Here is a 96,755-nt window from a genome sequence, read left to right as displayed (position 1 = left end):
CCCACCCGCCGCGCGTCCTCTCTGGGGGGGGCGCCCCCGGGTCTCTCCCCGCCCCGCCGCGGCCGCCGTATGGGGGGGCGCCCCCCGGGCGTTGGGGCCGCGCCCCCCGATCCGCGCGCCATGGCGCGGTCTCGGTGGCGCGCCAAGATCAGCGCGCGGCGCGCCCCACGGAGGCGCGCCAGGGTCCGGGATGGGCGCGTCGGAATGGCGCGGCGCGCGGCGCGGCGCGCCCAACGCGGTGATACTGGGCGCGCCTGCAGGAGGGGCGAAGGGCGCGCCGCGCGCCCCGTGAGATGAGGTGAGGTGACGCAGGGAGGGAGGCGCGCCCCAGAGCAGTGGGCGCGCCCCGGAGGCCCCGGGCGCGCGTCACCTCACGTCACCTCACTGCCCGGCGGGCGCGCCGTCGAAGTAGGGGGCGAACTTCTTCTTGAGCCCGAGATCCGGCATCGGCGCCCGCCGGTAGACGTCGGCGAGGACGGCCTGGTCGTTCTCCTCTAGGACCGCGATCACCTCGGCGCGTTGCGCCTCCACGAAGTCACGGAGCTGAGCCAGGCCCGGCTCCCCGTCCGTGTAGATCGGCTGGAGATGGTCACGCATAGTAGTGAACTTCAAGCGGGCCTGAACGTCTGCTTCGTCGAGCAGCGCCTGGCGTGCGATCTCCGTCGGGTCGTTCGGCTTCTTCTTCGGGGCGCGTTTGACCGCGGGCAGGGCCGGGATGTCCTGCGGCTCCTCGGCCGCGCTGGTCTCCTCCGGCGACTCGGCGGGCGGCGGCTCCTCGGCCTGCGGGTCCGACGGCGGAGGGGCGGCACCTTCGGCTGGCGGTTCCTGCTCGGGCGCCGATGACTCGGGCGGCGTCTCGCGGTGCTCGCGCGCCTGGTCCTGCTTGACCGCGGACGGCGGGGTACTGGTCGGCTCTCCCTGCCCGGCGTCGGTGCCGGTCTGGTCCCCCTGCTGCTGGCCCCCCGTGCTGTGCTGGCGCTTCTCGGCCTGGGCCTTGATGTAGGCAAGGGAGCGGGCGATCAGGGTGTCCGCGCTCATCTTCCCGAGCCGGGACTCGGTGGGGATCTGCTGGAGGGTGCGGATGCCCCACTCCTCGCGGATGCCCTGCAGGGCCATCTCGGGGTCGGTCGGATCCTCGAGTGCCTTCTTGATGAGCGCGGCCGCCTTCGGGCCGGTCAGCTCGTTCTCACCGGGCCGCCGCTGCTGCTGGCTGCGCTTGGGCTGCTGCTGGTCCTGCTCCTGCAGGTACGCCTCGGGCCGGGCCTCGGTGACCTGCCGTGTGGCGGCGGCCTCCTCGAACCCCAGACGCCGCAACAGGGTGTCGATGGAGAAGTCGGGGAACGGCACAGACTCCCCCGGCTTGACGTCCCAGTGAAGGGTACGGACGCCGGTCAGGTGTGCCTCGCCGAACGCGTGCAGTTCGACGATGGCGTCGACGGCGGCGGGAAGGTTCCGCTCTGCCTTGATCTTCCGCGTCTTGTCCCGGGTCGGCTTGTCGTGCTCGAACGCGGTGACAATCTCCTGGCGGGCGAGCAGGAGGGTCGGGCCGTGATGTCGGCGGAGCATCCAAAGGATTTCGCCCCACCGGTCCTTGGCCCGGTTCCAGAGGTCGGAGTCGATGACGACCGGGTCGTCGAGGCTCGGGGCGCGGCGGCGGTTCTCCTGGGCCTTCCGCTCCGCCCGGCGGCGGGCGAAGAGGGCCTGCTCATCGCTGAGCATGTCCCACAGGACCGTCATGTTGTCGACGACGATCATGTTCGGCTTGCCGCTCACGGGGAGCTGCGCGACGGCCCATCGGATGGCGTCGAGGATGTCCTGGTAGGTGCCGTTGTGCTCGATGATCTCGTACCGGGCGCCGGGAACGCGACCGTAGTAGTCGGCCGTGCCCTCAGAGCCGCCGATCTCAATCCAGTACGTCATGCCGATCAGGTCGGAGCCGGTACCCGCGGCTGCCTCGAAGCTCTTGCCGGACTTCTCCGGCCCGACGAGCAGCATCATCGGCGGGTTGGGGAGACCGGTCGGCCGGCGGGACTTGCGTTCGCGCAGGGGGGTGGTGATACCAGGCATCGGTGATCCTTCGTTCGGGACGCGCGGGTTGCTCTCCCGCGCAGAATGAGACAGCGACAGCGTTAAGCTCTCCCGGTCTCATTGCTGCACTATTCTACCCGTGCGAAGGCATGTCTCAATGCCTGTTCAGCAGATCAGCGACAGGTTTTTCGAGGCCAGGGTCGTGATCCTCGCGGTGCCGGGCGTACCAGTCGTCCAGGTCCCCCACTCCCTCGTTCTCGGCATCGAACTCTGGGAGCGCGCTCCACTCGGCGACCGCGTCCGCGTACTCCTCCTCGACCGTCGCTGGGTCACAGCGGTTCAGTGCCTCGCTGATCTCCTGCCAGTCGGCGCCGGCCAGGGCTTCGCCCAGTACGACCCGATCAACGTACTCGTTGACCATCTGCCGCAGTTGGCGTGCTCGCTTGATGCGCTCGGTGGGACTGGTGGTCTCGGCTGTCGTGCCGACCACCTGACGGGCCAGATCGGAAAGGTCGCGGGCGGCACGGGCGGCGGCGATCCGGGCCAGGATCTCCGCTCTCATGAAGGGCCCGATCATGCAGGCGGCGGGCACCCCGTGGAGGGGCCCGCCGCGTTAGTGCGGGTGGGGGCAGCATGCCTTACGGCTGCGCTGCGGTTATTACATCCTCGACCGTGAAGTTGTCGGGCAGGGTCTGGCCGAGGAGGTTAGCCGCGTACGTGGAGAGCAGTCGGCGGCGAACCTTGCGGCCGTTCTGCGCGGTGTGGCCCATCGCCCGTCCGATGGCGGAGCCGGTCAGGTCTCCGGCGTTGAAGCGATCCGCGTCACGGGCCTGGATCGCGTCCTTGATCATCTCGTACACCTCCGCCTCGGTGAGCGGCTTCGACGTCGGCGCCGGCGTCGGGGCGGGTGCAGGCGTCGGGGCGGGTGCAGGCGTCGGGGCCGGGCTGGGGGCGGGAACGGTCGCGGTCACCCGACGGGGAGCCGCCTGGGCGGCCGGGACGGGTGCGACGGGCTTGGGGGTCGGTGCCGCGGGAGCGGGCAGAGCAGCGAAGGGCCCAGCGGCGTCGATGCCGGCCGCGGCCAGGCCCGCCGGGGCGGTCTCGGCGAGGGGGATGCCATTTCGCGCGAGGCGGAGCGGCAGCAGTGCCTCGACCGGGGCCTTCCTGCGCCATGTCCGGCCGAACCGCCCGCGGAGCTTGGCCTGGTAGACCAGGCGCTCCTGCTCCAGCTTCAGGACGGTGTCGTACGACTCCAGCTCCCACAGGTTCATGCGGCGCCACAGCAGAGCGGTGGGCCACGGGGAGAGCAGCCACCGCTTCCAGCGGACCTTGTCCAGACGGCGGCGACGGCCGGTCGCGGCACCGATGCGGACGGCGTAGACGTGCGCGGCGATCTCGGAGACGCCAACCCACAGCAGGGAGATCGCGCCGTGCGCGACCTTCGCCCACAGGGAGTTGCCAGCGGCGACGTTCAGGGCGCAGGTGATCAGACTCAGTGCCCAGGGCACGAACCGCACCCACGCCAGAGCCATGTCCATACGGATCAGGTAGAGGTTGGCCGCGGTGAACACGGGAATTGCCGAGTCGATGGACACGGGGAGCACCCACGGGTCATCGAACCCCCACGACTCCGCCTTGAGGGAGACCGCGTCGAAGGACGCGTAGAAGCCTAGGGCTCCGACGGCGACGGCGAGCAGCAAGGTGAGGACGGCGCCGAAGCGCTCCCAGCGGGTGAGCGGCGGTACTCCGGAGTCGGTGAGCGGCTTCGACGGTTTCGCCTGGCCCTTACGGGCACGGAAAAACGGCAGATTCGACAAGACACCATCCCTTCGTTCGGGTCGCCCCGGCCGGCGTATGCTCATGGCCTTCCGGGTCGACTAAACGATATAGCGTCTTTCGATCGCACACCCTGGCGTAATGCACAACGCGTCAGTTTCGGGCCGTATTGGGAGCTTTTTTCGGGGCGGTCACCAGTCGAGAGGCTTCGCCGGCCTGCGCCGGTCCGGCCCATGGATCTTCACCAGGTGGGCAGAGGCTTCGAGCCGGGACAGAAGCCGTTCGCCGAGGATGTCCACCACCCCTAAGCCGGGGTGCTCCTCCGTCCGACGGCTGCGCAAGTTCGTGGAGAAAGCTGTGGCGCGGCCGGCCGAGAGACGGGAGTCGATGAGGTCGATGGTCTCCTTGCGGGCGAACTCCGTGGCGGTCAAGTCCATCTCGCCGCAAAGCTCGTCGAGGATAAGCAGATCGCAGGTGACGAACCGCTCCCGCACCTGGTGCGCGGTCAGGTTGTGCGGGGCGGAGTCCGGGCGGCGCCACGTCAGGTAGGTGGCGTGCTTCACGAACCGCACTACCAGCCCCTGCTCCGCGGCCTCGTTGCCGAGTGCGCACACCGCGGCGGTCTTCCCGCTGCCGATGTTCCCCGGCACGATCAGGTTCAGGACCTCCGGCCGCGCCTCGCGCTTCTTCGCCTCGACCAGGGAGTTCATCCAGTTCCGCAGGGTGTTCGGCTTCTGGCTGGGGTCCAGGTACTCAAAGCGGAAGTGCAGATACTCGTCATGTGCCGCGTCCGTCATGCTGTTCCTCCACAAGTCCCGGCGGGCTCGGGCCTGCGGAACGCTCACGTCCTCCCACAGACCGTCCTCCGGCTCCGGCTGCGCGGGCACGCCGAGCTTGGACATGTCCGCGCCGCCGCGCTCCAGCACGGCCAGTAGGTGCTCGCTGAGCGCGCCGAGGGCGTTCATCCCCCGAGCCGGAGCGGGGACCGCGGGGGCGCCCGTGGTGAGAGACATCAGGATCACGGTCCTTACCGTCGTTCGAGGACGCCGAAGGTGGCGTCGTCGGTGTCGTCATCAGCGGGGGTGCTGGGCGGCGGGACGCTGGCGGCGCCGGGGATGTTCGGCGTGGCGTCGCCCTGGACGCCCCACGTCGCAGCGTCGTTGTACGGGACACGCCCGCCAGCGCTCTGGGGCTGGATGTGGCTGGTGACAATGCCGAGGGCCTGCTGCCACTGCTGCGCGCTGGGCCAGTGCTTCGCGGCGCGGATGAGGGCCTTCCCGCACTGATTCTTGGTGTAGCCCTTCTCCAGAGCGTTGCGGATTTGCTTGCGCATGCCGAGGTAGCCGCGCTTGTCCCCGACGTACGGACCGAACCGCCTTTCCGCGTCCGCCCACCACCACTTCGCGACTTCCTCGGCGTCCGCGTCGAGGAGGGCCTTCTCCGCGGCCTTCTGGGCGGTCGCGTCCTTCGTCTCCTCGGGCGCCGCCTCGTCGGGCGCCGGCTTCTTCGCCGAAGTCTTCCTCGCGGGGCCCTTCTTGGCGGCCGCAGGCTTCGGCACCGGGGCGGCGGGCGTCTCCGGCTCCTCGGCGGGCGTCTCCTCGGGCTCGTCATCCTCGGCCGGGGGTTCGTTGTCCTGGGCGGGCGCGTCGAACCCGTCACTGCCCAGGCTGCCGTCCGGGTACTGCACGAGGAAGCTGCCGTCTTCCTGCTCAATGACAGAGATGTCCAGCTTCCCACCGAAGGTGACGTAGTCCTCGGCCCACTGCTCCACGCGGTACTCGGAGATGGCGGTACCCATCGCGTTCTGACCGTTGAGGAAGCGACGGCGCTCCAGCCGGTAGTAGCCGCGGCGGGCCAACTCGTGCAGCGCCTTGCGGACGGCGTCACGTCCCTCGCGGCCCTTGCCCTTGGAGAGTTGTTCGGACTTGACCTGCCAGTCCTCCTTCTGGTCCAGGAGGTAGGTCAGCACGCCGAGGGCGCGGAAACTCATGTCGTCGTCGCGGGCGGTCTGAGAGTCGACCTGGACGTAGTAACGGCGGTTGATCCGCACGCCGTTACGGCTGGTCAAGCGGCTCATGCGGCGGCCTCGGGTGCGTTGTCGTCGACGAGGCGGACGTAGGTGTGCCACGTCTTGCGGCCGGTGTCGCCGGTCTCGTAGCGGCGCTCGTGGGTGGTGATCCCGGCATCGCGCAGTTCGGCGAGCGGCAGACGTATCTGGTGGGAGGTCATTTCGAGCTGATCGGCGACGGACGAGACGCGGACCCATCCGCGGTCCATTTCCGCGGCAAGCGCGTAGAAGATGCGGAACGCGCGGTCCGAAACAGAAATGCTGCTGGCAAGTGCCGGAGTGGGCACGTCAGTGGGCGTAGCCATCGGGAAGTCCCTTGGGAGCGGGGCCCGGCCGTCGGAGGCCGGGCCCAGGGCGGTCAGTGCTGGGGGTCCTCGGCGGTGGGCCGGGGTCCGGCCATCAGCTCCGGCGTCTCCGTCAGGAGGTGGTTCAGGGCCCCCTCCTGGTAGTGCCGCATCAGCCGCTTCTTACCGACGCTCTTCTGCTCCCACGTCCACGTCAGGCTGCCAGTGGGGTCGCCGCCCTTCTCGTACTTGAGCCCCGGGACGGGCTCACCCGTCCTGGTGTCGATGATCAGCCCCGTGTCCTCGTCGTACTCGGCGTACCTGAGCAGGGCCTCTTCCCACGTGGGGTTGCGGCGGATGATGACCTCTATGCCGCCATGCTCATCGGCGTACTCATTGAGCGCCGCTTCGTTGTCAGGGTCCACGACGACCTTGGGCTGCGCGACGTTGACCTTGTAACGGCCAATCAGGTCATCGCCGATCCGGACCACAAGCTCAGATTGGCCCGCCTCGTACGCCTTGAGGAGGGGGACCTTCGGCCCGTCGATCCGCGGCTTGATCTCCTTCTTCACCATCTGCTCGTCTAGCAGACGGGCGAGGGCGCCGACCAAGCCAATATCGGAGAGAGACGGTCCGGCCGGCTGCTCAGCCTGAGTTTCCTCGGCGGCGGCGTCGTTCGCCATGCGGTGATCCTTCCTTTCCCCGGACGCCAGAGCCCAGGGGTTTGGGACTGTCCCGGGCGGGGTGTCTCGGGGCGTCGTATGGAGGTACGACAACCGCCGATTCTTGTTACACCTAGGCCCAGGTAGCTGGGTCGCTCTCCCAGCCGCGTCAGATAGTACAGCAATGAGACTCGCGTGTGGAACGCGACGTTAAAGGTGTGTCTCCCTACGTTCCCCGCGGCCCCACCGCTCTCGGCGACGTCACCGGAAGCGGTGGAGCCCCGGCGCCGCCCCATCCGGAACGAGGGCAGCACCGGCCCGGCGACGGGCGGGGACCGGCCATGACGGCATCGCCCTGCTTGCGAGGCGGGGCGCCGCGGTTGAAGTCCGCGGGCTCGCAGTCCCCGCCCATCGCCGGCACCGACACATGGGAGAGGACCGCACCAGCCGTGACCGAGACGATCGCCAGGCCGCCGCGCTACATCGCGTACGTACCGCTCACCGACCTCACACCGGCGCCGAGGAACCCCAAGCGCCACCAATTGGAACTCCTCATCGACGCGATCCGCATGCACGGCTTGGTCGAGGTCCCCGTCGCCGACGAGCGCACCCAATGCGTCCTCCACGGCCACGGCCGCCGCGAGGCCCTCATCGAGATGCAGAACCGTGGCATGCCCCTCCCCGGCGGTGTCGTCCTTGACGAGGACGGCGGATGGCTCGTCCCGATTCTCCGCGGCTGGTCCTCCAGGTCCCACGCCGAGGCGGAGGCCCTAGCAATCAAACTCAACCGGCTACCCGGCCAGGGCGGCTGGGACCCCCGCGAGTTCGCCGCCGTCCTCGAGGACCTGGCGACCGGCGATGCGGAGCTGTTCGACTCGCTCGCCATTCCCCACGACGAGATCGACAAGCTGCTCGGCCAGGTCGACCCCGAAACCCTGCCTGGCGGCCTCCGTGAGGACGAGCCCCCCACCCTCCACCTTCCCGACGATAACGACCACGAGGACGGCCTCAGCCCCGACGACGTCCGCGCCGCACACACCACCAGCTGCCCCGCCTGCGGCCATCTGTTCAACACCGGCCGCTGAACCCGCCGCCGAGGTCCCGCAATGTCCAGCCGCCGCAAGGCCCGTCGGCAGAAGCCACAGCTCGGCCGTCCGTGTCTCCTCTCCGAAGAGGTCGAGGCGCGGCTCGTCGCTGCCTCACGCACGGGCGTCGCCGTCGAGCTGGCCGCGGAGATGGCCGGTGTCTCCCGCTCCAGCTTCCTGGCGTGGATGGCCCGAGGCCGCGCCGAGGTCGAGGCCCGCGAGGCAGGCGAAGAGCCCGACCCGGAAGCGGAGGAGTACGCCGCCCTGTTCGTGAAGGTCCGCACCGCTCGTGCCACCGCGGCGGCGCGCGCCATGGCGAACATCCGCAGAGTGGCAGACGGGGGGATCACCACCAAGATCACCACCCGCCGATTCCGGGACTCCGTCACCGGCGAGATAGTCGAGGAGACCGTCGAGGACCGCACGTCACCGGACTGGCGTGCGGACGCGTGGTACCTGGAGCGGCAGTTCCGCGATCAGTACGGCAAGGACGCCACCTTGGCCGTCGAGATCACCGGACTCGGCGCTCCGGTCGGCGACGACGAGCAGTCTGTCGACCTGTCGGCGCTCGCCGAACGCCTCGACAAGAGCCTGTTCGCCGTCGAGTACCCGCCGGAGCTGGACGGCGGCATCGTTGTCGACGCCGAGGTCATCGACCCCTGACCGCCAGCACGCGACGTTAACCCCGTCCGCCCTGCACAGTGCTTCCTCCCTGCTCACAGCACCGGAGGTATATCACCATGACCATCAAGGGCATCGATGTCAGCTCCTACCAGAGCTCGACGTTCAACACCTCGGGCCTCTCCTTCGTCTTCGTCAAGGCGACCGAAGGCACCAAGTACGTTAACCCGAAGATGACCGCGCAGGCCGCGCACTCACGCGCGGCCAACCTGGTCGTCGGCTTCTACCACTTCCTCGTCGCGGGGAACATCCAGGGCCAGGCCGAGTACTTCGTGGAGCGGTGTGCCAGCAAGCCCGGCGACATCCTCGCCTGTGACTGGGAAACCGATCCGAGCACCCACAGACACCCGTCGAACGCCGAGAAGGACGCCTTCATCAAGGCCGTCAAGGAGTTGCGGCCGAACCACAAGGTCGTCCTGTACTGCAACCTGACGTCGTGGAAGTCGCTCGACAAGACGTCGTACGCCGGCGACGGCCTGTGGATCGCGGACCCGAGCGCCCCGGCTGGTAGCCCGCGCATCAAGGCCGAGTGGAAGTTCCACCAGTACGGCATCTCGGGAACCGACGTGAACGTGGCCAACTTCTCCAGCAAAGCCGCGCTCAAGGCGTGGGCCACGGACGACGAGCAGCCGGATAAGGACGGCTCCAGCGGCACCGGCACCACTCCGCCCAAGCCGATGCCGCCCTTCCCTGGCCGCCAGTATTTCGGCCCCGGCAAGCACAACGCCCACATCACCACCCTCGGCAAGCAGCTCGTCCGCAAGGGCTACGGCAAGCACTACAAGAACGGACCGGGCCCGGAGTGGACAGACGCCGACCGTGCGAACGTTCGTGACCTCCAGCTTGACCACGCCAAGCTCAAGGGAGACGCGGACGGCCTCCCGGGACCGCTGACCTGGCAGATCCTTTTCTCCTGACCACATCGCCGGCCCGCGCCAGCCGGGCCGGCATTCACCCCTGAAAGGCCCCCAGTGGCAGGCGAGACCGTCATCACGGTCGTCGGCAACCTCGTCGACGACCCCGAGCTGCGTTTCACTCCCTCCGGGGCGGCGGTCGCGAAGTTCCGCGTCGCCTCGACTCCCCGCACTTTCGACAGGCAAACCAACGAGTGGAAGGACGGCGAAAGCCTGTTCCTGACCTGCGCTGTGTGGCGACGGGCGGCCGAGAACGTCACCGAATCCCTCACCCAGGGCATGCGCGTCATTGTTCAGGGGCGCCTCAAACAGCGGTCCTACGAGGACCGTGAGGGCGTCAAACGCACGGTCTACGAGCTGGATGTCGAGGAGGTCGGCGTCAGCCTGCGCAACGCCTCTGCGAAGGTCACCAAGACCGGAGGCAGCGCACAGCGTCCGACCTCTGCGGCGCAGGGACGCCCCGCAGCCGCCAACTCATGGTCCAGGCCAGGGCCGGACGAGCCGCCGTTCTGATCTCGTACAGAAGGGGTCCCCGAACCGATGTCCGGGGGCCCTTCGGGCTGTTCAGGTGGCAGCAACCGGCCAAGTGGAGTCCAGGATCAGCAGGTCCTCGTCGGTCCGGTTCGCGGACTCCGTCGGCGGTGTCTGCCCCTCGATGGGCACTCGCTTCGCGGAAGTCTCCGCCGGAGCGGGAGCCTCCTCGGCCGGCGCCGGCTCCTCTTCGGTGGCCGGGGTCCCGGCGGCTGGCGGAGAGGGCGTCTCGGGAGCGCTCGGAACCGGGCCCACCGGGTCGGAGGGCGGCGTCGAGGGCTGGGGAGCTGTCGGCGTCGATGGCGTCGTGGGGGTCGTCGGCGGCTTCGTGTCCGTCGCCGGGGTGGTCGTGGGCGTTGACGGCGACGTCTCCAGCCCCGAACCTTCCTCCGTGGTCGTCCCCGTGCTCGACTCCGTGGCTGGCACGCTTCCCGTTCCATTGCCGCTGTCGAAAGGCGAAGGGCTCGGCTCGATGCCGACAGCGAGCGCCACGATGTCGTCGCCTCCCGACCCGACCCCCGCCGGCGCGGCGTTGCCGAGGCCCATTACAAGGCGGGCCGCAAGTAGAGTTGGAGCGTCGGCCATCGCCACCGCCGGGCTGGCCATGAGCTGGTGCACATCCTGGCCGTCCAGCCCCAGCGTGCCCAGGGCGAGCGCGGCCAGCCGCGGGGGCAGGGGAGTCGCTTCCCCCATCGCGGTCTGGCTGCCCTTGTGACGGTCTGCTTCCTCTAGGAGGTTCCTGTACTCGCCGATCCGCTTGGGGTCGGTGCCCCACAGGATGTACCGGTCGAAAACCCTCAAGTGCGGGTACAGCTCTCGCGTGCCTTCCTGCCGCGCCCAGGTTTCTGCATACGCGGTGTCGTGGAAGATCCTCAACCCGACGCGTTCACTGCCGTACGAGAAGGTAAAGATGGTGCTGTCCGGGCCGGTGGCGGCCTTGGTGGACATCACCATCCCGTCGGCGTCGGTACACTCCGCCTCCAGGTTGTCGATCTGGCGGCAGTCGATCTGCCCGGCGTGGGAGAAGTCCATAAACTTGGGATCGTCGAACGGCTGCCCGGCCGTCTGCGTCCCGGTGGAACTTGGGCCCGGGTCCGGGGCGCTGGCCGCCGCACTAGCGGTGCCGCTGCTGGTGAAGTGCCCCAGTGCCCAGGATCCAGCGAGCGCTGGCAGGAGCGCCGCGGCGATGGCCCACTTCTTGAGGCGGCCGCGAGGGCGCACTCGCTCACGCTCCTTGACCGAGGGCGGCGGGGTTTCCACAAGCGGGGCGGGCTCGAACGGGCCCAGCAGCTCGTCGAAGTCCTTGAACTGACCGCACTCGCGGACCAGGCGCTCGACTTGCTCCAGCGGCAGGTCCTGCATGGCGGAGCTGACCTGGCGCACCGCGGAGTCAAAGCTCTGCGGGCTCAGGAACAGGTGACGCTCGCCGTTGATGTTGACCACGCCCACGTTGGTGAGCTGCACGTCATCGTCCTCTCCCGGGTTGAGGACGTGAATCTGCACCGGCGGCACGGACGAGGTCACGACCGCTCTCCTCGCACGAGGGATAACGCGCTGTTCAACTCTGCCGGTCTCTTTCCTTGCTATGCAGGATGCGCGCGATGTGGGCAGCCGTCCTCTCGGCGCGCTCGGGCGTGATGTCCTCGATGTCTGTGAGGACGAGGTGGCCACCATCGGGCAGCTCGATCTCCGCACGGTGGATCTCCGGCTCTTCCAAGCCGTCGCCCGTTCCGGCGTCCTCGCGGGTCTCCTGCGGGGTCTCGGCGCGCGCGTACGCGCGGAGCATCGCCTCCCTGGTAGCGCGCACCGTCGCGGGGTCGCGTCGGTAGCCCGGGCTCAGCGCACCCGCGGCGGCCAGCATCTGGCGAGTCTCCTCGTCGTGAGGGGTGGGCCCGCCGTCCAACGCCCGCTCCAGGCGCTCACTTTGGTCAGCGCGTCGCGACATGCGCCCTCGCCTCTCGTGTCTCAACCCGTGTACCGACAACTCTGTTTCTGCCCACTGCTGCCGTCAGCAGCTCCTCGACCAGGTGGGAAGACGACTCCCCAGCCGGCATGACCTCGCCGAGCTTGCGCAGCGACCGTACCGTCAATGTACGGACAGCCCCCTCCGTCTTCCCCATGATCTGCGCGATACGTCCCACGCTCAGTCCGTCGAAGAACCGCAGGATCAGGACCTGCTGTTGCTGGGGCCGCAGTTTATGCATGTGGGATGCAACGGCTTGGGCCAGTGCACGCCTTTCTGCGTACTCCTCCGGGCTCTGATCGACGCGCGGCCGGTCAAGCTCGAGGTGATCGGCGTACAGCACCTCCGAGGGGCGCCGCTGCACGGAGCGTAAGTAGTCGAGCGTGGTGTTTCTGGTGATCGTGCGTAGCCAGCCCAGCAGGTTCGTACCTGGCCGGTACCGGCTGATGTTCCGGGAAACCTTCAGCCAAACCTCCTGGCTGAGGTCCTCCGCGACGTGCCCATCGCGGACGTAACGCCGCACCCAGTGGTACACGGTGTCGTTCAGCTCGTCGTATAACGCCGCAATGGCGTCGGCCCCACCCTCCCCGCCTGCTGCGGCGCGTCTGGCCAGGGATTCCAGAATGTCGGTCACGGCGTGATGCCCCCCAAGAACCGATGCTGCACTGACCCCCTGCAACGCCGTCGGGCTTCCCCTCCACTGTTCCCCCACAGGAGGAGGATCACCTTCCGATGCGGCGCCGAGGCAGCATAACCGATCTCTTGCGAAATGCACCGAACAGGCTAGCGATACTGCGACGCCCACTGTGCCGCACGGTGCGGCCGCGTGACGGGAGAGCAATCCGGCGCCGACGAGGGACCGAAGCGACCACGCCCACGCTTCCCCCCGTTCATGAACGTCGCCGACCGCACCTTGATGCTCCTGCGGTACGAGAAGTGGATCTCCACGGAAGCGTCCGCTAGGCGGGCCAGGATCAACAATGGAGCGGCGCAGCAGGTCATGCCCAGATCTGGCCGGTACCACTCGAGCCGTCGCTCGGCGGGGCCGTGGAGGGCACAGCCGACACATACACGGATCCCGTACACGAGGCCGATGCCCCGCGGCGGCCCCCCCCCCCCCCCCCCTCGCCGAGCGCCGCACTAGCCAGAGGTGGCCCAAAGATGGCTGTTCACTCGACACCATCCAAGGTCTCCGCTACCGGCCAGACCGAGACCTCCAGCGCTTCCGCAGCCACCCCGGCTCGACTTCGTCGCGCGTCAGGTGAGTTGGACTTCCCCGGGTGTAACAGATTCCGCCGATGCACGTACTTATCGGTGCCGGGCTGCACCCAACCGGCTCCATCCGGCCGGATCGGTCCGCCGGGGGACACCTACGAATGAGCAAGGACGACTATGCCTCGCGGTGGTTCAAATGCATTGCTGAGTTTCGAGACGATTGCCGAGCGGATGGAACTCACAAAGCGCACCGTTGTCGACAACTACCGAAGCTGGGAAATCCCCGTCGTGCGCATCAGTGATCGCATCCTTCGCGTCCGGGAGCGCGATTTCGAGGCATGGCTCGACGCACGGACGGACTGAATTCCACACGCCGACGGGATTGTCATAGCCGCGAATAGAGGGTGTGGCACCGGTCCCTCCACCCACCGCTCGGCGGCTTGACCAGTCATGGCTGCGCCTGCGTAGAGTCCAACTCCCCTGGCCAGGGAGTCACCTGAGAATCGACCAAGATCGCGAGAGGCGTCCCGTGGCACGCAAGCCCACTGTCTACAAGCGGTGCGAGTGCCCCGACCAGAACAGGCCCAAAAAGGGCGGGTGCAACCACAGCTGGTCCTACAACCTCACCAACAGCGAAGGTAGGCGCACGCGGGCCTCTATTCCTGAATCGGTCGGCTTGACGCAGGCTCAGGCTCAGGCAGTCCTGGACGGAATGACTCCCGGGATGGCTCCTGAGCCGGTGGAAGCAAACCTCACCTTCCGGCAGTGGGCGGCTGACTGGCTCAGCAGGCGCCGCGCGAAGGAGACCAGCGTTTCGAGCTACGAGATAGCCATCCGCGTGCACCTCAATCCGCGGTGGGGCAGGCAGCGCCTGCGCACCATCAAGAGAGCCCAGGTCGAAACCTGGGTCCAGGAGATGGAAGCCAACGAGAGCATCGCCAACACCACCGCTGAGGGCCACTGGAAGGTCTTCAAGATGGTGATCAAGGACGCCTTGCAGAACGGGAAGATCACCTCCAACCCCACCTATGAGGTCGACGGCCCCTACGCCGGCGCGTCGAAGTCGTACGTGTTCAGCCCGGACGAGTGCTGGGCCATCCACGATGAGTTCCCTGCGCGCTACCGCCCCATCCCCATGCTCGGCTACGGCTGTGGCACCCGGCAGGCGGAGGCGTTCGGCGTGTGCGACGACGTCATCGACCCGGACAGAGGGCTGCTTACGGTGCGTCGACAGGTCCTCAAGACCAAGGAGACCCACTACAAGCCCTCCCTCATAGACCGCCTCAAGACGAGCCCACGCCTCAGCTCAAAGGAAGCGCCGATGCCTCCCTACCTCCAGGACGCCCTGGGGGAGTACATGGAGCGCTTCCCGCCGCGCGCAACAGAGACTGTCCTGTGGGAGCACAAGAAGAAGATCGACGACTGCAAGCGCGGCCCGGTACGCGCTCTGTTCTGGACACCGCGCAACAACCTCCTGTGCCGGAACTACTTCAACGAGGGCTTGTGGAAGCCCACGCTGCTGAAGCTGGGCATCAAGGACGAGGACGGGAACCTGCCGACCTTCCATGACCTCCGGCACACCTTCATCTCGACGTGCCTCCAAAACGGCATACCCGAGCACACAGTGGCCGCGTGGGTGGGCGACTCCGTCGAGGAGCTGCGGCGCACCTACAGCCACCTGTTGAAGAACCACGCCGATACGCACGGGGCGGTGGCCGCTGGCCTGACAGCGCGGCCGAAGCTGTCCGTCGTCCGCAACGTAGCCTGACGAACCATCCCACCTTCGCTTCTTCCTCTCGGGCGCAGAGGCGGAAGAAGAACCTCAGCGGGGCTGAGGCCGGCAGCCGGTCTCAGCCCCGCTGCTATCCGTCGGCCCTCGCCTCTCCGGGTCGCCACGGCCGCCGGCAATCAGCCCAAGAGCGCTCTCCCCCGCGAGCAGAACTATCTGAGGGGTACACGGCGAAAGAAGCTACGCTGCACGCTCGGGCACAGCGGCGGGGCCTTCCAGATAGCCAGGCCAGGAGCCAGGTGCAGCAGGCCGGTCACGCCGCCGGCCTTATCCCATCCCACTTCCCATGGCTACTTTCATGGCTACGTACGTAGCCGTGCGGCCCCGTTTGAACCGGTACGGAACGGCGCCTGGCCTGAGCCCCTGATCTGCGAAAAAAGGGCCTCCGACCAGCGATTACGCTGATCAGAGACCCTTGGCGGCGGACGAGGCGGCCTGTACGCCGGGTTCTGTCTCTCGTGGGCCTTACGGCCCGCGAGGAGGCGGCCATCCATCTAGGGCCGGCGTTGCCGTCGGCCTCGTGCGGTCTACCCGCGGACTCGGGCGGGCAGCCCTCGATCATCCGCGCAGAGCCGCCTTGCGGTGGCTCCTCTTGACCTTGCTCCGGGTGGGGTTTACCTAGCTGCCCAGGTCACCCTGGGCACTGGTGGTCTCTTACACCACCGTTTCACCCTTACCGGGCGCCTTGCGGCCCCGGCGGTCTGTTTTCTGTGGCACTGTCCCGCGGGTCACCCCGGGTGGGCGTTACCCACCACCCTGCCGTGTGGAGCCCGGACGTTCCTCGGCGGGATCCCGAAGAATCCCGACGCGACCGCCCGGCCGGCTCGTCCGCCGTGATCACCATGGTACCGGCCCGGGAGGGGCGGCTGGGACGAAGCGGGTCGTCTCCAGCGAGAAGGTCTCTCGACACGGCGCGCCCCGGCCCGGGACACTGCTTCGACGGCTGGGCGCCAGCGCCCGACACCATGAGCGAGGACACCGTGCGCGAGGACAACAGCAGCTGGTGGCGGCAGGCCGTCATCTATCAGGTCTATCCCCGCAGCTTCGCGGACTCCGACGGCGACGGCATCGGCGATCTGCCCGGGGTGACCAGTCGGCTGCCGTACCTCGCCGGGCTCGGCGTCGACGCCGTCTGGCTGAGCCCGTTCTATCCGTCCGCGCTCGCCGACGGCGGCTACGACGTGGCCGACTACCGCGACGTCGATCCGCGGCTCGGGACGCTGGACGACTTCGACCGGATGGTCGCGGAGGCGGACCGGCTCGGGCTCAGGGTGATGGTGGACATCGTCCCCAACCACACCTCGAACGACCACGCCTGGTTCCAGGAGGCCCTGCGCGCCGGCCCCGGCAGCGCGGCCCGGGAGCGGTACGTGTTCCGGGAGGGGCGGGGGCCGGGCGGGGGGCTGCCGCCCACCGACTGGGTGTCGTGCTTCGGCGGTCCCGCGTGGACCCGGCTGCCCGACGGGCAGTGGTATCTGCACCTCTTCGCCCCCGAGCAGCCCGACCTCAACTGGGACCACCCGGAGGTGCGCGCGGACTTCCTCACCACGCTGCGCTTCTGGTCCGACCGGGGCGTGGCCGGGTTCCGGGTGGACGTCGCGCACGGGCTGGCCAAGGACCTGGCCGAGCCGCTGCGCGACATCGGCGACGTACCCGGCTACGAGCCGGAGGACCTGCCGGAGGACGGCAGCCATCCGCTGTGGGACCGCGACGAGGTGCACGGGATCTTCCGCGAGTGGCGCAGGGTGTTCGACGAGTACGACCCGCCGCGGATCGCGGTCGCCGAGGCGTGGGTACGGAACTCCCGCCGGGTGTCGTACGCCCGCGCCGACGAGCTGGGGCAGGCGTTCAACTTCGACTTCCTGAACGCCCCGCTCACCGCCCCCGCCCTGCACGCCGTCATCGACGGCGCGCTGTCCGCCGCCCGCGCGGCGGGGGCCTCGGCGACCTGGGTGCTCTCCAACCACGATGTGATCCGGCACCGCAGCCGGTTCGCCCTGCCGGACGATCTGACGGGCGCGGGCCGGGACGCCTGGCTGCTGGCCGACGGCCGGGAGCCGGAGGCCGACCTCGCGCTCGGGCTGCGGCGGGCCCGTGCCGCGACGCTGCTGATGCTGGCGCTGCCGGGTTCGTCGTATCTCTACCAGGGCGAGGAGCTGGGCCTTCCGGAGGTCGCCGACCTGCCCGTGGCCGCGCTCCAGGACCCGACCTGGGAGCGCAGCGGCCACCGGGTCAAGGGGCGCGACGGCTGCCGGGTGCCGGTGCCGTGGACGCGCGGCGGCCCGTCGTACGGGTTCGGCGCGGGCGGCGCGTGGCTGCCGCAGCCGGAGGGGTTCGGGGAGCTGTCGGTCGAGGCGCAGGACGGGCAGGCCGGTTCGACGCTGGAGCTGTACCGGCGCGCGCTGCGGCTGCGGCGGGAGCTGCGCGGGGATGAGTCCGTGGAGTGGCTGGGCTCCGTCGCGGAACTGAGCGCCGGGCTGCTGCACTTCCGCCGCGCCGGTGGCTGGCACAGCGTCACCAACCTGTCGCCGGACGCCGTGCCGCTGCCCGCCGTGGGCGAGGTGGTGCTGAGCAGCGAGCCGCTGTCGAATGAGCTGCCGCCGGACAGCACGGTCTGGCTGCGGGAGGCGGGCGCGTAGACCGTAGGCTGCGGGGCTGGGGCGACGCCCCTGCTCTACGTACCGCCGACGCTCCGAGGAGAACCCGTGCTCGTCCTGCTGCCGCCGTCCGAGGGAAAGGCCACGGGAGGTTCCGGGTCCCCGCTGGACCTGGGCTCGCTGTCGCTGCCGGGACTGGGCGAGGCACGCGCCCGGGCCCTGGACGAGCTGGTCACGCTGTGCTCGGGCGACGAGGAGAAGGCGGCCGAGGTGCTGGGCCTGAGCGCGGGACTGCGCGGCGAGGTCGCCAAGAACGCGGCGCTGCTGTCGGCCGGGACGCGTCCCGCCGGGGAGATCTACACCGGTGTGCTGTACGACGCGCTCGGCCTCGCCACCCTCCCTGCCCCTGCCCGGCGCCGCGCCGAACGCTCGCTGCTGGTCTTCTCGGGCCTGTGGGGCGCGGTACGCATCGACGACCGCATCCCCTCCTACCGCTGCTCGATGGGCGTCAAGCTCCCGGGCCTGGGCGCGCTCGGCGCCTTCTGGCGTACGCCGATGGCCACCGCCCTCCCGGAGGCCGCCGGGAACGGCCTGGTCCTGGACCTGCGGTCGGCGGCGTACGCGTCGGCGTGGAAGCCGAAGGGCGAGGTCGCGGAGCGCACGGCGACGGTGCGGGTGCTCCAGTCGAAGATCGTGGACGGGGTGGAGAAGCGGTCCGTGGTGAGCCACTTCAACAAGGCGACGAAGGGCCGGATGGTACGCGACCTCCTGACGGCCGGGGCCGACCCGGACGGCCCCGAGGAGCTGACGGAGACCCTGCGAGGCTTCGGGTACGTGGTGGAAGCGACGCCCCCGCAGCGGTCGGCCCGGCCGTGGGCCCTGGACGTGGTGGTGACGGAGCTGTAGCCCTGCCCGACGGCCCTACGCGGACGCGGGGTCTCCCGCCGGACGATGCCCCGGCTGTGCCAGACCGCGCCGGTCGGGCAGGGTGGGGCGACCGCCCCCGCATCGGCGCGGGATCCGGGCCGCGCCCGCCACTGCCAGCCAGCTCGCATGGGCCGCGCGAGCCCACTCGACGCGGGCGCCCGGGCCGCCCCAAGGCCGCGGTCCCGTCCCGGTCGGGCGGGCCGGGATAGCGGGCCTCCGCATCGGCGCCGGAGCCGGGGCGCGCCCGCCTCTGCCCCGGCCACCTCGCATGGGCCCGCCGCCCGGCCCAAACCCGGGGCGGTACCGGGGACGGGTGACCGGGCGCGGCGCCGGGCGTTGCGTGGGGCGCAACGGGCGTTGCGGAGTGTGGCACCCGCCCGCAGAATGGTCGCCGTGACAGACGACAACGCGCCCTCCCCCTCCCTCCTCGACCTCGCCCCCGTCATCCCCGTCGTCGTCATCGACGACGCGGCCGACGCCGTGCCGATGGCCCGGGCCCTCGTCGCGGGGGGTCTTCCCGCGATCGAGGTCACTTTCCGCACCCCGGCCGCCGCCGATGCCATCCGGGCGATCGCGGCCGAGGTGCCGGAGGCGGTCGTCGGGGCGGGGACCGTGCTCACGCCTGGGCATGTGGACACCGCCGTCGCGGCCGGGGCGCGCTTTCTGGTCAGCCCGGGGTGGACGGACCGGCTGCTGGGGGCCATGCGGGACTCGGGGATTCCGTCGCTGCCCGGCGTCTCGACGACATCGGAGGTCGTGGCGCTGCTGGAGCGCGGGGTGACCGAGATGAAGTTCTTCCCGGCCGAGCCGTCCGGCGGTACGGCCTACCTCAAGGCGCTCGCGTCCCCGTTCCCGGACGCCCGCTTCTGCCCCACCGGCGGAGTCAACGCCAAGCGCGCCCCCGACTACCTCGCGCTCCCCAACGTCGGGTGCGTGGGCGGCACTTGGATGCTGCCGCCGGACGCCGTGGCGGCGGGCGACTGGGGGCGCGTGGAGTCCCTGGCCAGGGAAGCGGCCGCCCTCCGGTAAAGGCGCGCCTACCGCAGGTGGGACGTGTCGTTCAGGAGGCGGACCGACGCGTTCCCGTCGCCGTAGTACGCCACCGCCGACAGCGACGCCGCCGAGAGTTCCATGCGGAACAGGGACTCCGGCGGGGCGCCGAGGGCCAGCCGGGTCAGGGTCTTGATCGGGGTGACGTGGGTGACGAGGAGCACCGTACGGCCCGCGTAGCGCGCGATCAGCTTGTCGCGGGAGAGGGCCACCCGGCGGGCGACCGTCGCGAAGGACTCGCCGCCGCCCGTGGGGGCGGCCTTGGCGGAGGCGAGCCAGGCGTCGAGGTCGTCCGGGTGGCGGTCGCGGACCTCGGCGAAGGTCAGACCCTCCCAGGCGCCGAAGTCCGTCTCGCGCAGCCCCTCGTCGACCCGGACGTCGAGGCCGAGGCGCGCGGCCACCGCCCCGGCGGTCTCGCGGCAGCGCTTCAGGGGCGAGGTGACGATGTCCTGGATGGTGCCGCGCGCGGCGAGGGACGCCGCGACCAGCTCGGCCTGGCGGTGGCCGACCGCCGAGAGGCCGGGGTCGGTGCCGCCGCTGCCGGAGAAGCGCTTCTCGGGGGTGAGCGGCGTCTCGCCGTGCCGGAGCAGGACGAACGTCGTCGGTGTGCCGAGGTCGGCGGCGCCCCAGCCCCGGACGGGGGCCACCGCCGCCGACGGGGCGTCGGGGGCGGCGGGCTCGGCGAGGGTGTCGTCGGCGGCGGGGGCCTCGGGGGCGGCCGTCGCGAGGGTGCCGCCCGGCGGCACCTTCGGCTGCCACTGCTCGCCCCGCTTGCCCGCGTCCATGGCCTCGTTGGCGAGCCGGTCCGCGTGCTTGTTCTGCTCGCGCGGGATCCAGCCGTACGTCACCTGGCCGGGCGGCACGAGCCCCTTGGCCTCGGCGGCGAGCGGCCGCATGTCCGGGTGCTTGATCTTCCAGCGACCGGACATCTGCTCGATGACCAGCTTGGAGTCCATGCGGACCTGGACGTCCGCCTCCGGGTCGAGGGCACGGGCGGCCCGCAGACCGGCGATCAGGCCCTTGTACTCGGCGACGTTGTTGGTGGCGGTGCCGATGTACTCGGCGACCTCGGCGAGCGCTTCGCCGGTCACCGCGTCCAGGACGACCGCGCCGTACCCGGCGGGCCCCGGGTTGCCCCGGGAGCCGCCGTCGGCCTCGACGATGAAGCGACGCCGTGCCATGGGACTTACAGCCCCGACTCGGGCGTACGGACCAGGATGCGGCGGCAGTTCTCGCACCGGACCACGGTGTCCGCGGCAGCCGAACGGACCTCGGCCAGCTCGGTGATGGCCAGCTCCTGGCGGCAGCCGTCGCAGCGCCCCTGGTAGAGCCGGGCGGCGCCGACGCCGCCCTGCTGCCCGCGCAGCTTGTCGTAGAGCTTCAGCAGATCGGCGGGGATGGTCCCGGCGATGACCTCGCGCTCCTTGGTGATGGTCGCGATCTCGGCGTCGATCTCCTCGGCCGCCGCGTCGCGCCGCGCCGTGGCATCGATGATCTTGGCCTGGAGGGATTCCACCCGGCCGGTCAGCTCGGTGGCCCGCTCCTGGGCGGACTCCCGGCGCTCCATGACCTCCAGGACGACGTCCTCCAGGGCGCTCTGGCGCCGGGCCAGGGAGGCGATCTCGTGCTGCAGGTTCTCCAGGTCCTTGGGCGAGGTGACGGCCCCGGAGTCCAGGCGCTTCTGGTCGCGGGCGGCGCGCTGGCGCACCTGGTCCACGTCCTGCTCCGCCTTCGTCTGCTCGCGGGCGGTGTCGCTCTCCTCGGTCTGCGAGGCGACGAGGAGGTCACGCAGCTGGGTGTGGTCGGCGGTCAGGGTGTCGAGTTCGGCGTGCTCGGGCAGCGTCGTGCGCTTGTGCGCGAGCTGCGAGAGCCGTACGTCGAGGCCCTGGACGTCGAGCAGGCGGATCTGGTCTGCGGGCGCGGCGTTCAGCGGGGGGCTCCAGGGGTGGTCGTAGGGGACGGAAGTGGTGTGGCCTCAAACGGATGAGGCGGGGGCGGGCGCGAAGGCCCGGAACGGGGCGGCGGCCGCGGCGTGGGCCGTCCAGGGGTCGGTGACCTTGCGGGAGACATGGGTGCGCAGGCCCCAGCCGTGCCGGTCGGAGATCTCGTCGAGCTGCGCCGCGGCCAGCTCGGTCCAGGGCCACTCGGTGGCCCAGTGCGCGGCGTCGACCAGCGCGAGGTCGCTGTGCTCGCGCGCCTCGGAGGCCGGGTGGTGGCGCAGGTCGGCGGTGAGGTACGCGTCGACTCCGGCCGCGCGCGCCTCCGCGAACAGGCCGTCCCCGGAGCCGCCGCAGACGGCGACCGTACGGATCGTACGGTCCGGGTCGCCCGAGGCGCGGATGCCCTGCGCGGTGGCGGGCAGCCGGGCGGCGGCGCGCTCGGTGAACTCGCGCAGCGTCTCGGGGCGGTCGAGTTCGCAGATCCGGCCGAGCCCCTGGCGTCCGGCCGGGTCGGCCGGGTCCGGCACCAGCGGGCGGACGGCCCGCAGGTCGAGCGCGCCCGCGAGGGCGTCGGAGACGCCGGGGTCGGCGCGGTCGGCGTTGGTGTGCGCGACGTGCAGCGCGATGTCGTGCTTGATCAGGGTGTGCACCACCCGCCCCTTGAAGGTGGAGGCGGCGACCGTGGTCGTGCCCCGCAGATAGAGCGGGTGGTGGGTGATCAGCAGATCGGCGCCGAGCGCCACCGCCTCGTCGGCGACCTCCTGGACGGGGTCGACGGCGAACAGCACGCGGCTGACCTGGGCGTCGGGGTCCCCGCAGACCGTCCCGACGGCGTCCCACTGCTCCGCCCGCTCGGGCGGCCAGAGGGCGTCGAGGGCGGCGAGGACATCGGTGAGAGCGGGCACGGGGCAAGGCTACCTCCCAGATCACCGGGAAGCCTTGCCCCTGCCTTCACTCAGCGCGACCGCCGCTCCGGGAGCGGGGCTGACGGGGGATCAGCGGACGAGGTAGCCGCGGAGGTCGTCCAGCACCCGGTCGGCGGCGGTGACGCCGAGGCCCAGGTACCAGGTCTCGTCCTGCACGTTCTTGGCGTGGCCCGCCTTGACCGCCTTGAGCTTCTTCCACAGCGGGTTGGACTCCGCCTGGTCCCGCTTGGTGGCCTTGGCGTCGCCGTAGACCCCGGTGAAGATCCAGTCGGCGTCGGCCTCGTTGATCCGCTCCGGGCCGATCTCGGTGGCCAGGTCCTCGATCTGCTGGTTCTTGGGCCGGGGCAGGCCGACGTCCTGCAGGATCGTGCCGATGAAGGACGCCTTGGCGTAGAGCCGGGTCATCTCCGGCATGAAGCGCAGCATGGTGACGGTCGGCTTCTTCGGGCCGATGTCCTCGCCCAGCTTCTTCGCCTTCGCCTCGTACGCCTCCAGCTTGCGCTTCGCCTCGGCGGTGCGGTCCAGGGCCGCCGCGTTGAGGAGGTAGTTCTCCTTCCAGGTGAAGCCGGGGCGGATGGAGAAGACGGTCGGGGCGATCTGCTTCAGCTCGTCGTACAGCGGCTCGGCGCGCAGCTTGCTGCCGAGGATCAGATCGGGGTGGAGGGCGTTGATGGCCTCCAGGTTGAGGTTGTTGATGGTGCCGACGTTCTTCGGGCTCCCGGCCTCCTTCTTGAGGTAGCCGGGGAGGGCCTGGTCGCCCTCGGCGGGCGCGTAGCCGACCGGCTTGAGGCCGAGCGAGACGACGTTGTCCAGCTCGCCGACGTCGAGCACCACGACCCGCTTCGGCTTGCTCTTGATCTCCGTCTTCCCCATGGCCTGGGTGACGGTGCGCGGGAACTGGCCGGGCTTCGCGTCGGTGCCCAGCTTCGCCGTCTGCTCGGCGGCCTTGCCGAAGTCCTTGCCGCCCTGCGCGACGGACTTACCCCCGCCGCCGTTGCCCTTGGCGCCGTCCTCGCCGCCGCCGTCGGACGCGCCGCAGGCGGCGAGGGAGAGGGCCCCGGCCAGGGCCAGGGCGAGGGCGGCGCTGCCGCGGCGGTGTACGGACATCTGGTGCTCCAGGGGTCGTGCGAACGGTGGCACTGAGGCGTGGCACTTGGGCGTGGCACTTAGGCAGGCCTTACTTTAATCGCACTGCGGATCGGCCCCTTACAGCACATTCATCCCCGACCTCTCAGGCGAATCGGGCAACAGCCACACGTAAGGGTGGAGCCGACCTCTTATCGGCCACCGGGAGGGGGTACGAAACCTACGTTCAGTGGCCGGAGGTGACTGAACGATGACCGCCTGTGCCTTCGACGCCACCCGCACCACGGCAGTCAGCGCCCGGCCACGAGAAAGGTCCACGGATTTCACCATCACCCCGGACCGCTCGTACGGGGCGCGGCTCACGCTCAGCGGCGACACCGGCTGCTGGTTCCCCGAGCGCTGGACGCTCGACGGGCCCGAGCCGTACGCCGTGCCGCTGCCGGGCACCCAGCCCGAGGAGCCGGACAGCGACGTGCTGCCGCTCTCCGACGGGCAGGTGCTGATCCACCGCCGGGTGGCCGGGCACCACGCCTTCTCGCTGCTCTACCCCACCGGCCCGGGGACGGGCGAGCGGGTGCTCGGCGGCATCGACCGCGCCGACGTCTCGCTGCTGCCGCCCGCGCCGGGCGGCAGCAGCGCGTACGCCCTGGGGCGCGGCCCCCGGTCCACCTCCGTCTGGCTGATCCACGGCGGCCCCCGCGGGCTCCAGCACCTGGCCGAGGTGCCAGGGCGTTGCACGGGCGGCGCCTGGCTGGACCGCATGGGTCGGCTGCTCGCCCTCGACCGCGAGCTGGACGGCCGTACGAAGACGATCGTCGTCGACCTCGGGCGCGGCGGTGAGACCAGTCCGCTGCTGCAGATCACCGAGCGCAGCAACGACCGGCTGCTCCTCGCCGACCCCGACAGCGGTCTGCTGCTCGTACGGTCCGACGCGCCCGGCGACGAGCGGCTGGGGTGGGGCGTCCTGGGCAGCGCCCTCCCGGTCCGCTTCCCGGACTGCCTGCGCCCGGCCGCCCAGGCGACGGCCGTGCCCTTCGCGATCCAGCCGGGCCAGATGCTGACGCCGGAGGCGTGCGCGGTGGCCTTCCGCATCGACGCCGCGGCGGGCGGGCGGCCGTGGGTGGGCGTCTGGCGCCCGTCCGAGCGGCGGTTGCGCCAGTTCTCGGCCCCGGAGGGCTGGCTGGCCGGGGCCGGGCTGTGGAGCCGGGAGGCCGAGCTGTGGCTGCCGTACGCGACCCGGCAGATCCCCTGCGGCCTGGCCCGCGTCTGGCTCCCGGAGGCCACACGGACGGCCTCCGGCTCCCCCGCACCCCCTCGGGTGATCCGCCGCGTCTCCCGCCCGGAGGCGGCCGGGATCACGCCATGGCGCCAGGTGAGCGGCGCCGACGAGGACCCGGAGGCGAGCGCGGCCACGGACCCGCGCGCGACCTGGAGCGCGGGCGCGCGCGGAACCACATTGCGCGCGGGCGCGAGCCTGAGCGTGACCCCCGGCGCGGACGCTGGCGCGGGTGGGGGCTTGAGTGCGCGCGCGGCCCTGGGGGCAAGCATGGCCCCCGGCGCGGGCTCGGGTGCGGGCCTGGGCGTGGTGTCCGGTGCGGGCGCGGGTGCGGGTGCGGGTGCGGGGCTGGGCCTGAGCCCCGGCACGGGGTTGCGCGCGGGCGGGGCCCTGGGCACGGGCGCGGGTTTGCGTGGGGGCATGAGCGCAGACCCCGGCGCGGACGCGGCCTTGGGTGCCCGCGTGAGCACGGACCCGGGCGCGGGCTCTGGCGCGGGCCTGGGAGTGGTGTCCAGCCCGGACCCGGGCGCGGAGCTGGGTGCAGGCCCCGGCGCGGGATTGCGCGGGGGCGCAGACCTGGGCGCGGGCCCGGGCTTGGATGCGCGCGGGAGCACGGCCCTAGGCGCGGGCGCGGGCTCTGGCGCGGGCCTGGGCGTGGTGTCCGGTGCGGACCCGGGCGCGGGTGCGGGTACGGGCTTGCGTGGGGGCATGAGCGCAGACCCCGGCGCGGGCGCGGCCCTGGGTGCGCACGGGAGCACGGCCCCCGGCCCAGGCTTACGCGCGGGCGCGGGCTCTGGCGCGGACCTGGGCGTGGTGTCCGGCCCGGACCCGGGCGCGGGGCTGGGCGTGGCCCCCAGCGGGGGCTTGCGGGCGGGCGCAGGACTGGGCTCGGGCGCGCATCCCGGCGCAGCCCCCCGTGCGGGCGGGAGCACGGGGCTGGGCGTGGGGCCCGGTGCGGGGTTGCGCGCGGGGCTGGGCGCAGGGGCGGGCTCCGGCGCGGGGGCGGGCCTGGGCTTGGGCCCGGGGGCGGGGTTGGGGGCTGGGTTGAGTGTGCGGGTGGACATGGGCGGCGACGGGACGCGGGGGGAGTCCGGGGTTGAGCCTTGGGTGGGGACGGGGTGTTGGCCCGGGGTTGAGCAGGAGACCGGGCAGGACTCCGAGCTGACCGTGGTCGCCCCCCGGCCCGTTCCGCTGCAGCAGGCGCCTCTCGCCAGGTCAGCGGAGCCCCGCCCACCCCGCTGGGTCCGCGATCACCGCCCTGGTTAGACTCGGCCGCTGGGGCAGCGCAGCCGGTTGGCACGGCGTCCATCGACGTTGTGGCGGGCCCCTCGCGCAGAGTACGGAGCGAACTTACCGGGGTGACTTCCCACATGTCCGAAGCCCGAACCGACACGACCCAGGCGCGCTCACAGGAGGCGGCCGAGGCCGATGCCGCCTCAGCCCAGGGCAAGCACCGGGGTCAGCAGGCCGCGTCCGAGGAGCCGCAGGCTCCGGCGCACGGCCGCCACCGCCGTCCGAGCGAGAACGCCTCGTAGAGCGCTCGGGAGCGCGCTTCCCCCACCCCTCCCCTTCCCGCAGCACACGCGGCACGCGTGCACGGCTGTGGGGTGGGGAGGGGTGGGTCGTTTCAGCCCCCGCCGAGACGTCAGCCCCGCTTCAGGCTCAGCACCTCCACCGCCGCGAACCCCTCCCCGCCCCGCTCCCCGAAGTACGGCGTGAGCAGCCCGTCCAGCTCCTCGAAGCCGAAGACGTCCCCCTTCGCGTCCAGCTTCGCGGCCACCCGTGGCCGTTCCACGATCGCCACCATGCCCCCGTGGACCACGAACACCTGGCCGTTCACCCCCGTCGCCCGGGGGGAGGCGAGGTAGCCGACGAGCGGGGCCACGTGGTCCGGGGAGAGGGGGTCGGGGCGGCCGTCCGCCCCGAGACCGGCGCCGGGCACGTCGGGGAAGACGTCCTCGGTCATGCGGGTGCGGGCCCGCGGACAGATGACGTTCGCCGTCACCCCGTACTTGGCGAGCGCGCCCGCCGTGGAGAGGGTCAGGCCGACGATGCCGCCCTTCGCGGCCGCGTAATTGGGCTGGCCGGGCGACCCGGCGAGGAAGGCCTCGGACGAGGTGTTCACGATGCGGCCGTGCACCGGCCCGCCCCCGGCGGCCTTGGAGCGTGTCCGCCAGTGCGCGGCGGCGAAGCGAGTGGTGTTGAAGTGGCCCTTGAGGTGGACGCGGATGACCGCGTCCCATTCGTCCTCGGTCATCGAGAAGACCATCCGGTCGCGGAGGATGCCCGCGTTGTTGACCAGGATGTCCAGCGCGCCGTACGTGTCGACCGCGAGCCGGACCAGCCCGCGCGCCGCGTCGAAGTCGGCCACGTCGCCCACGTGGGCGGTGGCGCGGCCGCCCGCCGCGCGGATCTCCTCGGCCACCTCCTCGGCCGGGCCGGAGGACGCCTCGCCCGAGCCGTCGCGGCCGCCCTGCCCGTAGTCGTTGACGACGACGGCGGCACCCAGCCGACCCAGCTCCAGCGCCTCGGCGCGGCCGAGCCCGCGCCCGGCGCCGGTGACGATCGCGGTCTTCCCTGCCAAGGGACGCGTCAGATCTCGATGCATGTGCGCAGCGCCTCCCCCGTCCGCATCTGGTCGAGCGCGTCGTTGATCTCACCGAGCCGCACCCGGTGGGTGATGAGCCCGGCGAGGTCGATGCGGCCCGCCCGCCACAGCGCGATGGTGCGTTCGTACGAGCGCAGCACATCGCCCCCGCCGTACAGGGACGGCAGGATCCGCTTCTCGTCGAAGAACAGCTCGAACATGCTGAGCTGCAGGAAGTCGTCCACCGCGCCCGCCCCGACGACGCACAGCGTGCCGCCGCGCCGCGTGATCTCGTACGCCCGGCGGGCGGTGGCGGACTTGCCGACGACCTCGAAGACGTAGTCGAAGCCCTCGCCCGCCGTGACGCTGTTCTTGGCGTCGTCCAGTGCCTCCCGGGCGACCGCCTCGGTGGCGCCGAAGCGCAGCGCCGCCTCGCGCCGCGAGGTGACGGGGTCGACGGCGACGATATGGGCCGCGCCCGCCGCCCGGGCGCCCTGCACGACGCTGATGCCGACCCCGCCGCAGCCGATGACGGCGACCGACGAACCGGCCTCCACCCGCGCCGTGTTGAGGGCCGCGCCGAGCCCGGTGGTCACGCCGCAGCCGATGAGGGCGGCGATGTCGTACGGGACGTCGTCGGGGATCGGCACGGCGCAGGGCGCGGGGATGACCAGCTCCTCGGCGAAGGTGCCGGTCCCGGCCATGCCGAAGACCTGGTCGGCGCCGTCGCCCGCGCGCTTGAAGTTGGGCGTTCCGGCGTTCATGAACCCGGACAGACACAGCTGGCTCTGACCGCGTTTGCAGGACGGACAGCCGCCGCACGCGGGCAGCCAGCACACCAGCACCCGGTCGCCGGGGCTCAGCCCGGTGACCCCGTCGCCGACCTCGACCACCTCGCCCGCGCCCTCGTGGCCGGGGACGAAGGGGACGGGCTGCGGCAGGACGCCGCTCATCGCGGAGAGGTCGGAGTGGCACAGCCCGGTGGCCCGGATGCGCAGCCGGACCGTGCCGGGGCCGAAGCCCACCGCCTCGATGTCGTCGAGGACTTCGAGCTTGTCCTGTCCCGTCTCGTGCAGTACGGCTGCGCGCACAGCGCCTCCTCTTGAAGAAGTCGGATCACAAGGTCAGGCGTGTTCGACGACCGTGTCGCCGAGGACGGGCGCGTCGTCCCGCTCGACGGCGCTCGCCGTCACCTGGACGCGCCCCGGCTCCCGCCACATCCGGACGCGCAGGGTCTCGCCCGGGTACACCACCCCGGCGAAGCGCGTGGCGTACGAGCGCACCCGGGCGACGTCGCCGCCCAGCTCGGTGTCCACGACGGCCTTGAGGACCATGCCGTACGAGCACAGCCCGTGCAGGATCGGCTTCTCGAACCCCGCGACCTTGGCGAACCCGGGGTCGGCGTGCAACGGGTTCCAGTCGCCGGAGAGCCGGTACAGCAGCGCCTGGTCCTCCCGGATGGCCCGTTCCACCGTGCGGTCGGGCTCGCGGGCGGGGGTCTCCAGCCGCTCGGAGGGGCCGCGCTCGCCGCCGAAGCCGCCCTCGCCCCGGACGAAGATGCGGCTGTCGCAGGTCCACAGCGGGCCGTCCGCGTCGGCCGCCTCGGTGCGCAGCACGATGACCGCCGCCTTGCCCTTGTCGTACACCGCCGCGACCCGGGACGTCTGGGTGGCGTCCCCGGTCACCGGGATCGGCCGGTGCACCTCGACGGCCTGGCCGCCGTGCAGGACGGCCGCGAGATCGACGTCGATCCCCGGGCCGTTGAGCCCCCCGGCGAGCGCCATGCGGCCGCCCGCGACGGTGGCGAAGCTGGGCAGGACGTGCAGCTCGCTCTCCAGCGTGTAGCGCAGCTCATCGGGGTCGGTGGCCGGGATTCCGGCGCCGATGCCCAGGTGGTAGAGCTGGATGTCCTTGTGTCCCCAGGCGAGGACGGTGGTCCGGGGCTCGGCCGAGACGGCCTCGGCGGCGGCGATGGGCATAGGGCGACAGCACTCCTTGGCCTTGGCGGGAGGGGCGGGAAGACCCCGGCCCGCCCGTCCGCACCGTCGGCCGCGCCGGGGTCGTCACTGGTCGGCAGGGCCGCGCCGCGTTTAGAACGCGTTCTAGCCGATGGCACCTGTATAGCCCAATCCCCCTGGAGGCGGAAGACTCCTGACGGCTCGTCAGCTCGGCTCGTCGGTTCGGCTCGGGCGCCACCCGGCCGGTGGGGCCTTACGGCCCGGGACAAATGTCACGCCCATCCCCCGACATCCGCATCTGCCCAGCTCACACCGGGGTCCGTAGGGTCGGAGCCATGTACGCCACCGCCGCGAGTATCGAGCGGCTCAAGCCGCCGGGCCGCCGGGCCTTCCTGCCCTGGCTGCTCATGCTCACCCCCGACGCGAGGCACCTCTTCGACGGCGGGACACCGCTGCCCTGGCTCGGCGCCCTCGGTCTGGTGGTCTTCGCGGGGTTCTACGTGGCCGCCGTCTTCACCGGCCTCGACCCGCGCCGCCGCCCCACCCGGACCCCGGTCCTGGCCCTCGCCGGGCTGGCCACGGTCACCCTCGCGCTGGGCATCGGCTACGCCGGGAACTGGCTGCTGTGCTTCCCGCTGCTGTCCCTGGCCACCGGGATCGTGCTCCGGGGGCGCAGGCATCTGGGGCCCGTCATCCTCAGCTTCGCCGGTGCCGCCGGGGTCATCGCGAGTGTGCGCGGCGGGGCCTCGGACTCGTTGACGGTCGGCTACGGCACCGTCCTGTCCGGCCTGGTGACGGCGGCCATCCTGTCCCTGTTCGAGACCGTCGCCCAGCTCCGCGCGACCCGCCAGGAGCTGGCCCGTACAGCGGTGGAGAAGGAGCGGCTGCGCTTCTCCCGCGATCTCCACGACCTCCTCGGGCACACCATGTCCGTCGTCGTGGTCAAGGCGGAGGCCGTGCGCCGTCTCGCCCCGCGCGACCTGGAGGCCGCGCTCGGCCAGGCCGCCGACATCGAGGCGGTCGGCCGCCAGGCCCTGACCGAGATCCGCGAGGCGGTCACCGGCTACCGCGAGGGCAGCCTGGACACCGAGCTGGACCGGGCCCGCTCGGCGCTCGACGCCTCCGGTATCGAGGCCGACGTCCACCGCTCAGGACCGCCGCTGTCGCCCCAGGCGGAGGCGCTGCTGGGGTGGGTGGTGCGGGAGGGCGTCACCAATGTGGTGCGGCACAGCGGGGCGACGCGCTGCGAGATCGACGTCCGAGGAGGCATCGACCGGGTACGGCTGGTGATCACCGACAACGGGTCCGGCGTAGGCTCCCGTGCGGCCGGGGAGAGCGACAGCGGCGGTACGGGCCTCAAGGGGCTGGCCGAGCGGCTGTCCGCGGCGGGCGGCTCGCTGGAGTCCGGCCCCGACGGGCGCCGGGGCTTCCGGCTCGTCGCCGAACTGCCGGTGGATACGGAGGATCCGGTGGAGAGCGCGGAGGGGGTTCGTACCACGTGATCAAGCTGCTGCTCGCCGAGGACCAGGGCATGATGCGGGGCGCGCTGGCGCTGCTGCTCGGTCTGGAGGAGGACTTCGAGATCGTCGCGCAGGTCAGCGACGGCGACGAGATCGTGCCGCGCGCGCTGGAGTCCGAACCCGATGTCGCGCTGCTGGACATCGAGCTGCCCGGCCGCAGCGGACTGGACGCCGCCGCCGCGCTGCGCCGGGCGCTGCCGGGCTGCCAGGTGCTGATCCTCACCACCTTCGGCCGCCCCGGCTATCTGCGCCGGGCGATGGAGGCGGGGGCCGCCGGGTTCCTGGTCAAGGACGGGCCGGTGGAGGAGCTTGCGGTGGCGATCCGCCGGGTGCTGGCGGGTGAGCGCGTGATCGACCCGGGCCTGGCCGCGGCCGCGCTGAGCGCGGGCCCCAACCCGCTCACCCAGCGCGAGCGCGATGTGCTGTCGGCGGCGGTGGACGGCGCGACGGTGGCCGACATCGCGGCCAAGGTGCACCTCTCCCCCGCCACCGTGCGCAACTACCTCTCCTCGGCCATCGGCAAGACCCAGACCCGCAACCGCATGGAGGCGGTACGGGCCGCCCGCCAGAACGGCTGGCTGTAGCGCTAAAGGTCCACGCGGGTCGCGGCCGGGGTGCGGGGCAGGGCCACGGCCATCAGCAGCACCGCCGCCGCGATGATCCCCGTGGCCACGACGAACGCATGGCCGTACCCGGCCGCCAGCGCCTCCGGCCCGCCCCCGCCACGGGCCGCGATCCGCTCGGCCGCGACCGTCGCCAGTACGGTCAGGCCGAGCGCGCCGCCGATCTGCCGCGAGGTGTTGACCAGCCCCGACACCAATCCCGCCTCGCCCGGGGCCGCGCCCGAGGTGGCGGAGGCGGCGAGCGGGGTCATCATCAGCCCGGACCCGAACGACATGATGATCGCGGGGCCCAGCACCGTACCGGCGAAGGTGCCGTCCGCCTCCATCCGGCTCTGCCACGCGTACCCGACGACGGCCAGCGAGCCGCCCGCGATCGCGAGGAGCTTTCCGTCCAGCCGGGCCATCAGCCGGGGCGCGAGCTTCGAGCCAAGGATGATCGACAAGGCGTGCGGCAGGAAGGCGAGTCCGGCCTTGACCGGGCTGTAGTGCAACACGTTCTGCAGGTAGAGCGTCATGAAGTACCACATGGCGAACATGCCGCCGCCGCACACCACCATCACCGCGTTCGCCGCCGTGACGGCCCGTACGCGGAACAGCCGCAGCGGCATCAGCGGTTCCTCCGTACGCGCCTCCACGGCCACGAACACCGCGAGCAGCGCCACCCCGGCGAGCAGCGGCCCGAGCGAGGCGGCGGCGCCCCAGCCGTACGGCTCGGTCTGCACGATGCCGTACGCGAGCGCCGCGACGCCCGCCGTGACCAGCACCGCGCCGGGTACGTCGAGCCGTCGCGCCACCCCGGAGCGGCCCTCAGTCAGCCACACCGCCGCGGCCACCAGCACCACCACGCCCACCGGCACGTTGACCAGCAGCACCCAGCGCCAGGACAGGTACTCGGTGAGCACCCCGCCCACCAGCCCGCCCGCCGCGCCCCCGCCCGCGCCGACCGCCGTCCAGGTGCCGATGGCGCGGGTGCGGGCCGCGCCGTGCGGGAAGGCGGTGGTGAGGATGGTGAGCGTGGCCGGGGAGAGCACGGCCGCGCCGAGGCCCTGGAGGGCGCGGGCCGCGACCAGTTGCCAGGGCTGCTGAGCTATGCCACCGGCCAGGCTGGCGGCGGTGAACAGCCCGAGCCCGGTGAGGAAGACCCGCTTGCGGCCGAAGAGGTCGGCCGCGCGGCCGCCGAGCAGCAGGAACCCGGCGAAGGTCAGCGCGTACGCGTTGACCACCCACTGCAGCGCGGTCTCGCCGAGCCCCAGGTCGGTGCGTAGGGACGGCAGGGCGACGTTGACCACCGAGATGTCGAGGACCACCACGAACTGTCCGGCGCAGGCGGCCAGCAGCACCGCCCAGACCGGCGGCGAGGCGCGCGGCGGGCGCGGGGCGGGGTCGGTTGTGGAGGGAAGGGCGGGCGGAGGGGGAGTTGGGGTGGGCATGGCGGTGATGCTCGCATTGCGTGCTGGCCCCACGCATCAGCATTTCTGCGCATTTGCGGGCAGCTCCGTGGTCCTAGGACCAGGGTCCTATCCGGTCGGCGCCGGGTCGCGCGGCAGGCCGAGCAGCCGTTCCGCGACGACGTTCAGCTGTACCTGGGTCGTACCGCCCGCGATCGTCAGACAGCGCGACATCAGGAAGCCGTGCAGGGCCCGCTGCCCCGCGCCCTCGCACACCGCGCCGCCGGGCCCCAGCAGTTCCAGGGCGAGTTCGGCGACCTTCTGCTGGTGGGCGGTCTGGACGAGTTTGCGGACGCTCGCGCCCGCGCCCGGCTCCACCCCGGACACCTGGCGCAGGGTGGTGCGCAACCCGATGCACGCGAGGGCGTGCGCCTCGGCCATGAGCCCGCCGACGCGCTCGCACTCCGGGCCGGTGTCCGGTACGCCCGATACGTGGGCGATGAGCGCTTCCAGCCCGGTGTCGAAGGTCAGCTGGTCGGCCATGTGGACGCGTTCGTTGCCGAGGGTGTTACGGGCGACCGCCCAGCCCGCGTCCACGGCGCCCACGACGGCGTCGGGCGGGAGCAGCGCGTCGTCGAGGAACACCTCGTTGAAGAGGGATTCGCCGGTGATCTCGCGCAGCGGGCGGATCGTGATCCCGGCCGTCCGTTTCATGTCGACCAGGAAGTAGCCGAGCCCCTTGTGCTTGGGCGCCTCCGGGTTCGTACGGGCCAGCAGGATGCCGTAGTCCGCCGTCCGGGCGCCCGAGGTCCACACCTTCTGCCCGCTGACCCGCCACCAGCCGTCCGCCGTCCGCTCGGCGCGGGTGCGCAGGGCGGCGAGGTCGGAGCCCGCGTCGGGCTCGGAGAACAGCTGGCACCAGCGGAGTTCGCCACGGAGCGTCGGCAGCAGGAAGCGTTCGCGCTGGGCGTCCGTGCCGTACGCGATGAGCGAGGGCACCACCCAGGTGGCGACGCCCAGATCGCTGAGGACCACGCCCGCGTCGCGCAGCTCGCGTTCGATGGCGAGCTGGTGCAGCGGGCCCGCGCCGAGGCCGTACGGGGGTGGCAGATGCGGTGCGGCGTACCCGGTAGGCGCGAGGGCGCGCCGGGCGGCGGCTGGGTCGAGACCGCGCGCCGTCGCGATGGCGGCGCGAGCGCTGTGGCGGTGGGTCTCCGCCTCGGGCGGGAGGTCGAGCCGCAGCTCACGGCGGGCGCCGTCGGCGGCGAGTCGGGCGGCGCGTAATCGGTGGTGTGCGCCGGTGCCGAGCAGCGCGCGGGCCACGGTCGCGCGGCGGAGGTGGAGGTGGGCGTCGTGTTCCCAGGTGAAGCCGAGGCCGCCGAGGATCTGGACGCAGTCCTTGGCGCAGCCGTACGCGGCGTCGAGCGCGGTGGCGGCGGCGAGTGCGGCGGTGAGCCCCCGTACGGCGGGGGTCTCGTCCGTCGCTCGGGCCGCGTCCCAGGTGAGGGCGCGGGCCTGCTCGACGCGGACGAGCATGTCGGCGCACAGGTGCTTCACGGCCTGGAACTGCCCGATGGGCCGCCCGAACTGCTCCCGTACTTGGGCGTGCGCGACGGCCGTGTCCAGCGCCCAGCCCGCCGTGCCGCACGCCTCGGCGGCGAACAGGACGGCAGCCAGGTCGGCGATGAGCCCGGGGTCGATGTCCAGCACCCGGTCCTCGGGGACGGCCACGGTGTCGGCTCGCACCTCGGCGGTCGGGCGGGTGGGGTCGGCGCCTTCGTGCGCGCGGAGGGTGAGGTCGGCGGCGTCCACGGCCAGCCATACGGTCACCGTGCCGCGCAGCGCGGCGGCGAGGACGATCACGTCGGCGTCCCCGGCGCCGAGGGTTGGCGGCGCGCAGCCGTCGAGAACCACCTTGCCTTTGGGGCCGGGGGTGGCGGTGAGCGACCCGGCGCCGAACGCGACGGCACCGGCGCGGCTGCCGTCGGCGAGGCCCGCGACGAGGTCGTCTTGTCCGGCCCGGTGGAGGATGGCGGAGGCCAGCACGGTGGGCAGATACGGCCCGGGGAGCGCGGCCCGCCCCGTCTCCTCCAGGACGACGGCGAGGTCCGCGAGCCCCCCGCCACCTCCGCCGTGTGCCTCCGGCAGGTGCGGCCCCAGCAGCCCTTGCGCGGCGAGCCCGGGCCAGTACGAGGCCCTGCCGCCGCCATCGAGCACCTTGCGCACCGCCTCCGGTGGTACGGCCCGCCCCACCCACCCCCGCACCGCGCGCGCCAGCTCGTCCTGGTCTTCCGTGACGCCGATGCCCATGCGGTTTCCAATCTGACGGAGGGTCAGCTGTGGTGCGCGCCGAGTTCCTTCCCCACCCCGCCCCTTCCCGAAACTGGAGCTCCGCCCCAGACCCCGCCGCCCGGGCCGGGCATGACGGGTGCGGGCCGGTGGTGGGGTTTGTGCCCACCCGTTCCTCCCCCAGCTACCGCTGGGAGGCGCCCCCCGACGGAGCACCAACCCCCGGTTTGTGGGCAATCGTTCCGCGGGGCGGAACGGGTGGGCACAAACCGGCCACCGGGGGGGGCACCCGGCGACGAGACCCCGGCCAGGGACAACCGGAGCCGCACCACCCACCGGGCCCGCACCCGGCAACGAGACCAAGCGCCCCATACGGCAGGATGAGCCCGTGACGCACCCCGCCCCCGCAATACTCACCGCCTTCGAGCGCGCCAAGGGCTTCATGCCGACTGACGAGGGCCTCGCCCTGTACGCAGCCGCCGAGGCAGCCGGACGGATGGGGCTCCCGCTGCTCGAAGTCGGCACGTACTGCGGCCGCTCCACCATCCTCCTCGCCGCCGCCGCCCGCGAAACCGGCACCGTCGCCATCACCGTGGACCACCACCGCGGCTCCGAGGAGCAGCAGCCCGGCTGGGAGTACCACGACCCGGACGTCGTCGACCCCGAGGTCGGCCGGATGGACACGCTGCCCACGTTCCGCCGCACCCTGCACGCCGCGGGTCTCGAAGACCACCTCATCGCCGCCGTCGGACGATCCCCGCAGGTCGCCGCCGTCTGGGGCAAGCCGCTCGCGCTCGTGTTCATCGACGGCGGGCACACCGACGAGCACGCCGCCGCCGACTACGAGGGCTGGGCACCCCACGTCGCGCACGACGGGCTCCTCGTCATCCACGACGTGTTCCCCGATCCGGCCGACGGCGGGCAGGCCCCGTACCGGATCTACCGCCGCGCCCTCGCCTCCGGCGCGTTCACCGAGGTCTCCGCGACCCGCTCCCTGCGCGTACTGCGCCGTACCGGGACGACAAAAACCATCTGACCCGCAGCCGCTACCATCACGTCGTGTCGAACGGCAGCTTCTTCTCCGACTCCGGCCGCCGTGGCGGCACCCTCGCCCTCGTAGCAGCCATCGTCGGCATCCTCGGCTGGCTGCTGTGGGACAACCTGGGACAGCGGGACGACAACAGCGGCGGCACCCCCGCCTCCTCCCTCCCGACCGTCTCGTCCACGTCCTCGCCACTGCCCGCGCAGCCCCCGCCGTCCCCCTCAGCCACACCCAAGAGCGACGACAAACCGCTCACCGGCAAGGTCGTCGTGCTCGACCCCGGCCACAACCCGAACAACCGCGACCACCCCTCCGAGATCGCCCGCAGCGTCGACATCGGCACCAACGAGAAGGAGTGCGACACCACCGGCACGGCCACCGAATCCGGCTACGCCGAGGCGTCCTTCACGCTCGATGTCGCCCGCCGCGCCCGCACGCTCCTCGAAGCCCGCGGCGCGACGGTGAAGTTCACGCAGGACGGCGACCGCCCGTACGGCCCGTGCGTGGACGAGCGCGCCCGGATCGGGAACAGCGCGCACGCCGACGCCGTCGTCTCCGTCCACGCGGACGGCGCCCCCGCCGGGGAGCGCGGCTTCCACGTCATCCTGCCCAAGTCCGTACGCGGCGGCGACGCCGACACCGCGAAGATCGCCGGGCCCTCCCGGCTCCTCGGCGAACGGGTGCGCAGCGAATTCATGGAGGCAACCGGCAGCGAGCCCGCCGACTACATCGGCGACGGCAGCGGGTTGAATGTCCGTGGAGATCTCGGCGGCCTCAATCTCTCCACCGTTCCGAAAGTGTTCATCGAGTGCGGCAATATGCGCGACTCCAAAGACGCAACGGAACTGATCGATCCGAAGTGGCGTGAGCGAGCCGCCCGCGGGATCGCGCAGGGCATTACGGACTTCTTGAACAGGTAAGTCCCCAACAACCGAACGCGAGGTCACGACCGGGAAACCGATGCCCCACCCCCGGTCTCATCAGCTTGATTGCCCCGTACGATGGGTCCACCCCCGACGCCTTCGCGCCACCGCGCCTGGCGGCAGCGTTCCGTATACAAGAGAATGACTAAGGACTCACGTTGAACATCCGCTCGCTCACTCGAGGCGACGGCGTGGTGATCGGAGCAGCGGTGTTGCTCTTCATCGCCTCCTTCCTCGACTTCTACTCGGCCGATTGCGACGGCCCGTACTGCGACGGCATCGACATGCCGAATGGCTGGGACACGGACACGCTCCTGGTCGTCCTTCCGTCGGTGTTCCTGATCGGACTGATCGGCGCGGGGCTGGTCATCGCGGGGCGGTTCCAGCCCGAGAGCCGTAAGGTCAGCGGACTCACCCTCGACCAGTGGGGCGCCGGTTTCGTCGTCGTCGCCGCCTGGGACTCGCTGTGGTCCGTCATGGTCACGCCGGACAAGGGCAGCCCGGGTGTCGGCGCCATCCTGGCGCTGGTGGCGACGCTCGCCAGCGCCGCGGCGGTCATCGCGACCCCGCGCGTCCCGGCCCTCAAGGCGCCGCTGATGAGCGCCCCCGCTCCGGCGGCCCCGTCCCCGTACGGCGCACAGTCGCCGTACGGCGCACCGGCCCCGCAGCCGGGCTACGGCTACCCGGGCCCGGGCGGCGCCCAGCCCGGTCAGCCGGGTCAGCCGGGTCAGCCCGGTCAGCCGCAGAGCGGCCAGCCGGGTGCCCCCTCCTTCGGCGGCGGCGGTCAGCCGGGCCAGCCCGGACCGGCCGCCCCGGCCGCGGCGGCGGGCGGCTCGGACTTCGCGCCGTTCTGGTTCGCGGTGCCGGTGGCCCGGCCGCTGTTCGCCGAGGACGGTTCGTCGAGCACCATCGCCGAACTGGCTCCCGGCACCTGGTACCTGGCGGTCGAGCAGCGCGGTCAGGCGCTCGTCGCGCAGACCCAGGACGGGCGGCGCGGCGTGCTCCAGGACACGACGGGCATCCAGCGCGGCTGAGCCCTCCGCAGCACACGGCCCCTCGCCCGATACACCGGGCGGGGGGCCGTTGCCATGTGCGGACCCGGGCCGTACAGTCCAGGCGCTACCTGACGGCACGTCAGAGAGGGGTTGTCATGCGGCTCGGCCTGGCGCTCGGCTACTGGGGCCGCGGCCCCGACCCCCGCCATCTGGAACTCGCCCGGCAGGCCGAGGAGCTGGGCTACCACTCCGTCTGGACCGCCGAGTCCTGGGGTTCGGACGCCTTCACCCCGCTCACCTGGATCGCCGCCCACACCTCCCGCATCAGGCTCGGCACGGCGATCGCGCAGATGGCCGCGCGCACCCCCACCGCCACCGCGATGCAGGCCCTCACCCTCGACCACCTCTCCGGCGGCCGCATGATGCTCGGCCTCGGCCTGTCGGGGCCACAGGTCGTGGAGGGCTGGTACGGGCGGCCGTTCCCGGCGAGCCCGCTCACCGCCACCCGCGAGTACGTGGACGTCATCCGGCAGGTGCTGCGCCGCGAGGCGCCCGTACGGCTCGACGGGCGCTACCACGCGCATCCGTACGCCGGGGCGGACGCCACCGGGCTCGGCAAACCCCTGAGGCCCATCGTCCACCCGCTCCGCCCCCACCTCCCGGTGCTGCTCGGCGCCGAGGGGCCCAAGAACATCGCCCAGACCGTGCGCATCGCCGACGGCTGGCTGCCGCTGTACTGGTCGCCCCAGCGGGCCCCGCTGTACGAGGCGGCCCTCGCCGAGGCGCCCGACGGCTTCATGGTGGCGCCCATGGCCCGGGCGCGGGTGTGCGACGACATCGCGGAGGGGCTGCTTCCGGTGAAGGCGATGCTCGGCTTCTACATCGGCGGCATGGGCCACGCGGCCCGCAACTTCCACGCCGATCTGATGGCCCGCATGGGCTACGGGGACGAGGCGCGCCGGGTCCAGGACCTCTTCCTCGCGGGCCGCCGCGACGAGGCGATCGCGGCGGTGCCGGACGCCTTCGCCGACGAAGTGTCCCTGATCGGCCCGCGCGAGCGCGTCGCGGAACGGCTGGAGCTGTGGCGGAAGGGCCCGGTGACCGACCTGCTGGTGATCGCACCGGACCCGGAGACGCTGCGCGTGCTGGCGGAATTGAACACCTGAGTGGTTTCATAGCGCCCGCCGGGGCAACACGTCCGGCATGTCCCGAACTTATCGCTACGGAAACAACCAGGCGGCGACCGTCGTGATGGTCGTCGCGGACATCACCGCCGTGATCCTCGGTCTGTGGATCCTCTTCGCGCTCCTCGACGCCAACCCCGCCAACGACCTCGTGTCCGTGGTCCGCGACGCGGCGGGCTGGCTCGCGGGCTGGTCCCACGACCTGTTCACGATGGATACGGACTGGCTGCGGACGGTCCTCAACTACGGGCTGCCCGCCGTGGTCTACCTGTTCATCGGCCACGCCGTGGCGGGCCGCATCCGCCGCGGATAGAGCACATCCGCTAGCTAGCCGCAGCAGTCCGAGTCCAGCCCCCTCGGCAGGTGCTCCCCGCCGAAGACGGCCGTGGTCGCCTCGTCCCCGCCCAGCGCGGCCACGGCCAGCAGCAGCGAGCCCGCGGTCCAGGTGGTGCGCTCCTCGGGCCAGATGGCGTCGTCCTCGTAGACGTACCCCGTCCAGTACATCCCGTCGTCCGCGCGCAGCCGCTGCTGGACCCAGCGCAGGATGTCCACCGCGCGGTCGGACTCGCCCATCACCCACAGCGCCAGCGCGAGTTCGCAGCTTTCGCCGCCGGTGACCCAGGGGTTCGGGGCGACGCAGCGGATGCCCAGGCCCGGGACGACGAAGCGGTCCCACTCCGCCTCGATGCGGGCGCTGGCGGCGGGTCCTGTGAGGGCGCCCGCGAGGACCGGGTAGTACCAGTCCATCGAGTACCGGTTCTTGTCGAGGAAGCGCTCGGGGTGGTGGCGTATCGCGTGCCCGAGCAGCCCCGCCGACAGCTCCCAGTCCGGCTGCGGGTCCTCGCGGTGTTCGGCGATGGCGAGCGCGCAGCGCAGCGCCTGGTAGATGGAGGACGAGCCGGTGAGCAGGGCGTCCGGGTCGACGGTGCCGTCCGCCTTGCGCCGCCAGCCGATCTGGCCGCCGCTCTGCTGCAGCCCGAGCACGAACTCGACGGCGGCGACGACGGTCGGCCACAGCCGGTCGAGGAACGTGTCGTCGCCGGTGGCCAGATAGTGGTGCCAGACGCCGACCGCGACGTACGCGCAGAAGTTGGTCTCGCGGGCGCGGTCGGTGGGCGCGTCGGCGGCCACCCCGGCCGGGGTGTCGGGGTAGGCGGCGTACCAGGAGCCGTCCGGGTTCTGGTGATCGGCGAGCCAGCGGTACGCGGCCTCGGCGCGCTGGTGCTCACCCGCCGCGTCCAGGGCCATCGCCGCCTCGACGTGGTCCCACGGGTCGAGGTGGTGGCCGCGGAACCACGGAATGGCGCCGTCCGCGCGCTGGACGGCGGCGATGCCCTCGACGGTGCGCAGCGCCTCCTCGGCGGTGAGGACGCCCGGCAGCGTCAGCCGTTCGGTACGGGGACCGGGGCGCGGGCCGCGCGCCGTCACGCCTGGGCCTCGTTGCTCGGCGCGTGGGGCTTGGTCGCGTACGCCACGAAGCTCTTGCCGATCAGCGGGTTGAGCGCCTGTTCGGCAAGGCGCGTGGCCAGCGGCTTCTTCATGATGTCCCAGACCAGCAGCTTGTGGTACGCGCGCACCGGCAGCGACTTGTCGTTGTCCACGCCGAACGCGCACTTGAGCCACCAGTACGGGCTGTGCAGACCGTGGGCGTGGTGGGTGCCGTACGGCCGCAGCCCGGCCTCCCGCATCCGCTCCAGGAGTTCATCGCCCCGGTAGATGCGGATGTGGCCGCCCTCCACCTCGTGGTACGCGTCGGACAGCGCCCAGCACACCTTCTCGGGTCCGTAGCGCGGCACGGTGACGGCGATCCGGCCGCCGGGGCGCAGCACCCGCACCATCTCGGCGAGCACGCTCTTGTCGTCGGGTATGTGCTCCATGACCTCGGAGATGATGACGACGTCGAAGCTGTCGTCCGGGAACGGCAGCGCCAGCGCGTCGCCCTCCATCGCGGTGGCGGTGGCCCCGGCGGGGGCCTCACCGGCCTCCTCCATGGCGGCGAACCACTTCGCGACCTCGCGTATCTCCTCGCCGTTGCGGTCGAGCGCGACGACCCGCGCACCGCGCCGGTAGCACTCGAAGGCATGGCGTCCCGCGCCACAGCCCAGGTCGAGGACGCGGTCGCCGGGGGCGAGGGGGAAGCGGGAGAAATCGACGGTCAGCACGGGGGGTCTGCTTTCGTCAGGCGGGTTCGTTGGGTCCGGTGGAAGCCATGGGGGCGTCAGCGCGCGGCGCGGGTCCGGGCGGCGCGGGCTTGCGCTCCGATCGCGGCGCGGTACTGCTCGACGGTGCCGCGCGCGGCCTGCTCCCAGGTGAAGCGGCGCAGCACCCGCTCGCGTCCGGCGGCGCCGAGGCGCCCGCGCAGGTCGGCGTCGGCCAGCAGCCGGTTGAGGGCGGCGGCGAGGGCGCCCGCGTCGCCGGGCGGCACCGCGAGGCAGGTCTCGCCGTCCGGGCCCGCGACCTCGGGTATCGCGCCGCCGGTGGTGGCGACCAGCGGGGTGCCGGTGGCCATGGCCTCGGCGGCGGGCAGCGAGAACCCCTCGTACAGCGAGGGCACACAGGCGATCTGGGCGCCGCGCACGAGGTCGACCAGCTCGGGGTCGCTGATGCCCTTGACGAACTCGACGGCGCCCTGGAGCCCGTAGCGGGCCATGGCGGCGGCCACCGGCCCCTCCTCGGGGCGCTTGCCGACGACCACGAGGTGGGCGGCGGGATTCTCGGCGCGGACCTTGGCCAGCGCCTCGACCAGGTGGACAAGACCCTTGAGCGGCACATCGGCGCTGGAGGTGGTCACGATCCGCCCGGGGATCACCGGCACTGCGGGGTCGGGCGAGAACAGTCCGGTGTCCGCGCCGATGTGGACGACGTGCACGCGCCCGGGCCGTACGCCCAGGTCCCGGACGATCTCCCGGCGCGAGGAGCCGGAGACGGTGAGTACGGAGGGCAGCTGCCGGGCCACCCGCTTCTGCATGCGGGTGAAGCCGTACCAGCGGCGTACGGAGAGGCGGCGCTTCCAGCCGTCCGCGGCGTCCAGTTCCAACTGGCGGTCCACGGTGATCGGGTGGTGGATGGTGGTGACGAGGGGGAAGCCGGTGCGTTCCATGCCGAGCAGCCCGTAGCCGAGCGTCTGGTTGTCGTGGACGACGTCGAACGCGCCGCGCCGGGCGGCCAGATGGCGGCGGGCGCGCAGGCTGAAGGTGAGCGGCTCGGGGAAGCCGCCGGTCCACATGGTGGCGACCTCCAGCGCGTCGACCCAGTCCCGGTACTCCGCCATGCCGGGCGTGCGGAACGGATCGGGCTGACGGTAGAGGTCGAGGCTGGGCAGCTGGGTGAGGGTGACGCCGTCCTCGGCGTCGAGCACCGGGTACGGCTGCGCGCCGATGACCTCGACGGTGTGGCCGAGCCGGGCGAGTTCGCGGGAGAGGTGGCGTACGTAGACGCCCTGGCCTCCGCAGAACGGGTTCCCCTTGTAGCTCAGCAGCGCGATGCGCAGTGGCCGGTCACCCTCCTGGGCCCGGCCCTCCGCGGGGGCGGGGGGCGCCGTCCGAAGCGGGTCGACTCCGGTCTCCTGCGCGGCCTCTGCGGTCACTCGCGCCCCCTCCTTGATGCACGTCAGCGGGAGCGTAGCCGCTCACGATTATCTAGAACAAGTTTCACTAACAGATAGCCACAGAAGTCTCGAAGATACCTGGCGAACCCCTCGCCGCCGGGGCCGGAACGGGTGATCCCTACCACTCGGTAGCCCCTTGCGCGTGACGCCCTTTTCTGGAGGCGTGACCATATCGGCGCGAGTCCGGCAAACGCCCCTCCGCCGACCGGCCGCCGGGCTTGAGCGACACGCGACCCTAGAACGAGTTTCACTGACTCGCGCCCCTAGGCCGACCCTGCCATCATGCACGGTGTCCGTTTGTCAACCGCAGCGCAGACACTATGCACCCGAAGTGAGACAAATGACCGCAGAAGTCAAGCCAGCCTCCCTGCAGCTGACCGAGCGGCAGGAGGCGCGCCGCCGGCGCATCCTGCACGCCAGTGCCCGGCTGGCCAGCCGCGGCGGCTTCGACGCGGTCCAGATGCGCGAGGTGGCCGAGCACTCCAGCGTGGCGCTCGGCACCCTCTACCGCTACTTCCCCTCCAAGGTCCATCTGCTGGTCGCCACCATGCAGGACCAGTTGCAGCACATGCACGAGACGCTGCGCAAGCGCCCGCCGACCGAGGAGGACCCGGCCACCCGCGTCGCCCAGACCCTCATGCGCGCCTTCCGCGCGCTCCAGCGCGAACCCCATCTCGCGGACGCGATGGTCCGGGCCCTCACCTTCGCGGACCGCTCGGTGAGCCCCGAGGTGGACATGGTCTCCCGGCTCACCACCACGATCATCCTCGACGCGATGGGCCTGGCGGGCCCGCCGACCGCCGAGCAGCTGTCCGCCGTGCGGGTCATCGAGCACACCTGGCACTCGGCGCTGATCACCTGGCTGTCGGGGCGGGCCTCGATCGCCCAGGTCAAAATCGACATCGAGACGGTCTGCCGACTGATCGATCTGACGGCGCCGACCGAGCCCGCCTGACAGCGCCGACCGAGCCCGCCTGACGGCGCACGATGCGCCCCGGGGGCGCACGTTGAAAGCAAGATGTGCGCCCGCACGCCCCCCTTTGGCTCAAATTTCGCGTTCAGCGCCTGGGCAATCCCGGTATTCATGAACGGCGCGCGACAGAGCGACGACGGCGTGCGACGGCTCAACCATCTACAGGGGGTGAAGAACTCCGTGATACGGGTTCTTCTGGTACATGATTCATACCTGCTGCGGTCCGCGTTGGCCGCACTGATACAAGCCGAACCTGAGTTCGAGGTGGCTTCCGCCGCGTGGCGTGACGCGCGTAGCAGAGCCCGCTGCTTACAACCGCATGTCTGCGTGGTCGACACGGACTGCCCCGGCTCCGACAAGGCCGCCCGCAAGGGCGAGTTGGGCAAGCTCATGGCCGAGGCCCCGGCCGTCGAGGCCGGCCCCGAGTCCGGACTGCTCGTCCTCGCCAACGCCGGGCGCCCCGGCCAGTTGCGCCGCGCGCACAAGGCCCGCGCCCTCGGGTACATCGACAAGAACGCCCCGCCGCAGCGGCTGCTGGAGGGCATCCGGCACGTGGCCAAGCAGGAGCGCTTCATCGACGACTCGCTGGGCTACGGCTTCCTCAAGGCGGCCGAGATCCCGCTGACCGAGCGCGAGTTGGGCGTCCTGTCGCTCGCGGCCGACGGTGCCTCCATCGCGGAGATCGCCCGGACCCTGCACCTGTCCAACGGGACGATACGCAACTACCTGGCCGCGATCACCCGTAAGACCGGGGCGCGCAACCGGGTGGACGCCATCCGCATCTCCCGCTGCGAGGGCTGGGTCTGATCCACCATCCGTCGTCACGCGGATGGTGGAGGTCCGCGCGGACGGATAGCGGAGAAGGCCTACGTCATTTGAGGGGCCAGCCCTCCCGCCGCCGGGCGGACCCCGTCGTTCCATGGGAGCGACGGGGTCGCCCGGGTGGCCGGAAACGGCGCGTCGCCCCGCACCCACCCGCCGGGACCGGCTACTCGTCGGCGGGAAAGATCTGCTCACCGCCCTCCAGCAGCCGGATCGCGATGGCCTCCACCGGGCATCCCTCGGCCGCCACGAGCACCGCCTCGGACGCGTCCGCCTCCGCGTCGACCGGACGCGCCTGCCGCGCCTCGTCCAGCCGGAATCCGCCGGGGGCGCTGCTCACGCAGAAGCCCGAGCCGACGCAGACACCGCGGTCGACCTCGATCCGCCAGCGGTCCCCCATCAGCCCTGCTCCCCGTCCCACCCCTGCGGCAGGTGGATCATCTTGTGCTCCAGGTAGGCCGCCAGCCCCTCGGGGCCGAACTCCCGCCCCAGGCCGGAGTTCTTGTAGCCGCCGAACGGACCGAGCATGTCCAGGCTGAAGGTGTTCACCGAGTACGTACCGGTGCGGACGCGCCGCGCGAAGTCGATGCCGTGCGCCACGTCCGCCGTCCATACGCTGCCGGAGAGCCCGTAGTCGGAGTCATTGGCGATCCGGGCCGCTTCCTCCTCGTCCCCGTACGGCAGCAGGCAGATGACCGGGCCGAAGATCTCCTCGCGGGCGACGCGCATCGTATTGGCGACGTCCCCGAACAGCGTCGGTTCCACGTACCAGCCCGTCTCCTGGGCCTCGGGGCGCCCGCCGCCCGTCAGCACCTTGGCGCCCTCGCGCTGCCCGAGCGCGATGTAGTCCAGCGAGCGCCGCTGCTGCCGCTGTGCCACCAGCGGGCCGACCTGGGTCGCCGGGTCCAGCGGATCGCCGACCACCAGGGCCGAGGCGGCGGCGGCGAAGCGCTCGGCCAGCTCGTCGTAGTGGGCGCGCGGGGCGAGGATGCGGGTCTGGGCGACGCACGCCTGACCGTTGTTCATCCACGCGTTGGGCACGATGCCCGCGACCGCCGCCTCCAGATCCGCGTCCGGCAGGATCACCGCGGCCGACTTGCCGCCCAGCTCCAGCGTCACCCGGGTCAGTTGGCGCGAGGCCACCTCCATCACGCGCTTGCCCGCGGGCACCGACCCCGTGAACGACACCTTGTCGACCCCCGGGTGGCCGACCAGGTACTCGCTGACCTCCCGGTCCGCCGGAAGGATCGACAGCACGCCCTCCGGCAGCCCCGCCTCGGTCGCGATCTCCGCCAGCAGATACGCGTCCAGCGGCGTCTCCGGCGACGGCTTGAGGATCACCGGACACCCCGCCAGCAGCGCCGGTGCCAGCTTCGCCGCCGCCACGAACTGCGGCACGTTCCACGGCACGACGGCCGCCACCACCCCGACCGGCTCCCGCCGCACCAGCAGCGGCCCGAGCACTCCGGCCCGCCGCTCCTCGAACGTGAAGTCGCGCGCCACCGTGATCGCCGCGTCCCACACCATCATCGCGCCGAGCGCCTGGGCGAGGACGCTCCAGGAGTACGGCGAGCCGTTCTGCGCGCTGATGACCTTCGCGATCTCCTCGTGCCGCAGGGCCACCGCGTCCTTGATCCGGGTGACGACGGCGATCCGTTCCTCCAGGGAGGTACGCGGCCACTCCCCCTCGTCGAACGCCCGCCGCGCCGCCGCCACCGCCCGGTCCACATCGGCGCGGGCGGCGTGCGGCACCCGCCCGATGACCTGTTCCGTGTGCGGCGAGACGACCTCGATGGTCTCCGCCCCGGCCGGATCGACCAGCGCCCCGCCGATGAAGAGCTGCCCGTACTCGATGAGGTCGCCCATCGCTGATGCCTCCCGCCGAAATCTGACGATGCATCAGAACTGATACCAGTTCCCGTTATAGTCAGCAATGCATGCGCTGCCGCGGCCCGGCGCCGCACTCGCGAAAAGGGGGAACCCCGTGCCAGAGGCGACCGGCGTCACCGACCACGGCGGCGGGGTGTGGAGCATCCCCGTCCCCATACCGGACAACCCGCTCGGCCACACCCTCGTCCACCTCCTCGACACCGACCGCGGCCCGGTTCTCATCGACACCGGCTGGGACGATCCGACCGCCTGGGACACCCTCACCGCCGGGCTGGCCGCCTGCGGCGCCGATGTCGCCGAGATCCACGGCATCCTCGTCACCCACCACCACCCCGACCACCACGGCCTCTCCGGCCAGGTACGGGAGGCCTCCGGGGCGTGGATCGCGATGCACGGCGCCGACGCGCACGTCGTACGCCGCACCCGCGAGGCCGACCCCGCCCTCTGGCTCGACTACCTCGCCGAGAAGCTGGCCGCAGCCGGTGCCCCCGAGGACCACCTCGCCCCGCTGCACGCCGCCCGCGCCGAGGGCCGTACGCACCTCCCGGGGCAACGGGCCGCCCTCCCCGACCGCGAGATCGCCCCCGGCGAACTCCTCGACCTCCCCGGCCGCCGCCTCCGCGCCATCTGGACACCGGGCCACACCCCCGGCCACATCTGCCTCCACCTGGAAGAAGCCCACCCCGGGGCGCTCCACGGCCACGGCCGCCTCTTCTCCGGAGACCACCTCCTCCCCGAGATCACCCCGCACATCGGCCTGTACGAGGACCCGTCCGACCCCGCCCCCACCGACCCGCTGGGCGACTACCTCACCTCGCTTTCGCGCATCGCCGCCCTCGACCCCGCCGAGATCCTCCCGGCCCACCAGCACGCCTTCACCGACGCCCCCGCCCGCGTCCGCGCCCTCCTCCACCACCACGAGGCCCGGCTCGCGGGCCTCCGCGCCCTCCTCGCCACCCCGCTCACCCCCTGGCAGCTCGCCGAGCGCATGGAGTGGAACCGCCCCTGGCCCGACATCCCCTATGGCTCCCGCAACATCGCCGTATCGGAGGCCGAAGCCCACCTCCGCCGCCTGGTGACCCTGCGCCGGGCCGAACCCGTCCCCGGCACCGACCCGATCACCTACCGGGCTCTGTGACCCCGCTCGGGCACCATGGACGGACCGACCAACGAGAGGGCCACCGATGTCCCCCCACCACGACCGCAAGCACCGCATCGTCACGACGTTCCAGCGGCGCGTCGCCAACCCGATCGCGTCCCGGCTCCCGTTCCAGACCCTCCTGGAGACCACCGGCCGGACCTCGGGACTGCCCCGGCGCACACCGGTCGGCGGACGCCGCGTCGGTGACGCGTTCTGGTTCGTCTCGGAGTTCGGCGGCAGGTCGCAGTACGTACGGAACCTCCGGGCCGACCCCCGGGTCCGGGTCCGCGTCAACGGCACCTGGCACACCGGCACCGCCCACCCGCTCCCCGAGGACGACGCCCGCGCCCGCCTCAAGACCCTCCCCCGCTACAACAGCAGCGCGGTCCGCGCGCTGGGCACCGACCTGCTGACCGTGCGCGTCGACCTCACCGGCTGAGCGGCACCCCGAGGGGCTATGTTCGGCCCATGTACACCACGAGGGTTTCCGGACATGTGCGGGCATCGCGGGCGGAGGTCTACCGGGCGCTGGTGGACGGGCGCGCCATCGCGGAGTGGCGGGTGCCGGACGGGATGAGCGGGCGGGTGCACGAGTTCGAGGCCCGCGAGGGCGGGGAGTTCCGCGTCTCGCTCACCTACGACGTGCCGACCGGCACCGGCAAGTCGGCCCCGCACACCGATACGTACCGCGCCCGTTTCGTGACGCTCGTACCGGACGAGCGGGTGGTGGAGGCGATCGAGTTCGAGACCGGGGACCCCGCGCTGGGCGGGACGATGACGATGACGACCACGCTCAGCGACGCGGGCGAGGGCACCGATGTGTTGGTCGTGCAGGAAGGGGTTCCCGACGCCGTGCCCGCCGAGGACAACGAGACGGGCATGCGCATGGCCCTCGCGAAGCTCGCCCGGTTCGTGGAGGCGGGCCGGGCGGGCGGCGGCGCCGGGGGGCTTGATGCGGCCGGTTAAAGTGGGCGGGAGAACTTCATCCGCGTCCGATCAGGGGAAGTCGGTGGAAATCCGGCGCTGACCCGCAACCGTGTGTACGCGCCCCGCGCCCTGCGGGCCGTACGAGCCGGAGTACCTGAGCGGGCGCGACGCAGGAGGCTCCCGCCGTCCGGGTGTCCGGCGGCGGCACCGTCGTGGGATGCGGAGCTGAGCCCGGTGCCACCGCGTGGCGGAGTGTTCCGCGCATGGGTGGGCGGCCGTGCGTGGCTGCGTACTGCCCCTGATCGAGAGGCACCCCAGCCATGAACGCACGCCGCAGCGCCGCGGCTCTGGCCATCTGCGCCGCCCTGTGCGCGACCGCCGCCCCCGCCGCTTCCGCCGCTCCCTCTGACGGTCCGGAGGGGCTGTACGGGACGAAGGACCCCAAGTTCGACGGGGTGTGGCGGCAGTCGCTCGCGCTGCTCGCCCAGGACGCGACCGGGGTGAAACCGGCCAAGTCGGCCATCGACTGGCTCGCCGGGCAGCAGTGCGCGGACGGCGGCTTCGCCGCGTACCGGGCGGACACCGGGAAGGCGTGCGACCCGGAGAAGGGCGAGTTCACGGACGCGACCGGGGCCGCCATACAGGCGCTGGCCTCGGTGGGCGGCCGGTCGGCGGCGGTCGAGAAGGGCATCGGCTGGCTCAAGAAGAGCCAGAACGAGGACGGCGGCTGGGGCATGAACCCCGGCGGCCCGAGCGACGCCAACTCCACCTCGGTCGCGGTCGGCGCCCTCGCCACGGCCGGAATGGACCCGGCGGAGGTCGCGGCGGCGGCGAGCGGCAAGACGCCGTACGACGCGCTGCTCGGGCTGCAGCTGGACTGTTCGGCGAAGGAGGCGCAGCGGGGCGCGTTCGCGTACACGTCCGGGAAGGGCAAGCCCGCCGCCGCCAACGACCTGGCCACCGTGAGCGCGGCGCTGGGCACCCGGGGCTCGGGCTTCGTCTTCGAGCCCGTAGGCAAGGACGACGACAAGAGCCCCAAGCCGCTGGCCTGCGAGGGCGGCAAGGGCGGCGGCGCGGACCGTACGCCGGAGGACGCCTCCGAGGCCGCGCTCGCCTACCTCTCCACCACCATGTCCGGCAACGGCATGCACCTGAAGTCCACGACGCCCGGTGCCAAGGCCCAGCCCGACTTCGGCGCCACCGCCGACGCGATCATGGCGCTCGCCGCCGGTGAGCACAGCGCGGCGGCGGCCCGCCCGTTGCAGTGGCTGCAGGGCAAGGACAGCGGTGCGGTGGCCTGGGCGAAGGGCGACCCGGGCGCGCTGGCCAAGCTGGTGCTCGCGGCCCACGCGGCCGGTGCCGACCCGCGCCACTTCGGCGACGCCGACCTCGTACAGCAGCTCAACGCCACCGGGCCGAAGCCGGTCGAGGAGCAGGCGTCGAAGAGCGACGCGAAGGGCGACGACGACGGCGGCGGGACGGGCAGCGTCTGGTGGATCGTCGGGAGCTGCGCGGTGGCCGGCATGGGCATCGGTTTCCTGCTCAGCGGCCGTAAGCGGCAGCAGCTTTGATGTTCGGCCGCTCGGTGATCCGGCTGCCGCTCGTGGCCCTGCTCGCCGTGCTCGCCCTGCTCGCCCTGCTCGCCGTCGCCGCCCCCGCCCATGCCGAGGGGTACCGCTACTGGTCGTTCTGGCAGCGGGGCGGGGACGGCGGCGGCTGGACGTACGCGTCGGAGGGCCCCTCCGCGGCCCGCCCCGGCGACGGCGACATGATCGGCTTCCGCTTCGCCGTCAGCGAGGACTCCCGCGATGCCGCCCGACCGCGCGGCACGGCCCGCTTCGGCGCGGTCTGCACCCCGGATACGCCCGCCAAGGGCGGCACGAAGCGGATCGCGGTCGTCCTGGACTTCGGCACCCCCCAGGACGCCCCGGACGGCCGTACGCCCCCGAAGCCCCGCACCGCGTGCGCGCGGGTCGGCGAGGACGCGACGGCCGGGGAGGCGCTGGCCACGGTCGCGAAACCGCTGCGCTACAACTCCTCGGCGCTGCTGTGCGCGATAGCGGGCTACCCGAAGTCGGGCTGCGGCGAGGCGGTGACCGCCCACCAGGAAGATGAAGGTGCCGGTGGTGGCCCATCGGCAGGCCTGATAGGCGGAGTAGCCGCCGTGGCCATCCTCGGGGCGGCGGCGGCATGGCAATCCCGCCGCCGGTCGTGACGGCGATGGGTGCGCGTACGACGCCCGGCGCGGTCGGGGCGCGAGGCATGCGGGCGGCGCTCCGCACGGCGCAGGCACGGGCAGCACCCCGCGCGGAACGGATCCGGGCAGCGCTCCGCGCAGCCGGAGCCCGGGCCGCGAGCGCCCTGCACCGCCAGGACCGACCGGCGGGCGCGGGGAGTGCCAAGGGGGCGCGGGCGTACCGTACCGGCGGCCTCGGTGGCGGGGGCGCTGCCCCGGCAGGGGCCATCCCCGCGATCGGGCGGGGGCGTGGCGCTGCCGCGTCCGGCCCGCCGCGTCCGCGCCGTGGGGCCGCGCTGCATGCCGGGGCGTGGTGGGTGTGGGCGCTGGGGTTGGGTGCGGCCGCTTCGCGGACCAGTAATCCGCTGCTGCTCGGGCTGATCGTCGCGGTCGCCGGGTATGTGGTGGCGGTGCGCCGTACCGATGCGCCCTGGGCGCGGTCGTACGGCGCGTTTCTGCGGCTCGGGCTGGTCGTGCTCGCGATCCGGCTCGTCTTCGCGGTGTTCTTCGGCTCGCCGATCCCCAGCACCCGGGTGCTGTTCACGCTGCCCGAAGTGCCGCTGCCCGGCTGGGCGCAGGGGGTACGGATCGGGGGGCGGGTCACCGCCGAGGGGCTGGTGTTCGCGCTGTACGAGGGGCTGCGGCTGGCCACGCTGCTGGTCTGCGTCGGGGCGGCGAACGCGCTGGCCAGCCCGGCGCGGCTGCTCAAGTCGCTGCCGGGCGCGCTGTACGAGGCGGGGGTGGCGGTGGTCGTGGCGATGACCTTCGCGCCGCATCTGGTGGCGGACGTCCAGCGGCTGCGCGCGGCGCGCCGGTTGCGCGGGCGGCCCGACCGTGGGGTGAAGGCGCTGCTGCAGGTGGGACTGCCGGTGCTGGAGGGCGCGTTGGAGCGGTCCGTGGCGCTGGCGGCGGCGATGGACGCGCGCGGTTACGGCCGCACCGCGCAGGTCCCGCCCGTGGTGCGCCGTACGACCGCCGCGCTGACGCTGGGCGGGCTGCTCGGCGTCTGCTGCGGTACGTACGGGCTGCTGGCCTCGGAGGGCGCGGGGTACGGGCTGCCGCTGCTGCTGGCCGGGCTCGCCGCCGCGCTGGGCGGGCTGTGGCTGGGCGGGCGCCGGTCGGTCCGCAGCCGCTACCGGCCGGACCGGTGGGGTGTGCGGGCCTGGCTGGTGTCGGGGTCGGGGGCGGCGGTCGCGGCGCTGATGATCTGGGCCGCCTCGTACGCACCGGAGGCCCTGAATCCGCCCGCCGTTCCGCTCACCGCACCCGACTTGCCGCTGTGGCCGGCGGCGGGCGTCCTGCTGGGGCTGCTCCCGGCGTTCGTCGCGCCAGCACCGGCCATACGGCACGAAACCGAGGAGGCCACCCAGTGATCCGCTTCGAGCAGGTGTCCGTCACCTACGACGGCGCCGCCCGGCCCGCCCTCCACGGGGTGGAACTCACCGTTCCGGAGGGTGAGCTGGCCCTGCTCGTCGGCCCCTCCGGAGTCGGCAAGTCGACACTGCTGGGTGCCGTCTCCGGGCTGGTGCCGCACTTCAGCGGGGGCACCCTGCGGGGCAGGGTCACGGTCGCGGGGCGGGACACCCGTACCCACAAGCCCCGCGAGCTGGCCGACGCCGTCGGCACCGTGGGCCAGGACCCGCTCGCCCACTTCGTCACCGACACCGTCGAGGACGAACTCGCCTACGGGATGGAGTCGCTGGGCCTGCCGCCCGACACGATGCGCCGCCGCGTCGAGGAGACCCTCGACCTCCTCGGCCTCGCCGAGCTGCGCGACCGGCCCATCGCCACCCTCTCCGGCGGGCAGCGGCAGCGGGTCGCGATCGGGTCGGTGCTCACCACCCACCCCAAGGTCCTGGTCCTGGACGAGCCCACCTCGGCGCTCGACCCGGCCGCCGCCGAAGAGGTGCTGGCCGTGCTGCAGCGGCTGGTGCACGACCTGGGCACGACCGTGCTGATGGCCGAACACCGTCTGGAGCGGGTGGTGCAGTACGCGGACCAGGTGATCCTGCTGCCCGCCCCCGGCGCGGCCCCGGTCGTCGGCGCACCGGCCGAGATCATGCCGGTGTCGCCCGTGCAGCCGCCGGTCGTGGCGCTGGGCGGCCTCGCGGGGTGGACGGCCCCGGTCCCGCTGTCCGTACGGGACGCGCGCCGCAAGGCGGGGGCGCTGCGGGAGCGGCTGGCGGACCTCACCCCACCTACCCGGCACACAGCACCCGACGGAGCCCTGGCCGGGCAGGCCGAGCGGCTGTCCGTACGGCACGGGCGCGTCGAGGCGCTGCGCGACGTCAGCCTGTCGGTGCGCCCCGGCGTGACGGTGGCGCTGATGGGCCGCAACGGGGCCGGGAAGTCGACCCTCCTCGCCACGTTCGTCGGGATGCGGGAACCGGCCGCCGGAACCCTGCGCATCGGTGCGGAACGCCTCGTACCGCACCGCACCCGCCCCGCCGAACTCCTGCGCCACGTGGGCCTCGTACCGCAGGAGCCGCGCGATCTGCTGTACGCGGACACGGTGGCGGCCGAGTGCGCGGCCGCCGACGAGGACGCGGGCGCGGCGCCCGGCACCTGCCGGGGACTGGTCACGGAGCTGCTGCCCGAGGTGGCGGACGAGGCGCATCCGCGCGATCTGTCCGAGGGGCAGCGGCTCGCCCTCGCGCTGTCCGTCATCCTCACGGCCCGCCCGCCGCTCCTGCTGCTGGACGAGCCGACGCGCGGGCTGGACTACGCGGCGAAGGCACGGCTGACGCGGGTGCTGCGCGGGCTGGCGGCGGACGGCCACGCCATCGTGCTGGCCACGCATGACGTGGAGCTGGCGGCCGAACTCGCCCACCGGGTCGTCATCCTGGCCGACGGCGAGGTGGTCGCGGACGGGCCGACGGCGGAGGTCGTGACGTCCTCCCCCGCCTTCGCCCCGCAGGTCGCGAAGATCCTCGCGCCGCTGCCGTGGCTGACGGTGCCGCAGGTACGCGAGGCGCTGGAGGGGGCGCGATGAACGGACCCCACCCATCCCGCATACGGGCCGTCCGGCTCGGGCCGCGCTCGGTCGTCGCCCTCGTCCTCGTCTCGGCGGTCGGCGTCGCCGCGTTCGTCTGGCCGCTCGCCGCGCCCGCCCACTCCGGCGTCGCCGCCCACGCCGCCGACGCGCCCTGGCTGTTCGCCGCGCTGCTGCCGCTGCTGCTGGCGGTGGTCGTGGCGACGATCGCCGACACCGGTCTGGACGCGAAGGCCATCGCGATGATCGGGGTGCTGGCGGCGGCGGGCGCGGCGCTGCGGCCGCTGGGCGCGGGCACGGCGGGCATCGAGCCGATGTTCTTCCTGATGGTGCTCTCGGGGCGGGTGCTCGGCCCCGGTTTCGGGCTGGTGCTCGGCTCGGTGACGATGTTCGCGTCGGCGCTGCTCACGGGCGGCGTCGGGCCCTGGATGCCGTACCAGATGCTGGCGATGGGGTGGGTCGCGCTGGGCGCGGGGCTGCTGCCCGGCGCCGGACGGCTGCGCGGCCGCCGCGAACTGGCGCTGCTCGCGGGGTACGGGGCGCTCGCGTCCGTGGCGTACGGGACGGCGATGAACCTCCAGGGCTGGACGCTGATGCAGGGGATGTCGTCGGGGATCAGCTATGTGCCGGGCGACGCGGTCGGCGAGAACCTGGCCCGTTTCGTCACGTACTGCCTGGCGACGTCGCTCGGCTGGGACCTGCCGCGCGCGGTGGTGACGGTGGTGCTGACCCTCACCCTCGGCGGGCCGATCCTGCGGGCGCTGCGGCGGGCGACGCGGCGGGCGGCGTTCGAGGCGCCGGTGGCGTTCGAGCGCGGATGACGAGGCGGGCCCGGCGCGCCGCGTAGCGCACCGGGCCCGCTCGCCTGGAGCCGCCTACTGGTGGAAGATCCTGGCCCCCCACTGCGCGACCCACCGGCCGTCACCGAACCGGAGGTTGGCCGTGCACTGGCCGGTGTCGCCGTCACAGTTCAGGGCCGTCACCGGGACCGGCGCCTGCACCGACTTCACGCTCCGGGCCGCGCTCTGGTGGAAGATCCGCGCGTCCCACTGCGCGACCCATCGGCCGTCACCGAACCGGAGCCCGGCCGTGCACTTGTAGGTGTCACCGTCACAGTTGAGGGTCGTCACCGGGACCGGCGCCTTGACCGACTTCACGGAGGCCGACTTCACGGCCGCCGCCTGCCGGGCCGGGTTCTGGTGGTACACGTTCACGCCCCAGTCCGCGATCCACCTGCCGTCGCCGAACTGCAACCCGGCCGTGCACTTGTAGGTGTCACCATCGCAGGCGAGGGTCGTCACCGGGACGGGCGCGGCACCGGCGGTCGGGGCGACCGCGGCCTGGGCCATGAGCAGGGCTCCGAGCCCCAGGAACGTACCGGTGAGCATTCGGCGAGCGCGAGCTGACATAGCGTCACTTCCCTTTCGACTCCGGCCACATGACGTGCGGCATCATGACGCCCACGAGTCGAATGTCACTTGAAGCGCTCAGCCCCGCAGCACTACAGCCGCTGAATGATCGTCCCCGTCGCCAGCGCCCCGCCCGCGCACATCGTGATCAGCGCGAACTCCTTGTCCGCCCGCTCCAGTTCATGCAGCGCCGTGGTGATCAGCCGCGCGCCCGTCGCCCCCACCGGGTGGCCGAGCGCGATGGCGCCGCCGTTGACGTTCACCTTCTCCAGATCCTGTTCGAAGACCTGCGCCCAGGACAGCACGACCGACGCGAACGCCTCGTTGATCTCGACCACGTCGATGTCCTTGAGCGTCATCCCGGCCTTCCCCAGCACGGCCCGCGTCGCGTCGATCGGACCGTCCAGGTGGTAGTGCGGATCGGTGCCGACCAGGGCCTGGGCCACGATCCGGGCGCGGGGCCGCAGCTTCAGCGCGCGGGCCATCCGCTTGGACGCCCACAGCACCGCGCACGCGCCGTCCGAGATCTGGGAGGAGTTGCCCGCCGTGTGCACGGCCGTCGGCATGACGGGCTTGAGCCCGCCCAGCGCCGCCATGTTGGTGTCGCGCAGCCCCTCGTCCCGGTCGACAGCCCGCCACATTCCCTCTCCGGCCGCCTGCTCCTCCTCGGTGGTGGGCACCTGCACCGCGAAGGTCTCGCGCTTGAAGCGCTCCTCGGCCCAGGCCCGGGCCGCGCGCTCCTGGGAGAGGAGGCCGAGCGTGTCGACGCCCTCCCGGGTGAGCCCGCGCCGCCGGGCGATCCGCTCGGCGGCCTCGAACTGGTTGGGGAGGTCGACGTTCCACTCGTCGGGGAACGGCTTGCCAGGACCGTGCTTGGAGCCGCTGCCGAGCGGCACCCGCGACATGGCCTCGACACCGCAGCCGATGCCGACGTCGATGACCCCGGTGGCGACCATCGTGGCCACCATGTGGTTGGCCTGCTGCGACGATCCGCACTGGCAGTCCACGGTCGTCGCGGCCGTCTCGTACGGGAGGCCCATGGCCAGCCAGGCGGTGCGCGCGGGGTTCATCGACTGCTCTCCCGCGTGGGTGACCGTGCCGCCGACAATTTGTTCGACGCAGTCGGGCTGGATGCCGGTGCGGGCGAGGAGTTCGCGGTAGGTTTCCCCGAGGAGATACGCGGGGTGGAGGTTGGCGAGCGCGCCTCCGCGCTTCCCGATGGGGGTGCGTACGGCTTCGACGATGACGGGTTCCGCGGCCATGACTCGTCCTCTTCTCCATCGCGTCCGCGGGGGCTCCCGGCAGCGCGCCCGCGCCAGAACTAGTACGCGTTCTAGTTCCTCGCTCAGTCTGCTGAGGCCCGACCTGACGGCGCAAGGGTTGTGCACAGGGCGAGTTGGAGCATCCGCCCCCAAGAAGGCCCGCCATGGCCCTTGCTACTTGTAGAACCCGTTACTACCTTCTGGACACTTTCTGATAGGCCGTCAGATCTGGAGTGGCCGATGTCCTGTCCAGCACTCCCCGAAGGCTTTGACTTCACCGACCCCGACCTCCATGAGCACCGGGTGCCACTCCCCGAGTTCGCCCAGCTGCGGCAGACGGCCCCCGTGTCATGGATCCCCCAGCGGCACGGCATCGCCGGTTTCGACGACGACGGCTACTGGGCCGTCACCCGGCACGCCGACGTCAAGGAGGTCTCGACCCGGCCCGAGATCTTCTCCTCGCACCGCAACACCGCGATCATCCGCTTCAACGAGCGCATCCAGCGCGACCAGATCGAAGTCCAGAAGCTGATCATGCTCAACATGGACCCACCCGAGCACACCCGGGTCCGCCAGATCGTCCAGCGCGGCTTCACCCCGCGCGCGATCCGCTCCCTGGAGGACGCCCTCCACGACCGCGCGGAACGCATCGTGGCCGGGGCCAAGGAGAACGGCACCGGAGACTTCGTCACCGACATCGCCTGCGAACTCCCGCTCCAGGCCATCGCCGAGCTGATCGGCATCCCCCAGCAGGACCGGATCAAGATCTTCGACTGGTCCAACAAGATGGTCGCCTACGACGACCCGGAGCTGGCCATCACCGAGGAGATCGGCGCCGAGTCGGCCATGGAGCTGATCTCGTACGCCATGAACCTGGCCTCCGACCGCAAGCAGTGCCCCGCCAAAGACATCGTCAGCGCGCTGGTCGCCGCCGAGGACCAGGGCAACCTGGGCTCGGACGAGTTCGGCTTCTTCGTCCTGCTGCTGGCCGTCGCGGGCAACGAGACCACCCGCAACGCCATCAGCCACGGCATGCACGCCTTCCTCACCCACCCCGACCAGTGGGAGCTGTTCAAGCGCGAGCGCCCGGCCACCGCCGCCGACGAGATCGTCCGGTGGGCCGCCCCCGTGATGTCCTTCCAGCGCACCGCCACCCAGGACACCACGCTCGGCGGCCAGACCATCCGGGAGGGTCAGCGGGTCGGCGTGTTCTACGCCTCCGCCAACAACGACCCCGAGGTCTTCGACCGCCCGGAGGTCTTCGACATCACCCGCGACCCCAACCCTCACCTCGGCTTCGGCGGCGGCGGACCGCACTTCTGCCTCGGCAGGAGCCTCGCCGAACTGGAGATCCGGCTGATCTTCAACGCGATCGCGGACACCCTCCCCGGCATCCACCTCACCGGCGCGCCCCGGCGGCTGCGGTCGGCGTGGCTGAACGGGATCAAGGAGCTGCGGGTGAGCTACGCGTAGCTCGTCACCGAAACCAGCGCGCCCCGGCCCGCCTACTTGAACGGCACGTTGATGCAGGCCACCCGGTCCCCGGCCATGCCCGCCCGCCCCATGTGGGTGGAGGTGCCATGCTCGTGGATCACCACCGAGCGCGCCTCACCGGCCCTGAAGTGCCACTTCACCATGGACTTGGTGCGGGCGTCGCCACGGCTGTTGGTGGTGGCGTCGAGCCACATCTCATTGCGCGCGTTGGCGTACTTGGGGTTGGTCGACGGCTGCTTCGGGTCCTTGACGTTCTGGTAGTGCGGGCCGGACGAATCGGGCTGGGTGCCGCACGGCCTGGTGTGGACGTGTATCCCGAAGTGATGGTCCGGTTCGACCCCGCGCAGGGCCAGGAAGACGAACGTGCCGCGCGGCGGCATGCCGTGCTTCCCGTGCTCCCCCTGCTCTCGCATCTCATGGTCCCGCATCTCGCCGTGCCACTTGCCCGGGAGCCGCAGCTCCGCGACGAGCGCGACGGCGGTCGTGGGCACCAGCGCGCTGTCGTACGTCACCGCGCCACGGTCGCCCTGGGCCTGTGAGGCGGGCCGGAACCGCTCCAGGACGAACGCCGTGGGGTTCGGCGAGGGATCGGCCGTGGCGCTCGGCGCGGCGGCCGCGGGTGAGATGACGGTCATCGATACGGCCAGCGCTGCGGCGGCCGCCGTTACCAGGGACATCCTCAGATCCCTCCTTGGTCGGGACCCCCGAGACTTCCTGGCGTTTATACCGCTTTTCCTCAACGCTAGACCGGTGCACCGGACCCTTCAACGCGAGGCATCGGCCGCCTCCGCGGCCTCCTTCGGATGGGGGATCTCCGCCACCTGCGACGTCTCTCCCGGCTCCCCGGCGCGTGGCCTCCGCACCAGCGCCCGGGCGCGCTCCCGTGCGCCCCGGGCGCCCGCCGTCAGCATCTCGGTGGCCGAGCCGTTCGCCTCCTCGGCGGGCTTCCGGCCGACGCCGAGCAGCACGTACTGCAGACCGAATCCGGCCGCGACGACGGCGGCGCCGCCGACCGCGTCCAGCACGTAGTGGTTCGCCGTGCCGACGATCACCGCGACGGTGAGCAGCGGGTACAGCATGCCGAGGATCTTCATCCACAGGTACGGCGCCACCAGCGCGATGACCACGCCGCACCACAGCGACCAGCCCACGTGCAGCGACGGCATGGCCGCGTACTGGTTGGACAGCTTGGTGAGCGCGCCGAAGTCCGGGTTGTTCAGATCCTGCGGGCCGTGCGCCGTGTCGACGTACCCGAGGCCCATCAGCCGCGGCGGGGCCAGCGGGTAGAGCCAGAAGCCGACCAGCGCGAGCATCGTGGCGAACGCGAGCGGGGTGCGGGCCCAGCGGTAGGTCGCGGGGCGGCGCAGATAGAGCCAGCCCAGCAGGGACAGCGGGATGAGGAAGTGGAAGGTGGAGTAGTACCAGTTCATGCCGTCCCGCAGCCACGGGGTGTCCGCGACCAGCAGGTTGAACCAGTGCTCGATGTCGATATACAGGAAGCGCTCGATGGCCAGCACCTGGTGGCCGTGGCCCTCGGCGATGCCGCGCTCGTCGGGCGCGTGGGCGCGGATCCACGAGTAGGCGAAGTAGCCGACGCGGATGAACATCAGCTCCAGCAGCAGGTTCGGCCGGGACAGCGGCCGCCGTACGAAGCGCAGCAGCGGGATCCAGGCGAACCGGCCCTTGTGCGGCTCCAGCACCGGCGTCGGCTCCGGGCTGTCCCACTGCGGGGAGGTGCGGGAGACGAACGGCACCAGGCAGGCGGCGGCGAGCGCGGCCAGCAGCGGGGCGTTGTAGCCGATGTGCCCGGCGATCTCGATGTCGGGCAGCAGCGCGGTCCGGCTCAGCGTCATCACCAGCACCACCAGCACCGGCCACACCAGCCGGTCGGTGGCGCGGCGGCCCACCCGGCCGACGACCGCGAGCAGGATCCACAGCTGCTGGTACTGCCAGGAGGTGGGCGAGACCGCCAGCGCCACACAGCCGGTGATCGCCGCGGCCAGCAGCAGCTGCCCGTCCCGCGCGTACCGCACCGCGCGCCGCAGGCCGACGACCGCGACCGCGACCGCCAGGACCGCGAGCAGCGCCAGCTCGACCGGCCCTTCCAGACCGATGCGCAGCAACAGCCCGTGCAGCGACTGGTTGGCCAGGCTGTCGGCGGGCTCGCCGAGCCCGGCGCCGCCGAGGTGGTGGATCCAGTACGTCAGGGAGTCGCGCGGCATGGCGGCCCACGCCAGCACGGTGCACGCGGCGAACGTCGCGCCCGCGAGCGCGGCCGAGTGCCGCCGCCCGAGGAGCCACAGCACGACGCCGAACAGCAGCAGCGCGGGCTGCAGGGCGGCGGCCACGCCGATGAGGACGCCCGCCTGCCGTCCGGAGGTGCGGGGCAGCACGGTGAGCACGACCAGCAGCACCGGGATGACGCTCGTCTGCCCGAGCGTGAAGGTGTTGCGGACCGGAAGGGACAGTGTCAGCAGGCAGATCGCCAGCGGCGCGGCCAGCAGCGCGGTGCGGCGCGAGACCGGCCCGGGCAGGGCGCGCGCGGCGGCCAGCCCGAGGACGACGACGAGCAGCAGGGTGCCGAACGTCCAGGCGACGCCCAGGCTCTGCTCGGCGGCCCGGGTCAGCGGCTTGAGCACCAGCCCGGAGAAGGGGGTGCCGGTGAACGCGTCCCCGTCGTACAGCGAACCCCTCACATGGAGGACGCCCTGCTCGCCGATCCAGGTCTCCAGGTCGGTCAGCCGCTCGTCCGGTGGCAGCCGCAGCACCGCCGCCGCCTGCCGCGCGGCGAGCAGACCGGCCAGCAGCCAGAGCGCGCCGAGCACCATCATCGTCCGTGACGTCCGCGCCCCGACGGCACCGGACCCCGCCCCCGTGCCCGCGGCACTCCGCAGTCCGCCTCGCTCTCCGTTCGCCACGCCCTGCCGCTCCCCCACTCGCCCTCTTTACCTGTTCGGAATGTTTGAGACTACTGAGCCCAAATACTCAGACGCGTCACACCCCCTCGTCACCTGACTGTCGTCCCCGGTTGTCCGAAAGCTGTCAGACTTTGGCGGAAGTGCGTCTGTACGGAGGGATCCGTACGGTCCCGGCCAATTTCACCAGGACCGCGCGGCACCCCGCGAATCGCGACGGCCGTGGCCGCACCGCCGGGTGGCAGGATGGGCCCATGAGCATCGTCAAGATCAACGTGCTGACCGTTCCCGAAGAGCAGCGCGAGGTACTGGAGAAGCGCTTCGCCTCCCGCGCCGGGACCGTGGAGAACTCCGACGGCTTCGAATGGTTCGAGCTGCTGCGCCCCGTCGAGGGCACAGACCAGTACCTCGTCTACACGCGCTGGCGCAGCGAGGAGGACTTCCAGGCCTGGATGGAGGGCCCCATGAAGGCGGCCCACCAGCGCGGCGGCGAAGACGCCCCCCAGCAGAAGCCCGCCGCGGCGGGCTCCACCCTCTGGTCCTTCGAGGTAGTCCAGCAGGCCGCCCCCAAGGGCTGAATAGGCCGCACCGCCCGACGCCCTGTGCCCCGCGCCCGGATCGCTCCGGTGCGGGGCACAGCGCGTCGGAGCAGGTCGCGGCCAGCGTCACCACCTCGGCCCTGTCCTGAACTCATCGGTCGTGGTCAAGGCCCTGGTGCCGCGGAACGGGGGGTTCAGTAGGGTCACCTTGTGTACGGGAGTGTCAGCGAGAAGCCGGTGCCCGCCCGCGGGGACGGGCAGCGCATTCTGGTCGTGGACGACGAGGCCAGGATCGCCGAACTGCTCTCGACCACCCTGGAGCTGGCCGGTTATCAGGTCGGCACCGCCGCCACCGGGGGTGAGGCGCTGGACCGGGTGGGGCGGGAGCGGCCGGATCTGGTGATCCTGGATGTGATGCTGCCCGATCTGGACGGGTTCACCGTGTGCCGGCGGCTGGTGGCCGCCGACGAGGACCATCCGCCCGTTCTCTTCCTCACCGCCCGCGACTCCCTGGACTCGCTCGTCACCGGGCTCGGCATCGGCGGAGGCGACTACGTCACCAAGCCGTTCCGGATCGCCGAGGTACTGGCCAGGGTGCAGGTGCTGCTGCGCGGGCGGCGGCGGAGGGCCCGGGAGGAGGAGGCGCCGCCGAGGTACGCGGACCTGGTGCTGGACGATACGACCCGGCAGGCCCTGCGGGGCCGCCGCACGCTGGACCTCACCCCGGCCGAATACCGGCTGCTGCGCTATCTGCTGGCCAACGCCGGGCGGGTGCTGTCCAAGGAGCAGATCGGCGAACACCTGTGGTTCAAGGACCACAAGAGCTACGGGGACAACGCCATCGAGAAGCTGATCTCCCGGCTGCGGCACAAGGTCGACGAGGAGGAGCCCGCGCTCATCCACACCCGCCGCGGCTTCGGCTACTGGCTCGGCAAGCTCACCACCGTATGAACAGCGACGACGATCTCTACGGGGACGAGCGGCAGCGGCTGGTCGAGGTGCTGCTGCACGAGCTGCGCACCTCGCTGACGACCATCCGCGGCTGGGCCGAACTCCCCTTCCAGGGCCTCAGCGACGACCCCGCGCTGATGGTGCGCGCCCTGCGGCGCATCCAGGACGAGGCGGACCACATGTACGAGGCGACCCAGCGGGCGTTCCCCCGCTCGGATGCCTCATGGGAGCGGCCGCCGCGCCTGGCGCCGGTGGATCTGCGGGACGTGGCCGACGAGGCGGTCGCGGATCTGGGGCTGCTCGACCCCGAACGCCCCATCACCCGCGAGAACTCCGGCCGCACGGCCCTCGTCGCCGACAACCGGATGCTGCGGCACGCCGTCCGCAACCTCCTGGGCAACGCCCTGCAGCACACCCCCGCCGGAACCCCGGTGACCGTGGCGGTGCGCGGTCCGGTGAGCGGGCCCGGCGGGGAGCCGTGGGTCGAACTGTCGGTCGGCGACCGGGGGCCGGGCATGGACCCCCGGGCGGTCGCCCGGCTGACCACGCCGTACACCGAGGACGACCACGGCGCGCCCAGCGGCGGCGGGCTCGGGCTCACCATCGTGCGGCGGGTGGTCGAACGGCACGGCGGCGAGGTGACCGTGAGCAGCGCGCCGGACCTCGGGACGACGGTCACGGTGGCCCTGCCCACTGTCAGCGTTTCGTCAGGCAACTGACCGGGCGGCGTCAGGTCGGGGAGGTTCGCTGGTCATCACGTCCCCGGTGCACACAGGTTCGCTCCGCTCCTGTCGGAATCCCCCACCCGAGGAGAGACATGACCGAGACGCTGGCAGAGACCACGGCCCAGGCCGATCAGCAGATTCCGGCGTACCCCATGCCCCGGGCCGCCGGATGCCCCTTCGACCCGCCGCCGACCGCGCAGGCGATGCACGCCGAACGGCCGGTCGCGAAGGTGCGGATGTGGGACGGCAGCACCCCGTGGCTGGTGACCGGGTACGCCGACGCGCGCACCCTGCTCGCCGACCCGCGCGCCAGCTCCCGGGCCACGCTGCCCGGCTTTCCGCACCCGAGCGCCGGTTTCCGCGAGAACGCCAAACACCGGCGTTCCTTCATCTCCATGGACGACCCCGAGCACGCCCGGATCCGCCGTATGGTGACCGCGCCGTTCGCCATCAAGCGGGTCGAGGCGATGCGGCCCGCCATCCAGAAGATCACCGACGATCTGATCGACGCGATGCTGGCCGGGCCCTCCCCGGCCGATCTGGTGCGCTCGCTCGCGCTGCCGCTGCCGTCCCTGGTGATCTGCGCCCTCCTCGGGGTGCCGTACGAGGACCACGAGTTCTTCCAGCGGAACAGCTCGCTCATGATCAACCGCTACTCGTCGGCGGACGACGTGGTCGCCGCCAACAACGCGCTGACCGACTATCTGGACGACCTGGTGGGGGTCAAACTCGCCGAGCCCGCCGACGACATGCTCTCCGAGCTGGCCGTCCGGGTCAGCAACGGGGAGCTGACCCGCCGCGAGGCCGCCTCCATGGGCGTACTGCTCCTGATCGCCGGTCACGAGACCACCGCCAACATGATCGCCCTCGGCACCGTCGCCCTGCTGGAACACCCCGAGCAGCTCGCCACCCTGCGGGAGACCGACGACCCGAAGGTGGTCGCCAAGGCCGTCGAGGAGCTGCTGCGCTACCTGACCATCGTGCACAACGGGCGCAGCCGGGTCGCGCTGGAGGACATCGAGATCGGCGGCCAGACCATCCGCGCCGGGGACGGCATCATCATCTACACCGGCACCGGCAACCGGGACGCGGAGGTCTTCCCCGACCCCGACCGGCTGGACATCGGCCGCGACGCCCGCCGCCACATGGCGTTCGGCTTCGGCGTCCACCAGTGCCTGGGCCAGCCGCTCGCCCGGGTGGAGCTGCAGGTCGTCTACAGCACGCTCTACCGCCGTATCCCCACCCTGCGGCTGGCGACCGGCGTCGACGAGCTGCCGTTCAAGCACGACGGCCTGGTGTACGGCGTCTACGAGCTGCCCGTGACCTGGGAATCATGAGAAGCGAGGGAGTCACCATGCGCGTGGAAGTCGATGTTCCGAAGTGTGTCGCGTCCGGTCAGTGCGTGATGATCGCGCCCGATGTGTTCGACCAGCGCGACGAGGACGGGATCGTCGTGCTGCTGGACGACCACCCCGCCGCCGAACTCCACACCGACGTACGGGAGTCCGCCGTCATCTGTCCGGCGGCGGCGATCCGGCTGGTGGAGGAGGAGTGAGACGCGTCGTCGTGGTCGGCGTCTCCGCCGCCGGGCTCGCGGCGGCGGAGACGCTGCGCCGGGAGAGGTACGACGGCGCCCTCACCCTGGTCGGCGACGAACCGCACCCCCCGTACGACCGGCCGCCGCTGTCCAAGCAGATCCTCGACGGGCGGTGGGACGCCGGACGGCTCCCGCTGCGCGGCCGGGACGAGCTGGACGCGCTCGGGCTCGACCTGCGACTCGGCACCGCGGCGACCGGGCTCGACGCGGCCGGGCGTACGGTCGCCCTCGCCGATGGGGCGGAGGTGCCGTACGACGGGCTGGTCATCGCCACCGGCGTCCGGCCGCGACGGCTCCCGGGCAGCGGCGCGCATGTGCTGCGCACCCTGGACGACGCGCTGGCGCTGCGGGACCGGCTGGCGGAGGGGGTGCGGCTGGTGGTGGTCGGCGCCGGGTTCCTGGGCGCCGAGGCGGCCGCCGTCGCGCGCGGCCTGGGCGCGCGGGTGACCCTGCTGGAACCGGCGCCGGTGCCGCTGGCGCCCGTGGTCGGCGAGGACGTCGGCCGGGTGCTGTCGCGGGCGCACCTCGACCACGGGGTGGACCTGCGCACCGGGGTCACCGTGACCGAGGTGACCGGCGGCGGGGTGCGGCTGGCGGACGGCGGCCGGGTGGAGGCGGACGAGGTGCTGGTCGCCGTCGGGTCGGTGCCCAACACCGAGTGGCTGGAGGGCAGCGGCCTCACGTTGGGCGACGGCCTGGAGTGCGACGAGTTCAGCGCCGCCGCCCCCGGCGTCTACGGGGCGGGGGACGTCGCGCGCTGGCACCACCCGCTGTTCGGTACGGCGATGCGGATCGAGCACCGTACGAACGCCACCGAGCAGGGCATGGTGGCGGCCCGCAACCTGCTCGCCCCGTCGCCGGAGGCCCGGCGCCCGTATCAGCCGGTGCCGTACTTCTGGTCGGACCAGTACGGTCTGCGGATCCAGGCGTACGGCCACCTGCGCGGCCATGAGGAGATGGCCGTGGTGGAAGGCGGGCTGGACGAGGGCGCGTTCCTGGCCGCGTACCGGCGCGGGGACCGGCTGACCGGGGTGCTGGCCGTGGGCGTATCACCCCGGGTGCTGCGCACCTGGCGGCAGTCGATCGCCGCCGGGGCGCGGTGGACGGACACGGTGCGCCGGGCCACGACCGTGGTGTGACGCCCTGTGGGGGCGGGCGCGGCTCAGACCGCGTCCGGCCCCCGCTCCCCCGTGCGGACGCGCACGAAGTCGTCCACCGGGACGGCCCACACCTTGCCGTCGCCGATCCGCCCGGTGCGCGCGGCGGTCACGATGGCGTCCATGACGGCCTCGGCCTCGGCGTCCTCCACGACCACCTCGATGCGCGCCTTGGGCACGAAGTCGATGCGGTACTCGGCGCCTCGGTAGACCTCGGTGTGGCCGCGCTGCCTGCCGAAGCCGCTGGCCTCGGTGACGGTGAGGCCCTGCACACCGATCTCCAGCAGCGCCGTCTTCACGTCGTCCAGCTTGAACGGCTTGACGATCGCCGTGATCAGCTTCATGGGGTCGGGGTCCTGTCGGGGTGATGCGGCGGGCGATGGGCGGCGTTCTGCGGCACGCCGTGGCCCAGAACCCCGTGATCATAGGCGCTCTCGGCGTGCACGGCGAGGTCAAGCCCGGAGCGTTCGTCCTCCTCGGCCGCCCGGAAGCCCATGAACCGGTCGATGAGCTTCCCGATGCCGTACGTCATGACGAACGCGTACGCGCCGACCGCCAGCACCGCCACGATCTGCTTGCCGAGCTGTCCCGCGCCGCCCCCGGACAGCAGCCCGGCCGGGCCGCCGGTCATCGCGGAGGTGGCGAACACGCCGATCAGCACGGTGCCGACGATCCCGGCGACCAGGTGGACGCCGACGACGTCGAGCGAATCGTCGTAGCCGAAGCGGAACTTCCAGCTCACCGCGTACGAGCAGAGCACCCCGGCCGCGAGCCCGATCAGCAGCGCCCCGGCGACGCCCACGGAACCGCACGACGGGGTGATCGCGACCAGCCCGGCGACCGCGCCGGACGCGGCACCGAGGGTGGTGGCGTGGCCGTCGCGCACCTTCTCGACCACGAGCCAGCCCAGCAGCCCCGTGCAGCCCGCCGCCTGGGTGTTGAGGAACGCGGCGGCCGCCAGGCCGTTGGCCCCCATCGCCGACCCGGCGTTGAACCCGAACCACCCGAACCACAGCAGCCCGGCGCCGAGCAGCACCAGCGGCAGGTTGTGCGGCCGCATGGCCTCCTTCTTGAAGCCGATGCGCGGCCCGAGCAACAGCGCCAGCGCGAGCCCGGAGGCGCCGCAGTTGACCTCCACGACGGTGCCGCCCGCGAAGTCCAGCGCCCCCAGCTTCTCCAGGATCCAGCCGCCCGGCCCGAACACCCAGTGCGCCACCGGAACGTATACGAGCAGCGTCCACACCGCGACGAACGCCACCCACGCCCCGAACCGGGCCCGGTCCGCGATCGCCCCGCTGATCAGCGCCGCCGTGATGATCGCGAAGGTGAGCTGGAAGGTGGCGTGGAGCAGCGTCGGCACGGAGCCGGTCAGGTCGGTGGGCCCGATGCCGCGCATCCCCGCGTACTCAAGACCGCCGAGCAGTCCGGCGCCGCCGAGGTCCTTGCCGAAGGCGAGGCTGTAGCCGGCGAGCAGCCAGACCACGGTGACGACGGCGATGGAGACGAAGCTCATCATCAGCATGTTCAGCGCGCTCTTGGCCCGCACCATCCCGCCGTAGAACAGGGCGAGCCCGGGCGTCATGAGCAGCACGAGCGCGGTGCTGGCCAGCAGCCAGGCGGTGTCTCCGGCGTCGAATCCGCTCGGCATGTCGATATGTCACCTTCTTGGTCGGCAGGGGTCGGCATCGGTGGGTGCTCGATGGCCGACCAAGGAAGGGTCACGTCCGGTCGTTTCCACTCGCGCACGGACGTGTTTCCGCGATGTTTCGCGTTGCGTCGGCGTTTCCACACGCTCACCGCGCACCGCCTAGCGAACACGGAGCCCCCGCGCGTCAAAAGCGTGACGTTTTCACCCTTCCGGGCAGCGCAACCCGGGCATTGGGGTACTTTTCCATCCATCCCGCATCGCCTCGCAGGCGACTTGAGCCATTCTCCGTTCGTGGCGCACGCCACATGGGTACTCTCCGTGAGGGGGTGGTGACATGGCAGGGATGCTGCGGTTCAGGCAGCCGCCGGTACACGAGGTCACGTTAGGGCTGATGTTCCAGCCGTTGTCGCGGCTGCAATCGCTCGACCTGGCCTCACTGCGGGTCGACTGGCGCAGCGAGTATCCCAATCTGCGGGAGTCCACGCCGCTGACCCCATGGCAGCCCTCCAGTCAGGACGACGTGGAGTTCATGCGCTCCGGATTGCCCTGGCCGATGGGGCTCTGCTCCCTGTCCACCGAACTCGGTGACCGGAAGATCAAGTTCCAGCAGGACCGCTTCATCCTGATCTGGAAGTCCACCGGGGACGAGCAGCCCTATCCCGGCTATGACTCCCTCAAGGCGGAACTGCTGGGGAAGTTCGACCACTTCTCGAAGCTCTCGCAGAACATCTGCGGCACACTGCCGGAGGTGAGGCGGGCCGACGCCCAGTATCTCAACAGACTTCCGGAGATTTCCGCGTACCAGGCCATGGCCGGGGTCCTGACCGGCTGGTCGTCCGAATCGGCCTTCCCGTTCCGGGCGCCCGATTACTGCGGCTTCCGGGTGCAATACCAGCAGTCCGAGCGCGACGACCGGGTCTCCGTTCTCATCGGGGTCGATTCGGCGGTGACCGAGCCGTCGGTCGGCGAGTTCTCCGAGGGCTCGTCCCTGATCATCGACGCGGAGTCGCAAGTCGACCTGGGGGACGACTTCGCCCTGCGCATGGACGCGGCACATGAGGTGGTGAGCGGCGCATTTGTGGAGGCGACGAGCGCGCAGATGCGGCAGCAATGGGGGGAAATGAAATGATTGCGTCCGAGGCATGCCCCACCGGGCAGTTCTCACCCGTCCGCAAGGACGAACCACGCGAGGCGGGGGTGTGGCTGATCCGGCGCGGGGACCGGGGCGGCGCGGAATCGCGCGCGTTGGAGAAGCAGACCAAGCTCGAATTGCAGACCTATGTCAGCGGCAAGCTGCACGAGTTGAGAACGCTGCCCGACGACTGGGACGACGCCGGAGGCAGCGCACCCTCCCAGGCCGTCACCCACGCGGCCTACCGCACCCTGGACCGGATCTCCGACTACCGCACGGTCTTCCCCTTCATCACCCCCGGGGAAGAGGGCGCCATCCTCTTCGAGTGGCGGGCGGGCAAGGAGCGGCTGGAGCTTGAGTTCTCCCCCGACGAGCCCCCGTTCGTGCGCTACATCGACGCGGCGGGCGATCTGAAGGCGAACGGGGACCTGGGAGCCGAGGGCATCGGATACGAGAACATCCGCCGCTTCCTCTCAGCCCTCTCGACGCGCGTCTGGTCGGTCAATCCGAACTGGAAGAGGCTTTTCTCTTAAGCGGCGCTGAGAGGGTATTGAGGGGGAGTGCTCTTTGAGCGCACGTGACGAAAACAACTCCGACATCGAGCTGATCTACCGGCGGATACCGGAGGCACCGGGCTTCCTGGTGCCCGACCTGGAAACCGGGAGACGGGTGCCCACCCATACGGCGTTCCGATGGGACCCCGATGGAATCTCCGTCCATCGGAGTTCCCTGCTCACCGAGTACGGGCTGGGCCCCGAATCGATGGTCAAGAAGCCGGGGCAGATGGTCTGGGGCTTCCCGGCCCGGGCCACCCGCCCCTGCAAGGCGAAGATCATCGACGCGCCCGACCCCGAGGACCCGCCCATCGGGATGGCGCACGCTCTGATCCAGTGCGAGGTACCCCGGCCGGACAAGCCACGCCGCCGCGAGATCTCCGAGGCGCTGGCCGAGGAGTCCCGATTATGCTTCCCTGCCGAGTGACGCCTGCCGAGTGAGGGCGGGCGGCTACGACAGGCCTTCCTCGGTGAAGAGGTCGCGGCAGCGGTCGGGGGTTTCGCGCCAGTAGCGCCACTTCTCGTAGTCGGTCAGGACGCTGTGGAGGGCCGCCTCCAGGGTGTGCGTCCGGCGGCCCGCCCTCTCCCGGGTGATGATGACGGCCGCCCGCAGCCCGGAGGGGCCGGTGTCGGCGAGTTCGGTCACCGGCTTGCCCGTATCGATCAGGGGTGCCAGCCAGCGGGCCCAACGGTCATAGCCCGACTCATCGAGGCGCTCGACCTCGGCGAAGACCGGTTCCAATGCCTGGACGAGACGCGCGCCGAGCGCGTCGTAGTCCGCCACCGCCGAGGGGTACTCCTCGTCGAAGCCGTCCCAGTCGACATGGTTGAGGCTGTCGAGCCACCAGTACCCCGCCGGGATCAGGCCGTCTTCGCCCGCGAGGACCAGGGCGCCCCGGACCATGTCATAGGTGGGCGGGGTGTGATCGGCCAGCAGGACCGCGTCGTAGAGGTCCTTGCCCTGCGGGTATTGGTCGTTGACCAGCCACACCAGCTTCCAGGCGAGCGACAGGGCCGGTGAGGCGGCCAGGAGACGGCAGCCGGGGCCCTCCCCGAGGGGGCGCAGCTCGGTCGGCACGGGCGGGGCGGGAAGGGGCTCGTTGAAGACGAAGTCGAGCTGCACGGTGCCGCCAGGAGTGCCGGGGGCCGTCCAGGGGAGCAGCATGCGGCGGCCCGGCACGCGGTCGTACGTCCAGATGTCCTCGGTGACCATGGCGGCCGCGTCGATGCGGACCGGGGTGTGGGCGCTCGCGGCGGCCGCGACCCGGGCGACGTCCGTGAAGAGGTCGGCCGTGCGGGGCTCGTCGATCGACCAGTCCTCGGGGACGACGACGAAGTCCAGGTCGCCCGGGTCGCGCGCCGCACCGGGGAACCAGGTGGCCATCAGCACGCTGCCGCGCAGCATCAGATGGTCCGACCAGGAGCCGTCGGCGATCGCGGCGAGGACGACGTCGAGCGCGGTGCGGCGGGCGCGGTGCCAGACCTGGGCGGCGGCCTCGTCGGCGAAGCGGGGCTCGCCCGCGCGGAATCCGTTCCGGCGATGCTTCAGGGCGGGGTCGAAGACGGTGGGCTGGGTCAGCCCTTCCGGGGCGGGGAGCAGGGTGCGGGGCAGGTCCAGACGGCGCCGGCTCTCCTCGTCGAGCGGGGCGTGGGGCACCTCCCCGGGGACGTGCCACAGCCCGGACCAGTCAGGAGCGGATGTCATCGGTGTGCCTCCTCGGTGATCGGGGCCTGCTCGCCCGGGGCCTGCTCACTCGGGCCCTCGGTGATCCAGCCGTCGTCCAGTGCGAGGTTGGTGTCGTACAGGACGAACTCCCGCTCCACCTCCAGGATCTGGACATCGGCGGCGCGTACGGCACCTACGGCGTCGAGCAGGACGGACAGCCGCCGCTCGGCCGTGGCCCGGCCGACGGCCCGGCACCGCTGGGTGACGAACCGTTCCTCCCGCCCGTCCCGGCGCACCCGGCGGGCGTTCCAGGAGACATGGGCGTGGTGCGGGCGGGCCAGGTGCTCCAGGGCGGCGCGGTCATGTCCGGCCGGGAGCAGCAGCTTGATGTGGTGCTCGAAGTAGCGGTGCGGGCCGCAGGCGGCGGCCGCCGCGTCGTCCTGCGGTACCCCGGCCGCCCAGGGCACCGCCTCCGTTTTCCTGCGGACGACCTGGAAACCGTCCGCCGTCAGCTCGGCCGCGACGCGGGCCGCCGCCGCGATGTGGGCGTCGGCCGGGCCCTCGCCCTCCAGGTTGAGCATGGGCTGGGAGGGGGTGCGGCCCCGGGCCAGCACGATATGGGCGAAGCCGAGACCGCGCGCCGCCGCCCAGGCCGCCAGCCTGCCGGTGCCGTCGGCCGGGTGCGCCACGGTGATATGGGTCTCCAGGACACCGCACACATCGCGGACTCGCTGACCAGGCATGGGTGGCATGCTGTCAGCTCGCCACCACCCTTGACCAGCCAATTCAGGCGCGCTGGGCCGCCCGGCGGGCGGCGATGCGGCCCGCCACGATGTCCACGGCCAGGAAGGCGACCAGCGGGATGCCCAGCAGCGGCAGGTAGTAGCCCACGACCGCGACCCCCACGGCCAGCGGGGCCAGGACGTACCCCGGCACCTGCCGCCAGGTGCCGCGCGGGAGGGGGCGGCCGAAGGCGCCGGTGCGGCCGCGCTGCCACCACATGCGGTAGCCCCACACGATGAGCAGGATCAGGGAGAGCGCGAGTGCCGCCAGGGCGAGTTGGTTGACGATGCCGAAGAGGACTCCGGTGTGGAGGTCGATGCCCCACCGGCTCAACTTGGCCAGCAGCGGATAGTCGGCGAACCGCACGGTGTCGGTGACCTCGCCGGTGGCCGGGACGACGGCGACCGCGTCCTGCTTCTCCGGCCAGCTGCGCTGGATCTGGCTGACCGTGTACGCGGCGCTCGGGCCCGAGGGCGGCACGATCTCCACCGGGTCGCCGAGGCCCTTCGCCCGGGCGGCCTTCAGCACGGCGTCGTAGCCCACGTCGGTACTGGCCTTGTGCCCGCCGTCCGAACCGCCCATGTCCATCCCCGGCATGGCGCCGTGACCGGCGTGTTCGCCGGAGAGCCCGGAGGCCACGGCCGGGGTGGTCTGGCCGACGGCGGCGCGCAGGTCGGTGACGTTCGCCCCGGCGTACGTGGACCAGGTGAGCCCGGTGGCGGACAGGAAGAACAGCCCCACCGCCACCCAGACGCCGACGCCGCTGTGCAGGGCGAGGGTGCGGCGGCGGCCGGTGGCGGGAGCGGCGGCCTCGGCGGCGGCGGCGCGCTTGTTACGGCGGCGGCGGGCGAACCAGAGCAGCAGCCCGCCTCCGGTGATCACCCACAGCCAGCTGGCGGCGAGTTCGCTGTAGAGGCGGCCGCTCTGGCCGAGGTGCAGATCGCGGTGGAACTCGTCGATCCAGGTGCGCAGCGGCAGCGCGCCGGTGCTGCCGTACTGCTCCAGCGCGCCGCGCACCTTCGCGGTGTACGGGTCGACGAAGACGGCACGGGTGTGGCCCTCGGCGACCCCCTTCACGCCGGAGAGCAGCACCCGGGTGGTGCCGGTGTCGTCCGGCGACGGGCGCACCGCGCTGATCGTGCCCTCCGGGTGGGCCTCGCGGGCGGCGTCGATCTGCCGGGAGAGCGGCAGCTTGGTGTCACCGGCCGGGACGCGCAGCTCATGGCCGTACATGATCTTCTCGGCCTGGTAGGAGCCCGCGTACAGCAGCCCCGTGGTAGCGGCGATCAGCAGGAACGGGGCCACCAGGACACCGGCGTAGAAGTGCAGCCGCAGCACCAGGGGGCGCAGCACGGACCAGGCCGAGCGGGCAGAGGTCTCCCGGTCGGCCACGTCGCCAGCGGCATCGGCGGCCGGGGCGACGTGTTCGTCGGTGGACATGGCGGCCCTCCTGGATCGGGGGTGGTGCGAGGCGTGCTCGTCCAGTAGTCGGAGCGCCGGAGGGTTGAGTTCCGGCGCGTTTTGTGACCTGCGTCACATGTGCGCTCGTTTTATCAACTTGGGACGAGTTCACACCGTCACCCGGCGCGACTGGCACGATGACCGGCATGACACCCGGCCCAGCTCTCCGCACGACACGTGCCGCGATCTTCGCGGTGGTGTGTGTGGTGATGGCGGCCCTGGGCCATGCGGTGATGTCCGGCGGAGCCGTGTCGTGGCAGATGCTGGGCGCGGCGTTCCTCGCCACCGCCTCCGCGGCGTGGTGGCTGGGCGGTCGCCAGCGCGGGGGCGCGGTCGTGACCGGGGCGACGGTGGGGGCGCAGCTCGTACTGCACCTGCTGTTCCACTTCTCGCAGTCCGTGCCGCTCCCGAGGGCGTCCATGGCGCATGGCGCGCACGGCGGGGCCGGAGGCATGAGCGGCGGCCACGGCGCGCACGGCACGCAGGGCATGAGCGGCATGGAGGGCATGGCCGGGATGGCCGACGCGCATCTGGCGTCGGCGGCGGGCGGCATCACCCCCGGCATGCTGCTGGCCCACGCCCTGGCCGCGCTGGTGTGCGGGCTGTGGCTGTGGCGCGGCGAGGCCGCCGCGTTCCGGCTGGGCCGCACGCTCGCGGCCGCCGTCTACGTACCGCTGCGCCTGCTCGGCGCGGACGCCCTGCCGCTGCCCGCCCGCCGCCGTCCGGCGCGGCCGGGGGCCGGGCGGGCGCTGCGCGCGGCGCTCCTCCACTACGTGGTCGCCCGCAGAGGCCCCCCAGCGAGTCCGGTGCCCATCTGACCCGCCTGTCCCGACCGGTGACGGGCGGAAGCCCGTGACTTCCGGAGGACAACAGGCGATGACCCCTGCCCTCGTACAGGACCGCGACCAGCAGATCACCGCATGGGCGCTGGCCGCCCGCGACGGCGACGCGGACGCCATCGAGCACTTCATCCGCGCCACCCATCTCGACGTCTGGCGCTTCGTCGTCCATTTGAGCGGCGATGTGCACGGCGCCGACGACTTGGCCCAGGAAACGTATCTGCGGGCGCTGGCCGGGCTGTCCCGGTTCGCCGGGCGCTCCTGCGCGCGCACCTGGCTGCTGTCGATCGCCCGGCGCGCGGTCGCCGACCGCTACCGCGCCGCGGCCGCCCGCCCCCGTATCGCCGACACGACCGACTGGCGGGCCGTCGCCGAACGGACGCAGCCGGTCGGGCTGCCCGGCTTCGAGGAGGGCGTGGCCCTGCTCGAACTGCTGGCGACACTGGACGCCCCGCGCCGCGAGGCGTTCATCCTCACCCAGCTCCTCGGGCTCCCCTACGCCGACGCCGCCTCGGCCACGGGCTGCCCAGTGGGGACCGTACGGTCCCGGGTGTCCCGCGCCCGCGAGCACATGACCGCGCTGCTGCGGGCGGCGGAGCACGACGTCCCCGTGGCGTCCTGACGGCTGACGGCTTTCAGCTGACAGCTACCAGCTGACGACTATGCGCTGACAGCCATCAGCCAACAGCTGACACTTTTCACTATCTGTTATCTGTTTCTAGGAGTCTGACCGATGTCAACCGTCCGTACGATGCGCCGTGTCGGCGCCGTGGGCGCCGCCGCGATCGCCTTCGCGGGCCCCGCGTCCGCCCACGCCGAGGTCACGGCCTCCAACCCGCAGGCGCTGGCCAAGGACGTCGTCCTCACCTTCACCGGCGAGGCCGAATCGGAGTCCGGCGGCTTCACCGATGTGCGCGTGGTGCTGCCCGAAGGCATCGCGCCGGGGGACGTCACGCTGGACGAGGCGCCCAAGAACTGGAAGATGAAGCCCACGAAGGACGGCTACACCCTCAGCGGTCCGAAGCTGGCCGTGGGGACGAACGCCGTCCACAAGATCAAGGTGAAGCAGTTGCCCGACGCGAAGTCGCTCGCGTTCAAGACCATCGAGACCTACAGCGACGGCAAGGTCTCGCGCTGGATCGAACTGCCCAGCGACGGCCCGGAACCGGAGGAGCCCGCCCCGGTCCTCGAACTCAAGGCGGCGGCCCCCGGATCCAAGCCGTCCGAGCCGTCCGAGCCGTCCAAGTCCCCGTCCTCGTCCCCGTCGAAGGACACCGCGGACAAGACATCCGACAAGGCGTCGGACGGGACGACGAAGAAGGCGGACGAGGAGAAGAGCAGCGGCAACGCGGGCGCCGCGACCGCGATCGGCATCAGCATCGGCGTCCTGATCGTCGCGGGCGCGGGCCTGTGGGTGTTCAAACAGCGCCGCTCGTCCTGACCGGGACAGCCCCCGGCCCGGCCCTTAGCAATCAGGGCCCGTCAGCTGCTTGTAGAAGAAGCTGCAGTCCTCCAGGGCGCCGCCGGGGGCCGCGGCGTAGTCGGGGACTATGCCGTAGCGGGTCCAGCCGTCGGCGAGGTAGACGCCTTCGGCGCGGCCGCCGGTGGCGGTGTCCAGCATCAGGAGGGTGACGCCGGAGGCGCGGGCGGCCGCCTCGGCGGTGGCCAGCAGCGCGCGGGCCAGGCCCCGGCCGCGCGCGGCGCGGTGGACGGCCAGCTTTATGACCTCGGCGCGGTGCCGGGCGTTGGGCTTGCGCGCCAGGGCCAGGCTGACGGTGCCGACGATGCCGCCCGCGCTCTCCGGGTCGCGGCAGACCCAGACGAGCAGGCTGCCGTCGGCCACCGCCGGGGCCTGGGCCTGCCACCACGCGGCGGCGTCCTCGTGGCCGAAGGGGGCCAGGAACCCCATCGAGGCGTCGTCGTCGACGGCGTCCGCCAGCACCTCGGCGAGGCCCTTGACGCTGTCGGGGAACGTCTCGGCGGACAGGAGGTCGATCGGGGCCATGGCGGGCTTCCTCTCCCGGAACCGGCGGCGCGTCCGGCGCGATACCGCAGCTGACCGCCGCAACTCCCCACCAATGCCGGGCGCCCATACGCCACGGCCGCCGCCGGCAGCGTGGTCGGGGCGGCGGCCCTGGAGGGGAGGCGGAGGGCTCACATGGTGAGCAGCCGCTCCAGAACGTTGCGGTAGCCGCGCATGGCCAGGCGCAGCTCCTCCGTCTCCGCGGTGCCCGCGGCGCCTTCGTGCCAGGCGGCGCGGAGGGTGTGGCGGCGTTCGGCGAGGAGGTCGACCAGCCGGGCCGAGATCTCTTCGAGGAGCGCGTCCGCCTCTTCCACCGAGCCGCGCGGGGCGTCCACGAAGCCGCTGACCGCGTACCGCAGACGCTGGTTCAGCTTGTCGTGCTCGCTCGTCGGCAGGACGGGGAAGCTGGGCCCGTCCGGGGTGCCCGTGATCTCCGTACCGCCTGTACCGCCCATACCGTCTGTACCGCCCGTACCGCCCATCGCCCCGCCGAGCGGCGGCACTTCGTGCTTCTCCAGGCCGTGGCGGCGGTGGCCGTTGGTGTGCTCGGGGCGCTGGTCCGCCTCCAGGCCCTGGTTCCGCTCCGGGACGTTGTCCGTCATCGCGCACCGGCCTTCCCGATGTGCCAGCCGTGGGACTTCCGGGTCCGACCGGTCCGACCGGTCTTCCCCAGCATCCCGCCGTGCCCCTCGTGCCCGTCGGACGCGTGATGGGGCGGCTTCACCAGCTCCTCGAAGAACGGCCGGGCGTGCACCACGGCCTCGCGCAGCTCCTCGGTGTCGGCCCGGCCCTCACGGGCGCGGGCGGCCGCGACGTGGAGCTGACGGTAGCCCTGCACACAGTCCGCGTGGTGCACGGACAGCGCCGCCACCTGCTCCTCGTAGCGGTCCGACGGATAGCCACGGTCCCGCGCGAGACGGGCGAGCAGCTGGTCGGCCCCGGCCACCGCGTGCTCCGGGGACTCGATGAACTGCTCCTGGGTGCCGACCCATTCGGCGAGGTAGCGCTCGCGCAGCTCGCCGGGGAGGGGTTCGGTCTTGAGATCGCGGTACCGTCGCAGCCGGTCGCCGAGTTCGCGCTCCGCCGCCTTGGTGTCGCCCGCGTGCTCGGCGACGTTCAGATCGTACTCGGGCCCGAAGTGGCGTCGCAGAGCATTCTTCCTGCCGCCCCCACGCGCACGTACGATGCCCGCGGCGAGCACGGTCGCCAGGACGACCGCAGCGGCAACCACGATGATGATCGCGCCAGTTGACATGGTCTGCTTCTGCCTTCCCGCAGGTGCCCCGCTGTTCGGGGGCTCTACGACGCCGGGTTGCCCGCTCCCCCGCGCTCAAACTGCGGCAATTGGCGATGCGCCCGGTGATCGGCGGATGCCAGGATGCCGCTCATGCTCCGTACGCCCTGGACCGTCGCCGCACGGCCCGTCACCGACCCGGTCGCGGCCGCGCTGCTGCGCGAGTACATGACCGATGTGGCCGACCGCTACTACCGGCTCCATGAGGGGCGGGACGCGACACCCGGGGAGGTCGATCGGGCGCTGCGCGAGATGCCCAGCGACGATCTGGCCCCGCCGGACGGAGTCCTGCTGGTGGCGTGTCACGACGGCGACGTGGCCGGATGCGCGGGGCTGCGCCGGAAGGACGGCCGGGAGAGCCGCACCGGGGAGCTGAAGCGGGTGTTCCTGCGCCCCGGCAAGCGCGGGCTCGGCGGGGGCGCCGCGCTGCTCGCGGCCGTGGAGAGCGCTGCCGGGCGCCTGGGCGTCGTACGGATCGTGCTGGACACCCGGCGCGACCTCGTCGAGGCGCGGGCGCTGTACGCGCGCCACGGCTACCGGGACGTACCGGCGTTCAGCGAGGGGCCGTACGCCGAAGTGTGGATGGCCAAGGACCTCGCTTGAAGGACGCCGTACGGCGGTACGACGCCGCACCGCTCACCCCGGCGGCTCGCGGCGCCACGGCCGCTCCGCGTCGCAGCCGCACATCTCCCGCGACAGCTCGTCCACCAGCTCGACCAGATCCGTCGGCCGGTCCGGTGACCACCAGTCGCCCAGCAGCTCGGCCAGCGACGCCTCGCGCGCGCGGAAGAGGCGGTCCGCGACCTCCCGGCCCCTGGGGGTCAGGGTCAGGTCGAGCCCGTAGCGCACGCCGAGCCCGCGCTCCTCGATCTGGCGCGCCGCGCCGGTGATGGCCCGCAGCGGTACGGGCGTGCGCTCGGCCAGCACGGCGGGCTCGACCGAGCCGTAGTGGCGGATGCGCAGCAGCATCCAGCTGGCGGCCGGGAGCAGGTCGAACCCGGCCCGCTCGGTGATGTCGACGTAGATCCTGCGGCGGCCCTCGCGGCTGCCCAGCAGCGACAGGGCCCGCGCGCACTCGTCGTACGAGGAGCGCTCGACGGGGTTGCTGGCCAGTATCTCGCCGCCCTCCGGCGCGGTGACGCTGGCCCGCAGCGGCTCCTCCCGCAGGAACCAGGCGAGGACGAAGGCGAGCAGCACGACCGGGACCGCGTACAGGAACACGTCGGTGATGGAGAAGGCGTACGCCTGCACCACCCCGGTCCGGTCCCCCGGTGGCAGCCGACCGAGGGCGCGGGGGTCGGCGGCGAGCCCGGCGGGGGTGATGCCCGGCGGCAGCGGCCGCCCGGCGAGCGCGTCGGCGATCTTGGGGGTGAGGTTGCCCGCGAAGATCGACCCGAAGACGGACACGCCGAAGGACGCGCCGATGGAGCGGAAGAAGGTCGCGCCGGAGGTGGCGACGCCCAGGTCCTGGTAGCTCACCGAGTTCTGCACGATCAGCACCAGCACCTGGATGACCAGTCCGAGCCCGCAGCCGAAGACGAAGAAGTAGACGCTGGTCTCGACGACCCCGCTGGTCGCGCGCAGCTGGTGCAGGAGCAGCAGCCCGATGCCGGTCACGGCGGTGCCCAGGATCGGGAAGACCTTGTAGCGGCCGGTGCGGCTGACCAGTTCGCCGGAGACGGTGGAGCACAACAGCATGCCGAGGACCATCGGCAGCATATGGACGCCGGAGAGGGTCGGCGAGACGCCCTGGACCACCTGGAGGAAGGTCGGCAGATAGATCATGCTGCCGAACATCGCGAAGCCGACGACGAAGCCGATCACCGCGCAGAGCGTGAAGGTGCGGCTGCGGAAGAGCTTCAGCGGCAGCACCGGTTCGGCGGCCCGCCGCTCCACGTGCACGAAGGCGACCAGCAGGACGGCGCCGAGCGCCGCGAGCCCGAGGATCTGCCAGGACCCCCAGCCGAAGCTGACGCCGCCGAGCGAGGCCATCAGGACCAGCGTGGCGGCCACCCCGGCGATGAGGGCGGTGCCGAGGTAGTCGATGGTGTGGCGGGTGCGGCCGACCGGGATGTGCAGGACGGAGGCGATGACGAGGAGCGCGACGACGCCGACGGGGATGTTGATGTAGAACACCCAGCGCCAGCTGAGCTGGTCGACGAAGAGCCCGCCGAGCAGCGGACCCAGCACACTGGTGCAGCTGAAGACGGCGCCGAAGAGACCCTGGTAGCGGCCGCGTTCACGGGGCGGGACGATATCGCCGACGATGGCCATCGACAGCACGATCAGCCCGCCGCCGCCCAGCCCCTGGAGCCCGCGGAAGGCGATCAGCTGCCCCATGTCCTGGGCGAGCCCGCACAGCGCCGACCCGGCCAGGAAGATGACGATCGCGGCCTGGAAGAGCTTCTTGCGCCCGTACTGGTCGCCGAGCTTGCCCCACAGCGGGGTGGCGGCGGTGGAGGCGAGCAGATAGGCGGTCACCACCCAGGACAGATGGTCGAGACCGCCGAGGTCGCTGACGATGGTCGGCAGCGCGGTGGAGACGATGGTCTGGTCGAGCGCCGCGAGCAGCATGCCGAGCAGCAGCGCGCCGATGGCCACCAGGACCGTGCGCTTCGGCCCGCCCTCCTCGGGGCCCGGCACCACGGGGTCCGGGGCCGGAGTCGGGCGACCGGCGTCGTGCGCCATGACGACTCCTCGGACTCCTCGGCTGCTCGCCCTCCCATCCTCACCCCAACGCGCCCTTTATGCCCTGTTACGGTCGGCCGGGCCGGTTCGTCCGTGACGTGACCCGCACCTCCCCTGACGACGAACGCATGCGCGGAAGCCGATCAGATGCGCATAATCGCAGCGAAATACAGGGAGGGAAATTACGTGACGGCAGATTCCTGCCCGCACTGCTACGCGCCGGTCCGCGCGGGCCGAGCCAGTTGTGCGTGCGGCGCACGCGCCACCACGACGGGCCGGGCGACCGGCCCCGTGCTCGGCGTACACAGTGCGCAGACCACCGACGACCAGACGACCGACGCCCGGGCGACCGGCGGACGGGCGGCCCGACGGGCGGCCCGCACCGCGCAGGCCGACGGCCAGCCGCGCGCCGTACGTCCGTACCTCAGGCTCTCCGGCGACCGCTCGGGCGGACCCCGTCCGCGCGACGTCGGGAAGTTCTTCCGCAAGGCGAAGGCCGAGGCGGAACCCGGACCGGCGGAAGCCGCCGCGGCGGAGGCCGGACCGCAGCACGGCCAGGGGCCCACATCGCAGCCCGGAGCGCAGTTCGGACCGCAGTCCGCGGCGCGGCCCGGCGCGGAGGGGAACGCCGCCGACGAGACCCAGGTGATCGACCGCATCGCACCCATCACCCCGGTCGACCGCATCACGCCCGGAGGGCCCGTCGACCGCACCCGGGTGATCGACCGCATCACCGCGGCGGGCCGTCGCGACAGCGACGCGCCGGGAGCCGCCGGGGACGGCGTCGAGGCAGCCGCCTTCAAGGGAGCGGGACGCGGCGGCGGGACCGACCGGCCCCACGACGAGACCCTCAGCAGCGCCGACGACGACGGCGGCCGCCACCGCAAGAACCGCCGCAAGCCCGTCGCCACGGCGGTCGCGGGGGCCGCCGCGGTGGTCGTGGCCGGAACGCTGGCCTTCACCACCGGCCTGCTCGGCGGGAACAGGGACAGCGGCAAGCGCGGCGACGGCGCGCTCGCCGATACGCAGACCAGCACCCCGGACCTGCCGCCCGCCGAGGACGAGGGCGCCACCCCGCCCAGCAGTTCTCCGCCGACCAAGAAGAAGAAGCCCAGCTCCCCACCGTCCCCGGCGAAGCCGCCGAGCACGAGCCGGAGCCAGAACCGGGTGGCCCCACCGGCGCCGACCACGCCCGCGGCGCCGCCCACGACCAACCGCCCGACCACCCCGCAGACGCCGGAAGACCCGGGTACGCCCAGCACACCGGAGAAGACGAAGGAGCCGACCAAGCCGCCGACCAGCGAGCCCCCGAAGACTCCCGAACCCACTGGCCCCCCGGTGCTCAGCGAGGGTGACAGCGGGGCCGAGGTCGAGGAGCTGCAGAAGCGGCTGACCCAGCTGCTGATGTACATCGGCATCGCGGACGGCAAGTACGACGACGGGCTGAAGGACGCGGTCGCGGCGTACCAGGACCGGTACGGCATCGAGGACGACCCGGAGGGCGTCTACGGCGAGAACACCCGCCTCGACCTCGAATCCCGGACCGACGAACCGTAGACCGACGTCGAGCGCGAGAGGGGTGGGTGACGGGTGGGTGTCGAAAGACACCCCCGGCCCCTGGCGTACGGGCGGGCCGCTTTGTATCGTAGAGGAACAAAGTGGTTCCGCCCGTTTTCCCTGACCGGCGGGCGGAGCCACTTGTGTCTCTTTGGCCTGCCCGCGCTGCCCGCCTCCCGCCGCGCCCTGGAGTCCCCCATGCCGCTCACCGCCCGCGCCCTGCTGCTCGACATGGACGGCACGCTGGTGAACTCGGACGCCGTGGTCGAGCGCTACTGGCGGATCTGGGCCACCGAACAGGGGCTGGACCCGGCCGACGTGCTCCAGGTGGTCCATGGCCGCCAGGCGCACGCCACCATGGCGGCCCTGCTGCCGGACCGGCCCACGGAGCGGAACCTGGCCGACAACCGGTGGATGCTCGAACGGGAGACCACCGACCTCGACGGCGTCGTACCGATCACCGGCGCACCCGCCTTCATGGCCGCGCTCGCCGGTGTGCCGCACGCCCTCGTCACCTCCGCCGACGACGGCCTCGCCCGGGCCAGGATGGGCGCGGCCGGACTGCCGCTGCCCACCGTCCTGGTGACGGCGGAGCGGGTCGGGGCGAGCAAGCCGGACCCGGAGGGCTTCCTGAAGGGCGCCGCCGAACTGGGCTTCGCGCCGCGGGACTGCGTGGTCTTCGAGGACTCGGAGGTCGGCATCGCGGCGGGCCGGGCGGCCGGGATGCGCGTGGTCGGCGTCGGACCGCGCGCCGCGGCCCACGCGCCGGACGCCCACGTACGGGACCTGGCACAGCTGCGGGTCGAGGCGCTGCCCGGCGACGAGGGCCTGCGGCTGCACCTCGCGGACGTCGCTGACATCGCCGACTGAGCGCGGCCCGCGCCCGTATACGCCTACGGGACCGGGCCGCTCACACCGCTCAGCCGCCTACGCCGCCACGGCCTCGTACAGGCTGAAGCCGCCCAGCGCCAGCATCACCAGCGCCGCGACCTTCGTGATCAGCCGCAGCGGTACGTACTTCATCAGGGTGCGGCCGCCCAGGATGCCGAGCGCCGCGACCGCCCACAGAGCCAGCACCGCGCCGACGCCGACCGACACCGGGTCCTCGTAGCGGGCGGCGAGGTTGGCGGTCATGATCTGGGTGAGATCGCCGAACTCGGCGACCAGGATCAGCATGAAGCCCGCCCCGGAGACCTTCCAGAACGACTGGTCGGCGGGCTTGGTGACCTCCTCCTCGTCCTCGTCCTTCTTCAGCAGCAGCATCGCCGCGCCGCCGAGGAAGAGCAGGCCGACGATCGTCTGGAGCAGCCGGTGCGGCAGCAGCCCGAGCACGCTGCCCGCCGCGATGGCGATCCCGACGTGGACGGCGAAGGCGGCGGCGACGCCCGCGAAGACGTACGAGGCGCGGTAGCGGGTGCCGAGCATCAGCCCGGCCAGGGCGGTCTTGTCGGGCAGCTCGGCGAGGAAGACGACGCCGAAGACCACGGCGGCGACGGTGAAGCTGAACACGGGCTGGATACCTCTTAGGGTCGGGCCGCACCGAGGGGCCCGGGGAAAGGGGTCGCTTCGGCACGGCAGCGTCGGACACTGCGGCCGAAGGTCTCGCTGGCGTACGCGCCCCGCCCGATGCGGCGGCGGCCTCGTACGCTCCGGGCGCCGGCTCGCACCTCTAGGTCCTGTCCGTCGGGTCTTCGTGGATCAGGCCGCGGCGTCTGGTGCCGTGCATCGCAAGGCGGAGGATCGTCCTCGTACTGGGCGTACTCGGACGACTCCGACAACGCAGCGAGGCGCGGTGCCAGGCGTCGGGGCCCCGCGAAGATCCGTCGGGCAGGGCCTGGGGGGCGGGCAGTATGTCGACGGTCCGGCGAGGAGCTACTCCCCTTCTGCTGCCGACCAGCCTACGGGACACCTCCGGCGCGACCGCCCGCGGGTCCGCCACCAGGCACGACCGGGGGCGGCGCGGCGGCGGCGCGGCGGCGGCGCGAGGGGGCGGAACGGTGGCACACGGCCCCGCCTCGGCGGGCGACGGCGGCGCCGGAGCGCGACCGCCACCCCTCCACTCGCGGAAGCCCCTTGCGTTGACATGACCGCGTCGCCACTCTGTTACCTGGCGCCCGCCCCACCGACACCTGGCGCCACCACGATGGCCGCGTTGCCGTGGCCAACGACCCCCCACTCCTAGGGAGTTCGCATGTCGCACATGCATGACCGCCGGCGCGTCTACGCGCGTCGCGCCGCCGTCTTCGGCGGGTTCGCAGGGCTGCTGGGCACGCTGGTACTCAGCGGACCCTCCGCCCAGGCGGCCCCGCCCACCCCGCCGAGCGCCGCCACCGCCCGCACCCAGCTGGCCGCCCTGACGGTCAAGGCCGAGGGGTCGTCCGACGGTTACAGCCGGGACAAGTTCCCGCACTGGATCACCCAGAGCGGCGCCTGCAATACCCGCGAGGTAGTCCTCAAGCGGGACGGTACGAACGTCCAGACCGACTCCAGCTGCGCCGCCACCAGCGGCACCTGGAAGTCCGCGTACGACGGCGAGTCCTGGACCGCCGCCTCCGACGTGGACATCGACCACGTGATCCCGCTCTCCGAGGCCTGGAAGTCCGGCGCCAGCAGCTGGACCACCGCCCAGCGCCAGGAGCTGGCCAACGACCTGTCCCACTCGCAGCTGATAGCCGTGACGGACAACGTCAACCAGGCCAAGGGCGACAAGGACCCGGCCAAGTGGCTGCCGCCGCTGTCCTCGTACCACTGCATGTACGCGCGCATGTGGGTCTCGGTGAAGTCCACCTACAAGCTCAGCGTCGACTCGGCGGAGAAGTCCGCGCTGAGCGGCATCCTCAACAGCTGCTGATCGGCTGACGACCAGCGGAACCGCGACGCCGCCCCCGTCGTTCCGTACCTTACGACGCCGTCCGTACCGTACGGGCGTACGGTACGGAACGCGGAGCGACGGAGGAGGGCCGGATGGCCGGGCTGCGCCTGGGACCACTGCTGCGGCACGTGGACTGGGAGACGGGGACGGACGCGACCGTCTGGGTGGAGGCCGACCGGCCCTGCGAGGCCGAGGTGCGCTGCGCCGACGGCGCGGGCGGCACGGCCCGCACCTGGCAGATCGCCGGGCATCACTACGCGCTGATCCCGGTCACCGGGCTGCGGCCGGGCGGTGAGACGGCGTACCGGGTGCTGCTGGACGGCGAGCAGGTGTGGCCGCTGCCGGACTCCCGCTTCCCGGATTCCACGATCCGTACGCCCCACGTGTCCGATGGCCCGGCTGATGGTCCTGAGCCCGTCCGTGTCGCCTTCGGCTCCTGCCGCTGGGCCGCGCCGCCGTCCGACGCCTCGCACGACCCGGTGGGGCCCGACGCGCTGGACACCCTCGCGCACACCCTCGCCACCTCGTCCGACGCCCCGCGCCCCGATGTGCTCGTCCTGTTGGGCGACCAGGTGTACGCGGACGAGACGTCCGAGGAGACCCGCCGCTGGCTCGCCGCCCGCCGCGATCTGTCGGAGCCGCCGGGCGACCAGGTCGCGGACTACGAGGAATACACGCGGCTGTACTACGAGTCGTGGCTCGACCCCGAGGTGCGGTGGCTGCTGTCCACCGTGCCCAGCCTGATGATCTTCGATGATCACGACGTGATAGACGATTGGAACACCAGCGAGGCGTGGCTGAACCGGATGCGCACCACCCCGTGGTGGCGCGAGCGCATCCTGAGCGGTCTGATGTCGTACTGGGTGCACCAGCACCTGGGCAACCTCTCCCCCGCCGAACTCGCCGCCGACGGCCTGTTCGCGGCGGTGCGGGACACCGAGGACGGCACGGAGGCGCTGCGGGCCTTCGCCTCCCGGGCCGACGCCGACCCCTCGTACACCCGGTGGAGCTACCGCCGCGACTTCGGCCCGGTGCGGCTGCTGATGGTCGACACGCGCGGCGCCCGGGTGCTGGGCGAGGGCGCGCGGGCCATGGTGGACGACAAGGAGCTGGCCTGGGTGCGGCAGCAGGCCCTGGACGGGGTCGGGTCGTACGACCACCTCCTCATCGGCACCTCGCTGCCCTGGCTGCTGCCGCACTTCGTGCATGACGTGGAGGCGTGGAACGCCTCGGTGTGCGGCGGGCGGCGCGGGGCGCGCTGGGCGCGGATCGGCGAGGATCTGCGGCAGCGCGGCGACTTGGAGCACTGGGCCGCCTTCCCCGAGTCCTTCGACGCCCTGACCGATCTGATCGCCGAGGTCGGCGAGGGACCGGACGCGCCCGCGACGATCAATGTGCTGTCGGGCGATGTGCACCACGCGTACATCGCCGAACCGGACTGGTCCCGCTGGCCGCGCCGCCCGGTCAGCGAGGTCCGCCAGCTGACCTGCTCCCCGGTGCACAACAGCATCCACGCCTCGATCCGGGTCGGCTTCCGCTTCGGCTGGAGCCGGGCTGGCCGCGCGCTGGGCCGTCTCTTCACCCGCCACGGCCGCGTCCCGAAGCCCCGGCTGAGCTGGCGCAAGACCGGCGGCCCCTGGTTCGGCAACCAGCTGATGACGCTGACGCTCCAGGGCAGAACCGCGCGACTGCGCCTGGACCAGGCCGTTTCGTCACCGGAGCCCCATCTGACCACCCCGCTGCGGACGTCCTGGCCGTAAGACCTGCGCATACCGCCGGAGTGATACAGGACACAACGGAGGGAGACGTTCCGGCCCGCAGGGGGAAACCCGGGGAGCGAACGGCATGATGGGCGAAATCCTGCGTCACATCTGCCCCGGGAGAAACACCTTGGCCGGAGACCCCCACGCCATAGCCATCGTCGGGGCCGGTCCCCGTGGCACCAGCGTGCTGGAGCGCCTCTGCGCCTCCGCGCCGGAGCTGACGCCCGGGACCCGGCTGACCGTGCACCTCGTGGACCCGTCCCCGCCGGGCGCGGGACGGGTGTGGCGGACGGCGCAGCCGGGCGAGTTGCTGATGAACACCGTCGCCTCGCAGGTGACCCTGTTCACCGACGAGAGCGTCGAGTGCGACGGCCCGATACGCACCGGGCCGAGCCTGTACGAGTGGGCCACCGGCCACGGCACCGACCCCGGCGACGACGCCCCCGCCCCGTCCCTCGGCCCCGACGACTATCCGAGCCGCGCCCTCTACGGCCGCTACCTGGAGTGGGTGTTCGCCGAGGTCGTCCGTACCGCCCCGGACGCCGTCACCGTCCGCCCGCACCCGGCCCGCGCCATCGGCCTGGCGGAGGCGGCGGACGGCACCCAGAGCCTGGCCCTCGACGACGGCACGCGCCTCGGTGGACTGCGCGCCGTCGTTCTGGCCCAGGGTCATCTGCCGTGCACCCCCGACGAGACGGAGCGGCGGCTCGGCGCCCACGCGGCCCGGTACGGGCTGCGCTACTACCCGCCCGCCAACCCCGCCGATGTCGACTTGTCGCCCATCGCGCCCGGTGAGCCCGTACTGCTCCGCGGCCTCGGCCTCAACTTCTTCGACCACATGGCGCTGCTCACCGAGGGCCGCGGCGGTTCGTTCAGCGCTGTCGCCGACGGGTTGGTCTACCACCCCTCCGGCCGCGAGCCACGGCTGTTCGCGGGCTCGCGGCGCGGCATTCCGTACCACGCCCGCGGCGACAACGCGAAGGGCGCGCACGGCCGTCACACCCCGCTGCTGCTGACCCCGGACGTCCTCGGCGGCTTCCGCAAGCGGGCGGAATCCGGCGATCCGCCGGACTTCCTCACGGAGGTGTGGCCGCTGGTGGCGAAGGAGGCCGAAACCGTCTACTACGAGGCTCTGCTGTCCCGCCAAAGCCCGGGCGCCCCACCGCACTTCCGGCGTCACTTTTTGGCCACGTCGCACGGGTCGGCCGAAGAGGCCGACGTGCTGCTGGCGTTCGGTATCCCGGCAACCGGGCGCTGGTGCTGGGAGACGATCTCGCAGCCCCACCGCGAACAAAAGTTCACCACGCGTGACGCCTTCCGGCGGTGGCTGCTGGCCTACGCGCGCGCGGACGCGGCCCACGCCCGGCTCGGCAATGTCACCGGTCCGGTCAAGGCCGCGCTCGACGTCCTGCGCGATCTCCGTAACGAGGTGCGGCAGATCGTCGACCACGGCGGGCTCACCGGGTCCTCGCGGCGGACCCATCTCGACCGCTGGTACACCCCGCTGAACGCGTTCCTGTCGATCGGCCCGCCGCGCCGCCGGATCGAGGAGATGGCCGCGCTGATCGAGGCGGGGGTGCTGGAGATCCTTGGTCCGGGTCTGGACGTCACGTCCAAAACACCTGATGGGCCGTCAGGCCAATCCGGGTTCACCGCCCGCTCGACCCTCATCCCCGGCCCTGCGGTGGTCGCCCGGACCCTGATCGAGGCGCGGCTGCCGGAACCGGATCTGCGCCGCACTGCCGACCCGCTGCTGAACGGACTGTTCCGCTCCGGGCAGTGCCGACCGCACCGCGTGGACGGCTACGAGACGGGCGGACTGGACGTCACCCCGGCCCCCTTCCGGATCGTGGACGCGCAGGGACGGCCGCATCCGCGCCGGTTCGCGGTCGGCGTGCCGACGGAGGGCGTCCACTGGGTGACGGCGGCGGGGGCGCGCCCCGGCGTGAATTCGGTCACGCTGTGCGACACGGACGCGGTGGCGCGGGCCGCGCTGAGCCTCGTCACGGCGCCCGAACCGCGCCGGAAAACCGCGCCGATGTGCGCCGTTGGGCTCTGAGGAGCAGCCCCCGGCACGGCCCCGAAGGCCCTTCCCTGGCCCTCACATTGGCAGGTTCTTGAACTTGCAACAAAAGATGAGGGGAACCTAACCTGTCGGTCCGTTGTTTCTCCGTCCCCAGGAACAAGGAGCAATCCCCTCATGTCCCCCGACACCTCTCCACGCTCACTCGACGGCCTGCTGGACAGCGGCAGACCGTACGCACTCTCCCTCTTCCGGATCGTCGTCGGCCTGCTCTTCTTCTGCCACGGCGCCTCGTCGCTGCTCGGCTGGATGGGCGGCGCGATGGGCACCGGCAAGACCCTCGAAGCGGGCACCTGGCCCGGCTGGTACGCCGCGGTGATCCAGCTCGTCGGCGGCGCCCTGGTGATGCTCGGACTCGGCACCCGCGTCGCCGCGTTCATCTGCTCGGGCTCGATGGCCTACGCGTACTTCCACGAGCACCAGCCGGAGAAGCTGTGGCCGCTCCAGAACGGCGGCGAGGCCTCGGCCATGTTCTGCTGGGCGTTCCTGCTCCTCGTCTTCACCGGCCCGGGCCCCTGGGCGCTGGACCGGATCTTCGGTTCGTCCCGTACGGCCTCGGCGGCGGCCGAACCGCGGCGCCAGCCGAGCGCGGTCTGACCGACGGGTCGCCGTAACACGACCGTGAACTTGTGGTGAATCGCGCCATGCGGGGCCACGTGCCCCGCATGGCGTGATTCGAACAGCATCGTCACCCCTTACCGGTATCCTCGATCGTCACAGGCGTACGCTGTATGGCTGTAAGGCCGCTCCCGCCCGCTCCACGCGGACGAGGACGCGGCGGCGGGGGAACGGGATCGGGAGAAGAACGTTGTTGGAACATTTGGGGCTGCTGACCAACACCCCATGGATCTACGCAGTCATCGCGGCTTCGGTCCTGCTCGATGTCTTTCTGCCCGTCCTGCCGAGCGGCTTCCTCGTCATCACGGCCGCCACCGCCGCCGCCGGAACCACCGTCGACCCGGTCGGCGTGGTGCGCCAGGCGGACGCGGCCGACTTCCCCGAGATGTTCGCCCTGCTGCTGTGCGCGGCGACCGCGTCCGTCCTCGGCGACATGGTCGCCTACCGGCTGGCCTGGCGCGGCAGCGACCGGCTCGACCGGGCCATCGCCCGCTCCCGCCGACTCACCTCGGCCCAGGAGAAGTTGGGCACCGCGCTGGTGCGCGGCGGCGGACCGCTCGTCGTCATAGCGCGCTTCGCCCCCGCCGGGCGGTCGGTCGTCAGCCTGAGCGCGGGCGCGGCACACCGTCGGGTGACGGAATTCCTGCCCTGGTCGGTGGTGGCCGGTCTCGCCTGGGCCGCGTACAGTGTGGCGCTCGGCTACGTCGGCGGCCAGTGGCTCGGCGCCAGCTGGCTGGGCACGGCGGTGTCGGTCCTCGCGCTGTTCGCGGCGGGCGCGGGCGCGGCGTATGTGATGAAGCGTCCGGCCGAGGACGAGGCCGGGCAGCTCGCGGCCCCGGTGGCCACGGTCCCGGCGCCGTAGCGTCCGCGGGGCCGGTAAGGACCACAGGGGCTACCTGTGCGGCCGATTACGGATCACCCCGGAATTGCCGTTACGGTCCTCCCCATGCGACTCATGCGTCCCATGCGTCACTTCGTCCTCCCGGTCCCCGCGTGCTGAGCCGTGCCGCCGGGATGTTCGCGGCGTTCGTCGCCGGCCTCGCGCTGGTCATCGCCGCGATCCTCGTCGTACGGCAGATCATGACGCCCTCCGAGCCCAAGCTGCCCGTCATCCCGGACGCCCGGCGCGCGATCGTGGAGCGCGCGGCGAAGGTCTGCGCCCCGCTGAGCGTGCCGCTGCTGGCCGCGCAGATCCACGCGGAGAGCAATTGGCGGCCTGACGCGGACTCCGGACACGCCCAGGGCATCTCGCAGTTCGCCCCGGACACCTGGAAGGAGTGGGGGCGGGACGGCAGCGGCGACGGCAAGGCCGACATCTGGGAGCCCCGGGACGCCATCCCCTCGCAGGCGCACTACATGTGCCATCTGTACGGCGTGGTCGAGGAACTGCCCGGCAACCGGACCCGGCTCGCCCTGGCCGCGTACAACGCCGGGCCGGGCGCGGTGCTCAGGGCGCGCGGCGTCCCGACCATCCACGAGACCCGCGGCTACGTCGACAAGATCATCAACACGCTGCTGCCCAAGTACCGGAAGAGCGAGACGGTCTACCAGCGGAGCGAGGCGAAGCGCGAGCGTGCCCGCAGTGCCTCGCCCTCCGCCTCCGCCTCGCCCTCCCCGCGGCCTCCGTCCCCGCTCTCCGCTCTCTCCCCACGGGCTAGCCGCCCGCGGCTATGAAGTCCTCCACGGCCCGGACGAGTTCCAGCGGCGTCTCGTCGGCGGGGTAGTGCCCCGCCGACGCCAGCTCGACCAGGTCGGCGTTGGCGTACCAGCGCAGCCAGGTCTGGCGCATCACCTCCGCGGTGAGCGCCGGATCATGGGCGCCGACCACCACCCGCACCGGCAGCTCGGCGCCGTCCACGTCCTCGTGGAAGTCCTCCAGCGCCCAGGAGTCCAGCCACGCCCGGAACGCCTTGGCGTCGCTGTGCTCCAGCGAATGCCGCACCATCAGATCGAGCCAGGCGTCCGGATGGCGCCCGCCGGTGGTGATGTCGATGATCGCGCGCCGGGACTCGGGCCGGTCGGCGGCCGACGCGAACAGCTCCCACTGCTCGCCCTCCATCGGCACCCCGCTCGCCGGTACGGGAGCCACCCCGACCAGCCGCCGGACCCGGTGCGGGGCCGCCGCCAGCACGCGCTGGACGACGGCGCCGCCCATCGAGTGCCCGAGCAGCGAGAACCGCTCCCACTCCAGATGATCGGCGAGCGCGAGCAGATCCCGGCCCGCCTCGCTGGTGGTGTACGCGCCGGGGACGTCGCGGGCCTCCCCGTAGCCGCGCAGATCGGGCAGTACGTAGGTGAAGGCGCGCCGGTCGATGTGCGGCAGCATCGCGGCGTAGGCGGCGCGGTCCGAGAACCAGCCGTGCACCGCCATGACATGGTGCGGGCCTTCGCCGACGGTCTCGTACGGTGGAACGAGGGGTGGAACGAGCGGTCCCATGGCACCTCCGGTCCCAGTCGAATGCGGGCACGCGGCGCGCGCCCGCTGGTGGACAACGGTGGCGTCTCGCGCGGAAGTGGGCAAGCCCGGTGCGCATATGCGCTGGGCGTCACCCGTACGGGTCACCCATACGGCCCACCATGACGGCTCACACCAAGGCTCACCCGTATGACGGGCCGCCCGCGCCGGTCCGCGTGTCCGGCCGTACCCGCCGGGCGGTCCGTAGTGTCATGGCCGCTGTGGTGCGCGAGGGAGTGGGCGAGGACGAGAGCGAGGGCGGCGGCGGGACGACCCGCACTCAGATGCCCCTACGCACCGCCGCCCTGACCCTCGCCGTGGCCGCGGTCTACTACGCGGGCGCCCAGCTCGGTCTCCTCCAGGAGCTGGTACGCGACCAGGTCACCCCGCTGTGGCCGCCGACCGGGATCGCCCTGGCCTGTCTGCTCCTGCTGGGCCCGCGCAGCTGGCCCGGGATCGCCCTCGGCGCCCTCGCGGTCAACGCCCCCATCGGGCCCGCGCCGCTCCCCGTTCTCGCGATCGTCGCGGGCAACACCCTGGCCCCGCTGTGCGCGTATCTGCTGCTGCGGCGCGCGGGCTTCCGTACGGAGCTGAACCGGCTGCGGGACGCGCTGGCCCTGGTCTTCCTCGGCGCCCTGGCCGGAATGCTGATCAGCTCCACGCTGGGCACCGCCGTCCTCGTCCTCGCGGACGCCCTCCCGGCGAGCGCCTTCTGGCCCACCTGGTCGGTGTGGTGGACCGGGGACGCGATGGGCGTCCTGGTGGTCACGCCCCTGCTGCTGGCCGCCCGCCGGGCCCGGCTGCCGCGCGGCGCCACCCCGTACCGCTGGCTGGAGGCGGCGGCGCTGCTCCTGGGCACGGCGGCCGTCATGCTGGTGGCCACCCGCTCGGCCGCCAGCCTGCTCTTCCTCGTCTTCCCCTTCCTCATCTGGGCCGCGCTCCGCTTCCAGCTCCCCGGCGCCGCGCCCTGCTCGCTCATCGTCACCGTCCTGGCGATCCAGGCCACGGCCGAGGGCGTCGGCCCCTTCACGGGGCATTCGCTGCTGACCCGGATGGTCACCCTCCAGGCCTTCAACGGCTCCACCACCCTGACCGCCCTGCTCCTCGCGGCGATCATCGCCGAGCGCGACCACACGCGGCGGCAGATCGAGCAGGTGTGCGTCCAACTCGCGGAGACCGTGGTGCGGCTGACCCCGGGCGAGCGGGAACCCGGCCGGTAGGTACGGCATCCAGCAGTCCGTACGCTCACACCCGGCTTCCGAAGGAACCCATGACCGCCGCGCAGGCCACCCGCCACCTCTATCTGACCCGGCACGGCGAGGCGACCCCGGACGAGCGCGCGCTGACGGACGACGGCCGCCGCCAGGCCGTCCTGCTCGGCAAGCGGCTCCGGAACGTCCCGCTGACCGCCCTCCACTACGGCCCGCTCCCCCGCGCCACCCAGACGGCACACCTGATCGCCGCCCAGCTGGGCGGCGTGCCCGCGCACGCGTGCGAGCCCGCCGGGGACTACGTCCCGCATACGCCGGAGCGCGCCGAACTGCCGCCGGACGCCGCCGACTTCCTCCTCGACTTCGTCCACCGCGTCCCGGCGGACGAACGCGCCCACGGCGCACGGCTGGCCCAAGAGGCCCTGGAGCGGTTCACGGGCCCGGTGCCCGGCACCGAGGACCACCACGAACTGGTCGTCACCCACAACTTCCTGATCGGCTGGCTCGTCCGCGCCGCACTCGACGCACCGCCCTGGCGCTGGCTGGGCCTCAACCACGACAACGCGGCCCTGACCGTGATCCGCTACCGCCCCGGCTTCCCCGCCTCCTTGCTCTTCTCCAACGACACATCACACCTGCCCGCCGTATAACCGGCCGCCCAGGGCACCGGGCACGGCGAGGCGTGCTCGGGGTCCGGGCAGATGACCCGGGTCAGCGCTTCCCGCACCTCATCCATCCGCGAACGGCCGCTGCGCGCCAGCCCGACCCGGACCTCGTACACCCCCCGCTCCCCCGGATCGGCACCCGGATACTGACACCGCCACTGCTGAGGCAGCTCCTCGTACAGCTCACGGTCTTCCACCGCGACCACCGCCAGCTCGTACGCCTCCGGGTCCTCGTCCAGCAGCCGGTGGAACCCGCCGACGACCCGCGCGAGATCACCCTCGGTCGCGTACACCCCGATCCGTACGACGAAGTCGTCCTCCGCGCCGCCGCTCAGTAGTAGCCCCTCCCACCGTCGATCAGCTCCCGCATCGCATCCATATGCCCGACGTGCCGGGCGGTCTCCTCGATCATGTGGAACACGATCCACCGCAGCGAGGCAGCGGCGACGGGCAGCGTCGGGTGCCGACCGACGTCGTCCAGCGTGTGGTCCGCGATGATCGCGTCCGACACCGCACACTGCTGCTCGTACTCGGAGAGCAGCTGGTCCAGCGGAACGCCCTCGACCCGCATGTCCGCGTCCTCGGGCCCCTCATCGAACTGCGGCCCCTCCGCGGGCCCACCCATCAGGACGACCTCGAACCAGAGGTGCTCGACCCACCGCATATGCGACACCACACCGGCCATCGTCATCAGCGGCGAGGCGGGCAGCACCGCCCGATGGGCATCCTCGGGCGACAGCCCCTCACACTTCCAGTGGACGATCGACCGCTGCATGTCCAGCCAACCGACCAACTGCGTCCGCTCATCGGCCTCGTACGCGGGCCTCACCCGGGCAGGAATCATGCCCGCCGACGCTACTCCTCCCCCTCGCACTCCGCACCGGAGTTTCCGCCAGACCGAATGACTGCCGGACCGAATGACTGCCGGACGAAGGCCGGACCCGTGCTGTAGGGCCCGGCCTTCCGCATCCGAGTCACGCGCAGCCCAGCAGCGTGAATAAGGACAGGAATCACGGTACGGCCCCCCACCGACAACCGCCGGAGCCTGTGGATAACCCACCCCCAACGGGTCACAGGGCTGTCCACAGTTCCTCGTGCAGCCCTTCCAGGGCGGTGTGGTCGTCGTTGGTGCCGGTGTGCGGCGCGGCGAACCAGCCGGCGTACTCGTCGATCTCGGACAGCCGCCAGTCCAGCGCGAACAGCTCGACCATCGCGGGGTCGGCGTGCAGGCGGTCGCCCGCGCACGCGCCCGCGCTCGCCGCGAGCAGATCAGCGTAGTCCCGCTCGCGCGGCGCGAGGGCCAGCGACTCCCAGTCGACCAGCCTCAGCCCGCGGGCGTCCACGACCTGGTTGGCGTGGTGCGGCTCGCCATGGGTCGGCACCCAGGAGTCCTGGTGGGCGCGGGCGAGGTCCGCCAGGTCGAAGTACCGGCCCGTCCAGCGCGCGATCGCCTCATCCCGGTCGGCGATCGCGCTCCGGGCTTCCTCCGCCAGCGGCCCGGACGTCCAGGGCCGGGCAGTGCGCACCCGTAGCTCCTCGGCGAACCCGGGCCCGACCCGCGGAGCCCACCGCCGCAGACCGTCCGGCGGCGCGGCGCCGTGCAGCGCCGCCAGCGCGGCGAGGACGTCCCGGACGTGGTCCGGATCGCGCGCCTCCGCCTCCGTCGGGGACCGCCCCTCCAGCCACGGCGTCACGCTGAGCACCCCGGCCCCGACGTCCACGGTGAACCGCCCGGACCGGGCGGGCAACGGCGCGCACACCACACCCAGCCCTGCGGCCCCCAGCGCCGCGGCCCCCGCGTACGCGGCCTCCAGCGACGCCTCGGTGTGCCGGGGCGCCAGCTGGTCCAACGTCACGAACAGCGCCGTCCCACCCCCGGCCACCCGCCAGTGGTGCGCGCCGAACCCCCAGGGCAGATAGCCCACCTCGACGGCCTCGGGCAGCCAGTGCGCGGCGACCGCACGCGCGACGGTCTCATCACTGATGAAAGAAGGACGGGACAGCACAAGACCCCACCCTAGAAATCGCACGGCCCGCCGTCACCCGAATTCGCGTCCCGCCCGGCGGCGCATGAGGCGGTCTTGCGAGGCGTCCCGCCTCTGTTGAAACTGCTCGCCAGGGGCACACCGGCGGGGGGAGACGCGATGGCGGCGCGACGAGGACGTAAGCGGTCGTTACGGCGGCTGAAGGCGCGGGTACGGCGCGGGGCCTGGTCCACCGGTGCCGCACTGCTGCTGATTCTGGCCCTGGCCTGGGACACGGTGTGGCCGTACGTCGCCGGAGCGGCCCTCGCAGCGCTGCTCTCCGGCGCCGTCTGGTGGCTGCGTACGACGCACCGCAAGACGGTCGCCGGGCATCGCGCCTGGCAGGCCGAGGAGGAGCACAAGGCGCGCGAGCGCTCCATGGCCGACGTCGACGCCATGACATGGCAGCGGTTCGAGCTGTACATCGCGGAGCTGTGCCGCCGCGACGGCTGCACACAGGTCATCGTCTCCGGGAAGGCGGGTGACCTGGGCGCCGACGTCATCGGCCTGATGCCGGACGGGCGGCGGCTGGTGATCCAGTGCAAGCACTACGCGGCGCACCGCACCGTATCGAGCGGAGACATGCAGAAGTTCCTGGGCACGGCGAAAGCCGAACACGGCGCGGACATCGCGGTCTTCGTCACCACGGCCAACTTCACGCGAGCGGCCCGGGCCCTGGCCGTGAAGCACGGCATCCTCGCCCTGCACCGCGACCTGCTCGGCGCCTGGGTCAGAGGGTCCACCCTGGAGTCCCTGGCCCCGCTCAACGGAGCGGGCAGCGGCCCGCCACGCGGCCGCCGAACGAGCGGAAACCCGGCGCGCAGGTCGTAACGGCGCATATCCCTTCCCGTGCAGATCATGCTGGACGACAGCGGCCGATCGTCTGAAGCGTTGTCAGTACGCGCGGCACGCACCTAGGTTGGCGGGCAGATGATGTTCGACCGGACGAGGGCGAGGAGGAGTCCGTCACCCATGGATCGCACGCGCTGGCACCCGCCGGAGAGCTTGTTCAACGCCGCGAACCGTGTCGTCCGCCCGCTGCTCCGGTCGCGGCTGCATCCGCTGGTGAGCGGGCGGCTCATGCTGCTCACCTATGCGGGCGCCAAGACCGGGCGCACCTTCGCGATCCCGGTGGCCTACTACCGATGGGCCCCCGACGAGCTGTGGGCCTTCGGCGCGCGGACCGGCTGGATGAGCAACTTCCGGAGCCCTCGCGCCGTACGCCTGCGGGTGCGCGGCCGGGAGGTGCGGGCCGAGGCCACGGCCGTCGAGGACCGCGAGCAGGTGGCGGGCCTGCTGGAGGAACTCGTCCGGCGCGACGGCCCCGGGTCGATCCGGGACCCGTTCGTCGGCTTCCCGCGCGACCGCCACCCGACGCACGAGGAGGCACTGGCGGCGGCGGACCGGGTACGCATCGCGCGCTTCCGCCTGTCGGCCGAGGCCTGACGCGGCTCGACCGGCCCAGACCTCAGGGC

The 96,755-nt window shown here is 72.2% G+C and carries 96 protein-coding genes, 1 other RNA gene, 1 pseudogene and 1 riboswitch; of the genes and pseudogenes, 55 read left to right on the top strand and 43 right to left on the bottom strand.

Going from position 1 to position 96,755, the window contains the following annotated elements; genetic code table 11:
- Nucleotides 1-381: 381 nt before the first annotated feature.
- From ACFV9T_RS27670 to ACFV9T_RS27640, 7 genes are all read right to left on the bottom strand, one after another.
- Nucleotides 382-2,067 (bottom strand): hypothetical protein, encoded by a 1,686-nt coding sequence (locus ACFV9T_RS27670; protein WP_385444924.1) that lies wholly within the window; start codon nt 2,065-2,067, stop codon nt 382-384.
- Between the two features lie 115 nt (nt 2,068-2,182).
- Nucleotides 2,183-2,590 carry a hypothetical protein gene (locus ACFV9T_RS27665; RefSeq protein ID WP_385444923.1) on the bottom strand — a complete coding sequence of 136 codons (408 nt, stop codon included), beginning with the start codon at nt 2,588-2,590 and terminating at the stop codon, nt 2,183-2,185.
- Nucleotides 2,591-2,666: 76 nt separating this feature from the next.
- The gene (locus ACFV9T_RS27660; protein WP_385444922.1) at nt 2,667-3,845 is read right to left on the bottom strand and encodes a DUF2637 domain-containing protein; all 1,179 of its coding nucleotides are present in this window, start codon (nt 3,843-3,845) and stop codon (nt 2,667-2,669) included.
- A gap of 150 nt (nt 3,846-3,995) precedes the next feature.
- Entirely contained in the window at nt 3,996-4,817 is an 822-nt protein-coding gene (locus ACFV9T_RS27655) for an ATP-binding protein (RefSeq protein ID WP_385444920.1), read from the bottom strand.
- Nucleotides 4,818-4,831: 14 nt separating this feature from the next.
- Complete coding sequence (locus ACFV9T_RS27650) at nt 4,832-5,881, bottom strand: hypothetical protein (RefSeq protein ID WP_385444918.1); 1,050 nt, start codon at nt 5,879-5,881, stop codon at nt 4,832-4,834.
- Complete coding sequence (locus tag ACFV9T_RS27645) at nt 5,878-6,177, bottom strand: hypothetical protein (RefSeq protein WP_385444917.1); 300 nt, start codon at nt 6,175-6,177, stop codon at nt 5,878-5,880. The genes ACFV9T_RS27650 and ACFV9T_RS27645 overlap by 4 nt, the downstream gene beginning before the upstream one ends.
- Nucleotides 6,178-6,230: 53 nt before the next feature.
- Nucleotides 6,231-6,839 (bottom strand): hypothetical protein, encoded by a 609-nt coding sequence (locus tag ACFV9T_RS27640; protein WP_385444915.1) that lies wholly within the window; start codon nt 6,837-6,839, stop codon nt 6,231-6,233.
- A 428-nt stretch (nt 6,840-7,267) separates the two neighbouring features.
- Between ACFV9T_RS27640 and ACFV9T_RS27635 the strand changes: the two genes are divergently transcribed.
- The 5 genes and pseudogenes from ACFV9T_RS27635 to ACFV9T_RS27615 all read left to right on the top strand — a co-directional run bounded on the left by ACFV9T_RS27635 (nt 7,268) and on the right by ACFV9T_RS27615 (nt 10,011).
- Nucleotides 7,268-7,903, top strand: a complete 636-nt coding sequence (locus ACFV9T_RS27635; RefSeq protein WP_385444913.1) for a hypothetical protein — start codon at nt 7,268-7,270, stop codon at nt 7,901-7,903.
- Between the two features lie 21 nt (nt 7,904-7,924).
- The gene (locus ACFV9T_RS27630) at nt 7,925-8,566 is read left to right on the top strand and encodes a hypothetical protein (RefSeq protein WP_385444911.1); all 642 of its coding nucleotides are present in this window, start codon (nt 7,925-7,927) and stop codon (nt 8,564-8,566) included.
- A gap of 77 nt (nt 8,567-8,643) precedes the next feature.
- Nucleotides 8,644-9,204 (top strand): annotated as a pseudogene (locus ACFV9T_RS27625) (GH25 family lysozyme); the annotation flags it as partial.
- Nucleotides 9,205-9,261: 57 nt separating this feature from the next.
- Nucleotides 9,262-9,501, top strand: a complete 240-nt coding sequence (locus ACFV9T_RS27620) for a peptidoglycan-binding protein (RefSeq protein ID WP_385444938.1) — start codon at nt 9,262-9,264, stop codon at nt 9,499-9,501.
- A 54-nt stretch (nt 9,502-9,555) separates the two neighbouring features.
- Complete coding sequence (locus ACFV9T_RS27615) at nt 9,556-10,011, top strand: single-stranded DNA-binding protein (protein WP_385444909.1); 456 nt, start codon at nt 9,556-9,558, stop codon at nt 10,009-10,011.
- Nucleotides 10,012-10,062: 51 nt separating this feature from the next.
- On the opposite strand, the gene ACFV9T_RS27610 is transcribed toward ACFV9T_RS27615, so the two are convergent.
- Genes ACFV9T_RS27610 through ACFV9T_RS27600 form a run of 3 tightly spaced genes read right to left on the bottom strand, consistent with a single transcriptional unit; the run spans nt 10,063 to nt 12,626 of the window.
- Complete coding sequence (locus ACFV9T_RS27610) at nt 10,063-11,553, bottom strand: hypothetical protein (protein ID WP_385444907.1); 1,491 nt, start codon at nt 11,551-11,553, stop codon at nt 10,063-10,065.
- Nucleotides 11,554-11,587: 34 nt separating this feature from the next.
- The gene (locus tag ACFV9T_RS27605; RefSeq protein WP_385444905.1) at nt 11,588-11,974 is read right to left on the bottom strand and encodes a hypothetical protein; all 387 of its coding nucleotides are present in this window, start codon (nt 11,972-11,974) and stop codon (nt 11,588-11,590) included.
- Nucleotides 11,958-12,626, bottom strand: coding sequence for an RNA polymerase sigma factor (locus tag ACFV9T_RS27600; protein WP_385444903.1), 669 nt, complete (start codon nt 12,624-12,626; stop codon nt 11,958-11,960). The genes ACFV9T_RS27605 and ACFV9T_RS27600 overlap by 17 nt, the downstream gene beginning before the upstream one ends.
- 758 nt (nt 12,627-13,384) lie before the next feature.
- Here ACFV9T_RS27600 and ACFV9T_RS27595 point away from each other — a divergent pair.
- Both ACFV9T_RS27595 and ACFV9T_RS27590 read left to right on the top strand, forming a co-directional pair.
- On the top strand, nt 13,385-13,570 hold the full coding sequence (locus tag ACFV9T_RS27595; protein WP_385444901.1) for a DNA-binding protein: 186 nt from the start codon (nt 13,385-13,387) through the stop codon (nt 13,568-13,570).
- A gap of 166 nt (nt 13,571-13,736) precedes the next feature.
- Nucleotides 13,737-14,975, top strand: coding sequence for a tyrosine-type recombinase/integrase (locus ACFV9T_RS27590; protein WP_385444899.1), 1,239 nt, complete (start codon nt 13,737-13,739; stop codon nt 14,973-14,975).
- 443 nt (nt 14,976-15,418) lie between these two features.
- Here the strand turns inward: ACFV9T_RS27590 and rnpB are convergent.
- Nucleotides 15,419-15,823: RNase P RNA component class A (gene rnpB, locus ACFV9T_RS27585), an RNA gene on the bottom strand.
- Between the two features lie 138 nt (nt 15,824-15,961).
- Between rnpB and ACFV9T_RS27580 the strand changes: the two genes are divergently transcribed.
- The 3 genes from ACFV9T_RS27580 (at nt 15,962) to eda (ending at nt 19,549) form a co-directional block, all read left to right on the top strand.
- Complete coding sequence (locus tag ACFV9T_RS27580) at nt 15,962-17,635, top strand: glycoside hydrolase family 13 protein (protein ID WP_385444897.1); 1,674 nt, start codon at nt 15,962-15,964, stop codon at nt 17,633-17,635.
- A 66-nt stretch (nt 17,636-17,701) separates the two neighbouring features.
- A complete protein-coding gene (gene yaaA / locus ACFV9T_RS27575) occupies nt 17,702-18,499 on the top strand; it encodes a peroxide stress protein YaaA (protein WP_385444895.1) in 798 nt (265 codons plus the stop codon).
- Between the two features lie 414 nt (nt 18,500-18,913).
- Nucleotides 18,914-19,549, top strand: coding sequence for a bifunctional 4-hydroxy-2-oxoglutarate aldolase/2-dehydro-3-deoxy-phosphogluconate aldolase (eda, locus tag ACFV9T_RS27570; RefSeq protein WP_385444893.1), 636 nt, complete (start codon nt 18,914-18,916; stop codon nt 19,547-19,549).
- An 8-nt stretch (nt 19,550-19,557) separates the two neighbouring features.
- Here the strand turns inward: eda and ACFV9T_RS27565 are convergent, their stop codons facing one another.
- From ACFV9T_RS27565 to ACFV9T_RS27550, 4 genes are all read right to left on the bottom strand, one after another.
- Nucleotides 19,558-20,751, bottom strand: coding sequence for a bifunctional RNase H/acid phosphatase (locus tag ACFV9T_RS27565; RefSeq protein WP_385444891.1), 1,194 nt, complete (start codon nt 20,749-20,751; stop codon nt 19,558-19,560).
- Between the two features lie 5 nt (nt 20,752-20,756).
- Complete coding sequence (locus tag ACFV9T_RS27560; protein WP_385444936.1) at nt 20,757-21,500, bottom strand: zinc ribbon domain-containing protein; 744 nt, start codon at nt 21,498-21,500, stop codon at nt 20,757-20,759.
- 45 nt (nt 21,501-21,545) lie between these two features.
- Nucleotides 21,546-22,415 carry a Nif3-like dinuclear metal center hexameric protein gene (locus ACFV9T_RS27555; protein WP_385444889.1) on the bottom strand — a complete coding sequence of 290 codons (870 nt, stop codon included), beginning with the start codon at nt 22,413-22,415 and terminating at the stop codon, nt 21,546-21,548.
- 90 nt (nt 22,416-22,505) lie between these two features.
- Nucleotides 22,506-23,543 (bottom strand): ABC transporter substrate-binding protein, encoded by a 1,038-nt coding sequence (locus ACFV9T_RS27550; RefSeq protein WP_385444887.1) that lies wholly within the window; start codon nt 23,541-23,543, stop codon nt 22,506-22,508.
- Nucleotides 23,544-23,772: 229 nt separating this feature from the next.
- On the opposite strand from ACFV9T_RS27550, the gene ACFV9T_RS27545 reads away from it, so the two are divergent.
- Entirely contained in the window at nt 23,773-26,064 is a 2,292-nt protein-coding gene (locus tag ACFV9T_RS27545) for a hypothetical protein (protein WP_385444885.1), read from the top strand.
- Between the two features lie 104 nt (nt 26,065-26,168).
- The gene (locus ACFV9T_RS27540; RefSeq protein WP_385444883.1) at nt 26,169-26,333 is read left to right on the top strand and encodes a hypothetical protein; all 165 of its coding nucleotides are present in this window, start codon (nt 26,169-26,171) and stop codon (nt 26,331-26,333) included.
- A gap of 110 nt (nt 26,334-26,443) precedes the next feature.
- On the opposite strand, the gene ACFV9T_RS27535 is transcribed toward ACFV9T_RS27540, so the two are convergent.
- The 3 genes from ACFV9T_RS27535 to ACFV9T_RS27525 are packed head-to-tail and all read right to left on the bottom strand — an operon-like array spanning nt 26,444 to nt 29,364.
- The gene (locus tag ACFV9T_RS27535; protein ID WP_385444881.1) at nt 26,444-27,406 is read right to left on the bottom strand and encodes a 3-oxoacyl-ACP reductase; all 963 of its coding nucleotides are present in this window, start codon (nt 27,404-27,406) and stop codon (nt 26,444-26,446) included.
- The gene (locus ACFV9T_RS27530) at nt 27,391-28,476 is read right to left on the bottom strand and encodes a Zn-dependent alcohol dehydrogenase (protein ID WP_385444879.1); all 1,086 of its coding nucleotides are present in this window, start codon (nt 28,474-28,476) and stop codon (nt 27,391-27,393) included. Before ACFV9T_RS27530 ends, ACFV9T_RS27535 begins: the two co-directional genes overlap by 16 nt.
- A gap of 33 nt (nt 28,477-28,509) precedes the next feature.
- Nucleotides 28,510-29,364, bottom strand: a complete 855-nt coding sequence (locus tag ACFV9T_RS27525; RefSeq protein ID WP_385444878.1) for a MaoC/PaaZ C-terminal domain-containing protein — start codon at nt 29,362-29,364, stop codon at nt 28,510-28,512.
- A 314-nt stretch (nt 29,365-29,678) separates the two neighbouring features.
- Here ACFV9T_RS27525 and ACFV9T_RS27520 point away from each other — a divergent pair, with 314 nt between their 5' ends.
- Nucleotides 29,679-30,845 carry a sensor histidine kinase gene (locus ACFV9T_RS27520; protein WP_385444876.1) on the top strand — a complete coding sequence of 389 codons (1,167 nt, stop codon included), beginning with the start codon at nt 29,679-29,681 and terminating at the stop codon, nt 30,843-30,845.
- Nucleotides 30,842-31,447, top strand: a complete 606-nt coding sequence (locus tag ACFV9T_RS27515; protein WP_385444875.1) for a response regulator — start codon at nt 30,842-30,844, stop codon at nt 31,445-31,447. Before ACFV9T_RS27520 ends, ACFV9T_RS27515 begins: the two co-directional genes overlap by 4 nt.
- 2 nt (nt 31,448-31,449) lie before the next feature.
- On the opposite strand, the gene ACFV9T_RS27510 is transcribed toward ACFV9T_RS27515, so the two are convergent.
- The gene (locus ACFV9T_RS27510) at nt 31,450-32,916 is read right to left on the bottom strand and encodes an MFS transporter (protein WP_385444874.1); all 1,467 of its coding nucleotides are present in this window, start codon (nt 32,914-32,916) and stop codon (nt 31,450-31,452) included.
- A gap of 87 nt (nt 32,917-33,003) precedes the next feature.
- Complete coding sequence (locus ACFV9T_RS27505; RefSeq protein ID WP_385444873.1) at nt 33,004-35,184, bottom strand: acyl-CoA dehydrogenase; 2,181 nt, start codon at nt 35,182-35,184, stop codon at nt 33,004-33,006.
- Between the two features lie 421 nt (nt 35,185-35,605).
- Between ACFV9T_RS27505 and ACFV9T_RS27500 the strand changes: the two genes are divergently transcribed.
- From ACFV9T_RS27500 to ACFV9T_RS27480, 5 genes are all read left to right on the top strand, one after another.
- Complete coding sequence (locus ACFV9T_RS27500) at nt 35,606-36,199, top strand: class I SAM-dependent methyltransferase (RefSeq protein ID WP_385444934.1); 594 nt, start codon at nt 35,606-35,608, stop codon at nt 36,197-36,199.
- A 23-nt stretch (nt 36,200-36,222) separates the two neighbouring features.
- The gene (locus tag ACFV9T_RS27495; RefSeq protein ID WP_385444872.1) at nt 36,223-37,125 is read left to right on the top strand and encodes an N-acetylmuramoyl-L-alanine amidase; all 903 of its coding nucleotides are present in this window, start codon (nt 36,223-36,225) and stop codon (nt 37,123-37,125) included.
- Nucleotides 37,126-37,286: 161 nt separating this feature from the next.
- Nucleotides 37,287-38,162, top strand: a complete 876-nt coding sequence (locus ACFV9T_RS27490; RefSeq protein ID WP_385444870.1) for a hypothetical protein — start codon at nt 37,287-37,289, stop codon at nt 38,160-38,162.
- Between the two features lie 116 nt (nt 38,163-38,278).
- Nucleotides 38,279-39,289, top strand: coding sequence for an LLM class F420-dependent oxidoreductase (locus tag ACFV9T_RS27485; RefSeq protein WP_385444869.1), 1,011 nt, complete (start codon nt 38,279-38,281; stop codon nt 39,287-39,289).
- Between the two features lie 37 nt (nt 39,290-39,326).
- The gene (locus ACFV9T_RS27480; protein ID WP_385444867.1) at nt 39,327-39,620 is read left to right on the top strand and encodes a hypothetical protein; all 294 of its coding nucleotides are present in this window, start codon (nt 39,327-39,329) and stop codon (nt 39,618-39,620) included.
- 14 nt (nt 39,621-39,634) lie between these two features.
- Here ACFV9T_RS27480 and ACFV9T_RS27475 read toward each other — a convergent pair whose 3' ends face one another.
- The 3 genes from ACFV9T_RS27475 to ACFV9T_RS27465 are packed head-to-tail and all read right to left on the bottom strand — an operon-like array spanning nt 39,635 to nt 42,893.
- A complete protein-coding gene (locus ACFV9T_RS27475) occupies nt 39,635-40,735 on the bottom strand; it encodes a prenyltransferase (protein ID WP_385444865.1) in 1,101 nt (366 codons plus the stop codon).
- The gene (locus ACFV9T_RS27470) at nt 40,732-41,469 is read right to left on the bottom strand and encodes a methyltransferase domain-containing protein (protein WP_385444863.1); all 738 of its coding nucleotides are present in this window, start codon (nt 41,467-41,469) and stop codon (nt 40,732-40,734) included. Before ACFV9T_RS27470 ends, ACFV9T_RS27475 begins: the two co-directional genes overlap by 4 nt.
- 56 nt (nt 41,470-41,525) lie before the next feature.
- Nucleotides 41,526-42,893, bottom strand: coding sequence for a glycosyltransferase family 4 protein (locus tag ACFV9T_RS27465; RefSeq protein ID WP_385444861.1), 1,368 nt, complete (start codon nt 42,891-42,893; stop codon nt 41,526-41,528).
- Nucleotides 42,894-43,254: 361 nt separating this feature from the next.
- On the opposite strand from ACFV9T_RS27465, the gene ACFV9T_RS27460 reads away from it, so the two are divergent.
- Both ACFV9T_RS27460 and ACFV9T_RS27455 read left to right on the top strand, forming a co-directional pair.
- Nucleotides 43,255-43,869 (top strand): TetR family transcriptional regulator, encoded by a 615-nt coding sequence (locus ACFV9T_RS27460; RefSeq protein ID WP_385444859.1) that lies wholly within the window; start codon nt 43,255-43,257, stop codon nt 43,867-43,869.
- 198 nt (nt 43,870-44,067) lie between these two features.
- Entirely contained in the window at nt 44,068-44,694 is a 627-nt protein-coding gene (locus ACFV9T_RS27455; RefSeq protein ID WP_385444932.1) for a response regulator transcription factor, read from the top strand.
- Nucleotides 44,695-44,875: 181 nt separating this feature from the next.
- On the opposite strand, the gene ACFV9T_RS27450 is transcribed toward ACFV9T_RS27455, so the two are convergent.
- Both ACFV9T_RS27450 and ACFV9T_RS27445 read right to left on the bottom strand, forming a co-directional pair.
- Nucleotides 44,876-45,109: a ferredoxin gene (locus ACFV9T_RS27450; RefSeq protein ID WP_385444857.1), complete on the bottom strand. Its 234-nt coding sequence runs from the start codon at nt 45,107-45,109 to the stop codon at nt 44,876-44,878.
- Nucleotides 45,109-46,575: an aldehyde dehydrogenase gene (locus tag ACFV9T_RS27445; protein ID WP_385444856.1), complete on the bottom strand. Its 1,467-nt coding sequence runs from the start codon at nt 46,573-46,575 to the stop codon at nt 45,109-45,111. The genes ACFV9T_RS27450 and ACFV9T_RS27445 overlap by 1 nt, the downstream gene beginning before the upstream one ends.
- A 67-nt stretch (nt 46,576-46,642) precedes the next feature.
- Between ACFV9T_RS27445 and ACFV9T_RS27440 the strand changes: the two genes are divergently transcribed.
- From ACFV9T_RS27440 to ACFV9T_RS27405, 8 genes are all read left to right on the top strand, one after another.
- Nucleotides 46,643-47,737 carry an MBL fold metallo-hydrolase gene (locus ACFV9T_RS27440; RefSeq protein ID WP_385444854.1) on the top strand — a complete coding sequence of 365 codons (1,095 nt, stop codon included), beginning with the start codon at nt 46,643-46,645 and terminating at the stop codon, nt 47,735-47,737.
- A 46-nt stretch (nt 47,738-47,783) separates the two neighbouring features.
- Nucleotides 47,784-48,179, top strand: coding sequence for a nitroreductase/quinone reductase family protein (locus tag ACFV9T_RS27435; RefSeq protein ID WP_385444852.1), 396 nt, complete (start codon nt 47,784-47,786; stop codon nt 48,177-48,179).
- Nucleotides 48,180-48,208: 29 nt separating this feature from the next.
- Nucleotides 48,209-48,706 carry an SRPBCC domain-containing protein gene (locus tag ACFV9T_RS27430; protein WP_385444850.1) on the top strand — a complete coding sequence of 166 codons (498 nt, stop codon included), beginning with the start codon at nt 48,209-48,211 and terminating at the stop codon, nt 48,704-48,706.
- A gap of 34 nt (nt 48,707-48,740) precedes the next feature.
- Nucleotides 48,741-48,822, top strand: a riboswitch (cobalamin riboswitch).
- A gap of 165 nt (nt 48,823-48,987) precedes the next feature.
- Nucleotides 48,988-50,238, top strand: coding sequence for a prenyltransferase/squalene oxidase repeat-containing protein (locus tag ACFV9T_RS27425; RefSeq protein ID WP_385444848.1), 1,251 nt, complete (start codon nt 48,988-48,990; stop codon nt 50,236-50,238).
- Nucleotides 50,238-50,882, top strand: a complete 645-nt coding sequence (locus ACFV9T_RS27420; RefSeq protein ID WP_385444846.1) for an SCO2322 family protein — start codon at nt 50,238-50,240, stop codon at nt 50,880-50,882. The genes ACFV9T_RS27425 and ACFV9T_RS27420 overlap by 1 nt, the downstream gene beginning before the upstream one ends.
- Nucleotides 50,883-51,130: 248 nt before the next feature.
- Nucleotides 51,131-52,276: an energy-coupling factor transporter transmembrane component T gene (locus ACFV9T_RS27415; RefSeq protein ID WP_385444931.1), complete on the top strand. Its 1,146-nt coding sequence runs from the start codon at nt 51,131-51,133 to the stop codon at nt 52,274-52,276.
- Nucleotides 52,273-53,895 carry an ABC transporter ATP-binding protein gene (locus ACFV9T_RS27410; RefSeq protein ID WP_385444844.1) on the top strand — a complete coding sequence of 541 codons (1,623 nt, stop codon included), beginning with the start codon at nt 52,273-52,275 and terminating at the stop codon, nt 53,893-53,895. Before ACFV9T_RS27415 ends, ACFV9T_RS27410 begins: the two co-directional genes overlap by 4 nt.
- Entirely contained in the window at nt 53,892-54,716 is an 825-nt protein-coding gene (locus ACFV9T_RS27405; RefSeq protein ID WP_385444842.1) for an ECF transporter S component, read from the top strand. The genes ACFV9T_RS27410 and ACFV9T_RS27405 overlap by 4 nt, the downstream gene beginning before the upstream one ends.
- Nucleotides 54,717-54,770: 54 nt before the next feature.
- Here the strand turns inward: ACFV9T_RS27405 and ACFV9T_RS27400 are convergent, their stop codons facing one another.
- Nucleotides 54,771-55,304, bottom strand: a complete 534-nt coding sequence (locus ACFV9T_RS27400) for a hypothetical protein (RefSeq protein ID WP_385444840.1) — start codon at nt 55,302-55,304, stop codon at nt 54,771-54,773.
- A 92-nt stretch (nt 55,305-55,396) separates the two neighbouring features.
- Nucleotides 55,397-56,566 carry a steroid 3-ketoacyl-CoA thiolase gene (locus ACFV9T_RS27395; RefSeq protein ID WP_385444838.1) on the bottom strand — a complete coding sequence of 390 codons (1,170 nt, stop codon included), beginning with the start codon at nt 56,564-56,566 and terminating at the stop codon, nt 55,397-55,399.
- 240 nt (nt 56,567-56,806) lie between these two features.
- On the opposite strand from ACFV9T_RS27395, the gene ACFV9T_RS27390 reads away from it, so the two are divergent.
- On the top strand, nt 56,807-58,039 hold the full coding sequence (locus ACFV9T_RS27390; protein WP_385444836.1) for a cytochrome P450: 1,233 nt from the start codon (nt 56,807-56,809) through the stop codon (nt 58,037-58,039).
- 32 nt (nt 58,040-58,071) lie between these two features.
- On the opposite strand, the gene ACFV9T_RS27385 is transcribed toward ACFV9T_RS27390, so the two are convergent.
- A complete protein-coding gene (locus tag ACFV9T_RS27385) occupies nt 58,072-58,737 on the bottom strand; it encodes a superoxide dismutase family protein (RefSeq protein ID WP_385444833.1) in 666 nt (221 codons plus the stop codon).
- 87 nt (nt 58,738-58,824) lie between these two features.
- Nucleotides 58,825-60,888 (bottom strand): bifunctional glycosyltransferase 87/phosphatase PAP2 family protein, encoded by a 2,064-nt coding sequence (locus ACFV9T_RS27380; RefSeq protein ID WP_385444929.1) that lies wholly within the window; start codon nt 60,886-60,888, stop codon nt 58,825-58,827.
- Nucleotides 60,889-61,229: 341 nt separating this feature from the next.
- Here ACFV9T_RS27380 and ACFV9T_RS27375 point away from each other — a divergent pair, with 341 nt between their 5' ends.
- The 6 genes from ACFV9T_RS27375 (at nt 61,230) to ACFV9T_RS27350 (ending at nt 65,926) form a co-directional block, all read left to right on the top strand.
- Entirely contained in the window at nt 61,230-61,553 is a 324-nt protein-coding gene (locus tag ACFV9T_RS27375) for an antibiotic biosynthesis monooxygenase family protein (RefSeq protein WP_385444832.1), read from the top strand.
- Between the two features lie 171 nt (nt 61,554-61,724).
- On the top strand, nt 61,725-62,465 hold the full coding sequence (locus ACFV9T_RS27370; protein WP_385444830.1) for a response regulator transcription factor: 741 nt from the start codon (nt 61,725-61,727) through the stop codon (nt 62,463-62,465).
- On the top strand, nt 62,462-63,184 hold the full coding sequence (locus ACFV9T_RS27365; protein WP_385444828.1) for a sensor histidine kinase: 723 nt from the start codon (nt 62,462-62,464) through the stop codon (nt 63,182-63,184). Before ACFV9T_RS27370 ends, ACFV9T_RS27365 begins: the two co-directional genes overlap by 4 nt.
- Nucleotides 63,185-63,282: 98 nt before the next feature.
- Nucleotides 63,283-64,527: a cytochrome P450 gene (locus ACFV9T_RS27360; protein ID WP_385444826.1), complete on the top strand. Its 1,245-nt coding sequence runs from the start codon at nt 63,283-63,285 to the stop codon at nt 64,525-64,527.
- Between the two features lie 17 nt (nt 64,528-64,544).
- Entirely contained in the window at nt 64,545-64,745 is a 201-nt protein-coding gene (locus ACFV9T_RS27355) for a ferredoxin (RefSeq protein ID WP_385444824.1), read from the top strand.
- Nucleotides 64,742-65,926: an NAD(P)/FAD-dependent oxidoreductase gene (locus ACFV9T_RS27350; RefSeq protein WP_385444822.1), complete on the top strand. Its 1,185-nt coding sequence runs from the start codon at nt 64,742-64,744 to the stop codon at nt 65,924-65,926. The genes ACFV9T_RS27355 and ACFV9T_RS27350 overlap by 4 nt, the downstream gene beginning before the upstream one ends.
- A 23-nt stretch (nt 65,927-65,949) precedes the next feature.
- Here ACFV9T_RS27350 and ACFV9T_RS27345 read toward each other — a convergent pair whose 3' ends face one another.
- Both ACFV9T_RS27345 and ACFV9T_RS27340 read right to left on the bottom strand, forming a co-directional pair.
- Entirely contained in the window at nt 65,950-66,288 is a 339-nt protein-coding gene (locus ACFV9T_RS27345; RefSeq protein WP_385444820.1) for a P-II family nitrogen regulator, read from the bottom strand.
- Entirely contained in the window at nt 66,285-67,592 is a 1,308-nt protein-coding gene (locus ACFV9T_RS27340; RefSeq protein WP_385444819.1) for an ammonium transporter, read from the bottom strand. Before ACFV9T_RS27340 ends, ACFV9T_RS27345 begins: the two co-directional genes overlap by 4 nt.
- A 334-nt stretch (nt 67,593-67,926) precedes the next feature.
- Between ACFV9T_RS27340 and ACFV9T_RS27335 the strand changes: the two genes are divergently transcribed.
- From ACFV9T_RS27335 to ACFV9T_RS27325, 3 genes are read left to right on the top strand one after another with little or no spacing between them, the layout of a single operon-like run.
- On the top strand, nt 67,927-68,721 hold the full coding sequence (locus tag ACFV9T_RS27335) for a TIGR04255 family protein (protein ID WP_385444817.1): 795 nt from the start codon (nt 67,927-67,929) through the stop codon (nt 68,719-68,721).
- Complete coding sequence (locus ACFV9T_RS27330; RefSeq protein WP_385444816.1) at nt 68,718-69,257, top strand: hypothetical protein; 540 nt, start codon at nt 68,718-68,720, stop codon at nt 69,255-69,257. The genes ACFV9T_RS27335 and ACFV9T_RS27330 overlap by 4 nt, the downstream gene beginning before the upstream one ends.
- 34 nt (nt 69,258-69,291) lie before the next feature.
- Nucleotides 69,292-69,705, top strand: coding sequence for a hypothetical protein (locus ACFV9T_RS27325; protein ID WP_385444814.1), 414 nt, complete (start codon nt 69,292-69,294; stop codon nt 69,703-69,705).
- Nucleotides 69,706-69,729: 24 nt separating this feature from the next.
- On the opposite strand, the gene ACFV9T_RS27320 is transcribed toward ACFV9T_RS27325, so the two are convergent.
- Genes ACFV9T_RS27320 through ACFV9T_RS27310 form a run of 3 tightly spaced genes read right to left on the bottom strand, consistent with a single transcriptional unit; the run spans nt 69,730 to nt 73,167 of the window.
- Nucleotides 69,730-70,983, bottom strand: coding sequence for a nucleotidyl transferase AbiEii/AbiGii toxin family protein (locus tag ACFV9T_RS27320; RefSeq protein WP_385444813.1), 1,254 nt, complete (start codon nt 70,981-70,983; stop codon nt 69,730-69,732).
- Nucleotides 70,980-71,687, bottom strand: a complete 708-nt coding sequence (locus ACFV9T_RS27315; protein WP_385444811.1) for a hypothetical protein — start codon at nt 71,685-71,687, stop codon at nt 70,980-70,982. Before ACFV9T_RS27315 ends, ACFV9T_RS27320 begins: the two co-directional genes overlap by 4 nt.
- 43 nt (nt 71,688-71,730) lie before the next feature.
- Nucleotides 71,731-73,167, bottom strand: a complete 1,437-nt coding sequence (locus ACFV9T_RS27310) for a PepSY-associated TM helix domain-containing protein (protein WP_385444810.1) — start codon at nt 73,165-73,167, stop codon at nt 71,731-71,733.
- Nucleotides 73,168-73,334: 167 nt separating this feature from the next.
- On the opposite strand from ACFV9T_RS27310, the gene ACFV9T_RS27305 reads away from it, so the two are divergent.
- From ACFV9T_RS27305 to ACFV9T_RS27295, 3 genes are all read left to right on the top strand, one after another.
- Nucleotides 73,335-74,006: a hypothetical protein gene (locus ACFV9T_RS27305; RefSeq protein WP_385444809.1), complete on the top strand. Its 672-nt coding sequence runs from the start codon at nt 73,335-73,337 to the stop codon at nt 74,004-74,006.
- Nucleotides 74,007-74,064: 58 nt separating this feature from the next.
- Nucleotides 74,065-74,649 carry a sigma-70 family RNA polymerase sigma factor gene (locus tag ACFV9T_RS27300; protein ID WP_385444807.1) on the top strand — a complete coding sequence of 195 codons (585 nt, stop codon included), beginning with the start codon at nt 74,065-74,067 and terminating at the stop codon, nt 74,647-74,649.
- Nucleotides 74,650-74,760: 111 nt separating this feature from the next.
- A complete protein-coding gene (locus ACFV9T_RS27295) occupies nt 74,761-75,468 on the top strand; it encodes a DUF1775 domain-containing protein (RefSeq protein ID WP_385444805.1) in 708 nt (235 codons plus the stop codon).
- A gap of 24 nt (nt 75,469-75,492) precedes the next feature.
- Here ACFV9T_RS27295 and ACFV9T_RS27290 read toward each other — a convergent pair whose 3' ends face one another.
- The 3 genes from ACFV9T_RS27290 to ACFV9T_RS27280 form a co-directional block, all read right to left on the bottom strand.
- The gene (locus ACFV9T_RS27290) at nt 75,493-76,032 is read right to left on the bottom strand and encodes a GNAT family N-acetyltransferase (protein ID WP_385444804.1); all 540 of its coding nucleotides are present in this window, start codon (nt 76,030-76,032) and stop codon (nt 75,493-75,495) included.
- Nucleotides 76,033-76,181: 149 nt separating this feature from the next.
- A complete protein-coding gene (locus ACFV9T_RS27285) occupies nt 76,182-76,652 on the bottom strand; it encodes a hypothetical protein (RefSeq protein ID WP_385444803.1) in 471 nt (156 codons plus the stop codon).
- The gene (locus ACFV9T_RS27280; protein ID WP_385444801.1) at nt 76,649-77,305 is read right to left on the bottom strand and encodes a hypothetical protein; all 657 of its coding nucleotides are present in this window, start codon (nt 77,303-77,305) and stop codon (nt 76,649-76,651) included. The genes ACFV9T_RS27285 and ACFV9T_RS27280 overlap by 4 nt, the downstream gene beginning before the upstream one ends.
- Before the next feature lie 123 nt (nt 77,306-77,428).
- Between ACFV9T_RS27280 and ACFV9T_RS27275 the strand changes: the two genes are divergently transcribed.
- Nucleotides 77,429-77,947, top strand: coding sequence for a GNAT family N-acetyltransferase (locus ACFV9T_RS27275; protein ID WP_385444799.1), 519 nt, complete (start codon nt 77,429-77,431; stop codon nt 77,945-77,947).
- Nucleotides 77,948-77,980: 33 nt separating this feature from the next.
- On the opposite strand, the gene ACFV9T_RS27270 is transcribed toward ACFV9T_RS27275, so the two are convergent.
- Nucleotides 77,981-80,032 carry a DHA2 family efflux MFS transporter permease subunit gene (locus tag ACFV9T_RS27270; protein WP_385444797.1) on the bottom strand — a complete coding sequence of 684 codons (2,052 nt, stop codon included), beginning with the start codon at nt 80,030-80,032 and terminating at the stop codon, nt 77,981-77,983.
- A 186-nt stretch (nt 80,033-80,218) separates the two neighbouring features.
- Between ACFV9T_RS27270 and ACFV9T_RS27265 the strand changes: the two genes are divergently transcribed.
- Complete coding sequence (locus tag ACFV9T_RS27265) at nt 80,219-81,589, top strand: peptidoglycan-binding protein (protein ID WP_385444795.1); 1,371 nt, start codon at nt 80,219-80,221, stop codon at nt 81,587-81,589.
- A 198-nt stretch (nt 81,590-81,787) separates the two neighbouring features.
- A complete protein-coding gene (locus ACFV9T_RS27260; RefSeq protein ID WP_385444927.1) occupies nt 81,788-82,459 on the top strand; it encodes an HAD-IA family hydrolase in 672 nt (223 codons plus the stop codon).
- A gap of 57 nt (nt 82,460-82,516) precedes the next feature.
- On the opposite strand, the gene ACFV9T_RS27255 is transcribed toward ACFV9T_RS27260, so the two are convergent.
- Nucleotides 82,517-83,098: a TMEM165/GDT1 family protein gene (locus tag ACFV9T_RS27255; protein WP_385444793.1), complete on the bottom strand. Its 582-nt coding sequence runs from the start codon at nt 83,096-83,098 to the stop codon at nt 82,517-82,519.
- A gap of 682 nt (nt 83,099-83,780) precedes the next feature.
- Between ACFV9T_RS27255 and ACFV9T_RS27250 the strand changes: the two genes are divergently transcribed.
- The 6 genes from ACFV9T_RS27250 to ACFV9T_RS27225 all read left to right on the top strand — a co-directional run bounded on the left by ACFV9T_RS27250 (nt 83,781) and on the right by ACFV9T_RS27225 (nt 90,599).
- The gene (locus ACFV9T_RS27250; RefSeq protein WP_385444791.1) at nt 83,781-84,440 is read left to right on the top strand and encodes an HNH endonuclease family protein; all 660 of its coding nucleotides are present in this window, start codon (nt 83,781-83,783) and stop codon (nt 84,438-84,440) included.
- Nucleotides 84,441-84,553: 113 nt separating this feature from the next.
- The gene (locus ACFV9T_RS27245) at nt 84,554-86,221 is read left to right on the top strand and encodes an alkaline phosphatase D family protein (RefSeq protein WP_385444789.1); all 1,668 of its coding nucleotides are present in this window, start codon (nt 84,554-84,556) and stop codon (nt 86,219-86,221) included.
- Nucleotides 86,222-86,306: 85 nt separating this feature from the next.
- Nucleotides 86,307-88,283, top strand: a complete 1,977-nt coding sequence (locus tag ACFV9T_RS27240) for an FAD/NAD(P)-binding protein (RefSeq protein ID WP_385444788.1) — start codon at nt 86,307-86,309, stop codon at nt 88,281-88,283.
- A gap of 141 nt (nt 88,284-88,424) precedes the next feature.
- Nucleotides 88,425-88,904: a DoxX family protein gene (locus tag ACFV9T_RS27235; RefSeq protein WP_385444786.1), complete on the top strand. Its 480-nt coding sequence runs from the start codon at nt 88,425-88,427 to the stop codon at nt 88,902-88,904.
- A 211-nt stretch (nt 88,905-89,115) separates the two neighbouring features.
- Nucleotides 89,116-89,787: a DedA family protein gene (locus ACFV9T_RS27230; RefSeq protein ID WP_385444785.1), complete on the top strand. Its 672-nt coding sequence runs from the start codon at nt 89,116-89,118 to the stop codon at nt 89,785-89,787.
- Nucleotides 89,788-89,918: 131 nt separating this feature from the next.
- Nucleotides 89,919-90,599 carry a lytic transglycosylase domain-containing protein gene (locus tag ACFV9T_RS27225; RefSeq protein ID WP_385444783.1) on the top strand — a complete coding sequence of 227 codons (681 nt, stop codon included), beginning with the start codon at nt 89,919-89,921 and terminating at the stop codon, nt 90,597-90,599.
- Here the strand turns inward: ACFV9T_RS27225 and ACFV9T_RS27220 are convergent.
- Nucleotides 90,580-91,362 carry an alpha/beta fold hydrolase gene (locus ACFV9T_RS27220; protein WP_385444781.1) on the bottom strand — a complete coding sequence of 261 codons (783 nt, stop codon included), beginning with the start codon at nt 91,360-91,362 and terminating at the stop codon, nt 90,580-90,582. The two genes, ACFV9T_RS27225 and ACFV9T_RS27220, sit on opposite strands and share 20 nt — an antisense overlap.
- A gap of 302 nt (nt 91,363-91,664) precedes the next feature.
- Between ACFV9T_RS27220 and ACFV9T_RS27215 the strand changes: the two genes are divergently transcribed.
- Both ACFV9T_RS27215 and ACFV9T_RS27210 read left to right on the top strand, forming a co-directional pair.
- Nucleotides 91,665-92,600, top strand: a complete 936-nt coding sequence (locus ACFV9T_RS27215) for an MASE1 domain-containing protein (RefSeq protein WP_385444926.1) — start codon at nt 91,665-91,667, stop codon at nt 92,598-92,600.
- A gap of 50 nt (nt 92,601-92,650) precedes the next feature.
- Nucleotides 92,651-93,241 carry a histidine phosphatase family protein gene (locus ACFV9T_RS27210; RefSeq protein ID WP_385444780.1) on the top strand — a complete coding sequence of 197 codons (591 nt, stop codon included), beginning with the start codon at nt 92,651-92,653 and terminating at the stop codon, nt 93,239-93,241.
- On the opposite strand, the gene ACFV9T_RS27205 is transcribed toward ACFV9T_RS27210, so the two are convergent.
- From ACFV9T_RS27205 to ACFV9T_RS27195, 3 genes are all read right to left on the bottom strand, one after another.
- Nucleotides 93,175-93,549: a hypothetical protein gene (locus tag ACFV9T_RS27205; protein ID WP_385444778.1), complete on the bottom strand. Its 375-nt coding sequence runs from the start codon at nt 93,547-93,549 to the stop codon at nt 93,175-93,177. The genes ACFV9T_RS27210 and ACFV9T_RS27205 overlap by 67 nt on opposite strands.
- A gap of 38 nt (nt 93,550-93,587) precedes the next feature.
- Nucleotides 93,588-94,100: a DinB family protein gene (locus ACFV9T_RS27200; RefSeq protein WP_385444777.1), complete on the bottom strand. Its 513-nt coding sequence runs from the start codon at nt 94,098-94,100 to the stop codon at nt 93,588-93,590.
- A gap of 226 nt (nt 94,101-94,326) precedes the next feature.
- The gene (locus tag ACFV9T_RS27195) at nt 94,327-95,262 is read right to left on the bottom strand and encodes a phosphotransferase family protein (RefSeq protein ID WP_385444775.1); all 936 of its coding nucleotides are present in this window, start codon (nt 95,260-95,262) and stop codon (nt 94,327-94,329) included.
- Nucleotides 95,263-95,400: 138 nt separating this feature from the next.
- Between ACFV9T_RS27195 and ACFV9T_RS27190 the strand changes: the two genes are divergently transcribed.
- Together ACFV9T_RS27190 and ACFV9T_RS27185 are read left to right on the top strand one after the other, a co-directional pair.
- Nucleotides 95,401-96,111 carry a restriction endonuclease gene (locus tag ACFV9T_RS27190; RefSeq protein ID WP_385444773.1) on the top strand — a complete coding sequence of 237 codons (711 nt, stop codon included), beginning with the start codon at nt 95,401-95,403 and terminating at the stop codon, nt 96,109-96,111.
- A 141-nt stretch (nt 96,112-96,252) separates the two neighbouring features.
- Nucleotides 96,253-96,726, top strand: coding sequence for a nitroreductase/quinone reductase family protein (locus ACFV9T_RS27185; protein ID WP_385444771.1), 474 nt, complete (start codon nt 96,253-96,255; stop codon nt 96,724-96,726).
- The last annotated feature ends 29 nt before the right edge of the window (nt 96,727-96,755 follow it).

Origin of the sequence: Streptomyces sp. NPDC059850 (genome assembly GCF_042731515.1) — a bacterium.
Classification (GTDB): Bacteria; Actinomycetota; Actinomycetes; order Streptomycetales; family Streptomycetaceae; genus Streptomyces.
This window is presented reverse-complemented; position numbering and strand designations above follow the sequence as displayed.

Bases quoted from the DNA above. Each gene is read 5' to 3' on its own strand.
- ACFV9T_RS27330 (WP_385444816.1), top strand. From the start codon at position 68,718: ATGATTGCGTCCGAGGCATGCCCCACCGGGCAGTTCTCACCCGTCCGC.
- ACFV9T_RS27520 (WP_385444876.1), top strand. From the start codon at position 29,679: ATGTACGCCACCGCCGCGAGTATCGAGCGGCTCAAGCCGCCGGGCCGC.
- ACFV9T_RS27240 (WP_385444788.1), top strand. From the start codon at position 86,307: ATGATGGGCGAAATCCTGCGTCACATCTGCCCCGGGAGAAACACCTTG.
- ACFV9T_RS27605 (WP_385444905.1), bottom strand. From the start codon at position 11,974: ATGTCGCGACGCGCTGACCAAAGTGAGCGCCTGGAGCGGGCGTTGGAC.
- ACFV9T_RS27420 (WP_385444846.1), top strand. From the start codon at position 50,238: ATGTTCGGCCGCTCGGTGATCCGGCTGCCGCTCGTGGCCCTGCTCGCC.
- ACFV9T_RS27545 (WP_385444885.1), top strand. From the start codon at position 23,773: ATGACCGCCTGTGCCTTCGACGCCACCCGCACCACGGCAGTCAGCGCC.
- ACFV9T_RS27550 (WP_385444887.1), bottom strand. From the start codon at position 23,543: ATGTCCGTACACCGCCGCGGCAGCGCCGCCCTCGCCCTGGCCCTGGCC.
- ACFV9T_RS27405 (WP_385444842.1), top strand. From the start codon at position 53,892: ATGAACGGACCCCACCCATCCCGCATACGGGCCGTCCGGCTCGGGCCG.
- ACFV9T_RS27595 (WP_385444901.1), top strand. From the start codon at position 13,385: ATGCCTCGCGGTGGTTCAAATGCATTGCTGAGTTTCGAGACGATTGCC.
- ACFV9T_RS27335 (WP_385444817.1), top strand. From the start codon at position 67,927: ATGGCAGGGATGCTGCGGTTCAGGCAGCCGCCGGTACACGAGGTCACG.
- ACFV9T_RS27500 (WP_385444934.1), top strand. From the start codon at position 35,606: ATGCCGACTGACGAGGGCCTCGCCCTGTACGCAGCCGCCGAGGCAGCC.
- ACFV9T_RS27525 (WP_385444878.1), bottom strand. From the start codon at position 29,364: ATGCCCATCGCCGCCGCCGAGGCCGTCTCGGCCGAGCCCCGGACCACC.
- ACFV9T_RS27245 (WP_385444789.1), top strand. From the start codon at position 84,554: ATGGCCGGGCTGCGCCTGGGACCACTGCTGCGGCACGTGGACTGGGAG.
- ACFV9T_RS27510 (WP_385444874.1), bottom strand. From the start codon at position 32,916: ATGCCCACCCCAACTCCCCCTCCGCCCGCCCTTCCCTCCACAACCGAC.
- ACFV9T_RS27250 (WP_385444791.1), top strand. From the start codon at position 83,781: ATGTCGCACATGCATGACCGCCGGCGCGTCTACGCGCGTCGCGCCGCC.
- ACFV9T_RS27665 (WP_385444923.1), bottom strand. From the start codon at position 2,590: ATGAGAGCGGAGATCCTGGCCCGGATCGCCGCCGCCCGTGCCGCCCGC.
- ACFV9T_RS27505 (WP_385444873.1), bottom strand. From the start codon at position 35,184: ATGGGCATCGGCGTCACGGAAGACCAGGACGAGCTGGCGCGCGCGGTG.
- ACFV9T_RS27485 (WP_385444869.1), top strand. From the start codon at position 38,279: ATGCGGCTCGGCCTGGCGCTCGGCTACTGGGGCCGCGGCCCCGACCCC.
- ACFV9T_RS27295 (WP_385444805.1), top strand. From the start codon at position 74,761: ATGTCAACCGTCCGTACGATGCGCCGTGTCGGCGCCGTGGGCGCCGCC.
- ACFV9T_RS27300 (WP_385444807.1), top strand. From the start codon at position 74,065: ATGACCCCTGCCCTCGTACAGGACCGCGACCAGCAGATCACCGCATGG.
- ACFV9T_RS27285 (WP_385444803.1), bottom strand. From the start codon at position 76,652: ATGACGGACAACGTCCCGGAGCGGAACCAGGGCCTGGAGGCGGACCAG.
- ACFV9T_RS27535 (WP_385444881.1), bottom strand. From the start codon at position 27,406: ATGCATCGAGATCTGACGCGTCCCTTGGCAGGGAAGACCGCGATCGTC.
- ACFV9T_RS27200 (WP_385444777.1), bottom strand. From the start codon at position 94,100: ATGATTCCTGCCCGGGTGAGGCCCGCGTACGAGGCCGATGAGCGGACG.
- ACFV9T_RS27645 (WP_385444917.1), bottom strand. From the start codon at position 6,177: ATGGCTACGCCCACTGACGTGCCCACTCCGGCACTTGCCAGCAGCATT.
- ACFV9T_RS27310 (WP_385444810.1), bottom strand. From the start codon at position 73,167: ATGTCCACCGACGAACACGTCGCCCCGGCCGCCGATGCCGCTGGCGAC.
- ACFV9T_RS27260 (WP_385444927.1), top strand. From the start codon at position 81,788: ATGCCGCTCACCGCCCGCGCCCTGCTGCTCGACATGGACGGCACGCTG.
- ACFV9T_RS27395 (WP_385444838.1), bottom strand. From the start codon at position 56,566: ATGGCCGCGGAACCCGTCATCGTCGAAGCCGTACGCACCCCCATCGGG.
- ACFV9T_RS27235 (WP_385444786.1), top strand. From the start codon at position 88,425: ATGTCCCCCGACACCTCTCCACGCTCACTCGACGGCCTGCTGGACAGC.
- ACFV9T_RS27450 (WP_385444857.1), bottom strand. From the start codon at position 45,109: ATGGGGGACCGCTGGCGGATCGAGGTCGACCGCGGTGTCTGCGTCGGC.
- ACFV9T_RS27655 (WP_385444920.1), bottom strand. From the start codon at position 4,817: ATGTCTCTCACCACGGGCGCCCCCGCGGTCCCCGCTCCGGCTCGGGGG.
- ACFV9T_RS27275 (WP_385444799.1), top strand. From the start codon at position 77,429: ATGCCGCTCATGCTCCGTACGCCCTGGACCGTCGCCGCACGGCCCGTC.
- ACFV9T_RS27220 (WP_385444781.1), bottom strand. From the start codon at position 91,362: ATGGGACCGCTCGTTCCACCCCTCGTTCCACCGTACGAGACCGTCGGC.
- ACFV9T_RS27540 (WP_385444883.1), top strand. From the start codon at position 26,169: ATGTCCGAAGCCCGAACCGACACGACCCAGGCGCGCTCACAGGAGGCG.
- ACFV9T_RS27670 (WP_385444924.1), bottom strand. From the start codon at position 2,067: ATGCCTGGTATCACCACCCCCCTGCGCGAACGCAAGTCCCGCCGGCCG.
- ACFV9T_RS27640 (WP_385444915.1), bottom strand. From the start codon at position 6,839: ATGGCGAACGACGCCGCCGCCGAGGAAACTCAGGCTGAGCAGCCGGCC.
- ACFV9T_RS27380 (WP_385444929.1), bottom strand. From the start codon at position 60,888: ATGGTGCTCGGCGCGCTCTGGCTGCTGGCCGGTCTGCTCGCCGCGCGG.
- ACFV9T_RS27210 (WP_385444780.1), top strand. From the start codon at position 92,651: ATGACCGCCGCGCAGGCCACCCGCCACCTCTATCTGACCCGGCACGGC.
- ACFV9T_RS27305 (WP_385444809.1), top strand. From the start codon at position 73,335: ATGACACCCGGCCCAGCTCTCCGCACGACACGTGCCGCGATCTTCGCG.
- ACFV9T_RS27430 (WP_385444850.1), top strand. From the start codon at position 48,209: ATGTACACCACGAGGGTTTCCGGACATGTGCGGGCATCGCGGGCGGAG.
- ACFV9T_RS27565 (WP_385444891.1), bottom strand. From the start codon at position 20,751: ATGGCACGGCGTCGCTTCATCGTCGAGGCCGACGGCGGCTCCCGGGGC.
- ACFV9T_RS27435 (WP_385444852.1), top strand. From the start codon at position 47,784: ATGTCCCCCCACCACGACCGCAAGCACCGCATCGTCACGACGTTCCAG.
- ACFV9T_RS27580 (WP_385444897.1), top strand. From the start codon at position 15,962: ATGAGCGAGGACACCGTGCGCGAGGACAACAGCAGCTGGTGGCGGCAG.
- ACFV9T_RS27390 (WP_385444836.1), top strand. From the start codon at position 56,807: ATGTCCTGTCCAGCACTCCCCGAAGGCTTTGACTTCACCGACCCCGAC.
- ACFV9T_RS27445 (WP_385444856.1), bottom strand. From the start codon at position 46,575: ATGGGCGACCTCATCGAGTACGGGCAGCTCTTCATCGGCGGGGCGCTG.
- ACFV9T_RS27290 (WP_385444804.1), bottom strand. From the start codon at position 76,032: ATGGCCCCGATCGACCTCCTGTCCGCCGAGACGTTCCCCGACAGCGTC.
- ACFV9T_RS27460 (WP_385444859.1), top strand. From the start codon at position 43,255: ATGACCGCAGAAGTCAAGCCAGCCTCCCTGCAGCTGACCGAGCGGCAG.
- ACFV9T_RS27320 (WP_385444813.1), bottom strand. From the start codon at position 70,983: ATGACATCCGCTCCTGACTGGTCCGGGCTGTGGCACGTCCCCGGGGAG.
- ACFV9T_RS27270 (WP_385444797.1), bottom strand. From the start codon at position 80,032: ATGGCGCACGACGCCGGTCGCCCGACTCCGGCCCCGGACCCCGTGGTG.
- ACFV9T_RS27360 (WP_385444826.1), top strand. From the start codon at position 63,283: ATGACCGAGACGCTGGCAGAGACCACGGCCCAGGCCGATCAGCAGATT.
- ACFV9T_RS27315 (WP_385444811.1), bottom strand. From the start codon at position 71,687: ATGCCTGGTCAGCGAGTCCGCGATGTGTGCGGTGTCCTGGAGACCCAT.
- ACFV9T_RS27425 (WP_385444848.1), top strand. From the start codon at position 48,988: ATGAACGCACGCCGCAGCGCCGCGGCTCTGGCCATCTGCGCCGCCCTG.
- ACFV9T_RS27620 (WP_385444938.1), top strand. From the start codon at position 9,262: ATGCCGCCCTTCCCTGGCCGCCAGTATTTCGGCCCCGGCAAGCACAAC.
- ACFV9T_RS27400 (WP_385444840.1), bottom strand. From the start codon at position 55,304: ATGTCAGCTCGCGCTCGCCGAATGCTCACCGGTACGTTCCTGGGGCTC.
- ACFV9T_RS27365 (WP_385444828.1), top strand. From the start codon at position 62,462: ATGAACAGCGACGACGATCTCTACGGGGACGAGCGGCAGCGGCTGGTC.
- ACFV9T_RS27440 (WP_385444854.1), top strand. From the start codon at position 46,643: ATGCATGCGCTGCCGCGGCCCGGCGCCGCACTCGCGAAAAGGGGGAAC.
- ACFV9T_RS27385 (WP_385444833.1), bottom strand. From the start codon at position 58,737: ATGTCCCTGGTAACGGCGGCCGCCGCAGCGCTGGCCGTATCGATGACC.
- ACFV9T_RS27340 (WP_385444819.1), bottom strand. From the start codon at position 67,592: ATGCCGAGCGGATTCGACGCCGGAGACACCGCCTGGCTGCTGGCCAGC.
- ACFV9T_RS27345 (WP_385444820.1), bottom strand. From the start codon at position 66,288: ATGAAGCTGATCACGGCGATCGTCAAGCCGTTCAAGCTGGACGACGTG.
- ACFV9T_RS27355 (WP_385444824.1), top strand. From the start codon at position 64,545: ATGCGCGTGGAAGTCGATGTTCCGAAGTGTGTCGCGTCCGGTCAGTGC.
- ACFV9T_RS27630 (WP_385444911.1), top strand. From the start codon at position 7,925: ATGTCCAGCCGCCGCAAGGCCCGTCGGCAGAAGCCACAGCTCGGCCGT.
- ACFV9T_RS27280 (WP_385444801.1), bottom strand. From the start codon at position 77,305: ATGTCAACTGGCGCGATCATCATCGTGGTTGCCGCTGCGGTCGTCCTG.
- ACFV9T_RS27480 (WP_385444867.1), top strand. From the start codon at position 39,327: ATGTCCCGAACTTATCGCTACGGAAACAACCAGGCGGCGACCGTCGTG.
- ACFV9T_RS27650 (WP_385444918.1), bottom strand. From the start codon at position 5,881: ATGAGCCGCTTGACCAGCCGTAACGGCGTGCGGATCAACCGCCGTTAC.
- ACFV9T_RS27190 (WP_385444773.1), top strand. From the start codon at position 95,401: ATGGCGGCGCGACGAGGACGTAAGCGGTCGTTACGGCGGCTGAAGGCG.
- ACFV9T_RS27185 (WP_385444771.1), top strand. From the start codon at position 96,253: ATGGATCGCACGCGCTGGCACCCGCCGGAGAGCTTGTTCAACGCCGCG.
- ACFV9T_RS27215 (WP_385444926.1), top strand. From the start codon at position 91,665: ATGCCCCTACGCACCGCCGCCCTGACCCTCGCCGTGGCCGCGGTCTAC.
- ACFV9T_RS27375 (WP_385444832.1), top strand. From the start codon at position 61,230: ATGAGCATCGTCAAGATCAACGTGCTGACCGTTCCCGAAGAGCAGCGC.